Raw genomic sequence first — 115,343 nt, forward strand, 5'->3', positions numbered from 1 at the left:
CCTCGGTCGCCTGCAACGGCGGCAGCAGGGTGTCCAGCGACGGCGGCTCGTTCAACGGCGGCAGCCACACCTCGTGCGCCGGCGGGCCCTGCCCGACCAGGCGCTCGACGATGACTTCCAGCAGTGAGCGGCCGTCCGGGCCGTCCGGCCCCGATACGTACGCGGCGTCGAACCGGGTCAGCTGCGAGCCCTGCACGCCCAGGTAACCCGAACCCGGGATGGGCGGCAGCTCGTAGGCGTCCGGCACACCGATCGCGGCCCGCGACTCGGTGGCGGAGAACGTCTTCAGACCGATCCGGTAGGACAGGAACCCGTCCAGACCGCGCAGCTTGCCCTCCTCCAGCCGCTGCGAGGCCAGCAGCATCTGCACACCCAGGCTGCGACCGAGGCGGCCGATCATCAGGAAGACCTCGATGAAGTCCGGCTTCACGGACAGCATCTCGGAGAACTCGTCGACGCAGATGAACAGCAGTGGCAACGGAACGAGATCGGCGCCGTTCTCACGCGCCTTCTCGTAGTCCCACACGTTCTTGAACTTGCCCACGGCCAGCAATTCCTGGCGCCGCGACATCTCACCCGCGATGGCGTCCCTCATGCGGTCGACCAGGGTCAGGTCGCCCGCCAGGTTGGTGATCGTCGCGGCCACGTGCGGCGCGTCGTCCAGGCCGAGGAACGTCGCGCCACCCTTGAAGTCGACCAGGATCATGTTGAGCGACATTGACGAGTGCGTCGCCAACATGCCCAGCACGAGCGTCCGCAGCAGTTCCGACTTACCGGAACCGGTCGCACCGATGACCATGCCGTGCGGGCCCATGCCCTCCATGGCCGCTTCCTTGATGTCCAGCTCGACCAGCTCACCGAACTCGTCGATGCCGAACGGCACCCGGTAGCGGTCGCGCACCGGCCGGAGTTGCCACGCGCGCTCCACGTCGAACGACTCCGAACCACCGTCGAAGCCCAGCATCTCCAGGAAGGTGGGCGCCGGGACGTCGACCTGTGCCTCCTCGGGCGCCTGCTCCCCCACCTGCTCCCGCGCTGGCTCGTCCCAGCCGGGGAACGAAGGATCGCTCAGCCTGCGGATCACATCCGAGACGTGGTCCTCGTCGTTGTCCTGGAAGGTGATCGCGCTCAGGAACCGACGTCCGGCGTAGAGACCCCAGCCGGGCTGCTCCGGCAGGGTCGCCGCGAGTTCCGCGCTGATCTTCGACTCGCGCGGGTCGTCGAGTTGGAGTTCGACGCGCCCGCGCAGCAACGGCGTGATCTTGGCCGGGAGTTCCGCCCAGTTCCGTGCGGTCACCAGCACGTGGACGCCGAAGCGCAGACCGGCACTGGCGATCTGGTGCACCGCGTCGTCCAGCAGCGGCACGGCGTCGTGGAACTGCTCCCAACCGTCGATGACGAGGAACAGGTCGCCGTGCACGCCCGACGACAGCACGCCGCGCTTGCTGAGCTCCCGGTACGTGTGGGTCCTGGTGAGGCCGAGGGCCCGGAACATGCGGTCGCGCCGGTCCAGGTGCTGGATCAGCCAGTCGAGCAGCCGTTCCACCTCACGCCGGTCCGACGGTGCGATCACCGCTTTGAGGTGCGGAAACGTGCCCAACGTGCGGAAGCTGCCGCCGCCGTCCAGGCAGTAGAAGCTGATCTGTTCCGGGGTTCGGCCGTGCGCCAGCCCGCTCATCAGGGTGTGCACGAGCGTGGACTTGCCGGAGTAGATGCGACCGACGACCGCGAGGTGCCCCTCCTGTCCGGCGAAGTCGATCCGCAGGACGTTGTCCGCGCGTCCGCCGTTGTGCTGGGCCTGCCCGATGGGCGAGCTCAGGTCGAGGTAGTCGCCCGACTCCTCCGGGGGCAGCAGATCGGTGAGCCTCGGCGACTCGGAGTCGCCGTCCACGACGATGCGACGGGACCGCACCTTGGCCACGCGGAAGGTGCCTTCCGACTTGTTGCTCATCGTCGGCGTCTGCTTCAGACCGGTCTGCTTCACCTCGTCGCGGACGAACGAGTAGAGGTCTTCGACGTTGATCGAGTCCGCGCCCACCCGACCGGCGGCCCCGGTGCCGATCCCCTTGATCACCGCGTCGGTGAACGCGGAGACCCGTTGCCGACGCTCGTCGTAGAACAGCTTGTCCTGTTCGTAGGCGAATTCGAGTTCGTTCGACGCGGTGAGGACGAAGGTGCCCTGACCGAAGTGCTGCCGCACGTCGCTCCAGTCGCCCGACCGCTGGGTCGGGCGCTGGGTGAACGCGCCGCTGTAGCAGCAGTCGAGCAGGACCAGCTTCGATCGTGCCCGGCACTCCTCCAGCAGGTGCTGGAGCACGACGCCGGGCATCGCGGTGGCGTAGGGCCGATGCCGGTCGGTGTCGCTGGCGGCGAAGAACAGCTGGTCGTAGTCGTTCTTGATCCCGTGGCCGGTCAGGTAGAGCAGCACCTCGTCATCGACGTCACGCTCACGCAGGAACTCCTCGACCGCGCGTTCCGCCGCGCTCTTCGAGGGGTCGAGCAGTACCTCGGCGGAGTCGAACTCGCCGATGTCGGGGTCCAACAGCAGTTGCGAGAGGTGTTTCGCCTCGTCGACGACCGATTCCAGCGGGGCGAGCTTCGGATCGAGGTACCGCGATGTGGCGATCAGCAGCGCGACGCGCTTGCCCATGTCGTTACTGCCCTGCCTGATCGTCCTCGCCGGCGGCCAGCAACTGGGCCAACTCGTGCTGGTCGGCTTTCGAGACACCGGTGAACGACCACGTCTTGTCACCCTTGGTGACCTTGACGCTGCGGTCCTTCGCCTTGTTCACGAAGGCGATCACGACCTTGCCCACGGTGGCGATCATCGACGTGGACAGCACCCCGGTGATCACCAGTTCGGTGAGCTGGGGTGTCCAACCCGACTTGCCGTCGACGGGCACCTCGCCCTCGGCCCTGGCCACGTTGACCACGCCCAGCGCGCGGATGTCCTTGAGGAGTGACGCCGACAGGCGGTGCAGTTCACGCTCGTCGGCCGCGTGCGCATCCACCGTGAGTGTCAGGTCGTCCATCCGTGATCTCCGCTTCGAGTCGCAGCAGCAGTGATCAGTCAAGGTATATCAACCGTCGGCCGCACTGATGCCGATCGCCACGACTCCCACTCGTCCGCACGATCGCGGTAATGGATGTCCCCCGATCGTGCAGGAAACGGTCCGTCATCGCGGAACGGCCGGTTAGCGTGAATCCAGGTGGTCCGCGACGCAGGCCAGGTAGAGCTTGAGCACGAAGCGGGCGTCGCGAGTGCTGTGGCCGGTCAGCTCCTCGATCTTGTTCAGCCGGTAGACCAGCGTGTTGCGGTGGATGCGCAGTTCGGCGGCGGCGCGGACCAGGTTGAAGCCGCACTCGCACCACGTGGTGATCGTCTGGCGCAGGACCGGCCAGTCGGTCTGCCCCCGCAGGTCGCCCAGGAGTGCCCGCGCGAACCTGGTGCGCAGGTGCCGGCCGCTGGACGCGACGAGTTCCTGAACCCGCAGGTCGTCGATGTGCACGACCCCGGCCGGCCGACCCAACCGTGCCGCGAGGTAGAGCGCGGTCGACGCGTCCTGGTACGAGTCGTGCAGCTCGGGGACCGACGCGGCCCGACCGCCGATACCGACCGTGCAGTGGGTGCCGATCTCGTCGGGCACCCGGACGCACCGGTCCGGCAACTCCGGCAACGACGCCTTCTCCAGGTGCAGCACGACGAACCGGCCGGAACTCGTGCTGCCGACGATGTCCTGAGGATCGTCGAACACCCTCCGCAACGCCCGGTTGACCTTCGTGGGCTCCGCCGGGGCCTCTACGTCCACCACCACGGCCACCCGGCGCTGCCGCAGGTCGTACCCGAGTTCGTGGGCGCGGAGGGTCAGCGGCTCGGGCTCGGCCGTCTGCCGGTCGTAGTGCGCCACGTCGCGCAGCAGGTCCTCGACGGCCTTCTCCCGGAACAGCCGTGAGGACAACAGGACCGACTCGCGCAGCAGGAGTTCGGTCTGGTTGCGCACCAGCCGGCCGAACCGCTCCACCTGGCCCGGCGCGCCGGTGATGCCCACCGTGCCGACCGCCTCGCCGTTGAGCACGAGCGGCAGCGTGATGCCCGGCTCCACGCCGCTGAGCCGCCGTGCCGCCTCCGGGTCGTGGCTCATCGCGCACAGCCGGCGCACCACCTCGACCGACGCCTCGTGGAAGCTCCCGACCCGGTCGGGGTCGCCGCTGCCGATCACGATGCCGTCCCGGTCGGTGATCAGGACGTTGAACCCGATGATCGCGCTGGTGTCGACCGCGATCTCGTTGGCGATCGAGGACGCGAGCACCACTCTCACCTCTTGTACGGAACGTATGGCGGGTCACCCCGATCGGACCAGCAGTTCTGGTCAGAGTAACCAGTGACCTGCGGCATTCGGACGCTTAGCGTGTGCCCAACCTCATCGCCAGTTAGGACGTGCGCCATGTCGAGAACCGCATCGCTCGCCGTGAGCGGCCTGCTGATCGCCGCGCTGACCGCCTGTTCGTCCGGTGACGCGGCCGACCGGGGCGCGGACGACCTCGGCACGATCGAGCCCGGCGTGCTCAAGGTCGCGATCCAGCCGTACGCCCCGTACACCGACTACCAGGGCGGGGAACTGACCGGCCTGGACAGCGAGATCCTCACCGCCGTCGCCGCCAAGCTGAACCTCAAGGTCGAACCCGAGGTCACCGACTTCGCGGGCATGCTCGCCGGCGTCCAGTCCCGACGCGTCGACATCACCATCGGCGGCGTCGCCTGGTCGGCGGACCGGCAGAAACAGGGCCTGTTCACCGACCCGCCGTACTACTCGCCGCCGGCGATGGCGGTGAAGTCCGACAAGGAGTACAAGACGGTCTCCGACCTGGAGAACCTGCGCCTGGCCACGGTGGAGGGCTACGTCTGGGTCAAGTCGATCCAGGCCGTGCCCGGCGCGAAGTTGCAGGCCTACCCGGACGGCAACGGCGTGATCGACGACCTCGGCGCGGAGCGGGCGGACGTCGGCTTCCTCGACCCGCTGATCATCATCGCCGCGCAGAAGGCACGGCCCGAGTTGGCCATCAAGACCCAGTACCTGACCCCGCCCAGTGACGCCGACGTGCAGGCGAAGCCCGCGTACGAGTACTTCCGCTCGTACATGACCAGCTTCTACCTGCCCAAGGAAGCGACCGCGCTGGAACAGGCCATCTCCCGGGAGATCCGGGCGATGTACGGCAACGGCGAGCTGACCGGGCTGGTGCGGAAGTACGGCGGCGACCCGGAGCAGTTCCTCAAGCCCCCGACGCACATCGCGCCGCTGCGCCGGGACGTGGACCGGCCGTCCGACTGGACCCCACCGTCGATCTGAGGCGATCCGAGTCGGTCCAGTCGATCCGAGTTGATCTGAGGGGTGAGCGTGTTCCAGGTTCCTTGGTCGGAGTACTCCGCAGACCTGTGGGAGGGTCTGCTCAAGACCCTCTCCTACACCGCGGTCGGGTTCGTCGGTGCTGCACTGCTGGGACTCGCGGTCGCGCTCATGCGGCTGAGCCCGGCACGTCTGCTGCGGATACCCGCGGTCCTCTACACCGAGGTGTTCAAGAACGTCCCGCTGCTCGCGGTCATCTTCCTGACCTACTTCGGGCTGGGCTCGATCGGGCTGAAGTTCGACGCGTTCCAGGCCGGGACGCTCAGCCTGGTGATCTTCTACGCCGCGTACCTGTCGGAGATCTTCCGATCGGCCATCAACGGCGTGCACGGCGGTCAGCAGGAGGCGGCCGAGGCGCTGGGCATGCGCCGGATCAGCACGTTCGGCAAGGTGGTGTTCCCGCAGGCGCTGCGGCTGGCCCTGCCGGGCACCAACACCATGCTGGTGGACCTGCTGAAGTCCACGTCGCTGCTGGTCACCATCTCGGCCGCCGAGCTCATGTCGCAGGGCCGGCTGATCACCTCGGCGACGTTCCGGGCGCTGGAGGTCTACCTGGTGATCGCGGCGATCTACTTCGTCCTGTGCTACCCGCTGTCGCAGGGGTTGCTGTGGTTCGAGCGGCGCATCCAGGCGGGCACGCCGCTGTCGGTCGGGCGGCGGCGCAGGCTCCGCGCGGCCAAGGCGCTGCTCGCGCAGTCGCAGTCGGAGGTGACGGCATGACCGAGGTGACGGAAAACCGGACGGCCACCGACGTGCTCACCATCGCCGGGCTGAGCAAGTCGTTCGGCGGCAGGCTGGTGCTCGACGACGTCTCGCTGTCGGTGCACCGCAGCACGATCACCGCGATCATCGGTCAGAGCGGTGGCGGCAAGACCACGTTGTTGCGCTGCCTGAACCTGCTCGAACGCCCCGACCGCGGCCTCATCGCGGTCGACGGCGAACCGATCTTCGACCACCGGGTGGTGTGCCGCGACCTGCCGAAACTGCGCCGCTCGGTGGGCATGGTGTTCCAGCGGTTCAACCTCTTCCCGCACCTGACCGCCGTCGAGAACGTGATGCTCGCGCCGCTCGACGCCGGTGTTCCGGAGCAGGAAGCCGTCGAACGCGCGGTCAACCTGCTGCGCCGGGTGCGGCTGACCCACCGGGCGACGGCGTACCCGGAGCAGATGTCCGGCGGGGAACAGCAGCGGGTGGCCATCGCCCGGGCACTGGCCCTGCGCCCGTCCGTGCTGCTGTTCGACGAACCGACGTCCTCTTTGGACCCGGAGTCGACCGGCGAGGTGCTGCGGGTGATGCGCGAGCTGGCCGCCGACGGTATGACGATGGTCCTGGTCACGCACGAGTTGTCGTTCGCCGGGGACGTGGCCGACCGGGTGGTGTTCGTCGACGGCGGGCGGATCGTCGAGGAGGGCGAACCCGGCCAGGTGCTCGGCAACCCCCGCGAGCCGCGCACCCGGGAATTCCTCACCCACTTCTCCCAGTCACACCAATCCCAGTCACACCAATCGAAAGATTGACGATGCCGTCATCAGCAGACGCCCCGGTGGTCGTGGTCGGCGGTGGCGTGGTCGGCCTGTGCATCGCCCACTACCTGACCTCCGCCGGTGTTCAAGTCGAGGTGATCGAGCGGGCGTCGTTGGGCTCCGGCGCGTCGTGGGGCAATGCGGGCTGGGTCTGCCTGAGCCATTCCGCGCCCGTGCCCGCGCCCGGAGTCGCCCACTACGCACTCCGGTCGCTGGGCAGGCCGGAGTCACCGCTGTACCTGCGGCCGTCCGTGGACCCCCGGTTCCTGGTGTGGCTGTGGCGGTTGTGGCGCAGCAGCGGCGAATCGGCGTTCCGGCGCGGTTATGCGGCGGTCACCGCGCTGAACGAACCGACGTTCGACCTGTTCGAGGGCTTGACCGAGGCCGGCGTCGATACCACGTTGCAGCGCCCCGGCCTAGTGCACGCGTTCCTGTCCTCCACCGAGGCCCGCCACCACCTGGACGTCCAACGCGAGATGGCCGACGGCCACTACGACCTGCCCGAGCAGGTGACGGTCGGACCGGACGCGCATCGCCTGGACCCGGCGCTGTCCCCCTCCATCCAGGCGGCCTACCTGGTGCGCGGCGAGGGCGTCGTCGACCCGGTCCGGTTGGTCGAATCCCTCGCCCGTGTAGTGAAGGGCGCCGGCGGGCACGTCCGTGAGAACGCCACAGTCACCGGCTTCCGCGGCACCGCCGGTGCCGTCACCGCCGTGCGCACGAACGAGGGCGAGCTGCCGTGCCGCGCCGTCGTCATCGCGGCCGGCATGTGGTCGCAGCCCCTCCTGGCCCAACTCGGCGTCCGACTGCCGATGCAGGCAGGCAAGGGTTACAGCTTCTCGGTCGATCTCGACCCCGCACCCAGCCACGCGCTGTACTTCGGCGACCGGCGGGTAGTCGCCTCCCCCATGAACGGCACCACCCGCATCGCCGGCACGATGGAGTTGAGCGGCAACAACCGCAAACTGGACTGGCGCCGGATCGTGGCCATCGCCCAGGCCAGCCGCCACTACCTCGGCCGCTGGTTCGACGACCCCGACGACCTACCCCAACGCATCCGCGACCCCTGGGTCGGCGGCAGACCGTTCCTCGCCGACGGACTACCCGTGATCGACCGCACCCCGAGCCACGACAACGTCTTCGCCGCCACCGGCCACGGCATGCTCGGCGTCACCCTCGCCCCCGCCACCGGCCGCGCGCTGACCGACTACTTCCTCACCGGCCAACGCCCCGACACCCTCAACGCCTTCCGCTTCCGCTAGGGGGCAACCCGCTCCGCTCACCTGACCGGCTGCGGGAGGACCTGGTCAGGTACAGCAGCCACCCGGCCAGGACGATGGGGAACCACAAGGACAACCGCTGCCAGACGAGGTCGTCGGCACGGACCACGTGCATCTCGTGGTAGACCATGTGCGGCACGCTGAACAGCAACGAGCCGATCAGGACAGCTCGGACGAACACCGGCTCCGGCCATTTGACGCACACTGCGGCGACGGGCACGAACTGCGCCAACGCCAACCCGAAGTCCCGCACGAGGTGTTCGTTGTACGGCGGGAACAAGCGCACCCAGGCGTGATCCGGCGTCGGGAAGGCCCCGAAGAACCCGTCAGGCGACACGACGGCCCACAGCGCGGGTCCGGCCTGCCACAGCGCCAGCAGCACGATTCCGGTGCGAAGCCGAGTCGTCGTGCTCATTCCCCACTCCCGAGATCGTGGTGAGCCGATCGACAACCCCGCCGTTCCTCTTCTCCGACGGGTCGGTGCTCACCCCGACCGGGTAACCGCCGTCCACCGGCACACACTCGCCACCCGGCGAACCACCCGAAAGGTTCGGCCGAGCACAGTCCGGATGAACCGGCCGCAGTGGTCCCGAGTCCTGTGTAGTGGGCAGCGCCCCGCCTCGGACTGACGAGGTGGGGCGCTGTCGTGTCTTATCGCGGTCCGAGTGCGGCGAAGGCTTCGTCGAGCAGGTCGTCGAGGTCGAGTCGGCCGTCGGATTCGGTCCAGTGGTCGACGGCGATGTTCAGGCAGTTCAGGGCGGCGGCGGCCTTCACCGCGAGGCCCACGGTCGTGGGGCGTGGCGGGGTGGTGCGCTCGGCCAGGGCCTGAGTCAGGGTGAGGCGCCAGACGGTCTGCTTCTCCAGGTGCCGCGCGGACAAGGCGGGAGTCTCTTTCACCAAGCGGGCCGTCGCAAGGCCGCGGCCCAGGTCCTGTCGATAGGGCTCGACGATGCTGTCCAGTGTCCGGCGCAGCGCCGTCCAGTCGTCCTCGTCCTCGGGCCGGGCACGCAGGCGACGACGAAGCCGCGAAGGCCGAGGTGACGTGGCTGCTGGACACCCTGGGCTACGACACGGTGGACATCGGCACGCTCGCCGACAGCTGGCGCAGCGAACCCAACAGCCCGGTCTACGTCCAGCCGTACCTGCCGGCGGTGCAGCCGTCGGCCGGCCAGGACCCCTGGGAGTTGTTCACGATGCCCGGAACCCCCACGCCGGCGGCACGCATCAAGGAACTGGTCGACGCGGCTGTCCGAGGCCCGATCGGCGGCGTCTTCCCCGGCTCCGCCCAGGACTGACCCGCTCGCGTCCGTGGGCGGGACATCCATCCCGCCCACGGTCTCTCGCGACCCGCCGCCACGGAACCCCGCCGGGTCAGCCCGGAAAGCCGACACACCCGGTTGCGCAGGCGTCCTGACAGGTCACACGGCGGAGTCCAGGCGGTCGCGCTGCTCGGCGGTCAGCTCCAGCGACACGCCCGCGATCGCCTCGTCGAGCTGCTCGACCGTGCTGACGCCGACGATCGGCGTGGCGGCCGGGTTGCCTCCGGTCAGCCAGGCCAGCACCACCCGGTTGCGGTTCGTGCCGGTTTCGGTGGCGATCTCGTCGAGCACGGCGAGGCGGCGGGTGGTGCCGGGGTGGTCGTACTCGGCCGGCAGGGACTTGTCGGCGCGGGTGTAGCGGCCGCTGAGCAGCGGCGTGTACGCCCACAGCGCCATGTCCGGGTGGTGCTCCAGGTAGTGGAGGACCTCGTCGGTGACCGCACCGAACCGGTGCACCACGGTGGGCTGGGTCGCGGGGCGGGGTTGCAGGTAGGTGTGGTGCTGCTGCACCGCGGTGAATCCGGTGCTGCCGTGGGCGTGCGCGATCTGCCGTGCCCGTTCGATCTGCCAGACGGGGTAGTTGGAGCAGCCGAGACGGCCGACGGCACCCGCGGACACCAGCTCGTCGAACGCGGCGACCGTCTCTTCCAACGGTGTGACCGGATCGGGCTTGTGGGCCCAGTACAGCTCGACGTGGTCCGTGCCCAGTCGTCGGAGACTGCCCTCGATCCCGCCCTTGACGACGCCGGCCGAGAGTCCCTCGGCCGTCTCCGGGAAGCGCCCGGCCTCGGTCGGCTCGCAGCCCACCTTGGTGCTGATCCGGACGCGGTCGCGGACGCCCGGGCGGCGGGCCAGCCAGCGCCCGAGCAACGCCTCGCTCTGCCCGCCGAAACCGGTCGGGTCCTCCCAGAACGAGTAGCAGTTGGCGGTGTCGATCCAGACGCCTCCGGCGTCCACGAAGCGGTCCAGGAGCTCGAACGATCGGCGCTCGTCCTGAACCGTGCCGAAGAGCATGGCGCCCAGAGCCAGGTTGTCAATCATGTCCATCACGCTAGGTGGATTCGGATCGGCGGTACGCTCCAATCTTGTGCCGGTTTCCCAGACCAATTTCGCGTGGGCGACGCTGCTGGACGTCGGCCCGCCGGAGCCCGGCCGGCACCGCCTGCACGATCGCCTGGCCCACGCGCTGCGCACCGCGATCCGGGACGGCCGGCTGCCGGAGGGCGCCGCCGTGCCACCGAGCCGGGCGCTCGCCGAGGAGCTCGGCTGCTCCCGGTGGGTCGTCACGGAGGCGTACGGGCAGCTCATCGCGGAGGGCTACCTCTCCGCCCGGGTCGGTTCCGCCACGCGTGTCTCGTGGTCACCGGACACCGCGCCGCCGCGACCCCGCACGCGGCACACACCGACGCCCCCACCGATCCGGTACGACCTCGCGCCCGGTCTGCCGGACCTGCGGGCGTTTCCACGCCGCCGCTGGGTGGACGCCGTCCGGGCGGTCATCGGCTCAGCCGTCCACTACGACCTCGGCCTGCCCGACCCGACCGGGCACGTGGTGCTGCGCACCACCGTCGCGCAGTACCTGCGGCGCTCACGCGGTGCAGACGCGCACGCCGTGTCGGTGTCCGTGTGCGCGGGCGTCACCGACGGTCTGGTGCGCACGTGCCGAGCGCTGCGCGCCGAGGGGATCACGGACCTGGCCGTGGAAGACCCGGGGTGGGGGCGGCTGCGGGACGCCGCGACCAGCGCCGGCCTGCGCGTCCACCCGGTGCCCGTGGACCACGACGGCCTCCGCGTCGACGACCTCGCCCGTACCTCCGCCCGGGCCGTCGTCGTCGGCGCGGCACACCAGTTCCCCACCGGCACAGTGCTCTCCCCGGCACGCCGGGCACGTCTGGTGCGCTGGGCCCGCGAGGTGGACGGCTTCGTCATCGAGGACGACTACGACGCCGAGTTCCGCTACGACCACCACCCGGTCGCCGTCATGCAGGGAATGGATCCGAGCCGGGTCTTCCTCCTCGGCTCGGTCAGCAAGACACTGTCACCGGCCCTCGGCCTGGGTTGGCTGGTCGCGCCCGCCGTGATGATCCCGGCGCTGCGGGCGGCGAACCCCGTCGCCGCCGCACCACCGGTGCTGGACCAACTCGCGCTGGCCACCTTCATCGACCGCGGGTGGTACGACGCCCACCTGCGCGCGGCGCGGCGGCGGTTCCGCTCCCGCCGCGACCTGCTGGTCCGCACGCTCGCCACCGGGCTGCCGGACGGCCGGGTCGCCGGCACCGCCGCCGGGCTGCACATCCTGCTGCACCTACCGGACGGCGCCGACACCCGCACGGTGGTCCGGGCCGCGGCCGACGCCGGGCTGCGCCTGGCAGACCTCGACGACTACCGCACGAAGCAGTCGGCGGAACGCGCGCTCGTCCTCGGATACGGCAACATCAGCGACACGGAGATCCCCCCAGCCCTCGCGCTCCTCCGCGAAGCGTTGCGTTCTCCCGCAACGCAGGCACCGCCCGACCCGGGACGTGATCACCCTTAGAGGGCATCTGATCTACTTTTGGGCGAGTACGTCCGTTTAGCGTAGATCGTTTCGCCAGGTTTGGGTGGATTCTCCGGTCAGAGCGCGGCTCATTTTGCGTGTGGGACGGCTCGAGTAGTTGGGCCTGCAGGTGGCCGACTACGGGCGCTCTGTGGGGGGCAGTGCAGTCGAACCGCAGGACATCAACGGAAAGGGTCAGTATATTTCGATCGAGTAACTCGTCGAGTTATTGTCCTCATTCGACTCCTGGACGTGGTTGTCTTCGTCGACGACCCATTTGATATGGCGGGAGCCGCCGGGGTCATTGGGTGCAGTCCAGTAGAACTGGCTATTCCCATTGCACACCCTAGTTTTGGCAGGCACTCCCTCATGGCTACCGTAACCTTGCCGAACGCCACCGACATACCACGCAATATTGAATACGCCAGTGCCTTGATCTCCCTGGTTCTCAACGCACGTCTCGAAGTGGACCGGCGTACCTGCCGGCGCCCATAGAGGACCGTCGATAATCCCGGCGTACAGATCGGGACCTGACTGGGCGGCGGCGGTATTGGTGGCCGGGCCGGCGAGAAGCCCAAGAGCCATGACCGCCGCCGCGGCGTATCGTGGGAATCGTACGGGAGCCATTGAGTTCTCCTCCTCCAGCAGCTCGGCCCGGTGAAGCCGTCGAGCGAAGCACCCGGCGTAGGCCTGCAGGTAGGGCCGATTGGCACGCCCGATAGGGGCCGTAGGGCCTGGTCACGCTCACACCCGCATCGCCAACTCCAGGCGCGCCACGCCGTGGGCCAGAGGTCCACGACCCGGACGAAACACCTGGGCCTCTTGCGCGAAGAAGCTGGACGGTTGCGGCCGCACATCGTGCCTGACGACCTCGAGCATGAGCCGGGAGTCACGAGGAGCGGAGACCCCGCTCCATTCATCATATCAAGCATGAGTGTTACGACCGTGTTACGGTCCGCGTACCTCACTGTGAACTACCGCCGGCTGTGGGGCACTCACTCCGAGTGTAACCGGAAGATCGCCAAAGATCGTCAACTGCTCGGTTTCTCAGCATCTAACTCGGCGGGTTTTGCTCCGCTGCGACCTGCAGGAAGCCAGGTCGGCACCGCGCTTCACGCTCAACAACTACGGATCAGAAGGTTGCAGATTCGAATCCTGCCGAGCGCGCCACCTCAAACCCGCTCTCACCAGCGGGTTTGTTCTTTTCCGCATCCGGCACCTGGTTGCCGGCGGGTTGTTTGATCGGGGTGTGCACGCCGATCCACGCGCCTTCGTAGGCGCCGCTGGCGAGTGCGGGCAGGTCGAGGTGAGGCGCCGAGGACGTGCTCGCGGGCCGCGGTGAGATCGTGTACGGAGCCGCGCTCGACCTCGGCCACCCATCGAGGGAAACCGTCCGGTCCGAAGAGTGCTGGATGGTGCCGCCGTGTTCGTGAACCTTCCCGGTAACCCCGTGGCGCAGGAGGTGCAGGGGCCACGCGCCAACGCGGTCACGTCAACGTCTGGGCTGAACCAGCGCAACCCCAGCACCGCTTGCCGGAAGCAGGTCAACCCCCCGCTGTTCTTACGGGTTGGGTGCGGACGTCCGCCGCGTGGCGGGCGACCTGGAACGGAACTGAGCCGGTCGTAGTCGACCTCGACTGTCGGCTGGGCCCGTGCGAAGTGATCGGCTTGGCGGTGAATCGGTCCGGAGGGGGTTGGACCGCGTGTGCTGAGTTGATCGTCGGCGCGTCCGTTGTGGACTGTGTGTGCCTACTCGGCATTGCTTGTGCTCCGTTTCCGGTCGCGTACCCGGACTGCGACGAACAGCACGATCGCGATGACCACCGCGGCGATGACCACGTACTGGAAGATGCCCGCGTACCTGTCGACGGCCTGCCAGTTGGCGCCCAGCAGGTAGCCGGCCACGACGAAGACCGAGTTCCAGATCAGGCTGCCGAGCGTGGTCAGGGACAGGAACTGCCACATCGGCATCCGCTCCACGCCCGCTGGCAACGAGATGAGGCTGCGGAACAAGGGCACCATCCGGCCGAAGAACACCGCCTTCGTGCCGTGCTTGAGGAACCACTTCTCGGTGCGGTCGAAGTCGGACGGTTTCATCAGGGGGACGCGGATGATCAGTGCGCGGACCCGGTCGCGGCCGAGCCACGCGCCCAGCCAGTAGGTGAGCAGGGCACCGGCGACGGAGCCGAGAGTGGTCCAGAACAGTGCCATGGCCAGGCTCATGGTGCCCTGGCTCGCGGAGAAACCGGCCAGGGGCAGCACCAGCTCGCTCGGCATCGGCGGGAAGATGTTGTCGACGGCGACGAGTAGCGCCGCGCCCGGTCCGCCCAGTGCGTCCATGATGTCCACCGCGAGGCCGGCGAGACCTCCTGGCTGGTCGGCGGCTGCCACGATCATTGAAGGGCTCCTTCGGGTCGGGGTCGGCGGGTGGCGGGACGGAACTCGCGGATTGTCGTCCACAGCACGGATACGACCGCGATCGCCATGAGCGCGGCGAGGATCCGGAACTCGAGAGTGGGCCCGCTCACCAGCTGGTCCACCATGGATTCGGGCGGCGGGTTTCCGCCGGGCACGGGAAGGCCGGTGTCGCCGGGAGGAAGCCGGCCGTCGCCCATCTCTCCTGACGGGTCTCCGAAAGGCGTTGAACCCGCAGGGGGGAACAGCACGTGGAGATAGGCGAGGAACGAGGCCACCTGTACGAGGACGGGCACGTACCAGAGGCGGTGCGGCAGGAAGAACGCGGCGACCACGGCGAGCACCTCGGCCAGGTAGAAGTAGCGCTCGTGCATCGACGGCAGGAGGAACGGCACCAGGACAGCCGAAGTCGCCCCCATCAGCACGACCTTCGTCGTCGTCAGCCGCACTCGGCTGAGCAGTACGCCGAGGCACAGCCCGAGAACCACCAGCCCGGTCACCGCGACACCGACGGGCCGGATCACCGCCGCGTCGGCGCTCGCCGGGAGGAACTGGTAGATCGACGGGGCGTTCAGGGACAGCGCCGTGTACGAGCTCGTCTGCTCCACGTACACCGACAGCAGCTGCCCCAACGGTGCGCCGGCCAGCAGCGCCGGCACGTCCAGCAGCAGGACGACCCCGGGGACGACCAGCAGTACCCGCCACGGGATCCACTTCTTCAGTGCCAGCACCAGGAGTAGCGGGAACAGGAACACCGCTTGCAACTTGAAGGCCAGCGACAGTCCGAAGAAGACGCCGGCCGGCCACGGGCGCCGACGAAGAAGGAAATACACGCCGCCGAGGCCGAACGCCGCGTAGATGGAGTCGGCCTGCCCCCACAGCCCGCTGTTGGTCGCCACGGTGGGGAGGAACAACACGATGAGGGCGGCCAGCGGCGGCAACCAGCCGCCGCCGTGGCGCAACACGACGATGCGGTAGGCGAAGTACGCGAGCACCAGGTCGAACACCACCGAGATGACCTTAATCCCGACGAGTGCGGGTATCGGCAGGTAGGTCAACAAGGTGATCAGGTACAGATAAGGGACGTTGTAGTCCGAGAAATCGTGCTTGAGGGCGCTGAAGCCACCGTGCGTGGAAATGAAGTCGTACCAGTCCTTGATGAACAACCGGTAGTCGGAGGACTCGTGGCCGAACATGGAGACCCTGGCCACGATCGCGGCCACGACCGCCGCCGCCACCAGTCCCTCTCGGCGGAATGTTGGCTTCCGGTTCTCGTCGATGTCGACGGACTCCGCTGCTACTGACACGCCGCGAACGTAGATCGGGTTTGTGAGAGTTACCTGGAAGTTGTGTGAGCAAACCATGGAAGATCACGGGCTCCCAGGTTCCTTTGAGGTTCCATCCAGGCTGTTCGCGGTTACGCCTGTCATACCTGGAGCCATGACTCGCACCCCGGCCCCGGGCACTCCGCCGGACCTGACCGGTGCGACCAAGACCGTCACGGTCGACGTCGTGATCCCGGTGTACAACGAGGAACGCGCACTGCCCGGCTGCGTGGAAGTCCTGAAGTCCTACCTCTACGAACAGTTCCCGTTCGAGTGGACCATCACCATCGTCGACAACGCCAGCACCGATGGCACCCTGGCGGTCGCCGACGAACTGGCCGAAGCGACGGATCGGGTCCGTGTGCTGCATCTCGACGAGAAGGGCCGTGGCCGCGCCCTACGTACCGCGTGGCAATGGAGCGACGCCGACGTGGTGGCCTACATGGACGTCGACCTGTCGACCGGGCTGGACGCGTTGCTGCCGCTGGTGGCTCCGTTGGTCAACGGCCACTCGGACGTCTCGATCGGCTCGCGGCTGGCCCCGGGCGCGCGGACCGTGCGTGGCCCGAAGCGCGAGCTGATCTCCCGGTGCTACAACGCGATCATCCGGCTCAGCCACGGCGCGAAGTTCTCCGACGCCCAGTGCGGGTTCAAGGCAGCGCGCACGGACGTGATCCGCCCGCTGCTCGACCACATCGAGGACGACAACTGGTTCTTCGACACCGAGCTGCTGTTACTGGCCGAGCACAACGGGCTTCGGGTGCACGAGGTGCCGGTCGACTGGGTCGAGGACGTCGACACCCGGGTCAGCATCGGCTCGACCGTGCTCGAGGACCTTCGCGGTCTGATTCGGGTGGCGAGGGCGAAAGCCGTCGGCGCGGCGAAAGTCGCTGACCTGCCACGGCGTCCGGAACCCGCACCGTCCCACCCGGACGCGGTGCTGGCCAGACGGGACACGGGTCTGGTCTGGCAACTGCTGTCGTTCGGCGCGATCGGCGTGTTGTCCACAGTGGCCACCCTGCTGCTCTTCGCGCTCTTCCGGCCGGCGATGCACCCGCTGCTGGCCAACCTTCTGGCGCTCGTGATCACCACGATACTCAACACCGAGGCCAACCGGCGGTTCACGTTCCTCGGCTCCCGTGGTTCGTCCCACCGGGTGCACCTGCAAGGTCTCATCGTCTTCGGTCTCTACTACGCGTTCACGTCGACCGCGCTGCTGGTCCTGCACTGGGCGGCGGCCGAGCCGTCACGTCTCCTCGAGCTGGTCGTGCTGCTCTGCGCGTCCGTGCTCGGCACGGCCGGCCGGTTCGTCCTGCTGCGGGGCTGGGTTTTCAAACAGGGAAAGGGAAACACATGACCGCCGCCGAGACTGGCCAAGCGGAGCAGACAGAGCACATCGAACCGGCACCGGGACGTGCCCCGCACTGGCAGCGGTACGCGCTCATCGCGATCCTCGCGCTGGGGACGGTGCTGTACGGCTTGGTGATGTGGACCGACAGCTGGGGCAACACGTACTACACGGCCGCGGTCAAGTCGATGTCGTCGAGCTTCACGAACTTCCTGTTCGGTTCGCTCGACCCGGCCGGCGTGGTCACCGTGGACAAGCCGCCGTTGGCGTTGTGGCCACAGGTGATCTCGGTGAAGATCTTCGGCTTTCACCACTGGTCCGTGCTGCTGCCGGAGGTGATCATCGGTGTGGCGACGATCTTCCTGCTGCACCGGACAGTCCGGTTGTGGGCGGGGGAGAACGCCGCGCTGATCGCCGCGTTGGTCTTCGCGCTCACACCGATCACCGTGATGATCACCCGCACGAACAACACCGACACCATGCTCGTCCTCACGCTCGTCGCGGCGGCCTACGCCTTCACCCGTGCGATCAGGGCGGTGGAACCAGGCAAGAGGACGAAGTGGCTGCTGTTCGCGGCCTTCCTGATCGGATGCGGCTTCCTGGCGAAGATGGCGGCGGCGTACGTTGTCCTTCCTGCCTTCTTCGCCGCTTATCTGGCCGGCAGTGAGGCGCCTTGGCGTCGTCGGGCGCTGGACCTGGCCGGTGCGGCTGTGGTGCTGCTGGCGAGTTCACTGTCGTGGGTCGCGGCGGTCACCCTGTGGCCCGGCCCGAAGCCGTACATCGGCGGCAGCACCGACGGCACGGCCCTGGACCTGGTGCTGGGCTACAACGGGCTCGGCCGCGTGTTCGGTGGTGAGGGAACGGGCAATGGCGGGGCGGCGACCGGTACGCCCCCGCCGGGCGGAGGTGACCCCGGCGGGTTTGGCGGCCCCGGTGGGCCCGGCGGCACGAGTTTCGGCGGCGAGTCCGGTCCTGGGCGGATGTTCAACGAGGCGGTCGGCGGGCAGATCAGCTGGCTGCTGCCGTTGGCGGTGGTCACGCTGGCGGTGGCGGCGGTGCTCGGCTTCCGGCGGTGGCGCCGGTCCGTCCCGGCGGACACCGCCGGCCGCGCGGGCTGGGTGCTGTGGGGCGGCTGGCTCGCGGTGTTCGCCCTCGTGTTCAGCTACCAGAAAGGCGTGTTCCACCCGTACTACACGACCGTCATGGCACCCGCGATCGGAGCACTCGTCGGTGTGGGCACGGTGTGGGCGTTCCGGAAGTACCGAGAGCCCGAGGGGCTGGGCCGGTTCGTGCTGCCCGCCGGTGTCGCGGTGACCGCGGCGTGGGCGTGGGTGCTCATCTCCCGGGACACCACGTGGAACGGCTGGCTGCGGTACGCGGTGGTGATCGTCGCGTTGGCCGCGATCCTGGCCCTGGTGCTGCACAAGGTCCAGAGGGTGGGACTCGTGCTCGGGCTTGTCGCGGTGCTGCTGGCACCTGCCGTGTGGTCGGGTGCCGGTGCGGTCTCCACCACGGCCATCGCGAGCCTGCCTGCCGCGGGGCCGGTGGACGATCTGATGCCTGCCGGCTGGGACAGCGCGGAACTCACTGCGGGCCAACGCGAGATCCTGGAGTACGTCAAGTCGCATTCGCCCGGAGCCGAGATCACGCTGGCGGTCGAGGGCGGCTCCCAGTCCGCGAAGACGTACATCGTCGCCACCGACGAGACCGTCGTCGGAATGGGCGGGTTCGACGGCCGCGACCCGGCGCCCTCGACGGACCAGCTGTCCGCGTGGGTGCGTGCGGGCAAGCTGCGGTTCGTGCTCACCGGCGGCGGGATGGCGGACGCCGACACGATCATCGAGCGGGCCGAGTGGGTCGAGCGGAACTGCGAGCCCGTGCTCACAGTGAAGGGCGACGACGAGATGCCGATGGGCGGCGATGGCCTGACGCTGCACGAGTGCACGGTCCGGTGACGCACAGCGCGTTCTTAAGTAGTTCCCATGTAGTTCCCAGGTAACGTCCAGGTTCGTCGTCGAGGCTGGCCGGGTGGATCAGCAGCGTGGCGAGGCGACCGTCCTCGTCGTGGACGACGAACCGAACATCCTGGAACTGTTGTCGGCAGCGCTTCGGCTCAGCGGGTTCACCGTGCACGCGGCGGACTGCGGAGCCGAAGCGATGGCCTCGGTCCGGCGGGTCCGGCCGGACATCGTGGTCGTGGACGTGATGCTGCCCGACACCGACGGCTTCAGCCTCGCCCGCAGCCTCCGCACGGTGCATGACCAGCTGCCGGTGCTTTTCCTGACCGCACGGGACGCCGTGGAGGACCGGATCGCGGGCCTCACAGCCGGTGGCGACGACTATGTGACCAAGCCGTTCAGCCTGGAGGAAGTGGTGTTGCGGCTGTGGGCGATCCTCCGGCGCACGGGCGGTGCCGTGGTCCCGCGAGACGACGGCACGGTCCAGTACGCCGATCTCGTGCTCGACGAGGAGGCCCACGAGGTCCACAGAGCCGGCCGGCTGGTCCGGCTGTCGCCGACGGAGTTCAACCTGTTGCGGTACCTGATGGTCAACGCCGAGCGGGTGGTCAGCAAGTCGCAGATCCTCGGCCGGGTGTGGAGCTACGACTTCGGCGGGGACGGCCGGATCGTCGAGTCGTACATCAGCTACTTGCGCCGCAAGATCGACTCGGTGGAGCCGCCGCTGATCCACACCATCCGGGGCGTCGGCTACTCACTGCGGTTACCCAGGGAAGAGCGTTGAGCGGGAACCGATGGCGCAGACCGTGGACACTGCGGGCGCGACTGGTCATGGCATTGTTGGTGCTGGCCACCGCCGGCCTGGGCACCATCGGGGTCGCGAGCGTGGTGCTGCTCCGAGAGGCGATGATCGCCAGGATGGACGACCAGCTCGCGGATCTCGTGCAGCGGGTGGGCGGCCGCCCGGGAGAGTTGTCGCCGTCGCCCGAAGACCTTCCGGGCAAGCCCGACGATCTGCCGACGGACTTCGCGATCGTGGTGCTCTACGGCAACGGGACGCCGGAATTATCCGCCCCGGACGCCGCGGCCGGGCCGGTACTGCCGCTGATCGACTCGGCCAATGTCGACCAGTACGAACGGCGCCCGTTCATGGCCGACGACAAGCGGCGCGGCGCTGCATGGCGCGTCGTGGTGGCACGGCGGGTGACGCCCGACGGGCCTCGGATCGTCGTGGCCGCGCAGTCGATGGACACCGCCGACGCGATCGTGACCCGGCTGGTCTGGATCGAGGTCGGGGCCGGGATCGCCCTGCTGCTCGCCCTCGGGGTGATCGGGTTCCTGCTGGTACGGCTGGGACTGCGGCCGTTGACCAGGATCGAGAGGACGGCGGAGGACATCGCGGGCGGCCACCTCGACCTGCGGGTCGCGTCGGACTCACGTACCGAGGTCGGCCGGCTCGGTGGCGCGCTGAACACCATGGTCGGCCGGCTTTCCTCCGCGCTGCGCCAACGGGAACGGTCCGAGGCGCGGCTGCGCAGGTTCGCCGCGGACGCCTCGCACGAACTGCGCACCCCGCTGACGTCGATCCGTGGCTTCGCGGAGTTGCACCGCCGCGGCGGCGCGCCGAACCGAGCCGATGTGGACCGGATGATGGGCCGGATCGAGGACGAGGCGGTCCGGATGGGCCGGCTGGTGGAGGACCTGCTGCTGCTGGCCCGGCTGGACCAGGAACGCGCGCTGGACCTGGCCGAGCTGGACATCCGTACGCTCGTCGAGGACGCCGTGCACGACGCCAGGGTCCGCGACCCGGAGCGGCCGCTGATCCTGGAGAGCGCAGGGAAACCGATCCGGGTCACCGTGGACGAACACCGGATGCGCCAGGTGATCACGAACCTGGTCGGCAACGCCATGGCCCACACTCCGCCCAGCACGCCCGTGCACGTCCGCGTGGGCATGCCCGCCACACTGCCCGAACCTCCGGTGGCCGTGGCGGGGAGCCCGGCATCGCGCGGCCGCGTCGTGCTGGAAGTGATCGACGAAGGGCCTGGCGTGCCGTTGGAGGCCGCGCCGAGCATCTTCGACCGGTTCTACCGGGTCGACGAGGCCCGGTCCAGCACGCGCGGCGGCACCGGGCTCGGCCTGGCCATCACCGCCGCGATCCTGGAGGCCCACGGCGGCCGCGTCGAGCTCAGGACGGCGCCCGGCGAAGGTGCTCGCTTCACCGTGCTGCTTTCCTCGGCGAGCTCGCCGAGGTCCCGGCCATGAAAGTTCATTGTGCAGCCAACTTTGAGGAGATTGCCGCTATGCCCTTGTTTCGACTGCCGGACGGACGCGACCTGGAGTACGAGGTCTCCGGGCCGAGTACAGGGCATGGCGTGGTTTTCCACCACGGCATGCCGGGCTCCGCGGTTCCGATGCCGACGGTGCTGGACTCGATCACCGAGCGCGGGTTTCGGGTGGTCACCTACTCCCGGGCCGGGTACGGCGCCTCCAGCCCAGCGCCCGGGCGATCGGTGGCCGACTCGGCGGCGGACTGCGTTTCTCTCCTCGATCACCTCGGCATCGCCACGTACCTGACCGTCGGCTGGTCCACCGGTGGACCACACGCGTTGACCCAAGCGGCACTCACGCCGGAAAGCGTCACCGGCGTCTTGAGCGTCGCCTCATTCGCTCCGTTCGGCGCTCCTGGTCTCGACTTCACCGAACGCATGGGTGCGCAGAACGTCGCCCAGTTCAGTGTCGCCGGACAGGGTGAACCGGCGGTGCGCGCGCTTGTCGCGCAGATGGCCGCCGCGGTCCGGAACAACAGTCCGGCCGATGTCATCGCCGGTCTGGCCTCGCTGTTTCCGCCGGTGGATGCGGAGGTTCTCGAGGGCCGTTTCGGTGCCGACAACGCCGCGAACATGAACTACGCGTTGGCTGCTGGAGACGAGGGATGGGTGGAGGACCTGGTGGCCTTGACCAGTCCCTGGGGCGTCGACGTCACCGCGATCAAGGCCCGGGTCGAGCTGTGGCACGGTGACGAGGATCGAATGGTGCCGCTGTCACACGGGCAGTGGCTGGCCGAGCACCTTCTCACCGTGACTCCGCATCTCGAAGCCGGACATGGCCATCTCTCCATCGCGGTCGGCAGCCTGGGTGACAAGCTCGACGCCTTGACGAAAGAAAAGTGACGCCCTGTGTGCGATCACCGCTGGAGCGCGACGGCCATCGGTTGTGCGGCGATGTCGAGGTAGATCCTCTCGAACTGGTCCAAGGTAGACCCGAGGTCGTGGGCGGCGATCAGCTCCAGGCTCGCCTTTCCCATCGCCGTCCTGGTCTGCTCGTCGGCCAGGACGGCGGCGAGCCGCCTGGTCAGCTCGGTCACGTCGCCGGGTGGGTAGAGCCAGCCGTTCTGCCCGTGACGCACGAGGTGGGGCAGTGCCATCGCATCCGCGGCCACGACCGGCTTGCCGGCCGCCATCGCCTCCATGGTCACGAGGCTCTGCAGCTCGGCGGTCCCCGGCATGCAGAACACGTCGCACCGCCGGTATGCCCTGACCAGCTCCTCGTCCGGGACGAACCCGTGGAACCGCACCCGCTCCGCGATGCCCAGCCGCGCGGCCAGCGCCTCCAGCCGGTGGCGTTCGCTCCCGTCGCCGACGAGCTCGACCCGCACCTCCGGTGGCAGTGCGGCGGCGGCCTCGAGCAGCTCGTGGACGTTCTTCTCCGCGTCCAGCCTGCCCACGAACAACACGGTCGGCGCGCCGGCCGGTTCGGACCGAGGGCCCGCGTAGTGCGCGCGGTCGATCCCGCAGGAGATCGCCATCACGGGACGGTGCAGGCCGTTGTGTTCGAGCAGCTCGGCCGCGCGGGGAGTCGGGGTCGTGCAGACCGTCGCACGGCCGAAGACCCGGACCAGGTCGCGCCACGCCAGTCGGGCGAGGGGGCCGTGGGTCCAGCGGGGCAGCGGGCCGTAGCCGAGCAGGTTCTCCGGCATGAAGTGGTTGGTGGCGACCACCGGGACGCCCGCAGCCGTGGCGGCGCGGACCGCGCTGCGGCCGATGAGGAAGTGGGCCTGGGTGTGCACGACGTCCGGTTCGATCTCGGCCAGCAACGACGGCACGGCCTTTGCCGCACGCCACGGCGGGCAGAACCGGAACGTCGGGTGGAACGGGGTGCGCAGCGAGCCGATCCGGTGGACCGTCACCCCGCCGGTCACCTCGGTGAACGTCTCGCCGCTGGTCGACGGGCAGATGACGTGCACGTCGTGCCCCCGGGTGGCGAGCCCGGACGCCAGCCGGTACGCGAAGTTCGCCGCACCGTTCACATGCGGCGGATAGGTGTCCGCGGTGATCGCGATGCGCGGTGGGCCCTCTCGTCGCTTCCGGCGAGCGGGCGCGGTGGGCTCGGTGGTCGGGGGTACCTCGCGGGCGAGGAGCACGAGCCCGGCCACGGCGACGGCCCCGGGCACGGCCATGCCGGCGAGCTGGCCGGGGGTCATCTCGCCGTAGGCGAAGACGCCGATGAGGACCGCGCTGAGCGGGTCGACGATCGTGGTCGCGCCGGCGACGACCGCGGCGGGTCCGCTGGCGTAGGCCTGGTGCAGCAGCCACACACCGGCGAGGACAGCCGCCACCGCCTCGGCGATCACGAGGGCTGCCAGCCCACCGCTGAGCGGTGCGACAGCCGCCGCCCGGACGAGCGCCGAGGTGAACCCGAAGAGCACGGCTGTCGCGAGCGCGAGGAGCAGGCACCGGGTCCTGTCCCTGGTGTACCGGGCCGCGACGGCCAGCCCTGCCGCGCCGAGCACCGCCCACTGTGCTGACCCGAGGTCGGGTGCCGGCAGGGCGGTGTTCGTGGTCATGGCGGACAGCGCGACGAAACCCGCCACACCGGTCACGCTCATCACCAGCGCGGCGAGCACGGCACGAGTGAGCACGGTCCGTGCGAGCAGCACTGTGAGCACGAGGGTGAGCACGCCGATCGGCTGCACCACGGCAAGTGGCGCCATGGTGAGCGCGAGGACGTGCAGTACGGCGCCCAGCCCGGCGAGCCCGATCCCGGCGTACCAGCCGGGCGAGCGCAGGATCGTCCGGACCGCGGGCAGCCCCAGCACCGGACCGGTTGTCGCCTGGTGGACTGCGCGGTGTTGCAAGTGGACGGTGCCCGCGAAACAGCATGCACCGGCGGCCGCGAGGCCGATGGCCAGTGTCAGCATGATTTCCTCTCCGATCGCAGTACGGCGACCGCCAGCTCGCCGAGCATGACGAGGTAGACGACGAACACGAGCCGCTCGGTGATCCCGTGGACCAGCGGGCCGTCGAAGTGCGCGGACGGCGGGAGGAACACCGGCAGGTGGCTCAGCAGGAACGCCGCGAGGGCGGCCCACGCCCAACGGGTCTGCCGCCGCAGCCGTTCGGCGAGGCCGCGGTGCGCCGGGAGGTGCGCGGCGTGGCGGGCGACGAGCCCGGCCGCGGCCGGCAGGCTGACGAACAGCAGCAGGCCCGCGTAGCGGTGGACCTCGGCGGAGAACGTCCACGGCGCGCCCGTGGGAGTGGTGGGGAAGAACGCGCACAGCACCAAGCCGGCACACCAGCAGCACGCCAGCGCCACGATCGGCCGGGTCACGGGTAGTCCGGCCCGGGCCATGCCGACCAGCAGGCATCCGGTGCCGACCACCAACATCAGCACGCAGAACGCGAAGCCGGCCGCGCCGTACAGGCCGTAGTCGCTGATCACCTGCCGTACCGGATCGACCTCGGCGCCCAGCGCGACGTGCAGGACGAGTGCGACGAACACGGACAGGCCGAAGCACCCGATCGCGGCGGTGGCACACACACCCGCATTGCCCTGCCGGGAAGGCGCGGGACGGATCAATTCGACGGAGTACACGATTCGACTGTCGTGTCCGCGAATGAAAGAACGTTAAGAGTGGCCGCCGAGCCGGTTAAGAAGTGTTCAGCGAGCCAACGGAAGCCGCACCCGCAGCTCCGCGCCACCGCCCGGCGCCTCCCCGGCCACCACGGTGCCCTCGTGCGCCTCGACGATCTGCGCCACGATGGCCAGCCCGAGGCCGGAACCGGGCATGGACCGGGCGGCGGTGGCCCGGTAGAAGCGCTCGAAGACCTTCGGCCGGTCCTGCTCGCTGATCCCCGGTCCTTCGTCGGCGACCGTCAGCTCGGCGGCACCGTCCACTACTGACAGTCGTAGGTGGACGGTGCCGCCGGGTGGACTCCACTTCGCGGCGTTGTCCAGCATGTTCAGCACCACGCGGGACAACCCGCCCAGCTGGCCGTTCATGGCCGCGGGACCGGTCGAGACGGCGAAGACGACCTGCGGCCACCGGGCGCGGGCGCGGATGACGGCGCTGTCGATCACGTCGGCCAGGTCCAGGGGCTCGAACGGCTCAGGGTCGGTGTTCTCCGCCGCCAGCTCGACGAGCTCGGTCGTGAGGATGGTCAGCTCCTCGGCCTGCACCCCGAGATCCCGCAGCAGCCGGGAACGGTCGTCCTGCGACAGCACCTTGCCGGAACCGAGCTGCGCCTCGGCGTAGGTGAGCAGCTCGACGTTGTTGCGCAGGCTGGTCAATGGTGTCCGCAGCTCGTGGCCCGCGTCCTGCACGAGCTGCTGCTGAGCGGCCTTCGACGCGCCGAGAGCGGTCAGCATGCGGTTGAACGCCGTGGCGAGCCGGGCGATCTCGTCCCGCCCGTCCACCGGGATCGAGCTGTCCAGGTCCTGGGTCCTGGCCACCTCCTCCACGGCACCCGTGAGCCGGTGGACCGGCCGCAGACCCGCCCGCGCGACACCCCAGCCGACCACGCCCGCGAGGGCAGCGCCGGCGAGCCCGATGAAGGTGAGCAGGACCCGGAGATCGTCGAGGGTCCCCTCGATGCCGGTGACACGCCGCGCGACCTGGACCGCACCACCGTCCCTCGGCACCGTGAGCGCGCGGTACAACGGCATGCCCGGCCCGGCGTCGGCGAGGTCCTGACCGCTCCCGCTCGTCGCGACGTGGGCGGCCTTGGCGGTCACCGGCCCCAGCCACGTCGACCCCTCGCTGCTCGACACCGGCTTCCCGCCGGTGTCGAGGAACCTGATGATGACGGGCGGCGGCTGGCCGGCCACGTCGAGCAACCGCATGACTTCCGGCGACAGGTCCTGCATCTCCTGCCAGTTGCTCGGCAGTTCGTCGACGGCGTGCATGGCGCGCAGCGCTCCATCGGGCGTGGTCGCCCGCGTCGCCGTGTCCGTGTCGCTGCGCAGCTGGACAGTCAGGTTCTCGTACATCCGGATGTGCATCAGCCACCAGCCCGCGAGGGACACGACGACCACCGCGAGCGCGACCCCGAGCGCTGAGAGCACCGCGACCCGCGCACGCAGGCTGAGCCTTCGCCGCCCCACCCCGCGGAGGCGCAGCCTCACAGCGGTTCCTCGCGCAGGACGTAGCCGACGCCGCGGACGGTGTGCAGGAGCCTGCGGCCGCCGTCGGACTCCAGCTTCTTGCGCAGGTAGCCGAGGTAGACGTCGAGGCTGTTGGAGCTGCTGCCGAAGTCGAAGCCCCAGACCTGTTCGAAGAGCGCCGACCTGGTGAGCACCTGCCGAGGGTGGCGCAGGAACAGCTCGAGGATCGCGAACTCGGTCCTGGTGAGCCGGATGTCCCGTCCCGCACGCACCACCTCCCGGGTGGCCGGGTTCAGCGTGAGGTCGTCGAACCGGAGGTCCGCCGGCTCGGACGTGCCCCCTTCGTGCCGCGCGCGCCGCAGCAGCGCCCGCACCCGCGCGAGCAGTTCCTGGAGCGAGAACGGTTTGGCGAGGTAGTCGTCCGCGCCGGCGTCCAGGCCCGCGACCCGCGCGGTGACGTCACTACGGGCGGTGAGCATCAGCACCGGCACGAGGTTTCCCTCCGCCCGCAGCCGGCGGCACGCCTCCAGGCCGTCGAGCACCGGCATCGTGACGTCGAGGATCACGCCGTCCGGACGGTTGTCCCGGATGACCGCGAGCGCCTGCTCCCCGTCCTTCGCGATCTCCACGGCGTAGCCCTCGAACCGCAGCGTGCGCGACAACGAGTCGCACACCGCGTCCTCGTCGTCCGCGATCACGATCAGCACTCCACCACCTCCACTGCCGATTGTCCGATGTCACGGGCGGTGCGGTCAGGCGGGGCGTTAAGAAACGACTAATAATGACACCGGAACGGCCCGGCGTGGATCAGGATGCCTGACACCCTTCCGCACGTTGAGGCTCCGGTGAGACCGGCACTGGTCAGCATTGGGTCGTTCCCTTGTCCGTCACCGTGCTGATGCCTGTTTGCCCGGCCGACGAGCCGGACGAAGATCAAGTACAGCAGTCGTAACGCCACGCCTCACGATCATGCCTTGTGGTCGATGATGCACGATCATCACAGGTCAGCAGCCCGGTGCATGGTTTGACACCCCACAGGACCAGTGAGGCGGACGGAGGTGTTCGGGACGGGTGGGCGAGCAGGAAGCGGGCGGCAGGACGGCAGCCTGGAAGTAGTCGCGGCGGCGGGTGACCGAGGACATTGGGGCGACTGATCGGTCGACCGCAGGAGGCGAACGTCATGGCGCACGCCCAGCCCGTCGTCGAGACCCACTCCCCCATCAGATCCGGACGGTTGATCTTCGGCAGCGCCGTGGCGGGCGTGCTGCTGGCCGTGCTGTGGTCCTACGAGTTCGTCGACCACGTGATCGGCGCGAACGTCGCCAACACCCTGCTCGGCGAGGAAGCCGCCACCGCCTCCATCGCGGGTACGGCCGCGGGTCTGGTGTTCGCGTTCGTCTCCGGCGTCGCGGGCACGTTCACCGCGTGCAACATCGCGATGGCCGCCTCGATCGGACCGATGAGCGAGGCGGGCGGCCGATCCCTGTTGCGCCCCTTGGGTTTCTTCACAGCCGGCATGGTCGGGGTGTCAGCGGTCTACGGCGCGGTCGGCGTGTTGGTCGGCACGAGCCTGCCCCAGCTGTCCACGGCGACGATCGGCACGATGCCGGTGCGCCTGGTGCAGTCCGCCGTTGTGTTCGGCCTGGTCGGTCTGGCGCTGACCTACCTGGGCCTGGCGTCTCTCGGCGTCGTACCGGACCTGTTCCGCAACCGGCCGGTCGCCCGGGTGGTGGTGCTGGGCGCGCTGGTCGGCGCGTTCCTGATCGGCCGCCCATACCCCATGTTCATCAAGCTGTTCCGCGCGGCGGTGGAGTCCGGGAACCCGCTCTACGGGGCCGGGACGTTCGTGTTGCAGTCAGTGGGCAACATCGTGCTCGTCGGGATCGTGGTCGCGGTGCTGTCACTGGTCACCAGAGGCCGGTTCACCACGATGGTCGCCCGCAACCCACGCCGCACCACCATCGTCAGCGCGGCGCTGCTCATCGCGCTCGGCGTGTTCCTGCTCGTGTACTGGGACGTCCGCGTTCCGTCGATCTTCGGGATCGGCTGGTTCCCGACCATGCCCTACAACTGAAGGAGCTGATCGGGTCCGCGACAACCGCTGCTCCTACGACCGCCAGGTCTGACTCCCACGTCCGGACGGGGTGTTCGCTGGTCTCGGCGGCGAGCTCGCGGCGGGCGCTTGCCGACCCTTGGCGGTCGTCCTCGGCGTGCTGGAGCCGGCGTAGCCCGGTGGTCGGGGCGAGCTCGGGGTGGTGCTCGTAGGCGATCCGGGCCTGGGCGAGAGCCGCCTGCAACCGGCGTGAGGTCGCCCAGGTGTACTCGGGTCCGCGGACACCGCGGCGCGCGCGTACGTCGAGTAGCAGGCGGACGTCCGCGTGCCGCAGTCGTTGCAGGAAGGACTCGCCGTCGAAGCCGTAGACGCCGATTGTCACCATTCTGACCACGGAAATCGCCCGTCTGCCTGCTACTCGTGCCGGTTCAACCGGCAGCGCTACCGGGGGCGCCGAGGTCGCATCACGCGACGGCGGTCCCCTCAAGCTCGACCATCAGGTCGGGGATCGCCAGCCGTGTCACCCCGAGCATCGTGGTGGTCGGTGCCACCCCGGCGGCGCCCAACCGCGACGCCAGCACGCCGTAGTGCGGGAACAGCAGATCGACGTCGGTGGTGTAGACGTTGAGCCGGACGAGGTTCGCGAGGGACATGCCGGCCTCGCCGAGAACGGCTTCCAGGTTGTCGAGGCTCAGCGCCAACTGCGCCGCCATGTCACCGGCATGTTGGGGCTTGCCGTCGCTGTTCATCGCGGTCTGCCCGGAGCAGTACAGGGTCCGGGTGTGCCCGGAGACGATCTCACCCTGGTTGTACCCCATCTCCACCGACCACGTCCACGGGTTGACGGCCGTTCGCTCCATTGCCACACCAGCTCCATTCGATTCATCGACAGCACGTACGTCCATCGGCTCGGCAGCCGCCCATCTTTGACGTCGTGTTGAAAGCCTCCCAACGAATCACGACATCCTGTGTCACGTATTCCTTTGAGTTTTCGCATGCTCGCCGACCGGTTGGTCTCACTGGTTCTGCTGCTGCGCCGGCGCGGTCGGCTGTCCGCGATCGCGCTGGCCGTCCCCGGCGGATGCCCTTATCGCTGCGGACGGGTGCTGGTTCTCGGCGTTGGGCGGCGAGCACGTCGGGGTGGCAGGCGTTGGCGTTGCGCCGGCGCAGGTAGGCGTGCAAGGCCCGGGTCTGCGCGGTGTGGTCGGCCTGCTCGGAGTTGGCCAGGAACCGTCCCCAGAGCCATCACAACCCAGCGACCCCGGTGAACCATTCCGGTCACAGCACTAGTCGGCCACGAATACCTCGCGTTGCGATGCCATGGCTTCGAAGGCGTCCAGGCTGGCCTGCCGCTCCTTCGGCAGCGCGGCCAGCATCGCGTGCAGCAGGGCCGAGCACAACGCGGTCGACGCCGCGTGCGAGTCGAATGCGAAGTGCGAGCTCACCGGCGCGGTCAGCACGAGGTCCGCGTGTTCGGTCAGCGGGTTGATCGGCTGGTCGGTCACCAGCACGGTCCGCAGGCCGACCCGCTTCGCGAACACCAGCGCGTCGCGCATCTCACGCGGATAACGCGGCAACGCGAACGCCAGCGCCCAGCTCGCCCCGGCGTCCACCGCCCTGGTGAGCCCGTCCTCCATCAGCGAGCCGGGGAAGTCCAGCACCCGCACGTCCAGGTGCACCTTCGCCGCGAAGTACCCGAACAGGTGGGCCAACGGCGCGGACACCCGCAGGCCCATGACCGGGAGCGGCCGGGAGGCGGCCAGCGCTTCGGCCGCCTCCCGCAGCGGTCCCGGGTCGGCGAGCCCGTCCCGCAGCGACCGCAGGTTCCTGATCTCGGTCTCCACCAGGAGCTGGATCTCGTTGAGCTCCTCGGCGGGTGCGGTCGCCGTGGGGGTGAGCACGAGCGACCGCACCGCGGCGCGGAACTCGGGGAACGTCTCGAACCCGAGGGCGAAGGCGAACCGGGTCACCGACGCCTGGCTCACCCCCACGCGTTCGGCGAGGTCCACGGTGCCCAGGAACGCTGCCTCCTGCGGGTGTTCCAGTAGGTATCGGGCGATCCGCCGCTGGGCGGGCGACAACCGTCGTCCGCCCAGCAGCTGCCGCAGAGCTGTCGAGTCCATTGCCGCTCTCATCGTCGGGTCCGGAGGGTCAGGAGGCGAGCCCCTGCTCCTTCAGCCACTCCTGCGCCACGGTGTCCGGGTCTTCCTTGTCGTTGTCGACCCGGGCGTCGAGCTTGGTCAGCTCCTCGGTGGTCAGCTTGTCGTTGAGCACGGCGAGGGCGGCGGTCACGGTCGCACTGGCCTTCGACTCGTTGATCAGCGGCACCACGTGCTGCGCGGGGACCAGCTTCTTCGGGTCCTCCAGCACCACCCAGCCGTTGTTGACGATGGTGACGTCGGTGCTGAACAGGTTGGCGACCTGGATGTCGCCGCCCTCCAACGCGCCCCTGGTCAGCGGGCCGCCCGCGTCGAGGGCCTTGAACTCCTTGAACTCGGCCCCGTAGACCTCCTTGAGGCCCACCAGCCCGACGAAACGGGTCTTGTCCTCGGCCGGGCCGCCGAAGACCAGTTCCGTGCTGTGCGCCTTCAGATCGTCGAGGGTCTTGAGGCTGTACTTGTCCGCCGTCTCCTTGGTGACGACGTAGACGTCCTTGTTCTCCGCGGCCGCGTAGGGCAGCACCTTCAGCCCCTTGGGCATCACCGGGCCCAATGCCGCCTGGACCTCTTCGGCCGCGCTCTGCTTGGCGTTCTTGTCCAGGTACTGCAGCAGGCTGCCCTGGTACTCGGGCAGGACGTCGATGTCGCCACCCTGCAGCGCGGGCACGATGATCTCGCGCGACCCGAGGTTCTCCTTCACCGTGGCGTCGATCCCCTTGGCCTTCAACACCCCCGCGTAGAGGTGGCCGAGGATGACGTTCTCGCTGAAGTTGGCGGTGCCCACGGTGAGCGCGCCGTCGGAGGCGGTGCCGGTCTGGCTGCTCTGCGGGTCCAGTGAGGTCACACCGCCCGAACACGCCGTCATCACCAGGGCGAGGCTCGTCAGGATTCCCGCGGTGACGAGTTTGGGCTTCATCGATTGCTCCTTCGGCGTTGCAGTGCGAGTCCACGGGGCGTGAGTGCCCGTTGCAGCCCGCTCAGGGCCAGGTCGAGCGCGATCGCGAGAACCGCGATCAGCACGGCTCCGCCGAAGACCTGGGCCAGGTCGTTCTGCGCGAAGCCGTCGAACACGTAGCGGCCGAAGCCGCCGAAACTGATGTACGCCGCGATGGTCGCGGTCGCGACCACCTGGACGACGGCCAACCGCACACCGTTCATGATCAGCGGCACGGCCAGCGGGAGTTCGATCTGGAACAGCACCTGCCACCCGTTCAGGCCGGTGCCGCGGGCCGCGTCACGCACGTCGTGGTCGACGGCCGCCATGCCCGCGTAGGTGTTCGTGACGATCACCGGGATGGCCAGCACCACGAGCGCCACGTAGACCGGCCACAGGTTCAGCCCGCTGACCAGGAACACCAGGATCACCACGCCGACCGTCGGCAGCGCGCGGCCGAAACTGGCGAGGTTGATGGCGAAGAACGCGCCCTTGCCCGTGTGGCCGATCAGCAACCCGATCGGCAGGGCGATGAGCACGGCGACCACTGTGGACAGCAGCGAGTACTGGAGGTGCTCCAGCAGGCGTTGGACGACGCCTTCGGGACCGGACCACCGCGTGGCGTCGGCGAACCAGCGCACCACGTCGGCGATGAGCTCACCCATGGTTACCGCCCCCTCCTGGTCCACGGGGTCAGCGCGTGCTGGGTGGCGACCAGGGCCAGATCGGCCACCAGCGCCAACAGCAGCGTGATCACCACACCGGCGATGACCGGCACCGCGAAGTCGCGCTGGAACCCGTCGATGAACAGCTGGCCGAGCGCGCCGTGCCCGATGAACCCGGCGACGCTCACCAGGCTGATCGTCATCACGGTCGCGACCCGGACGCCCGCCATGATCACCGGCAGGGCCAGCGGCAGCTCGACCGTGAGCAGGGTGCGGGTACCGCCGTAGCCCATGGCGCGGGCGGCCTCACGGACGTGCGGCGGCACCGAGGCCAGGCCCTCGACCGTGTTGCGGACGAGCACGACCAGTGTGTAGACGGTCAGCCCGAGCACGGCGGTCTCGTAGCTCAGACCGGTCAACGGCAGCAGGAGGATGAACAGCGCCAGCGACGGGATCGTGAACAGCACGCCCGAGATGCCGAGCACCGCGCCCTTGAGCACGGGGAACCGCACGGCGAGCACGCCCAGCGGCAGGGCCAGCACCAGTCCGCACAGGACGGCGACGGCCGCGATCGCGCTGTGTTCCAGCGTCGTCATCGCGAGGTCCCCGGCGTGGTCGGGAATCCAGGACCACCTCATGGCACCAGCACCTGGGCCCGGAACCGCGCCGCGCGCTCGTTGATCCGCTGCGGGCTCGACACGCCGACCACGCGTCCGTCGTCGTCGACGCGGACGGCGAGGCCCACGGGAGACGAGACGGTGGCGTCCAGCGCCGCGAGCAGGGAGGCGTTCCCGCTCAGGCCGGCGGCGACGATCGGCTCGGCGTCAGTCAGCACGCCGTCGGCGGGCAGGTGGTCGACGTGCAGCCAGCCCCGCGGCCGGTTGTCGTCGGTCACCAGCAGGAACCAGCCGTCGCCCGCCCGCCTGGCCTCCGCGATCGGAGTGGACTCGGTCACGCTGGTGACCGGTTCGACCGGCACGTCGGCCAACGACGTGAGCGAGAGCAGCTTCAGGCCGCGCTCGGAGCCGAGGAAGTCCGCCACGAAGTCGTCCGCGGGGTGCGCGAGCAGCTCCGCGGGCGTGGAGAACTGCACGAGGTGGCCACCGGTCTTGAAGATCGCGATCCGGTCGCCGAGCTTGACCGCTTCGTCGATGTCGTGGGTGACGAACACGATCGTCTTGTGCAACTCGTCCTGCAGCCGCAGGAGTTCGTCCTGCAAAAGGGTGCGGACCACCGGATCTACTGCGCCGAACGGCTCGTCCATCAGGAGGATCGGCGGATCGGCGGCCAGAGCCCTGGCCACGCCGACGCGTTGCTGCTGGCCGCCGGAGAGCTGGTGCGGGTACTTCCCGGCCAGGTCGCGGGCCAGCCCGACGGTGTCGAGCAGCTCCACCACGCGGTCGCGGACCCGTTTGCGGTCCCAGCCCAGCAGGCGCGGCACGGTCGCGATGTTGTCGCCGACCGTGCGGTGCGGGAACAGGCCCGACTGCTGGATGACGTAGCCGATGTTCCGGCGCAGCGTGGAGGCGTTGACGTCGCGCACATCGCGACCGTCCACTCGCACCTTGCCGCTGGTCGCGTCGATCATCCTGTTGATCATCCGCAGCGTCGTGGTCTTGCCGCAGCCCGACGAACCGACGAGGACCGTGAGCTGCCCCTCGGGGATCTCCATGTCGAGTTCGCGCACTGCCGTGGTTCCGTCCGCGAACTTCTTGTTCACGGCCTCGAAACTGATCAAGACGATTCACCTCTTGTCATGTGTGAATGCGTTCATGCATGCTCTGGTCCACGCCGAGCAGTGTCAAGGGGCCGAGCGCCACACTTCACCTGCTCGTAACGGCGCAACGGCGCGCACCTCCGCACGACGAGGAAGGGCCGAACATGCACCCGGACGTTCCCGACACGCTGCCCGCCCTCGACCCGATCGTCCTCAACGGACAGACCATGACCAGCGCCGAGGTGGTGCAGGTCGCCCGCGCCCACGCCCCCGTCGTGGTCGACGACGACGGCAGGCGCCGGGTCGACGCGTCCTGGCACGCCGCACAGCGAGTGGTCCTGCACCGGCCGGTGTACGGCCGCACCACCGGGGTGGGCGCCAACCGGTCGGAAAACGTGAACGCCGGCGACCGGCCCGAGCACGGGCTGCGGCTGCTGCGCAGTCACGCGGGCGGGCTGGGGAAGCTGCTCCCCGAGGAGTACGTGCGCGCGATGCTCGTGGTCCGGCTCAACCAGCTGCTGGCCGGAGGCGCCGGGCTGCGCCCCGCCGTCGTCGACGTACTCGCGGACGCGCTCAACGCCGGTTCCTTCCCCGCGGTGCACGAGTTCGGCGCCATCGGCACCGGTGACCTGACCGCGTTGGCCGAGACCGGGCTCACACTGCTGGGTGAACGCTTCTGGCTCGGCACCGGCGCGTCCCCCGAGCCGATCACCCTCGACTCGGGCGACGCGCTGGCGTTGATCAGCAGCAACGCGCTGACCATAGGCATGGCCGCGATCGCCTGGCACGAGGCGCACCAACTGCTGTCCGCCGCACACGTCGTGACGGCGCTGTCGTTCCTCGCCGTCGACGGCTCGCACGAAGCGCTGGCCGAGCCCGTGCACGCGGGCAGGCCGCACCCCGGACAGGTGCGGGCCGCCGCCGAACTGCGCCGCCTGCTGGGTGAGCCGATCAACCCCGCGGCACGAATCCAGGACCCCTTCGGCTACCGCTGCTTCCCCCAAGTGCACGGCCCCGCACTCGACGCCACCGCCGACCTCGGCCGGGTGCTCGAAGTCGAGATCAACGCGGCCGCGGAGAACCCGTTGATCCGCGCGGACGACGACAGCGCCTACCACCACGGCGCCTTCCACAGCGCCTACCTCGGCCAGGCCCTCGACCGCATGAGGCTCGCGCTGCTGCACACCGGCACGCTGTCCGCGGCACGTCTGGCGAGCCTGGTGGAACCGAGGTTCACCGGCCTGCGGCCGTTCCTCGCGGACGGGGCGAGCGGCAGTTCCGGCGTGATGATCCTGGAGTACAGCGCGAACTCCGCCCTCGCCGAGGTGCGCAGCCTCACCGAAACCCCGAGCCTGGGCAACGCCATCGTGTCGCGCGGCCTGGAGGAACACTCCAGCTTCGCCTTCCAGTCGGCCCGCCAGTCACTGGGATCGCTCAACGCGTTCCGCCTGGTCCTGGCCTGTGAACTGGTCGCGGCCCTGCGCGCACTACGCATGCGCGACCTCGCACCCAACCCTGACACACCCCTGCGCACCGCCTACGAACTCGCGGCGGCCAAGCTGAACCCGATCATGGCCGACCGCCAACTGAGCCCCGACGTCGAAGCCGCGGCAGCCCTGGTCGACGAGTTCACCGACCTTTGACATCCTCTCCACCCCAACCTTGCGGAATCCGGACTACCTTGCGGGATTCCCTCCGGGTGGCCGGGCCGACCTTGCGGGTTTCGGGGCGGAGGTGGCCGAGTGGGGTGTAGTCGCCCTTGTTCCGCTGCTTCGCTGCTGCGCGGGTGAGGTCAGTGGACCGCGGGCCCGACGGTGAGCGTGCGCGCGTTCGTGTCCAGTTCCGCGACCGGTCCCAGCGGCACGGACAGCGGATCGTCGCCGTGGCCGACGTCGATGCCGCCGAGCACCGGGACGCCCAACGTCCTCAGGCGGTCTTGCAGCACGTCGATCACGTTCCAACTGCGGTCTGTGTAGTCCTCGAAACCGGGGAACCGGCCGAGCGCGACCCCGCGCAGGCCGCGCAGCGAGCCGGACCGCATGAGGTGCGTCAGGTGCCGGTCGACCTGCCCCAGCCCGATGGTGCGCGGCGTCTCAAGCAACAGGATCGCGCCGTCCAGGCTGGGCAGTCCGGCGCCGATGAACCCGACGACGGTGCCGAGGTGCCCGCCGACGAGGTGTCCCACAGCCGTGCCGGGGACTTCGACGGCCGCCGTGAGCGCTTCCGGATCCCGGTGAAGGATGGTGGGCACGCTCTCCAGCAACAGCCGCCGCGTCGCCTCCGCGGAGCGGGCCCCGGACAGCCACCCGTGGATCCCGGCGACCCGGCAGTGCCGCCACAAGGCGAGGTGCAGGTTGGTGATGTCGCTGAACCCGACGAGCGGTTTGGGATCGGCCCGCACGGCGGCGAAGTCGATGCCGTCGGCGATGCGGTACGCGCCCGCGCCGCCTCGCGTGGCGACCACCGCGCGCACCCCGGGATCGCGATAGGCGTCGTTGAGATCGGCCAGCCGGTCCTCGTCCCGGCCGGCCATGTAGCCGTGACGGTCGAGCGCATGCTCCCCGACTTCCACAGTCAGCCCCCAGCTTTCCAGCGTCCGTACCGATTCCGCGAGCATCTCGTCACTGGGGAAACTGGCCGGCGAAACCAGGCGGACACGATCCCCCGGACGAACTCGCGGCGGCAGTACAACGGCTTGATCAATGTCGGACATGCGACGACTGTCGCAGACCCGGAGGCCGGAGGCGGCGAGACAGACTGGCCGGCTGCCCGCCGACTTCGAATCCACAGCTCAAGTGTCCTGTGTCAGCGAATCGTCCTTGGTATGGGCGCCCTGACCTGGGCGAGGAAAGTCGAGTGGCGAAGTGGTCTCGGGTGAAGGCTGGTGTTGGCGGTGAGGGTCTGCGGTATTTCGCCAATGGATCTTGCCGAGTACTCCAGCCGCCGCGGGGTGCCGCGCTCAGGTGGCTGGGCCGCGGTGCAGCACACCGTCGGCTCACCCCTCCAGCGCTGTCTGGACGAATCGGGCGATCCATGGCGACCGGCTGCCCGCCGGCCAGAGAACCAGGGTCTGGTACGGCGCCGCGTCGGGTACGGGGCGGTACGTCACGTCGGGCCGGACGTTCATCGCAGCCAGCGAGGCGGGCACCAATGCCACGGCCTGGCCAAGGGCGACCACGTCCAGCAGTTGGGCACTGTCCCGCACGACCGGGCCGTCGGCCGGGCGATCCGGATTTCCCAGCCAGTAGTCGCGGTCGACAACCCTCGAGTCGCTCCACCGGGGCGCCGGCTCGGTGAGCAGGTCAGCGGTGCTGAGGACCTCGCGTCCGGCCAGCTCGTGTCCCACGGCGAGCGCGGCGACGCGTGGTTCGGTCGCCACGAGCTCGATGTCGAGGTCGTGGTCGTCGACGCAGGCGGCGATGGCCAGGTCCGCGCGCCCGTCCCGGACCATGTCGGCCTGCTCACCCAAATCCGCTCAACACCACCCGGATCTCCGGTGCGTCCGGATCCGCCCGGAACCGTTCGCAGATCCGGAGCAGCAACCGCGTGGCCACCCCTGGTTTGGCGGTGACCATGCGCCTCACCCGGTAAGGCGGAGAGCGCTCACTCTCCGGCACACTGCCGCCGCGACTTCATCGTTGCCGTCGCCGCATCCAACGTCGTTGGCCTGATGGTCGAGGTGTCCGAGTACCGCAATGCAGGTCCGGACACCGCAAGGTTCGGCAGGACACCGGAGCGGGGCGCGCAGCAGACGGGCTGGATCGTCCGAACATGCTCGACGGATTCGGGTGGGCGGGCCGCTGTAGCTGCCTCTCGGCTCCGCGGATTGTCGGTGGGTGCCGGCAACGTACGGTCCCATGCCCCGGCTTGTGCCCCCGCTGCTGCGCGACCCGACGTTCCGCTGGTACTTCATCGCCCGGACCTCCTCCCACTTCGGTGACGGCCTGATCGGCATGGCGCTGGTGTTCGGCTCGTTGCGGCTCGGTGCGTCGCTGACCGAGGTCGGACTGGTGCTGCTCGTCGGCCGGTTACCGGTGGTGGTGTTCACGCTCGTCGGCGGGGTGGTGGGCGACCTGGTGTCGCGTCGGGCCGTCATGCTCGCCGCCGACGTCGTCCGCTGCGCCTCCCAGGGCCTGACGGCCGCGCTGCTGATCACCGGCGCCGGGACGCTGTGGCACCTGGCCGCATTGCAAGCGGTGGCGGGCGCGGCGAACGCCTTCTTCGCCCCCGCCGCAGCGGGCCTGGTCGCCGACGTGGTGCCCCAGGAGCAGCGCCGTCAGGCCAACGCCTTGGTCAACGCCGCCAAGAACGCCGCGACGCTCGTCGCCCCGGTGGTGTCCGCAGTGCTGGTGGAGACAGTCGGAGCGGGCGTGTCCTTCGCCGTGGACGCGGCCACGTTCGCGATCAGCGCCGCCGCGCTCGTCGCGCTGAAAGTCCCGGACAGGCCGGTGCCGCCACGACCCGCACTGCTCGACGCCGCGCGACACGGGTGGCGCGACTTCCGCGCCCGCCCCTGGTTGCAGGCCACCACGATCCAGGTCGCCGTCATCAACGGCGCCTGCATCTCCCCGTTCCTGGTCCTCGCCCCGGTCATCGCCGATCAGCAGCTGGGTGGCGCTCTGGCCTGGGGGTTCATCGCCAACGGCTACGCCGTCGGCGCGCTGCTGGGCAGCGCCCTGGCCCTGCGCTGGCGACCGCGGCGCCCGCTGCTGGTGGCCGTCACCATCCCCGTCGCCCTGGCCCCGCTGCTGGCCCTGCTCGCCGCCGGCGCGCCGGTCCCGATCCTCGCCGCGGCGGCCGTCCCCGCCGGGGTGCAGGCCGGCCTCTACGCCGTGCTCACCGAGACCGCGCGGCAGGTCCACGTGCCCGCCGACCTCGTCGCCAGGGCCACCGGCTTCTCCACCGTCGTCGGCTTGGCCGCCGCGCCGCTGGGCATGGCCCTGGCCGGACCGGCGGCCGAGGTCATCGGCACGGACGCCGTGCTCCTCGCCGGCGCGGCGATCGCCGTGCTGAGCGCACCACTGGCGCTCGCCGTGCGCTCCGTCCGGCAACTCCCGGCCGAGCCCGCACCCGCCCACTGACCCCGAACGGCGCCGCCTTCCCGCGAACGGGGCAACAGCCGCCCTCCAGCGAGAACCCGCCAGATCAACTGCGAAGCGACCGCGGGAACTGAACCAGTGATCGCTCGCATCCGCCTACCCCAACCCCCTTCTCACTTCACTGAGCCACAGGGGCCTGCTGCTCGCCTTCGCCGCGCCCTGCCCACTTCAACCGATGCGACCCTGGAGTACCTGGTCCAAGCCGTCGACCGAGGCAGGAAGGCCGACCGCTTCCACCCGACACCGACCCGCTGAAACTGGCGACTCAGAGCTGGGTCATCGGCCACGGGCTGGTATCCCTCGTCGCCAACGGCCCCCTACCCCACCAAACGCTCCACCACTGCCCTCTTCTGCTGACCGCGCTGTTCACCAGCGCAGGAGACCGGCCCGACAGGTGTGGCCAGTCGGTCGAACACGGCCGGCGACACCTGTCCAGTGGGTAGTCCGCTCAGCCGTGGCCACGCCTGGCTCAAGCAGGACCGGTCAGGTGGGCCACCAGGAAGTCGGCCGTGTCACCGAAGGCCCGGACCTCGTTCGCCCGGTTGGTGAAACCGTGCCCTTCGTCCTCGTAGACGTCGTACCGCACGTCGACCCCGCGCTCCCGCAGAGCGGCCACGATCTGATCGCTCTCCGCCTTCACCACGCGCGGGTCGTTGGCGCCCTGGATGACGAACAGCGGCGCGGTGATCGCGTCGGCGTACGTGATGGGCGACCGTTCCAGCAGGAAATCGGCCTCGGTGTCCGGATCGCCAAGCCATTCGAGCACCTCGGCGCGCCACGTCTCGGGCACGGAACGGGCCATCGTGAGCAGGTTCGAGGGGCCCACCATCGACACGCCGGCAGCCCACAGCGAAGGCAGCCGGGACAGGCAGGACAGCGTGGCGAAGCCGCCGAAGGACCCGCCCCACACGCCGATCCGGGCGGGGTCCACCCAGTCCAGACCGTGCAGGTACTTGACCGCGTACTCGAAGTCGCCCAGCTCGCCGCCGCCCCAGTCGTGCAAGATCAGCCGCTGGTAGGTCTTGCCGTACCCGGTCGAGCCGCGCACGTTCGGCGCGAGCACCGCGATCCCCCGCGCGACCAGGTACTGGTAGAGCCCGGAGTAGTTGTACCGCGGCCGTTCCTGGATCTCCGGCCCGCCGTGGATCGAGATCACCACACCGCGAACGCCGTCACCGCCAGGCCGGTACAGCCACGCGGGCACCTCACGGCCGTCGTGCGTCGGGTAGCGCACCAACTCCGGCTCGACGAACGTGATCGCGACCGACGGCGAGCTGGACGTCAGGTACCGCATCTCGTTCGTGGCCAGGTCGAGCGCGACGACCTCGGCCGACCGGGTGCCGGTGGAGAGCAGGAACGTCAGCACATCGCCCACCACGGACAGCGAGGCGATCACGCCCGCCGGCAGTTCGGGCAACGTCACCGACTCGTCGTCCCGCAGCACGAACAGCCGCGAGATGCCGTCCTCGTTGACGGTCCACGCCCGCACCGCGCCGGAGGTCACCACCTGCTCGACGTCCCACGGCGGCGTCACCAGGTCCGTGACCACGCCGGTGGCCAGAGAATACGAGCCCAACGCGCGGAACTCGCCACTCGTGTCGTGCAGTAGGAGGAACCCGGAGGAGTCCGCGGCCCACGGCCCCGCGATGTGCAGCCGCTTGCCCTCGTGCGCGGTCACGACCCGCAGTGGCGCGTCCGGCTCGTGCAGGTCGACGAGGCCGAGGTCGGTGTCCGCGATGCTGTGCATGCCGGAGGTGAGCAGCCAGCGGCCGTCCGGCGACACCGACACGGCGTGCAGCACCGTGCCCGCGACGGACTCGACCCGCCGGACGGCGCCGGACGCCAAGTCCTGGATCAGCACGTCCTGCACGGCGGCGTCGCGGTCGTTGCCCGCGTAGACCACGCTCCGGCCGTCCGGGGTGAACGGCGTGAGAGCGCCGTACTCGTAGATGGACGGCCCGAGGACGTGCTGGCGGTCCACGGTGTCGGTCAGCCGCCGAGGAGTGCCGCCGGCGGCGTCGACCAGGCACAGCTGGTACTGCTCGTTGCCCTGGAAATCGGCCGTGTACAACAGGTTCCGGCCGTCCGGTGACCACGCGACCTGCATCACGGCGTTCTCGGTGTAGTCGGTGATCTTGCGGGCCGGACCACCGGAAACGGGTGCCACGTACAGGTTGTACTGCCCGTCGGTGTTCGCGGCGTACGCCACGAACGCGCCGTCAGGCGACAGCGCGATGTTGGGGCGGAATCGTTGTTTCGGCGCGAAGTCGCGGTATTCAGCCATGTTCTCCCCCTGAGAGTGGTTGCCGGAGTGGCGTCATCGAGATGTCGATGGGCGCGGTGTCGGGACGGCGCTTGGACGGCGCGCCGCGGTCGACGTACTCGTTGATCACGTGCTGCACGGCGTCCCGCGTCGAGATCCGGGTTTCCTGCTCGACCAGCCGCCACAGCCGTTGCCTGCCGACGCCGCCCTCCGCCTCTTCGACGAAACCGTGCCGTGCCAACAACCGCAGGTGGAACGAGCAGTTCGCGGGAGTCATGCCCAGTTCGGCCGCCGCTTCGGTGGCGGTGAGCCGGCCCTCTTGGTGCTAGCAGCTCCATGAGCCGCACCCGCAGCGGGTGGCTCAGCGCCCGGAGTCGTGCGCGTCGGTGAGCTGACGCCGCTCGAAAGACATGTTTCGAAAGTAGTGTTGCGATACCGGCCGGGTCAAGGAGTCAGAGGCCTGGTTGGCCCCAACGGCGCTGCCGAAAACCGGGTGCGGGCGGTCGGCGCGGTGGTGTGTGATCGGAGGTATGGCGATTGCGTTGGGCGAGCCGGGAGCCGACGGGCTGAGCGAGGCTGTGGGCGTGCTGCGGGAGTGGCAGTACGACGGGGCGCCGATGCAACTGCATCCGGGGGACCTGGGCTGGTTCTGGCGGTTCGGTGCGGAGGCGACGGCCGCGGCGGTCCGGACCTGGAGCCGGGACGGACGGATTCTCGCCGTCGGGCTGCTGGACGATCCCGAGCTCAGGCTGTTGCGGCTGACGATCGCGCCGGACGCTCAGCGGGACGAGGAGCTGGCGCGGCAGCTGGTCGAGGACGTGACCGAGCCGGAGCGCGGCGTACTGGCAGAGGGGAAGGTGTGCCTCGACGCGCCGATGGGCGCACTGGTCCAAGATCTGCTGTCCGAGGACGGCTGGAACGCCGGCGAGCCGTGGACGCCGCTGCGCCGCGACCTCACGGAGCCGGTGAAGGACCCCGGCGTGCGGATCGAGGTGATCGGACCGGAGCAGGCGCACGTGCGGACCGCCGTGCAGCGGGCATCGTCCGACGGGTCGACGTTCACGGACGAGCGCTGGCACGCGATGGCGGCCGGATTGCCGTACGCCGACGCCCGGTGTCTGGTCGCGTACGACGACCAGGGCAACGCGGTGGCGGCGGTGACGGTGTGGTCGGCCGGTCCGGGGAAGCCCGGGTTGCTCGAGCCGATGGGCGTGCACCGGGACCATCGCGGTCACGGCTACGGCAAGGCGATCACCGTCGCCGCGGCGGCCGCACTCCAGGAGCTGGGCTCGTCGAGCGCGATCGTCTGCACCCCGAGCTCCAACGTCGGCGCCGTCGCCACCTACAAGTCAGCCGGCTTCCGGCACCTCCCCGAGATCCGGGACCGCTGCCGGGACGCCTAGGCCGTGAATCCCCGATCATCGGTTGAGCGCGTCGTGACGTGCTGTGGGTGGGCGGGCCGGGCCTGCCCACCCACAGGGGTCAGCTCAGCACCAGCTGCGTGACCGACGGGCCCGGCAGGCCCACGGTCACCTGGCCGGCGCTGACCGCCACCGTGCCGAGGTTGGCCGGCTTGGCGTAGCTCACCGTGTTGCCGTCCTTCTGGTGCACGGCCGCCTGCGTCAGACCGGATCCGACCCCGATCACGGCGTTGTACGGCGTCATGCCCTTGTTCACCACGACGATGACCTTGGGATTGGCGGAGGCGTACACCTCGACGTTCCCGAGGGTCGTGGACGACCGCACCAGGCTGCTCCCGAAGTGGGCCAGCGCGGTGCCCTCCTGTCCGGTGAAGAAGCCGATGCCCTGGTAGACCGGCATCCGCTCGTTGCGGCCCGCGCCACTGGCGTTGGGCTGGTCGTACAGCAGGCCCAGCGCGCCGTTCTTGTCGCCGTAGGCGTAACCGCGCGCGCCCGCCTCGGCGAGCCGGCCGAACACGCTGGCGCTCCACCAGATGGCCGCGTTGCGGTACTGGACGGGCTCGGTGCCGATGTTGCCGCAGCCCGCCGGGTTCGGGTGGATGCCCCAGTCGGAATTGGTCTCGCCGATCTGGATCCCGATCTGGTTCGCCCGCGCCGGCACGACGCTGGTGATGATGTCGCGCACCGCGGCCACGTCGGTGCTCCACTGCGCCGTCTCGGCCAGCAACGTGGTGTCGCACACCGGCTTCTCGCCCGCGCCGTACTTGTGGAAGTCCACGAAGTCCGCACGGGTGCCGCTGACCGTCAGGAACTCCCTGATGTAGGTCATGTTCGGGTGGGACACGGCCGGGCCGCCGACGCTGATCGACGGGTCCACGGCCTTCATCGCGTCGTAGACGGCGTTGAAGCGGGCGCCGAAGACCGCGGCGGTGCCGTTCGGCTTGGTGTCCGGCTCGTTGCCGATGATCCACCGGCCGATCCGGTTGCCGCCGAGGTTGAAGTGCCGCACCAGGTTGGCCGCGTCGGTCGCGTCGTCCGGCACGATCAGCACCGGTTCCGCGCCGAGGTCCTTGATCGCGGTGATCCACGCGTCGCCGGCGACCTTGGTCTCCGCGCCGGAGCCGCCGGCGATGATGGCGCTGGTGGGATCACCCGGCGTGGTGTACTTCAGCTCCATGCGCAGCGAGCCGTACCGGCCCGCGAGCATCGCGCGGTGCTGCGGGTCGTTGGTGATGTAGCTGCCGGACCCGTACCCGGTGATGTCGGCGCTGAAGGCGTCCCGCGGCACCGGCCGCACCACCGCGCCGAAGTCCACGGTCACGTTCGCGACCGCGGCCTGCGCGGGCGTGGTCAGCAGTGGAACCAGCGCGACAGCCGCCACCGCGCCGATGATCCCGCGTGATCTCAAACTGTGTGATCTCAAAGAAGGCACCTGTCGTGGGTCCGGCGCCGGGCCGGACGTTCGAGCAACCCCAGAACGGAGGTCAACGTAGCCCGGCCCACTATCAACGCACTTCCACGACTTCGAACGGTGCGGGTGACGCTAGTTGCACTGCGACTGCACGGTTTCCACGTACCTCGCGGTCTTGCCCCACTGGCTCGACGTGCCCTCGCAGGTGCGCAGGTATCCGCCTACCGGGAACTCGTACGTGGCGTCCGAGTAGTACGTCCTGGCGCACTGGTAGCCCGCCTTGCAGGCCGGGATCGCCTGCGCGGGCGCGGCGGCCAGCACGGGCACCGCGGCCATCGCCGACACGAGCACCACCGAGCTGACCACACGACGGATCATGCGCGCCATCCCCAGGTCGATGTGACTTCCTTTCACGTTAGTCGGACGGCGACGTGGGGAAATCGCCCGTTCGGCGCCCAGCCACCCGGCCCTACGGTCGCAGCGCCCGCTTGTCGGGCTTCCCGCCCGCGCCGACGGGCACCGCGTCGATGAATCGGATCGCCGCAGGCACGGCTCCCGCACCGAGTTCGGCCGCCACGGCGGCCCGCAGCCGTTCTGGGTCCGGGGTGCGGCCCGCGACCGGGACCACGAAGGCGTGCACGGCTTCACCGGTCCGCTCGTCCGGCACCGCCAGCACGTACGCCTGGTCGACGTCGGGGTCGGCCGCCAGCACCTGCTCGATCGGACCCGCGTGGTGCAGGATCGCGTTGACGATCACCACGTCCCGCGCCCGCCCGGTCAGGTACAGGTAGCCGTGCTCGTCGAAGTGGCCGATGTCGCGGCTGCGCACCCACCCGTCCTGGAGCACCGCGGCCGACTCCTCCGGGTCGTCGCGGTAACCGACGAACGTCAGGCTGGTCCGCGACCAGATCTCCCCCGATGTCCCGGCCGGCACCACCCGTCCGGCATCGTCGCGGACCTCCAACTCCACGCCGCTCCGCACCCGGCCGACCGAGGCCGCCGATTCGGGCCGGTCCCGGACCTCCTGGGCGGTGAGCAGGGTCAGCAGGCCCGTCTCGGTCTGCCCGTAGCCGGTGTGGGCGGCGTCGCCCAGCACGTCGACCGCCTGGGCGAACCGGTGCGGCGCGAGCGGGGAACCCGCCACCAGCACCGCCTCCAGCGCACCCAGGTCGACCTCCCGTTCGTCCAACTCGTCCAGGATGTGGTGCAGGCGCGGCACGGTGAGCAGCGTGGACGTGATCCGCAGGTCGGCCAGCACGTCGGGGAACAGGGGCGTCCCTTCGGGGATCACCGCCGTGCCGCCGGACACCAGGCAGCACCCGAGGTGCTCCTGCACCACCGCGCTGGCCAACGTGCCGAAGAGGGCGAACCGGCTGTACCGGGCGACCAGCGCATGCGTCCGGTCGTCCCAGCCGGTCTGGTTCCACGACCACCACCGCGACATCCCGGCGTACGAGTACTGCACGCCCTTCGGCGTCCCGGTGCTGCCGCTGGTGTGCACGACCCAGGCGATGTCGTCCGGCCTCCCGTGCACGACCACGTCCGCCTTGCCACCGACGAAGTCCTTCACGTGCAGCACGCGCGGCACCAGCGACAACAATCCGGCCGGCGCGGTGTCGTCGACGACCAACACCTCCACATCGCCCACGATGTGCGCCACCTGCTTGGCGCTCTGCTGCGGCGCGATCCCGACGACCCTGCACCCCAACGACCACCCCGCGACGTAAGCGGCGAACGCCTCGGGCGTGACCGCCGTGGCCAACGCGACCCCGTCCCCCACCCCGAGCCCGGCCGACCGCATCCGTTCGACCGACGAGCCGATCAACTCCAACAGCTCCCCACGGCTGACCACCCGCGTGCCGTGCTCGAACGCCGGGGTGTCCGGCGCCGACGCCAACTGGTGCAGGATCGCGTGCGGGAACAGCTCGGTCATGTCGTGTCCGTTTCGTCGGTCCGCCACGTCTACCGCCCGTGCCGCACCCCTCACGACACGCTCCGGCACCCGTGCTTAACGTCACCGACGGCCGGATCGTTCGAACCCGGCGGCACTATGCGCCGAATGCCGTCGAGCGATACTCCGATCACACCCCTTTCTGCCGCAAGGGAAGTCGAACGCTCATCGGGCCCCGAGCCGCCAGAGGGACGTGACCTCCGCGGCACGCGCCGCGTGCAAGGGATCGTCCGGATCGGTCGCACGCGGTGGCGTGGCCTGGTGTCCGTTTTGTCGATCACCGACAACCCGGCCGCGTCGATGGCGCCGAGCAGTGCCGCACGCGACCGCAGACCCAGGTGCTCGGCCAGGCCGTGGAGCGGGTCGTCGACGGCGTGGTCGATCCCGGACGGCTTTCCGGCGAACCCCCGGACGTAGATGATCGGCAGTCTGGGTTCGGCCGTGATCCGACCCTCCTGACTAGACGGTGAAGGTCGCGATGACGGGGGCGTGGTCCGAACCCCGGTCATCGCGCCGGGCCGCGGGGTCGTCCGTGACCGACGGCAGGTCCTGGCCGGCTTTGGTGCGTGCTTCGGGAAGCGGCTTGAGCAGGGCGTGGCTCACGAAGATGTGGTCGATGAGCTCGCCGCGTCCCCGGTACTTGCGGGAGAAGCGCTGGTCCTCGGGGATGCGCGGGGCCAGGTTCCACAGGCGTTGGCGGTCGCCGTTGTCGGGTTGGTCGAACCCGGGTCTGCCGATCTCGGAACCGGTGGGGCCGTTGAAGATCTGGGCGGAGGCGGCGTGGGGCTCGTCGTTGAGGTCGCCGAGGACGATGACGCGCTCGTCGTGGTCGCCGTTGAGCTGCTTCGTGGCCAACTCGCGCACGGCGGTGGCTTCGGCGGCGCGGCGGTAGAGCGCGTAGGCGCCGAACCGGGCGCGTTCGCCTTCGTCCTTGGGATTGAAGCGGCCATTGGGGAAGGTCAGCAGCTTCGACTTGAGGTGGCAGGTGATGAGCGTGAGCGTGAATCCGGCCACCGGCTCGACCGTGACGGCCAGCGCACCGCGGCTGAGTTCGTCGCTGGGCGGTGTCGGCTTGTCGGCGATCTGGATGGGGGCGAGTTCGGCCGGCAGCGTGGCGGTGTCGTCGATGACGGTCAGCGGGTGGCGGCTGAGGAAGCCGACCCGGATACCGCGTCTGTCGGGGTGTTTGGACAGCTCCTGGTGCCAGGTTCCGCCCAGCGTGCCGACGAGGTCCGAGAGTGCTTCGGGACTGCCGACCTCTTGCAGCGCCAGCACATCCGGGGCGATGTCGGCAATCGTGCGCGCCAACGCCTGGAGCTTCCCGTCGTAGGTGGCTTGATCGGCGGGACCATCACCGCCGGGGCGGAACAGGTTTTCCACGTTCCAGGTCGCGATCACAACCATGTTGACCTCCCATGGGCTGCGCGAAGCTAGGGGCGGCCGTGGGATGCCGAAAGCGGCGAGCCGCCATACTAGTAACTCGCCGCATTTCCCCAAGGGGTTACAGGTGTCACCCGATCGTGGCGCGCAGGTGTGCTATCCCCCGCGCGCCAGTCGATTTCCGCTCACGGTGGGTTACCGGCGCGTTCCCGTCAGTGAATGCTGGGGCAGTCGGTCTTGGGTCCGACCGGGCCGAGGAGGGAGACCACGGACGGTTCCGCGAACGGCGTCGTCACGATCGATGCCGCCTCCGTGGACACCAAGAACGCGAAGCGGGACATCCACCTGCGGAGCGCCGACTTCTTCGACGTCGACAAGCACCCCTCGCTCACCTTCACCACCACCAGCGCCACCGCCGGCCGCGACGGGACCGTCAAGGTCAAGGGCGAGCTCACCGTGCGCGACACCACCCGGCCGCTCTCCTTCACCGCCACGGCCGACGACGTCTCCCCCGACGCCGTCACCCTCAACGCCGAACTGACCGTCGACCGCAAGGACTTCGGCCTGACCTGGAACCAGCTCGGCATGATGAAGGACATCACCTCGCTCGCCCTCACCCTGCGCTTCACCCGCAACCCCGAGTGACCTGACCCCGAACCCCGGTCGACCGGACACGACGGAGCACTCGTCGCGGTGCGCCGGTCCGGTCCGACCAAGCCCCGACGGTGCGTGACCGGGCGCGGGTCCGACTACGGGAGTCGTGCCCGGCCCGACGGTTCCGGCGTCGAACCGTTCGGCGGTGACACCCGTGGACGGTTCGCCGTGCGGTAGGCCGACGGTGACGTGTCGTAGTGGTCGAGGAACGCTTGGCGCAGGGTCTCGGCCGAGCCGAAACCGCACCGACGGGCGACCGCGGCGAGCGGTAGTTCCGTGCAGGCCAGCAGTTGGGCGGCGACCTCGGTCCGCACCGCGCGCACGTACCGGCTCGGCGTGGTGCCCAGGTGGGTGTCGAACAGCCTGGTCAGCTGTCGGGTGCTCAGGCCGGCCCGACCGGCGAGCGCCGGCACGCCCAGGTCGGCGTTCGGCCGGCTCGCGATGTGGCCGGTCAGGTCCCGCACCACGCCGTGATCCGGCGGTGGCGCGGTGAGGAACATGCTGACCTGGGCCTGGTTCCCCGGACGTTGCCGTCCCTGACGAACAGCGGAGCGGGATCGACCGTCACGTCGGGATAGCGGGCGGCGAGTCGGGCGGCGTACCTCCAGTGCGTGGTGGCCCTCCTGCCCGCGAGCAGGCCGGCCGCGGCCAGGACGGTGGCGCCGGTGCACACCGAGGCGACGCGCCTGCTCACGCCTGCCAGCCTGCGCAGGTGCGTGGTCAGCCGGGGGTCGGCCGCCGCCGCTTCGTGGCCGATGCCGCCCGCGACGATCACCGTGTCCAGCGGTCCGTCGACCTGGTCGAGCCGCAGCCCGGCGACCAGCGTCAGCCCGGACTCGCAGCGCACGACGCGGCCGTCGAGGCTGGCCAGAACGATCTCGTACCGCCGCCGTGCGCCGAGCCGGTTGGCCGCGTCGAGGACGTCCGACGGGCAGGCGATGTCGAGCAGTTCGGCGTCCGGATAGCCCACGATCAGCACTCGTCTCGGCGACCGCGACATGATCACGACGCTAGCAGCACCCCTGGCCGGATGACACGGTTCGCAGGATTTCGGACACCGGCCCACGACGCGACCGACCGCCCGGTTGATTGGTGACCATGACCGACACCTCGACCACGGCACCAGTCAGGGCGATCGCGTTCGTGCTCTACCCCGGTATCACCGCACTCGACCTCGTCGGCCCGCTCCAGGTGCTCACCTCCCTCGTCCAGGCGGGACTCGGCCACCGGGTCGTGGTGGTGGCCGACCGGCTCGACCCGATGGCCACCGACACCCCGCTGACGCTCACCGCGAGCCACACGTTCGCCGACGTTCCCTCGCCCTACGCGCTGATCGTCCCCGGTGGCGGGGTGGCCACGATCCGGGCGATGACCGACGAGCGCCTGTTGGCGTACCTGCGCGGCGCGTCGGCCGGTGCGGAGATCACCGCGTCGGTGTGCACCGGAGCTCTCCTGCTCGGGGCGGCCGGTCTGCTCACCGGGCGGCGCGCCACCACGCACTGGATGTACCGGAACCTGCTCGGTGGGTTCGGCGCGACCCCGGTGGCGCGGCGGTGGGTCGAAGACGGTCCGGTCGTCACCGCCGCCGGCGTGTCCGCGGGCATCGACATGGCGTTGCGCCTGGTGTCCCGGATGGCCGGCGACGGGATCGCCCGCACGATCCAGTACGGCATCGAGTACGACCCGGAACCGCCGTTCGGTCCGTTGGATTGGGACGACACGCCCCGCGCGCTGTTCGCCCCGATGGTCGAGGCGGCGTTGCGCGACGGGTTGGCCGACAGTCCACAGTGGTCCGCGCGACTGGTGGGCCGGTATGACGATCGCGCGGGAACGGCTGCCCACCCGCCGCGCGACCTATCGGCTGCTCGCCGGGCTGTACGTCGGGCAGTGGCTGGCGCCGAGCTTCCTCGGCAGCGGAGGGCTGCTGACCATCCTGTACCAGCGCGGCGTGTCGCTGGAGCAGCTCGGCGCGTTCCAGGCGTTGATCATCGTCGGGCCGGCGAAGGTCCTGTGGGCGCCGCTGGTGGACCGCTTCGGTTCCACCCGCTCCGGCCACTACCGCTCGTGGCTGCTGGTGGTGCAGCCCGCGATGGTTCTCGCGGCGCTGGTGTTGCTGCCGCTCGACCCCGTCGCAGACCTCGGCGTCGTCTTCGTGATCACGATCGTGATGTGGGTGCTGATGGGCGCCCAGGACGTCGCCACCGACGCCCTCGCCTTCCGGCTGCTGGACAGCACCGGCCGCGGTGTGGCCAACGGCATCCAGACGGCGGCCGGGTTCGTCGGCGCCGCCCTTGGCAGCGGCGCCGTGCTGCTGGTCTACGACGTGGCGGGGTGGACGGCCGCTGTGCTCACACTCACCGTGGCGACCGCGATACCCGCGGTGCAGGTGGCCCGCCTCCGCGAACCTCGCGCACCGCGGCAGGCCCCGCCAGGGTTCCCGGTGCTGGCCAGCCTGTTCCGCCAGCCCGGCGTGGCCAGGTGGGCGCTGGTGGTGCTGCCACTGACCTGGGCGGGTATCGGCGGGTACTTCGCGCTGCTGAACCCGATGCTGGTGGACGCCGGCTGGTCGGTGTCCCGGATCGGCTTGGTCACCACGGTGTTCGGAGGCATGTTCGCGATCGCCGGCGCGCTCGGCGCCGGCAGCGTGCTCTCCAGGATCGGCAGACGCAGAGCCCTGCTGCTCTTCGGCGTCGGGCAACTCGCCGCGGTGCCGGCGTTCTACGGTCTTGCCCACGGCCACGCCCCGCTCGTGACGACGTCAGTGCTGATCTGCGTGGTGCACCTGGTGTACGCCGCGGCGGTGACCACGGCGAGCTGCACCAAGACTACGTCTCACGTGGCGTCGAGCCGGGGTGCCATGATCGCGGGCGTGATCGATCGTCTCACGTCCAGCGTGCAGGCCGACTACACACTCGGCAGGTACGAGCAGGAGCGGACCGGATGAGCTTCCGGTCGATGGTCGTCCGGCACATCTGTCGGAAGCTCACCGTCCTGCTGGCGGGCGCCGCCCTCGTGACAGCGTGCGCTGACGACCCCCGCGAGTACCCCGGCTCCACGGGCGACCACTCGTTGGACGAGTTGTCGGCGCACTTCGCGCTGGACCTGCCGTCGTGCGAGATCACGGACCTGAGGTATGCCGACACAGGCGGTCCGATGTCCAGCGGTCTGTACCTGACCTACGGCTTCCCCTCGACCTGCCTGGACAGCGTGCTCCAGTCCAACCACGTCGCGGCCTCGACAAAAGCACCCGACTGGGCCGTGATCTCCCGTTCTCCCCAGGCCTGGTCGAGGAGTACGGATGGCCGATCGAGGAAGAGAAGAACTACGACACCTACGTGAAGAGCACACAGGAGTGGACCATGCACGTGGTGATCGACCCCACCGCGCCCCGCCACACAGCGTTCATCGAAGGCCTCGGCGACTGAGACCCACCCCGCCTATGAGATCTGACGGACACCGGCCACGGTGACGACGATTCACATACCTTTCGCCGGGATACGTTCCCAGTACGCCGGAACACCTGCGACATCAATCACACATTCCCGCGACACCACCTAGGTGCCACACCCTGGCCCGCGCTATGCCCGACGAACACGACCGGATAGCCACACCCGAGATCCACGACGAACCCACGGCGACCACCGTGGTCACCCTGCGTGGCGACCTGGTTCCTCGCCCCATCCACGACCGATGCCGGATGAGCAACACGCGCCCGATGGAGCCCCCGGACACCACGGAGACCGCGAGCGAGCACGCCACCACCCAACACTCGACGCCGACTGCTCCGCACCCGGCTAACAGCACCCGCCCCAGCCGCGAGCCACCCGTCGCACCGATCACCACCCAACCGCCCTCAACCGCCCTACCAGCACATTCCTTCGACCGACACCCTTCCAGGGACCCCGATTTTGGCCACCGAGAACGATCATGTAATCTATGCACACACCACGGCGAGAGCCGAGGAGTCCGGGTGGCGGAATGGCAGACGCGCTAGCTTGAGGTGCTAGTCCCCGAAAGGGGGTGGGGGTTCAAGTCCCCCCTCGGACACTCAAACACGGGAAATTTCCCGGAAGACAGACGGTAACACCGACACCCTGCGGCACGCGACACGCCGCAGGGTGTCGACTACTTTCCGCGACATCCTGTGCCACCCCCTCGCCGGGGGTGGTCACGGTGAGTGATCGCATCATCCCCATGCCCGCGTTCGGCGCTCCCCGCCGCACGGCGCTGCCGGGCGACGATTCCGCGAATTCGCCGCACGACGATCCGAGCGGCCGTTTGGCCCGTCGGGAATTGGACCTGCGTCGCACCGAGGCACCCGATCCCGGTCCCCTTCCGGCGACGCGACGGCGTCATCCGCGCCGTTACGGGGTGACGGTGTTCGACCCGGACGGCCGGATCGGCGAGCGGGCGCTGTTCAGGCTGCTGGGGTGGAGTCCGGGCACGCGCGTGGAGATCGGCGTGAACGACGCCGAGGACGCGATCGTGATGCGGCGCGCGGCCTCGGGCGGCGGCGTGGTGACGGCGAGCCTCAGGCTGCTGGTCCCCGCGCGGGTTCGCCGCTGGTGCGGGTTCGGGACACGGGAGCAGGTGCTGGTGGTCGCCGTCCCGACCCTGTCCGCGCTGGTCGTCCACGGGCTGGAGAAGTTGGACCTCGTGCTGCCCGACCCCAGGGCCGTGGTGAAGGGCATGCACCCGGTCGGCGAGCGCGGCGAGCGCGCAGGTGGTGACGACGGGTCGGAGCCGGCCGCGGACGCCGGACGGCGCGGGCGCTCCGGGTCCGCGGGTGGGGACGCGACCGGTGTGGACGGCCGGGGAGGTGTCCGCGATGGCCGTTGATCCCGCGACGGGTGTCGACGCCGGGACCGCCGCGGTCCCCGACCCGGGCGTCGGTCCCGGGTCGCCGGTCGCACCGGCCGATCCGGCGGACGTGGCGATGGCGTTGAATTTGTTGAAGCACATGGGGTTGCGGCCGCAGGACCTGCTGCGGGCCGAGGCCGCCGTGCGGGTCGTGCCGACCTTCGCGGAGTTCATGGAGAAGGTGCGCGAGGTGGTGCCGAAGGCCTCCCAGCGTCTCTACGACACCTACTGGGACCGGTTGGTGGAGGTATGGGGCAGTCGGCGACTGGACGAGCCGACCAACGCCGAGGTGCTGGAATTGTTCGAGCGGGCGCGGGAGACGGCGCTGGTGCGGCGCACGAGCAACGGTGGCAAGAGCGCGGCGTTGCACACCTACGACGCGTTGAGGTGCGTATACAACGCGGCGGTGCAGGAGGGCGTCCTGTCGACGCGGGAGAACGTGATGGCCCGGGTGGCCAAGCCCGCCAAGGGCAGGTCGCGTCGTCACGCGCTGACGCCGAAGTTGTACGGGGAGATCTGGCAGGCCGCGACGTCGACCGGGAACGATCCTTCCCTGGACGCGCTGTTGCTGAGGTTCCATCTGGAGACCGCGGCGCGCACCGGCGGCGGTCTGGGTCTGCGGTTGCGCGATCTGGATCAGGGCCAGTGTCTGGTGCTGTTGCGGGAGAAGGGATCGACGCAGCGGTGGCAGCCGGTGTCGCCGACGCTGATGCGGACCCTGGTCGGCCACGCCGACGCTCGGGGTGCGCGTGATCCGGACAGCCCGGTGCTGCGGTTCAAGAACGGCGATCCGTTGACCAAGAAGCGGCACGAGGGGCTGTGGAAGAGGGTCGGCGGGCACGTAGACAGCGTGCGCGTGTTGAACATCAGCATGCATTGGCTGCGGCACACGACGTTGACGTGGGTCGAGCGGAATTTCTCGCCGGCGGTGGCGCGGGCGTATGCCGGGCACGCCGAGCCCTCCTCCAACCAGCAGGGTGCGACACACGACTACACCAAGGCCTCGATGGGCGAGATCGCCACCGCGGTGCAGGCCTGGACCGGCGAGCGGCACCCGCTGGCATTGCAGGAATCGATCGGGACGAGTCCGAACTTCTTCGCCGTGGAGGCCTCCGATGCGAACTGACCATGCGCCGCAGCGGCGTCGTGAGGATGGCTTCGTGCAGCGTGGGGAGATCGGCGGACGCGGCCTGCGTCGGTTCGCCCACTGTGGTCGGAGGTTCCCGTGAGCACAGTCGTCGACGCACACGTCGACCGGGAACTGGTCGAGCGGATCCGCGAACTGTTCGCGGAAGCCGACACGGCCGGGCAGCCCCGTCCGGGCCGACCGACCCTGGCCAAGTTGACCGATGCCACGGACTACCGGATCCGTCAGGCGATCGCCGAGATCGACCGCGGCGACGCCGGTCGAAGCACCCGTGAACCCGCGGGTTCCGCCGGCGACGTCGACGCGGTGGCCGGCGGCATGTCCGGTGCCGGCGACAGCACCGCGCAGGCCGGGCCGGACTCGGCCGACGGCGCCGGCGGATCACCGGCCGTGGTCGGTGACGCCATCGCAAGCGGCATGGTGCCGGCCGGCGACTCGGCACGGCTGTCGACGACAGCCACGTCACCGCCACACCTGGCACCGGGTGCGTCGGCGGCGGAACCGCCGGCGACGACATCGCCGGCCGGGGCACCGTCGCCGGCGCGTCGGGCGTCGGGCGGGCGGCCCCGTCGTCCGAGGCCGGCGGGGGCGTCGGCATCACCAGCGCCGGCGTCGCCGGGGGCCGAGGTGGCGACGGTGTCCGGCGGCCTGTCGCTGGCGACGCCTCCGCCGGCGGTCGGCGGGAAGGTGGCCGCCTGGGCCGGATTCGTCTTCGGCTCCGTCATGTCCGTCGCGGCCAACGTGCTGCACACCTGGCTTCCGGCCGAGCACATGCCCCCGGGCTGGGCCCCGTCGTTGTCCTCCCAGGTAGGGGCCGCAGTGTGGCCGATCGGGCTGTTGCTCAGCGTGGAGGTCCTCAGCCGGGTCCAGTGGAAAGCTGGGTGGCAGTGGGCGCTGGCCCGGTTCGGCGGCACCGGCACCGTGGCGCTCGGCGCGGCCGTGATCAGCTACGGCCATGTGCGTGACGTGCTGCTCGCGTGGGGCTACGGCACGCTGGCGGCCCATGTGGGCCCGCTGGTGTTGGACGGCCTCATGGTGGTGTCCGGGTTCGCCCTGCTGGCGATGAGCGCCGCGCACCCCGCCGGCGACGGCGACGCGATGGCGTCGGGACGACACGACTAGGTGTCACCGGACGCTGGCCGAGAGCCGGGCGTGGCGACTCGGAATCGCCATGCCCGGCTGTCGGCGGGATGAGCCGCCGGCGGGCACCGCCCTGTGTAGCGCCATCGCCGGTTCGCCCGTGCCCCATGGCCATCGCCCGACCGGCCACCAGCGATCCGCCGGCGGCCGGCGACAGCACACCTTCATTGGGCACCCGCCGGCGAGACAGCCGGCTGACGGCTGTCCAACACGCAGATGTGGGATTCATCCCACCGCATCCGCCGGCACGGCAGACCCCCGAAACGCGTCTCGACCGATGCCGCCGGCATCTCCCCGTAGGACATCGCGCCCGAGGGAGGTCACCGTGGATAATCGGATTGTCGCCAGCCTCGTACTCGACGGCCACCCCGAACCGGGGGCTCCCCACGGGATCCGCATCCCCCGGGACCGGATCCCGACAATGGCGGCCTCGACGGCGAGGGTGATGCGGGCGAGGGTGGGACGGCGACCGTCGGCCGTGACGGCTCTGTCGGCGTCACGATCACCAGCGTTGTCACCGCCGGCTGTGACAGCAAGGCGATCGGCAGGACCGTCGGTGCGTCGATCGGTGCCCCTGGCGGCGGCGCTGCCAGGGGCCGTCGCCGGGAATGGCAGAGCCTGCTGTCGGGCCAGAGGAGTTCTTGGGCGGGGTTGGTGTTGCAGTTCCAGGTCGGCTGTCGAGGTTGTCGAGTTGGTGTTGGACGCGTTCGGTGGCGGTGTCGCGGCCTGGCAGCAGCCTGGAGCTGTACTGACAGTTGGGCCGCGACAGCGATGCCGGACGTGTCCAACACCAACTCGACAACCCGCACCGAGACCGAACCTGACAACGCGTGAGTCGCGAGATCCCGTTCACCGGAAGACGGCCTACCAAACAACGACCACCATCCGGTGACCTGATCCACAACGGTGGGCGGCGTGTCGGCGTACAGGTCAGTCAACGTGCACAGCCCGGTACGGATGAACGGGCTCTGTCGCTGATCTTGTGACACAAGGCAGCCCGGTAGTTGATCATGTTCGGGGTGGGTTGACGATCTTCTCCCGCATCTGGCCGGGATCGTGGTCAAGGTCGTGGAGCGGACGCTTGGCGCGGTCGTGCTGCATGCCCGGGTCCGGTCGACGGAAGGGGCTTGTCCACGTTGTGGTGAAGCGTCCGGGCGGGTGCACGGCCGCAGCGAATCCTGCTACGGGGCTGAACCGCATCACAAGATCAGCGACCGAGCCGATGAACGTGCGCACGGGCACCAGGTGATCCCACCTCCGAGCACGGGGTGAGTCCGTCCCGCTGCTCGGACACGTCCAGCACTTGCCCTGATGTTCAGCCGAGTGGCATTGCCGCCACCGACCCACCAAAACGAACGTCCCTTCTGCCGACGAGCGGGCATTGGGCGGTCGCCTCATGGCCGATGGCCGGATTGAGAGTGGCGGGTCAGTCGTGGCCGCTTGTCGTAGTCTCGAGATTCGAGCGGATGGTTCTGGTCAGGTGGTGGTCGGGGCCCAGGACCCGTTCGGTATCGGCCAGTGTCGCCTCGTACAGCGGGATGGCACGTCCCAGGTCACCCGCCGACCGGTAGGCGCGGGCCAGGTTGTGGCGTGAGGTCAGCGTGGTCGGGTGGTCAGGGCCCAGCACCCGCTGCCGGTCGACCAGCGTCGCCTCGAGCAGCGGGATCGCACGCCCCAGATCACCCGACTCCTGGTAGGCGCCGGCCAGGTTGTTGCGTGAGATCAGCGTGTCCGGGTGGTCAGGGCCCAGCACCCGCTCGGCATCGGCCAGTGTCGCCTCGTACAGCGGGATCGCGCGCCCCAGATCACCCGCCGCCCGGTAGGCGATGGCCAAGTTGTTGAGTGAGGTCAGCGTGGTCGGGTGGTCAGGGCCCAGCACCCGCTGCCGGTCGACCAGTGTCGCCTCGAGCAGCGGGATCGCGCGCCCCAGATCACCCACCGACTGGTAGGCGTAGGCCAGGTTGTGACGTGAGGTCAGCGTGTCCGGGTGGTCAGGGCCCAGCACCCGCTCGGCATCGGCCAGTGTCGCCTCGTACAGCGGGATCGCGCGCCCCAGATCACCCGCCGCCCGGTAGGCGCCGGCCAGGTTGTTGCGTGAGGCCAGCGTGTCCGGGTGGTCAGGGCCCAGCACCCGCTCGGTATCGGCCAGTGTCGCCTCGTGCAGCGGGATCGCGCGCCCCAGGTCACCCGCCTCCTGGTAGGTGTATGCCAGGTTGTTGAGTGAGGTCAGCGTGGTCGGGTGGTCCGCGCCCAGCACCCGCTCGGCATCGGCCAGCATCGCCTCGAACAGCGGGATCGCACGCCCCAGATCACCCGCCGCCCGGTAGGCGTCGGCCAGGTTGTTGCGTGAGGTCAGCGTGTCCGGGTGGTCCGGGCCCAGCACCCGCTGCCGGTCGACCAGTGTCGCCTCGAACAGCGGGATCGCACGCCCCAGATCACCCACCGCCCGGTAGGCGCCGGCCAGGTTGTTGCGCGAGGTCAGCGTGTCCGGGTGGTCCGGGCCCAGCACCCGCTCGGCATCGGCCAGTGTCGCCTCGAGCAGCGGGATCGCGCGCCCCAAGTCACCGGCCGCCCGGTAGGCGTGGGCCAGGTTGTTGCGTGAGGCCAGCGTCTCGGGGTGGCCGGGGCCGTGGAGGCGTTGGCGGCTGTGGGTGGCGCGGGTGTGCAGTGCGATAGCCGTGGTGGTGTCGCCCTGGCCGTCGAGGTAGAGGCCAAGGCGGTTGGCGAGGTGGCAGAGCGGTTCGGTGTCGGTGTCGGGAAGGGTGTGGTCGAGCAGTGCCCGCGCGTGGGGCAGCACCGTCTGGAAGACGGGCCAGTCGGCGGGCCAGCGGGGGTGGGATTCGGCGAGGGTGGCGGCGAGGGTGGCGGTGGTGGTGTCGCGGGCGTGGGCGATGCCCGTGGGTTGGCGGTGGGGGTCGGCCGGGTCGGGGGTGCGGGTGACGGCCTGGACCAGGCGGTGCACGCCGACGGTGTCGCCGGTGAGGGTGATCATGCTGTAGGCGGCCAACCGGCCCAGCGCCTCCGACAGCTCCGGCTCGTCGAACGCGCCCGCGACCAGGGTTCGCGGGATGGCGTCGGGGGCGTACCAGGCCAGATGCCGCAGCACCCGCCCGGCCAGGGGCGTGTCGGCGAGGCGATCGAGGGTGACGTGCCAGATCCGGGCCATGGTCCGCTGGGCATCCCCGCCCTCCGCCGTCGCGGTGAACATCCGCGCCGGGTACCGCCGCAGCAGCTCCAGGTAGGCGACCGGGGTGATGCGGGTCTGGGCAAGGTAGGCGCCCGCCTGCTCGACCGCCAGCGGCAGCCACCCCACCTCCGCACACACCCGGTCCGCGCCCGTGAGGTCCGCCTCCGGCCACTCCGCCCGCACGATCCGGGTCAGCAGGTCCACGGCCTGCTCGGCGGGCAGCACGTCCAGCGGCACCGGCTCGGCCACCCCGCCCCAGCCGCCACCCCGCCGACTGGTGATCAGCACCGTGCCCGTCCGCACCCGCGCCAGCAACCCCGCCGCATCGGCCGGTGCGGTGAGGTTGTCCAGCACCAGCAACCAGCCGTCACGGGCGGCCAGCCACCGCACCGCCGACTCGGTCCGCCGCTCCAGCGGCACCCCCGCCAGCTCGGGCACCAGCGCCACCGCCAGCTCGGCCAGACCGGTGTCGATCGCGGCCGGCGAGTCCGCCGTCACCCACCACACCGGCGCGAACCGGCCTGCATGGAGCTCGGCGAACCGCGCGGCCAGCGTGCTCTTGCCCACCCCGCCCAGACCGTGCACCGCCACCACCACCGCACGCCCCGACCCGGCCAGCGCCGCCTCCAACCGCGCCAACTCCCCGCCCCGACCCACGAACACCCCCGAGGACACCGGAACCCGGCCCACCCCCGACGGCGGCGACACCGACTCCATCCCCGGCACACCAGGACCACCGACCACCACACCACCGTGGACCGTCAGATCCCGACCGGCCTGCAACACCACCGACCGACCCGACGCCTCAGCGGACTGGACCACCCGCCGCGCCTCGCTATCCATCCCCCACCGCTCCGTTCACGCCACGAGCAGGCCACCCACGGCCGACCGATCACGCACACCACAACCCACACCCACCCCGACGACAACGTACTAATGCGCACGTACACGGCATCGGTCAAGCCGGGCCAGCTGTCGTAGATCGGATTAATCTTTGTTGACACTGAAGTTATCGCGACGACGATCATATTCGAGGAACAGGCGGCTTCCCGTCGACCCGTCGCGACATCAAGGGCTGGACGCGGCGACTGACGTCGCCCCTGTGTGATCACCTCACAGTGCCCACCGTTACCCGGTCTTCCGTCGCGTTTGCCTCGGGTGGCCCGGCCCAGATCTCGATATGTGGGCGCTGGCGAGCAAACGGCGCGACACGCGCTGACGGAGCGGCCTTCGACATGACTCTCGACTGCCTGGCTCGGCCGACAGATCTTGAGTTCGCAGCACCTCAATCACCCTGCATTAACGGAGTGTAGTCAAACGATCATCTGGAGGCCGTTTTGCGGCGTGTTGCGACGACTTTGGTGACTGAGTGTGAGTTTTGTGCTTAAGTGTCGATGTCCGGACGGCCGTCGAGGCCCAGGGGTCTCGTGTCGGCAGTGGGGTCCGGAGCCCGGCCTCACCCGACAAGACGGGCGACCGGAAGACGTGCCCGCGGGGAGCGGGCCGAGCAGCAAGGGGGGATCGGCATGCACAACTTTGCCAGTCGTCGTGTGGGGACGGTATCGAGCCGTCGTCCGCCGCGGCCGCGGTAGGTCCACGGTGGACCGCAGAAGGCTGCGCCTGGCGTCGGTGCCGCCCGCGGGCGGCACCGACGGTGTCGAGGAGAAGATCGTCCGGGCCCTGACCTATCCGAAGCCTCGCGCCGAGGAACGCCCAGGGCGCATGCGAAGAGTCAATCTGGGCGATCTGCAAACCGCGCTCGGCGAGACCGACCTCAAGTTCGCCGTGGTGCTGGTCGACGACAGCGGCAGGATCTCGGGACGACCGGTGTTCGAGCATCTGCTCTGGTCGGCGGGCAACACGTTCACCGCATGGGCCGGTCGAGGCCACCTCATGTTGCGACCGACCGAGGAAGGTCCGTTGTCCCTGGACGGGCGCGGGCGGATGGCGCTACCGCCGACCCTGTTGCGCTACTGCGGCATCGACTCCGGTGATCAGGCGTTCCTGATCGCCGCGCCCGATCACCAGGCGCTGATCGTGCACCCCTTGATCAACCTCGCGCACATGGTGCGGACCTTCCACACCGACCTGTACGACCGCGAGATTCAGCAAAGGATTTCGGGCCTTGACCATTGACGACGATCTCGCCGCAGCCCGCCTGCTCCTGCACCGCATGGGCATCTCGGCCGAGGACCTGATCACCTTCGAGAAGCGGGCGAGCAGCACGCCGCTGGCGGATCTGGTGTCGACCGTGTCCCGCGTCGTTCCCGGGCCGACCCGCTCCTTGTACGAGACGTACTGGAACAAAGCACTCGCGGCGTGGCCGGAGCGTCGAGTGGTCGACATCCAACCGACCGACGTCGCGTGGTTCATCGAGCACGCCAAGGACACCGCGGTCGTCCGCCGATCCAGCCGCAACGGTCACAGCGCCGCCGAACACGCCTACGACTCGGTGCGCTGCCTGTACCGCCACGCTGTCGCCCTGCGGCTGCTGCACCCCTGGGACGACCCGACCTCGCACGTGGCCAAGCCCAAGCGGCTGGCGTCGAACCGTCGCGCGCTGGAGCCGGAGTTGGTCGAGATCATCGTGGAGGTCGCCTCCACCACCGGCGACGATCCCCGACTCGACGCGTTGTTGCTGCGGTTCCACATCGAGACCGCCGCACGGCGGGGCGGGGCGCTCGCGCTTCGGCTGCGTGACCTGGACCCCGACCAGTCCCTGGTGCAACTGCGGGAGAAGGGCGACCGCAACCGCTGGCAACCGGTCTCCCCCACTCTCATGAACGCCCTGCGTGAACACGCCCGTCTACGCGGCGCCCGCGACGCCGACAGCGCAGTGCTGCGTTACCACGACGGACATCCCCTGACCAGGCGCCGCTACAACACCCTCTGGGATCGCATCGGCGCACACGTGCCCACCGTACGCACGCAGGGGGTGTCCATACACTGGCTGCGCCACACGACACTGACGTGGATCGAACGAGCCTACGGCTACGGCGTGGCGCGCGCCTTCGCCGGGCACGCCACGGCAAGCTCCAACCGATTCGGCGTCACTCAGACCTACATCAAAGCCGACACGCGGGACGTCGCGATCGCCCTGTCCGCCTTGACCGGCGAACCGCACCCACTGGCGGTGGCCTTGCCGTCGATGGACACCGCCCCGGCACCGCAAGAACAGCAGACACCGACGGAAACGACGACGTCGAAGTCCACCGGTTCAGCGGCCTGACGCACCACCAGGACGAACGTAACGCCTCCGGCAGCCCGACGGTCCGGTCCGTCGACTGCCGGAGGGTGTCGGCGCGAAGACAGCCCCGCCTGCGCCCACACTCGGCGTTCACCGGCACGAAACAGTGGTGACGTCATCTCCGCGGTGCTCGCGCCCCGCTCCGGGGCGACGGACGGCCGCCGGCACGTGCCGCGTGAGGATCGCCGGCGACGGCTCGGTCGGCGGTCGGCTCCTCGGCCCTTCCCATCCGCCGGCGGGCGGCGAGACGGCCGGAATCGCGGTATCCCGACGCGGCGACGTCATGAGGGCGCTTCATTCCCGTCTCGCCTCGGCACGCGCGTCGGGGCGACCGGTGCGTCCGAAGCCCCACGGCACCCTGAGGCAACACCCGGTCGGGTGAGACGAGACCGTGTCCCGTGCCGTCTCCGCTGGTGGGACAAGGGTGCGTGGAGCCGACGACCCGGACCGGCGTCGGGAGCCACTAGGGTGCCGGTCGAACGGCTCAGCGAGCGGCAGACCGGCGAGGCAGACTCATGACGGACGACGTACACCACCATCACATCGATCTTCTCCTGGAGATCGCGGCCAGTGCGGACCGTGTCCGCCACCCCGATCTGCCGTTGACGGCGTTCGTCGCACCGCAGCATCTCCCGGATTACGACACCGACGAACCGGATGACGAGGCCGTCGAGGCATCCGTGCCACCGGACGAACTCCGCCGGGCACGCATGCGCCGCGGCGTCCTGCTGGTCGCGGCGCACCGCATCGTCGACCACTGCGCCGAAGATCTGTCGCGGCTGCGTTTCGACGCACACGGCCTCCCTGACGCCGACACCGCCGAGGACTCGTTCGTCTACGGCTTCTTCCCGCCCCGCTACCGACACGTCTACGACAGGCAGTTCTTCCGCTCCGTCCTGACCACGGCGGTGAAGGTCTCCTACGACCTCGCCGATCCGTCGGGCGGACCGGCCGCGTGCACCGCGGAGGAGATCATCCGCGACACGGTGCTCGACATGGCGGGTGACCTGTGTCGCGGTGCCGGGCTCGGTCGCTTCCCCAAAGGGTTGGACGAAGTCCTGCTGGAGGACACCGACTTCGTCAGGCTGTTCGACAGCGAAGCCGACGAACGGCTCGGCGTGGCACCCGACCCCGCGTTCGATGCCGACACGGTGCGGGGTTGGTTCGAGTCGTTCCGGCCCGAGACCGTGGCACATCCCTACGGTGAAATCCGATCCGTCACCCCGAGTGTGCGTGACATGTGGTCGCGTCGACCCGAAGCCCCATTCGGCGCCGCCGACCCGGGCGACAACGACATCGATGTCGACGCACCCGAGCCGCTGGCGCAGTGCGGGCCTGTCACGGAGGTCGTGGCCCGCGAGCGAGCAGCCGCCGACCGCACGACGACCGACCTGTGGGTTCCCGACGACAGCGACCTGGAAGCCTCCTTCGCCGCCCTGTCCGTCGTCGCGGCACGCACCACCCAGGGCAGCGGATGGCTCACCTGGCAAATCCGCGACGACACCGACGCAGTGCGCACCGACCCCGTCGTCAGCCTGACACCACACCGCCACTTCCCCATCCAGCCGGACGAGCCCTGGGTCGACACCGAGATCGCACCCCACGCACGACGACTCGCCATTCCCCTGCGGGCCATCGTGTCCTACAGGCCCGACGATGCTGTCCGGCGTAAATGGATGCCCGTACCCGACGGCCCGCCGCCACCGATGCCGATGCCCCCGGTGTGAGCCCGTGGGCCGTCCACCAGCCCTGGAATCCGAGCGCGCCAAGGCAGGAGGTGCGGTGTTCGGATTGTCGTTGCCCCAGGACTGGTAGCGCAATCACCAGCGGCGCACTTTCCACAATTACGAGCGGCGGGCCCACCGAGTGGAGCACGTGACGGCGTTGCACGCCGATCCCGCCTGCAGGGTGCCTGCCAGCGGTGGCCAGCTGATCTCCGATTCGATGCACCTCTGTGACCGCGCGAACGACCACACGGTGACCATCATGATCGACCCGTTCCGCGCGCTGCCGCCCAGGTCCGAGGCCGTCGTATTCCACACCCGTCTCGGACTCTGCACAGCCGAACTCGCCGAGGCCACCCACCCCCTCGCCTCCGAAGAGATCACCACGAACCTCATCCGGCTCGCCGTACAGGCAGGCGACGCGCACGCCGCCGCCGACCTGCTCGCCCACCGCGCGCGCCGCCCGCACCCGCTGGCCGACGAACAGGCGCTCACGAGCGTCATCGAGACGTCGGGCCTGAGGCAACGCGTGATGCCGCCGGACTTGCTGAACTCCCTCACCTCCGCTGCCGAGCACGCGCTGGCCGCGCTGGCCGATCTGCTCACGTGTTCGCGGACCTGATGAGCCGCACCACCCGACCACACCTTCGGCAGCCGCCCTGCGGCAAGGACGAACCTTGTGGCCGACATGGCAGCATCGGTGACCTCAACAGCAACACGACCGACGATCGAGCAGCGCAGCTGCGTCGAGCCTGGTCCATCGACTCGTTGCCGAGGGTGTGATCGTCTGCCCTGCGGCCGGGACAATTCCGAACGCCGGGCACGAGGAACCGCAGGCCGGAGTTCATCATGCTGACGTCGCGTTCGGTGGATAGCCGGGACAGCGCAGGTGTGGTTTGCCGGGCTGTGGTTCCCTCTCGGAGAAGGTGTCCTGCCACAGGGCGGTCTCGGAAACGTCATCGCGTCTGGCCGGGTCTTGAGCATGAGCACCTCGCCCCAGCCGTGCGCCGCCAGCCCTTGTCCAACTTCGCCGCTGGCCACGCCCGCCACTCCGGCCGCATCCGCGACCACCGCCCCGGACAGCCTTCTCGACCTCAACGCCCGGCACCACCCGCCCGTCAGCGGGCGGGTGGTGCCGGGCGTTGGCGCACGTGTGGGAGACCCGGAACCGCCGCGCCACCTGCGGCGGTCTCTCACCTTGGGCAAACAGCTCGGCGGCCTCCATCCATACTCGCTACCGTCCGGCCTGCTGCCTTGCGGTCAGACCACCACCATCGGGATACCGCATACCGCCGCGTGCATCCACCATCAAGGCCACCGCCACCCGGAACCGAAAAGATCAGTACCCCTGCTCCTCGTCCTGATCCTTGAGAGTTTCAGCTTGTGTGTCATCAGCACCAGGTTCAGCGCTCAACTTCTCCTCCGGAGCGGTGGTGCGCCGGTACTGCGGGTGGTCAAGGTCCATCTGCTTCGCGGCGTGCAGGGGAACGGGGAAACGGGAACGACCGTCCCAGAATTGGGCCTGGTGGCAGAGCTTCGCCGTGGTGATGGCGAGAGCTTCCAGGGACACGCTGTCGGCGCATGCAAGGGGGTAGATTTCACTGGCCGTCATGGAGTACCAGTTCTGAGGCATCTCCCCCTTGCGTCGCTCCTCCTTCCTCTCGGAGGAGACGGAGGGCTTTGCGTCCCACCGTGTGTACTTCGATCCCAGTCGGCCCGCACCGTCCCCGTCGAAGGCACGAGGTACGTTGCAGAGGATCCACACTGGGGTGCCGAAATCCGTGGTGACCTCATAGAGCGTTCTCGCGGTCTCCTTCTCCACGGGCTCGCTGTCCTTGGCCTTGGCGATGTGGGTGGTGCCGACCGGCTGGAGAACCTCCTCGTCGTCGATGTTGATGCGGATGACGCCGTGAGGTCGCTCGTCTCGGGCCAGGGTGCTGCCGGGGAGCCAGTAGCGGCTCTTCGCGTTCTCGGGCGAGCCGCCCAGGTGCATGTTCTGCAAGCCGTCCCACATCCGTCGGGAGGCGAGGGCGTCCACGGTGACCACGTACGGGGTTCCGTCCAACTCGTCGGCGAGGTCGGCGAGGGCGCGCTCGACGGTCTCGGCCGCGTCGTCCCAGCGTTGCCGGTAGGTCTTCCTGTCGCCGGTGCCCTCCGGGTAGGCGCTGGCGTGGAATGCGGGCTGTGCGGTGCGGTAGGGCTGCCACTCCGGTCGAACGGAGCTCCAGCCGAGCATGGTCCAGGCTCCGTCGTCGTCCTGTGGGGGCACGAGGGCGGACGCGGTGATGATCACCTTGGGTTGGCCGAACTCTCCCTTGCGCTTGTTCTGCTGTCGCACGTAGATGCCGACGTGGGCGATGCGGTCGACCGGGTAGCCCGTCTTCTCGGGCCGCAGAGCGTTGGCGATGCGGTCGTCGATGATGCCCAGCGAGCGGTAGAGGTCCAGAAGGGCCATCTCGGCGGGGTGGTCCTTGGCTTTGGGCTTGATGACGCCCTTGTCGTCTTTGCCGCGCAGGTACTGGGTGGGCACGCCGCGTTCCGCGAGGATCTTCTTGGTCTGGGGCTTGGCATCGAGGTCGTCGAGGCTTGCCCCGCTGCCGTCGTCGGTGTCGGCGGTGGGGATCTCGGTCTCGCACCAGGTGCCGACGAGCACCCCGTCCCGGGAGAGCAGCGAAGCCCCGGTGGCGGCCAGCGCCGCGGTGCGGTTGCCGGCGGGTCCGGGCTTGAGGAAGTCCTCGGCCTGGTGGAACACCGCAGTGATGCGGTCGCCGTGCAGGCTGAACTCCGTGCCGTCGTGCGGGTCCAGGCCCTGGGGATCGAGGTCGAAGGCCTTGCAGAAGGTGTCGAGCATCCGCAGCCGGGTTTCGTCCCGGTACCACAGGCAGACGATGCGCAGTTTCGTGAATCCGGCGGTCTCGACAGAGGCGACGATGGACTCCGGTGTCGGGAAGAGGCTGCCGCGCGCACGGATCGGGCCCAGTGTCTTCGGGTCCGGGTGACGGTCTCGTTCCTCCTTGCGGCGCTGGTACTCCTGCTTGGAGATGTTCTCCGGGTCGGTGGGGCGGTGCGGCATGCTCATGCGCACCTCACGAATCTCCAGCGGCGCTGCCGTGTCGGCGAAGATGCCGGTGAAGTGGCGGTGCAGGAGCCTCAGGTGGTGCATGCCAGTGCCGGTGCCGATGGGGAACGAGTAGTTTTTGGGCAGGAACGGCCAGACCTGCCCGGGATGTTCGCGGGGGAAGCGGACCGGTTCCTTCTTCTCCTTCGCGTCGGCGAGCAGCTTCTGCTCCCGCTTCGACCGCTCGTCGATGGTGCGCAGGATGGAGTAGTCCATCTCCAGTCGGCCGAGGGCTTGCAGAGCCAGGCGGTTGATGGTGCGAGCACCGCCTCGGCCGTTGAGGGTGACCTCCAGCACGGGGCGCCCCCGACCGGGCTGCTCCGCGAGAGCGGTTTTCGAGAAGACCAGCGAGGAGGAGATGCGGGTCACTCGTGAGCTCAGCAGCAGCACGGGGTTCTTGATGTTGGGGACAGTCTTCAGCTTCAGCGCGGTCCGGGACAGGGCGTAGCGGCCGCCTTGCTCGTTCTCCCAGGGATCGTCGAACGCGACCAGGCCGCCCGTGGAGTCGGGCCGCAGCGTGATGGTCCTGTTCTCGGAGATCGACCAGGGTTGGGAGGCGAGGCGCTGGGAGAGTTCCCAGGCGACCGTGCGGTACAGCCAGCCGGGAGCCGTGGGCTGGCTGTTGTGGACGGGTTGGAGGTGGTCGGCCAGCAGGTACTTGTGCTCGGTGGTGTCGGCGATCCGCTTGGCAAGCTCTGGTGGCGTGGTGAGGTCGATCGTGCCGACCTCCTGTCCGAGGGCCAGATGGTGGGTGAGGGTGAAGACGCGGCGCAGCAGCGTGCTGTCGATCGGGTTGAGCGAGGCGAGGAACGGGTCGCGGCGGTCGGGGTCGAAGTGGACGTAGCCGCCGCTGAGCATGCTCAGGACAGTGGTGGCGATGGAGTAGGGGGCCTGGGCGTCGTCGTTGTTGAACTTCTTCTTGCAGCTCAGGTCGAAGTCGTCCCACAGCTTCCAGGTCACTTCGTCGAAGTGCCGCACGTGGACCACGGCGTCGCCGACCAGCTCGGGGGTGCAAGGGAAGGCGAGGGCGTTGAGGTACTTGCCGGGTGCGGGGTCGTGCTCGGTCACGTGTTCTCGTTTTCTCTCGTGCTGTCCGTCAGTTGCTCTGGTGGCCGGATGCGGGGGCTTCGATACCGGCGTAGGAGAGGAAGGCGTTGAGCGCCTCCCCGTACAGATCGTTCATGCGTTGCCGCACGTCGGGGGGCCACAGTGAGTGGATGCGCCGCAGGACGGTCTCCAGGTCGGCGCTCCAGGTGTCTTCGTGGAAGGCGTAGTCCACCATGTGCAGCACGGCGTCCGTACCGCCGCGGCGGGCGCGCCCGGCGAGCTGGATCAGGTCGACGATCATGCCTGCCACGACCTCGTCCTGCAGCGACTTGTGCATCGCCGTGAACTGGGGAGCCGTGCGCAGCAGCAGGCCCAGTTGTTCCCAGGCCGACTCGCCGGCTTCGGCCAGGGCCTGCGACGGGACGGGCGCGCCGCCTGGCGGCAAGGCGCGCAGACCGGCCGCGTTGATGCTGCCGTACATCTCGGCGGGATCGTTGAGCAGCGCGAGGGGACGTACACACAAGTACACCGACCGGACCGCCGAGCGGGTGCCGATGACGATGTTGAGTCCTCGCGCGATCAGCGACAAGGGGACGACCAGGATTTTCCCGTGCCGCGGGAAGTCCTCGAACTCCTCGGCCGTCAGACGTACGGCGACGTTCTGCCTGGGCAGGTCGGGGTCGGTGCTGTGCAGATCCTCGGCGCGCACGGCCAGGCACAGTCCGCCGTCGTATCGTCCGGCCTGGGCGATGCCGCGGGCCAGCCACGCGCACTGTTGATAGGAGTTGGCTACGACCAGGACGCGGCCCCGGTCGTCTTTGCTGGTGCGGTTGAGTTCGCGGTGGATGTGCTGGTCGTACAGGTTGCTGCCGAGTTCGATGAGTGCGTCTTTCTTGCGGCTGGGGTGGGTTCCAGAGACCTTGATGGGCTCGCCGAACAGGGGGTGGCCCTGGCCGTAGTCGATGCGGTGTTTCCTGGCCCGGATGGACTTGGCTTGGGCGTCGGTCATCCACCACCGCACCGGTGCGTGCAGGTGCTCGCGAACCGCCTGCGGGAAGTAGGCGGTGGCCGACAGCCCCATCACCGGCCGCTCGACACCGGCTAGGACCAGCGAGACGATCCCGCCCAGTTCGGCGGTGAAGGTGTGTGGGTCGCCAGCGATGGTCTGGGCGACCAGGGCGGCGTTCTTCTCCTTGTCGTCGAGGCCGGTGACGCGGTAGCCGGTGATGGAGCGCCCCAGCATGCCCAGCGGCAGAACCGCGGAGACGGCGGTGGGCTGCAAGCCTTCCACGATCCTGTGGGCCGATCGCAGACCCGAGGACCGGTAGTCGTGGGCCTTGCCCTGCAGGACCGCCAGCGCCTCGTCCAGTTCGATCATGGCGGTCCGGGTGACCAGCAGGTTGATGGCTTGGGCGCGTCGGTGCGGGTCCTTGACGCTGGCCTCGAGGAGACGGTGCAGTTCGATCTTGACCTGGTCGAGCAGGTGCTCGCCGCGAGGTGCAACCAGCGCGCTGAGCGCTTCCCGCACCTCGTGCCAGTCGGGCTCGAGCAGGCTGGTCTGTCCGCCGAGCGGATCCAGGCGCTGGTACCTGGCGGGCATGAGGGCGTTGAGCTTCTGGAACAGCTCGACCGGGATGGATGTCTCGTCCTCCGCGCACTCGTCCGGCCACAGCAGCCGCAGCAGGACGCGGTCGCGTCCGCGGGCCAGGTGCCAGCGGGTGCTGGTCTGGTCCGGGATGCGCGTCTGCGCCCGGTCGTCCTCCGTGACGTGCAGGCTCAGGGCGTTCTTGCAGATGCTCAGCAGCAGGAACTCGGCCATGAGCCGGACGTGGCTGACCGCGGGCAGGAGGTTGTGCTCGTCGTCGACGGGCAGCCGCTTGGCGTCGGTGTCGATCTCCTGGGGCGCGGCCGACCAGTGCCGGCGGGAGTGCAGGACGATCTCGCTGGCGCACTTGTCCACTGCCCGGGACTGGAATTGGTCGACCTCGTCGACCAGGACCGCGTGGCAGGTCCGCAGCGCGAACTCGGCGGCGGTCATACCGCGCACGGCACGGCCGTCGAGGTTGACGCCGATGCGCAGGTTGCCCTGCATGAACACGTAGTGGTTCATGATGACGACGTTGGCCTCGGCCGACTCGTACACGGGGGTGTACTTCCCGCAGGTGGGGATCCAGGGGCAGGCTGCCGCCCCCACGCCCTGGCGGTGCAGCGACAGGCAGGGTTCACGGCCCGGCGGATAGTCTCCGGTGGCGTCGAGGAACGTCTTGAGGGCACATCCGTACGCCAGGGGGTCCACGTCGCGTTCGGCTCGCTTGCCCCACTCCCCCGGCGCGTCCGGCTCCTCCTTGATCAGGGAGGCGAGCTTGATCGCCCGGTCGTGCATCCCCGACGACGACATCAGGTGCGCGCAGGTGGCCTTGTGCTCGATGACCTCGCTGCGGTGCAGGTGGGCCAGATCCTCGCGCACGTTCCAGGTCAGGGCCAGGCATGCCTTGATATCCGGCAGGACGATCGCCACGCGCAGGTCGCGCGCGGCGAACCACGCGGCCATGACACGGACCAACACGCTCTTGCCGGTGCCGGTCGGCGCGTTGAAGATCTCCATGCCCCCGGCGGTCAGCGTCAACGCCTCCGCAGGCGACACGGTGTCGGTGGTGTTCAGCACGGCGAACAGCTGCGCGAGGACCCGGTGCAGGTAGCGCTCGTCCTCCGGGTAGCGCGAGTCGATCTTCTCCGCGAGGTCGAGCAGGTCGGGCGTGGGGATGCGCAGGTCCGCCAGATGCGGCACGGTCGAGACGGAGGGCAGGCTGTCGTGGCCGAACGCCTCTGTGAACTGGGGGTAGGCGGGGATCGTCACCCGTCCGTGGACCTGCCCTACGTCCTTGACGAAGATCTCCCCGGTTTTCCACGTGCCCGGTCCGGCGAAATCCACCGGTTTGGCGCGAGCACTCGGACGCCGGAACCGCGCGGTCAGACGGTCGACGTAGCCGAGCGGGTCGCCCCCGAGCCTGGGCAGCGCGGCATCGGCGGTGAACGGGTTGTCGCCCGGCAGTTCGAAGGGCGCCATGACCGACGAGTCGGCTGGTTCGTCGGAGTTCAGCCGTGCCAGCAGGGAGCGTGCCGCCACCGAGAATTTCGCGACGTCGGCGAGTTCGCCGGGAGCGATGGAGCAGACCAGGGCGATCCGCTGCTTCTCGTCGTGGGGCAGTCGGTTCCAGCGGTCCCATGCCCGGTACTTCCCGGACAGCAGGAAAGCCGCTTCGGCGAACGGCGCGGCGCCGCGGGGATCCCCATCGACGGCCTGGGGGAAGTAGTGGGTCGCGAGGGCCAGCGCGGCGTAGACCGCGGTCTGTTCGATCGGCAGGTCGCTCACGCCCAACTCACCCCGGCCTTCTCGCAAATCATCTCGCCGAACTCGGAGGCAGTGGCCACCTGCATGTCGTACTTCGCGCACACCCCCGACAGCAGTGGCACGTGGCGGCCGTGGTGGTCGGGCAGCACGAGCCAGTCGGCTCCGCCCCGATCGCCTTCCTGGGCGTGGATGAGGTCGGCCAACGTCCTCGCCGAGGTGTAGTCCTTGATGTCGACCTTGTACGAGGTCTTCCTGCCCCGTTTCGGGCGCACCTCGACCAACAGGTCGAAGGCGTCCAGTCCCGGCCACAGGCTGACCTTCAGCCCCCGTGCGGCCAACTGGTCGTGCAGCGCCAGCTCTGGCAGGCCGGGAATGGTCGTGTAGCGCCAGATCCCCCGCGTGAGCGCCTTGTGGCCTTCGGTGGGCAGCGCCGTCGGCACGTCGCCGAGATACGGATACAGCACCGCCTCGCGCCCGCCGGGACGCGGCGGCGCGGGCTCGGGCAGCAACTGCGGCGCGCCGGCGTCGGTCGGCAGACCGAACAGGTAGGAGGCTCCCATCTCGGCGTGGGGCGCGTACCAGCAGCGCGCCACGCCCACGGTGGTTCCCGCGTTGTTCCGGACGGTGATCCGCATAGGCCACCGGCAGATCGGGCAGGCAAACCACCAGCCCCGATAGGCCGAGTCGTAGGGAATGTCCCTGTAGAAGTCCACGACCAGCGGCGGCAGCCGCAGGTCGACCAATTCATGCACAGGGCCTGCGGGCCAGCGAATCAGATCCCTGCGACCGGCCTCGTACACGGCCTGCTCGCCATGTTTGCGCAACAGCGTGAAAGCCGTTTCCTGGTCGAGCTCCGACTGGAATTCCCGGTCGCTGACCACAGCCGCGGCCTTGCCGATCTTGTGCAGCAACCGCAGCAGCATCTCCTGCTCGAGATCGAGGTCGAGGGCATCCTCGGTCACCTGCCCGTCCTGGTCGACGACACGCGTCCCCGCCAGGTCCAGTGGCATGACACCGTCGGGCAGCAGAACGGCCAGGTCCCCCGCCAACGCGCGTCGGAACTCCCCGAACGACAGCGGACTGCCCGGACCACGCGCCGCCTGCATCATGCCGTGGCACTCCATCAGGGTTTCCAGGCGCTTCTCGGGTTTCGCCTCCGGCGCCGTCATCGCCTTCGCCGCGCGCAGAGCGGCCCGGGTCACCAGGTATCGGACCCGGACGTCATCGAGCGTCTGCGCGCCGTCGTCCGTGGAACTCGTCACGGCCCGGGAGCATAGAGGACCCCACCGACAAAACACGTGACCGCAAAAATAGGGCTTTTGTGTTTACGGTTCCTCGTTCGCGATGCCGTCCAACCCGGCAGTGTCTACATGCGAATAAAGCTCGCGATAAATATGAAGATATTCCGCGACATGACGTCGACCCAACCGTGTCAGGCGCCACCGGTACTCGGCGACATGCGTCCCGCCCGGAGCCATGACGGGCACCGAGTCCACCAGGCCACGACTCGGCCGCCCTCCGGACTTGCCGCTGTAGCCCACACCGATGAAGAACAGCGAGCGGCCGGCCAGTAGGTCGTCCTCCAGCCCGACAGGCTCGGCGGCGGCGACGCGCACCACGACCCCCCACAGCCACTCCGACAGCAGGTGTGCCGCCGGGCCCGGATCACGCGGTTCACCCAGCCCCGCCCGGGCGGCCGCCCGTCCACGGCGCGTGATCTCCACCAGCACCCGTCCGACCGTGCCGACGGCAGGGTGCTCGACCGAGTCCTCGGTGATCACCACCAGATCCCGCCGCGCTAATGCGTGCACCGTCGACCCGGCACCGGGGTCATGCACACCGCGCCGCCGCAGCCGCTCCTGCAACCGGGTGTACCCGACCACCGACGGTGCGGCTTGCAGCGCCAACGGCAATGCCCGCCACTGCGCCGCCCCCTGCACGGGCAGTCGCTGGACCCGACGCATCCACATCTCGGTCTCCGTCATGCGGTCCTCCCGCATGATCTCGCCAAGGTAGATCCGTTGACGCTCGTTCAACGACTCCCAGGTCGCCAGCGCCCTTCGAGAAGCCTCCGGCTTCCGCCGGGTAGCCAGAACCGGGGCCTGCTCGTCGTGACGGGTGCGCATCCAGGCGTCCATGATCATCCGCACCGGAACCCTGTACGCCTTGGCCAGCGGAGCAAGAAGCCGCCCTGTCACTTCAGGCTCCTGCCAGTGCCGTCCGCGGACCGGCCGACCGTTCTCCAATGCGGAGATCTTGGACGCGGACACGCACAGCTCGCGCCCCGCTGGCGACGCCCGCAGCAACTCCGCAACCCGCTCCAGGGTCAGCCCTGCCGCATACCTCAGATCGACGAGCGTCTCCTGCCCACGAGCGGCGCCCGTGAGCACATCCACACCGCAGTCCAGCGCCGCAGCCAACCGCTCAAGACGCGACGGCGTGGGCGTATGCCTGCCCTCCTCGTAGAAGAAGATCATCCTGGACGAGACCCCGACTCGCTCGGCCAACGCCTCGCGTGTGAGCCCCAGCTCGACACGCCGCGCCACAAGCCGCGACGGGTCGACCCCACGCAAGGGAAGAGGCATGCCTGCATACAAGTCGAATGAAGACTTCATCGCAACTGAAGATGCCGAAGCCGTGAACGAGGTGGTGCCGAAGCCGCTGTTTGTGATCTCGGGTCGCAGTGGGCCGGGTGGACGTTGCGTCGTGCCGGATGGCTGCAGGCGTTGACAGAGTTGTCGATCGCAAGGCTCGAGTGACATTCGCAGGGTGGCGGTAGGGCACCGGTGGATCCACCACGAGCGTCTACGCGTCGACCACGCGTTGGCCGGGGTGGCGGTTCCGGAGGTCGCCGTTACCGACCGGAGCGTCATCGGCAGCCCCGCACCTGCGTCAAGGCCGATGCCAGCGAGCCGGAGCGCGCCCACGGCGCCACCACGAACGATTCATAGGCCGCCGCCGGTGCATCCCCGACCTCGTCGCTGGCCCGCCCTCGGTGCCCGGCTGGACCTCAACCTCTCCACATACCGATATCGCCGTCGGTCTGGCCCCGGTCAGGGCCTGCTGCGCCGCTACTTTCTCCGACCGGCCAATGGTCGCACCGTCCGAGCCGCCGACGCGGCCACCCGCCTGCTCGACACCGACGGGGGGCACTTATCCGGCCGACTTCGGCTTGGCGCTGCAGGCGCGGGTCATCTGTGTCACCCGGTCGGGGACTGGTCGGCACCACCGGCTACCTCGCACACGAGCAGGCGTCTAGGAGCGTTGCGTACGCGGCCGGAACACCAGTCGCACGAGTCGTCCCGCGTGGAACACCGAGATGAACGACAGCAGTTCCGCCTTCACGTTCTTGGCCCGCACAGCGACAGTGGCGGGGTCACCTCCCAGCAGCCAGTCCGCCAGAAGAGCGGGCAGGGAGAACGGCAGCCTGAAGGCGCGCGTCCCGTCGGCCGGGACGACGACCCAGTCGCTGCTGACGTCCCGTCGAGTGATGCGGACGTCGATGTCGGTGCCGTGTTCTGCGATGTAGGCGCCGAAGTCCGCGAGGTCGTCGGGGCGGAACACGAGAACGAACGGCGCGGACGGGAACCCCAGCAGCAGTGAGTCGCCGACGCGTGACGCGAGCGAGTCGGCGATGCCGGCAAGCCGCCGGGGTGGCAGCTCGCGGTCTTCGGCGCGGGCCGGATTCCGCGCCGACGACTCGCGCCCGAGGACGTCGATGGTCGTATCCTCCGGTGGGATCCGCTCGGCGGTCCAAGTGTCCAGCGACAGCCGCAGCGCCGTACGCACCTGCCCGCGGGGAAACGGCCCGCCGGTCGCAGCAGCCAGTTCATGCAGCTGCCGGGCGGCCTCCTCGACCCCGCCGCGGAGGCCCTTGAACGCCTGGCCGGACAGGTCGACCAGGAAGACCTGCTGAGCCAGGGCGTACTGCTGTGCCGGGCGGGTGAAGCCGCTGGTGGAGAACAGCGCGTATCGGTAGAGATGACGCTGGACGGGCAGGCGCAGCCTGCCGTGGTGCGCGGTGGAGTAGTACTCGTTCACGTCGTGCACGACGCCGTGGGCGTTGCGGACCGCCGCCAGCCCTGTCGTCGCCCTGCGGTACTTGGCCTCCACGAAGATGCGCAGCGGCAGCGAGAAGGGTGTGGGAAGGGTCAGTTCACCGAGCACGTCGGCCTGGTGGTCGGAGCCGCGACCACGCACCAGCAGGCCGTGGTTGCCCTCGGCCAACGCGTCGGGATCCTGCTGCGCAGACACCAGCAGCCGGTAGCCATTCTCGAACAGCAGACGGGCCAGCACCTCTTCGAGAAGGTATCCCTGCAGTGCTTCGATCCCGACCATGCCCGCCTCCCCCGAACCTCGATCCGCTCCCGACAACATCGTCCCGTACCACCTGTCCCCCACCGGGACCGCACCACGGCCAGCGCTCGTCGAGCATGCTCTCAACCCAGCGACTCCGTCGCTCTACCAGCGACGATGACTTTTCGAGCGGCACAGGCAGGGCCACCGCGCGGTACCGACACGACACGAAACCGGTCGGGCTGGTCGACGCCACGCGCGCCGACGACGCCGCGCCGGATACCGCAGCGATCGCCGTGGCGTCGCGCTCGCTCGATCACGCCCCGGATCAGTCGGCGATGTCGGCGACCACAGCCGAGTACCCGAAGAACTACCCCGTGTTCCACAGTTCAGGGTGTTGACTAGTCCACGAATTGGCGGGTTGACCTGGGCAAACGCATGGTTGCCCAGTGACAAGGCGTGTCACTAGGCGGCGGTGTTCGTGCAGGTCAGCGTGTCGCGGGAGTTGCCTCGTGGACGCGGCGGGGTTCGTCGAGGGCGAGGGCGGCGAGGATCTTGCGCTGGGCTGGGGTGATCTCGGTGCGTTGCCGGAAAGTGCCGGCAGGGCCGGTGAACGTACCCAGGTGCAGGCGTTGCAGCTCGTCCCGCATCGATGGCCAGGTCTGCCCGGTGGTGGTCTCGGCGATACGGATGAGCAGCAGCGCCAGCCAGCACAACAGGACGTGAGCCCGGATGCGGTCCTCGCGTCGGTGGTGGACCGGTCGCAAGTCGATGATCTGCTTCATGTCCCGCCAGCCGCGTTCGACCTCGAGGAGCTGCTTGTAGCCGAGAGCGATGTCCTCACTGGACAGCTTCGGGTCCGAGCAACGCAGCAGGAACTTCCCGTCGAGATTGGCCTCGCGGTCGATGGCCTTCTTGTCGATACGCAGCAGCCCGCCGGGAGTGATGCGCAGGTAGCGTTTGAGACCGGGCCTGGTGGAGATCACGCCGCGGAGTTCGGCGCGCTTGTCCTTGGACAGCTTGTCCGATCCTGCGATCGCCTCGTCGAGTTGGGCGAGCATCCGTTGTCTGATCGTGGCGTCGCGTTGTGCGGCCTCGGGGTTGAAGCAGATCACGAACCTGTCGTCGGCGTCGGCGAGGTTGACTTCCTTGACTTGCAGGTTCCCGGCGACCGTCTTGTAGCGGCCCTGGCGGGCCAGCGCCGCTTTCGCTTCGTCGGAGTCGCCGCGCAGCTTCTCCCCGAGGATGTAGTGGCCGCCGGCGCGCTGGAGGTATCTGCGGTTCTCCGCGGAGGTGAAGCCGCGGTCGGCGACCCACACGACGCGGCCCAGCGACCAGTCCCGCATGTCGTCCTTGACCTGGCGGATCAGCGCGGAGTCGCTGGTGTTGCCGGGCCAGCACCAGCATCTGACGGGGATGCCGTCGCGGGTCACCGCCATCCCGATGACGACCTGCGGCAGGTCGGGTCGGGAGTCCTTGGACTTGCCGTAGGTCCGAAACCCGGTGGCCTTCATGGTGTCCTGGCCGTCGGTGGCCAGGACACCGCGCTCGTCGCGATCGACCGGTTCATCGGGTTCGTCGAGTTCGAAGTAGGTGCTGGTGGTGTCGAAGAACAGCAGGTCCACTTCGAGATTCAGCAGATCGGCGACGTTGTCGTAGACGACGCGGGACAGTTCCGGGGCCACCGCGATCAGCCAGTCCATCGCTCGGTAACAGGCCTCGTCGACCACGGTGTCCAGTCCGTCGATCACCACGTCGTGCTCGATCCAGCGGGTCGCGGCCAGCTTCGAGGACGGCGCCAGTGCCCGGTTGGCGACCAGCGCGAACAGGATCCGCTCGGCTCGCTCGTCCAGTCGGCGCCCGGTGAGCATCCGCCGTATCGCCGCATCGATCCCGAGCCTGCGCCACAACCCGTCCAGGACGAACGATCCGCCCAGAGGTCGGGACTCGGTGAAGGTAAGGCCGGTCGGTCCGCCGCCGGCCAGCGCCTGTGCTGGGTCCAACAACCGGGTCAACGCCGCGATCAGGCGGCGGATGGCCTCGGTGTCGAGGGTGTCCTCCCTGCCGAAGGAGTACAGGACCTTCGTGCGTGACATGCCCGCGTCGGCGTCCCACTCGTTGTGGGCCAGCTGCAGGTACCGGATGACCTGGCCGTCTTTGGTCTTCCGTGTCGAGGCCTTCACATACACGGACTAGACGATAGCAGAGATCCAGCACGTCAGATCCCTGTCACTACCAAAGCGTGTCACTAGGCAAATTCAAGATTTCCGCTAGACGTCACCGTGCTGACCTGCAACTTCATCCGTCGCGCCGACCAGAACAGGCCCGCAACTGTGGAACGCGGGACTACCGCCGCTCAACAAACCTCTAGCCAATGCGTTGGCGTCACGCAGCGACACGATGTTGTGCAAGTTTGGCCATGATTACTTGGTTGGCTTCCCATCCGTCGGGGAACTTCGCCGGCACCGACAGGTGCACTGGGTCGGTCAAAGGATGGCTGTCCAGGAGATCTCTGATTCCTTCGCGGGCGACGACAATACATGCCTGCCGGTGGCGGGAGGTGAGCACGCACATCCGACCGGCCTCCAGGTGGAACGCGGTGGCGTCCCGACGACCCGACAGCGGGTGTACAACGATGACGATCTCGAACTCGCGGCCCTGCAGCCGGTTGGCGGTGTCGACCTTCACACGGGACGCGTTCGGGTTGCCTGCGCGGGTCAGTGCGGCCCGGACGAGGTCGGCCTGGTCGTGGTGAGCGACGCCGATGGCGATGTCATCGGCATCCAGAACCCGGCCGTTGGTGTGGCGCTCGCATGTGGTGATCGCGCCGCGGTCCAGCAGCCGGATAGCCAGGTCCGCGGCGGTCTGGATGGATTCGGCGTCGGTGTCCTGGGCCGCATAGGCGGCCACGGCATGGTGGTGAGGGCTGCCGCGTCCAGCCGGGCGGTCATCCGGGATCGCAGGACGGGAGTTCTGCGGTGGACGCCGACGACGTTCTCCAGGTCGATGAGCACCACCCGGTCCGTGGGCAGCATCGGAATCAGGTCCTGCCCTTTCCAGACACGTCGACAACCACCGACGGGTGATCGTGTCGTCACCGGAGATACTGGTCACCATGACAGCCGTGTCCGAGGACGAGATCAACAACTGGGACCAAGCCATCGTGAATCTTCACGCCACCGTGGCAACCGAACCTGCCGATGAACGAGCGGCCCGCGAAGCTGCGGCGAACCTGTGGTCGGAGTTCGGCTACCGGGACGCGCCCGCCGACGTCGTGAGGATGCTCGTCCACGCCATCGAGATCGGCTACATCACCGCACTCCGTGACCTCCGCAACGGGGGCGGCGATCGGCTCACCGAGCCCCTGCCACGCGACTGACCGGTGCCAGGTGCCGTCATCGACGCCACCCGGCTGTGATCAGAGCGTCGTCGTGCACCTCGTCCAACGGCACCAACCGCTAGCCTTCCTGATCCTGGCATCGACAAGGGAGGGGACACCTGTGCTTCGCCTACGACCCGATCGCCGACCGGAGTGCGCCGGACATCCACGTCGTGGTCGACCTGAAGGAACACAGCGTCACCGGCCGCACCAGCCACATCCCGGCGCAGAAGTCCACTACCTCACCGACATGCTCGTCATCGAAGTCGCCGCCCCGCAGATGCACCGCCTCCGCCAATCCGACCCTCTGCAACGTGCTGCTCCTGCAGTTCCGCCGCGGCGGCGAGCAGAACAGCCGTGAAGGACCGATACCGCAGCATCGTGGACGTCTACGTCCTGCTCCAGAGAGACGATGGCAAGATCCTGCTGCTGGAGCGCGCCAATACCGGCTACGCAGACGGCCAACTCTGCCCTCCCTCCGGACACCTGGAGGCGGACGAAACCGTGGCCGACGGCGCGATCCGCGAAGCCAAGGAAGAAGTCGGTGTTCTCATAGAGCCCTCGGCGCTGCGGTTCACCCACGTGATCCACTACCGCAGCCCTGAAGGTCAAGGCCGCATCGGGTTCTTCTTCACCGCCAACGCCTGGCGAGGTGAACCGGTGAACCAAGAGCCACACAAGTGCGCCCGTCTGCTGTGGGCCGATCCCTCCGATCCGCCCGCCAACACCGTCTCCTACACAGCCCTGGCTCTCGCTCAGATCACCAACGGAGCCGCGTTCTCCGTGGGCGGCTGGTAGCGGATCAGGTCGATCACGTCCGCTATGGCTTCCGGGCTTCGTGGCGAGCAGCGTGAGTTCGGCGTCGATCCGCTCGGCTTCCCCGTCGTCGAGAACGGCGGACATGTACACGGCCTCGTCGTGGAGGTGGCCCGGCAGTCCGGGCCGCTCGTACGCACCACGAACGGGCGCTGCCGGGACGAGACCCATGCCTTGACCGAACGGCTTGATGAACCTGACCGACCTCGCGGCCCGCCGGGCAGCCGACGCACGAACCGGAGCGACCGTGACGTCGGTCGACCTGCGGTCGAGGCGCCCGTCGGATGTCGATACCGGAGCGGCGATGAGACCGAGTGTGTGAACAGCACGTCAGGTTGATCTCGACTCCACCACGTAGTGCCAGCCGCACCACGCACGACGCTCTTGGTGGCGATCCCTCGTTGAGGTCGTCGTCTGCCAGCCTCAACACCGCTGCGCCGATCTCACGGCGGGAAGGGTCGGCCAGCCATGAAGTCCCCGGAGTGGACCGCCCAGACTCCCCCACCATGTGCTTGCCGTTCCCCGATATCGTCGACGCCTGGCACCTCCGCGACGAACGCTTCGAACCGCAGTCCTGGCGCGTCTGGATCCACCGGCACGCCACGCCGCCGAGCGCGCCTGGGCGTGGATGTAGCGGCGTACCACGATCTACAGGTCCACAGGTGTTCAGGCCCGGCCGACGTCGGCTGGGGTGAAGCGTCCGGTGAGGTCCGTGGCCTCGGTGAGCAGGTCGGTGTAGTCGGTATCGGTCAGCCAGCGCTTGTGCATCAGTTTGGCGGTGGCGGCGAGGAGTCCGCGGTAGCCCGTGGGCAACGCGAAGTCGTGGGTCGAGGAGAGATCGGGGGCGCACTGAGGATGTGCGAGCACCCACGTCGCTCCGACCAACCCGTCGACGTCCTCGTCGTCGTCCCACTGTGGATCTTGAGTGCCGTCCACAGGGGAAGGATGTCGAGGCAGAGCCAGGCGTCGGACGCCAGCAGGGGAAGCCCGCACGGTCCGCATCGCAGTACAGGGAATTCGGCGCCGGCTACGGTATGGGCGTCGGAGGCGCGTGTCGCGTGGGGCAGCAGTTGCTGGACGGACTCCACGCTGGCCGTCAGCGGGTCCAGGTCGAGTACCTCGCGGAGCAGCGTCCAGGTCATGGCCGCGCAGCCTGTGCCGAAGTAGGTGAAGCACTTCATGTGCCGTTCCGGCAGCGCAATGTAGTCCTCCGCTTGGCGGATGAACCAGGACAGCGCGCTGGTGGTGCCGTTGGGGTCGGCGGCCCGATTCGGCGGTTCGGTCGCCATGCGCACGGCGCGCCATGCCAGGCAGATCGCCTCGCCGAGGCGGCGTTGACCGAGCAGTCGGCGCAGAACATGCCGAATCTGGGTCGACTCCTGATCCCGGAGATCCGGTAGACCCTGGACATGCAGTTGCTGTCGCAGGTACCGGACCGTCTCCTCGACGAGCAGTTCGCGCGCCAGTTCGACCAGTTCGTCGCTGCGGTAGCGGTCGAGGCTGTCCGGGTCGAGCCGCCGCGTCAGGTGCCTGTCCACGGCTTCGACGGCGTCGATCTCGTCACGGCCCCACGGGGTGTAGTGGCGCGCCAAGGCGGGTCGATAGGTGTCGTCCAGAACCGGATCCGTGTCCGGATCTGCTGGCATTGTCCAGTCGAAGGCGCTCAACGGTGAGTCCGGGTGGATGGCCAGCAGTCCCGATCGGACCGCGGAGGCCAGATAGTTCGGACCCGAGTCGCCCGGATGAAGCGGGGAGATCCGACGGCGTTCGATGCGCACTGGCAGTCCGTCCGGTGTCTGCCATCGGATTGTCGTCAACGTGGTGATCTCGTCGCTGACGTTGGCCTTCGGAATGGGTTCGTCCGGACGAAACACCACTGAAAGAGTGGACCGGACGATCGCGCGGAGAGATTCGTCGACCGATGTCGTCGGCGTCGCGCCCGAGGTGTCCGAACCCGTGGCGGTACGTGAGAGACGATCGGTTGCGGTCTTCAGGGCCTTGGTCACTCGGTGCCCGAGGGTCGGCGTGCAGGCCATGCACCGTTCGGGCGGTTCGTTCAAGACGAGTCGCTCGAACGCCGCCCGCGCGGTGAGAGGCAACTCCCCGTCGCATCGCTTGCAGCGTCGCCCGACGGCGACCGCCTCTCCGCCGGCGAGGGCCAGCAGGTGCGCGGACCCGAGGCCGTGTGCGTCGATGTCGCGGACGTCACACCCACCGGGAGCACAGGCCCACGCAATTCGCCCCTCAACAGGTGACAGGACACCGCCGACGAGATCGACCTGATCAACGACCCCGACGAGTAGGGTGCGCGATCGCACAACACGGCGATCGACCCGATGAATGGACAGGACGCGGACCCATGGCGAGCACGGACAACGACCAGGACTCATTGCTGTCGGAGATCACGCTCGTCGCGGGCCGGGTCCGCCATCCCGACCTGTGGATAGGGGCGTTCGTCGCCCCGGCCTGGTACGGCGACGCGGAGATCGACGACTCGGCCGACGAGAAGGACGTCGAGGCCGCGCTACCCGCCGACGAACGCGAGCGGGCACGCCGGCGCCGCGGCACCCTGCTGGTCGCGGCCAACCGGATCATCGACGACTGCATCAGCGACCTGACCCATCTCGGCTTCGACGACACCGGCCTGCCCGACGCCGACGACGCCGAAGACTCGGTCGTCTACCGCTTCTTCCCACCTCGCCACCGCGACGCCTACGACGAGGACTTCTTCCGCCAGGTCCTGGTGACCGCCGTCAAAGTCGCCCACGACCTGGCCGACCCCCACGGCCGCCCTGCGGCCTGCACGGCCGAGGAGGTTATCCGCGACACCGTGCTGGACCTGGCCCGGGACCTGTGCCTCGAGGCAGACCTCGGTGCGATGCCACCAGGTGTGGACGACCTGCTGTTGGAGGACACCGACTTCGAGGTCCTGTTCCGCAGCGACATGGACGGCATCGAGGACGACCCGGGTCTCCAGGCGGGCATGAACCTCACGGTCGGCGGCGTGCAGGACTGGTTCGTCCCCTTCCGTCCCGGCCTTCACCCGCATCCCTACGTCGAGGCGGTCTCCACCGCGCCCCTCGTCCACGATCTCCGCCGCCGCCTGCCCTGCACCGAATTCCAGGACGTCGCCGGCCCGTCCTACACCGGATTCGACCTGCCGGATCCCGTGGTTCGCACAGAACCGGAGAGCGAGATCGTCGCCCTCGCGCGGGAATCCGCAGACCGCGACGATCCCGCGCTCTGGGTCCCCGACGACCACGACCACGAGAAGTCCTTCGCCGCCCTGCAAGCCGCCGCCGCCCGTGCGGACGCGGGTAGCGGCTGGTTGACGTGGGAGCCGTACGAAGGTGCCGACACGGTACGCACCGATCCGGTCATCATGCTCGTACCACACCGCCACTTCCCGGTCGGACCGGACGAACCGTGGGTCGACACCGCGATCGCACCGCACGGACGCCTACTCGCCGTCCCCTTGCGTGTAATCGTCTCCTACCGTCCCGACTCCGATGTCAGGCGTCAGTGGACCCGCTCGCTCGACACCCTTCCGCAGCCGCAGATTTAGATCACGATGCGTACTAGGACACAGGAGCCGTTGTGCTGGTCGGGCGGCCGTAGGCTCATATCATCGCCTGAGCGATGGTGATGATCTTTCTCGCCAGCATGCTGAAGACTGGATCCTGTGCGAGGTGGTGTTGGTTTGCGTCTGACCCAACCTTGGTCAACCCTTCACCGATGTCGTCGACCCTGTTGTCGTAGACCGCGGCAGCCAGTGCGAAGAGATCAAATTTCGCCCGGTACTCGCCCCCGGCGATTGCGCTGGTGTGCACGAAACAAGGCTGGCTCAGGAGATGTCGCAGCAGCGCCCGTGGCTCTGGCGATGCGGGGTGGTCGAGCGTGGCGGCGACTAGTTTCAGAGCGATGTTGTGCAGTGCCTGCTGCGCCGACTCCCTTGAAAGCGGCGGGTTGCCGAGTTCGGCCGCGAGGTTGTCGATCTCGGTGCGGCATTCCTGCCACTTCTGCTGTCCTATCAGCGCTTCGACGAGGAGTCGGCGCAGTTCGGTGTTGATGCTGTTGCCATGGCGGGAATGCGTGAGAAGCGCACGTGTTATCCGCTCGGCGCTGCCGTCCTCTCCTTCGCTGATCATGCGGTTTGCCCGCTCGATGGCGTCCGTGTTCTCGGTGAGGGTGGTGCTGGGCAGGCGCTGCTGCAGTTCGCGAAGGACCGCGATCAGAGCGTTCGACTTGTCCGTCGCGGGTACCCGATCGTGGAGGAGGCTCAGGATGCTGAGCGCGGAAACACAAAACTTCGCCGCCGCCTGGTGTGCCTTGTGGTCGAGTGCCAGTGTCTGTGCGTAGGTCAGTACGCGTGCCAGTTCCACCACGGCGGGGTGCGGGTCGAGTTTGACGGCCTGGTCGGAGTGGACGAGTGCGCGGGCCAGGTGCAGACGAGCCTGGTGTTCCAGGAACACGTCTACGCCGTCCGCATCGTCGAGAATCATGTCGATCTCTGAACGCAACAGGTCGATCGCTTCCTCATCGCGTCCCGCGGCGACGTAGATGCCGGCCAGATTCCCGGCCAGCACCGCGATGCGGCGGCCGGCGACGCCGAGGCGCCGCAGATGGGCGACGAGTGCGGCGGCGTGCGGAGCCAGTTGGTGTGCCTTGGTGACCTCCTGGTTGTGGGTGGCGGCGGACAACCAGTGGTTGACGTGGAAGGCCAACCGTCGGAGTTCGTCCTTCCACTCTCCCTGAGCGGAACCCTCCTCGAGACGGGTGCGCACCACCTCCTGCAGCACTGCGTTGACGGCGATGGTGTGGTCAGCGGTGGGGAGGAGGTCGGAGGTTCGCCATGCCAACCGTTCGTCGTGACGGGCGAACGATATTCGGCTCAGTGCCCGGACCGCCTCCTGCGGCCGCGGGTCCTGGATCACCGCTGGCCCGTCGGACTCGGAGAGGTTGTCGAACTGGGGGAGGTTGTCGGCGTTTAAGGCCAGCGTCGCCGCCAGGAGTTGGATGGGCACCTGCTGGCCGCTGAGGTAGCTTGCGCGCATCAGCATCTCGGTCGCCAGCCCGGCGATTTCCTTCGGGTTGGACCGGTGCAGAAGCTCCAGACCGAGATCGATGGCGGCGACAAGGGTGCGTGGGTAGCCCGGGGGAACCGAGAGGTCGTCGTCGAGCGACCGCCCTTTCAACGCCTGCAGGTAGTAGTCGACGTCGGCGAGCGTGTAGCCGCAACTACGCAAGTAGCCCGTCGCGAGCTCGAGGGCCAGTGGCCAGCGCTCTAGTTCGGCTGCCAGGCGCCGCGCCTGATCACCGGACTCGGCGGGAGGCTCGTCGAGCCGGCGATGAATGAGCTCTACGGCCTCGTCACTCGTCAGGGCGGTCACCGGGATCGAGGTTCCCAGGCGGGCCGTGCTGTCGATGGTCGTGATGAGCACGTCAGCGTCGGCCAGACGTGGCGACCACCGCTGCGCCAGGTCCGGTGTTGCGTCGTCGAACACGAGGAGGAACCTGCCCGCCCGCGTACTCAACGCTTCGTGCACCGCTGACCGCAACCGTTCGCTGGTGCCGTCCCGTTCGACACCGAGGCGGACGGCCAACGCCTGGAAGCCGTCCTCGATGCTGTCGGGACTCGTCGCGTCGATCCAGTAGATCGCCTCGTAGGCGTCGGCGTAGGCCGCGACGTAGGCGGCGGCGAGGCTCGACTTCCCAATCCCGGACAGCCCCGTCAGACCGCAGTGCCGCACCGAGCGCCCGGTGGGACGGTAGGGCTGCAACGCGCTGACGATCTGCTCGACCAGCCCGGTACGGGGCAGGTCCGGCACCGGCGCCATCAGCCCGAGAACGCTACCCCAGTCACGGCCACCGATGACCTCGACGATGTCCCGTTCGTCCTGGACCACGGCATGGACCACCTCAGCCTTCGTCCACACCGCGTGCTCCGCGAAGGCAGCCCTGCGGTGCACCTCGGCCAGTAGGTGCGCCAACAGCAGACCCGAGGACCGCGGCCCGACACCGCGGCCGCGCTTCCGGCGGACGTCCCACACCTTGGTTTTCACACTGTCCGCGACATCCGTGCGGTCACGGGGGTCCACCAGCAAGCGGCAGCGTCCCAGCCGCTCGATCTGATCGTCGGTGAGCTCGGTGACGTCGGCCGACGACCGGGCCTCAGCCAGAGTTCGTGCCAACTCTGCCCGCCGTTCGCCAACCGAGAGATCGGGCCGCGCCAGGAGATCCGCCACCTTGCCCGCGCCGGAAGCCAACCGCACGTTGGTCAGCAACTCGTAGCGCTCCGCGTCGCACCGGGTGACCAACTCGACCATGATCCGGTAGACCGCCCCGGTGCCAAGGGACGCGGTCGAACCACCGGTCTTGACCTGTGCGGCGAGCAGCACCTCGTCGTCAGTGCCGACCAGGTCGAAGTCGACGACGTCAAGCCGGTCCGACTCGCCGGCGCCGCCCTCGACCCGACAGGCCTCGAAACGATCGTCCTCGACCGCCGCGAGCACGGCTTCGACCGTACGAAGATACTGGTAAAGGAAGCCCCACGCGGCGACTCGACCCCCGTCCACGGCCTCGACGTTACGGCGTCACGGCCACCGGGTCAGTCGACCGGACGGTCGGTGTGCGCGACAATCAGCCGATCGGCCGGTCATGAAGACCTTCTGACAAAGCCGCGGGCACCCGCGTTGCGTCGAACTGCCAAGCACGCCGGGCCGCGGAACACCCGATGAACGCGCGGACGCGGGTAACCGTGATCGGCGGCGGCCGGAACTGCGAGCACAGCGTGTCTCTCGCCTCCACGGCGTCGGGACGAGCGACGCAAGACCTCGCAGGTGACGAAGATGTTCGCCGCCGACGGCTGACCTACCCGGAACTGCCAGGCCGACTTATCCGAGCGATCCTCATTTCCCAGGCCGACCATCCGCGCGCTCTGACCCCAGAGGATCCGCATAAGGTCGTCGCGCTGTGCCAGAGCGTTAGCGTCGAATTGTGACTGGCAATCATAACAGATTGCACCACTTGACCGGCGGTCGGGTCGTCAGGCAACTCACCTGACGACCCGACCGCACCACCTAGCGCCGGCCGCCGACCTTGCGCTCCGCGACGGCGGACTTCCTGACCTGCTTACTCTTCTGGGCGCAGCTCGCATTGCCGCTTGCGCCGCTCACGGCGTTCCCGGCGATCCTCTCGACGCCGCTCGCGTCGCTCCTGGCGAGCCAGACGACGCTTCTCCGCGTTGGCCCATCGCTCCTTCCACCAGGCGAGCTTGTCCTGCGAGTTCTACGGAAACAGCACTCCCAGCAACTTGGCCAGCGCTGCGATCAGTCCAGCGAGAAGCCCTGGAAACAGGCAGATCAGAATCAACTCCGCCGGTCCGTCGACGGGGGTGAGATTCAAGCCGCGCACGGCCAGTCCTTCCGATCATCTCGGAGAACAGGGCTAGCCATGCCTTTGCTGCGCCCCTCGTCCGGCGGCACACGGCCCAACCCCGCCCGTCAACAAAGGTTGACAAGGGCAGGCAGGCTCACGCCAACTGGATGCAGGAAGCGTCGACCGACTCAGCATGAGGAAGGGCGACCAGCGCGGGCCGGAATAGGTCGCTCACGACGGCGCACACACCGGTCAATACAAGGCTGAGGCAGCGCACCAAGATAGCGCGCTGCCGTCGTTGACGCATCAGCACAGTCTGATGCTATCGGATCTTAGTCCGGAGAATGACCTGCTCCTGGAACAGCCGCGCGCCCAGGGCGCGGGCCAGCAGCGGATAGTCGTGCTGCCACGGTTCGCCTTGGCGGCGAAGGTAGGGGTGTACCGAGCCGCCCCGGATCGGGCCGGGCCGGATGAGCGCGACCTGCACCGCGATGTCCCCAGAACGTCCTGGACTTGAGCCGGAGCAGAGTGCCCATCTGCGCCCGGCTCCACCTGAAACACTCCGGCGGTTTCCGCCGCGCACAGCATGTCATAGACGGCCGGGTCGGCGAGGTCGAGCCAGGCCCCTCGGGCTTGGCGACGAGGTCCCGGGCGTAGCGGATCGCCGAGAGCATCCCCCAGGCCGAGCAGGTCGAACTTGACCAACCCGACGGTGGCGCAAGCGTCCTTGTCCCACTACAAGCTGTTCGACCGGGCATCCGCGCCCGGTCGACCGGCACGACTTTGGCACAGTCACCGACCTGGGCGACAACGACTTCGACCTCGACGCACCCGAGCCGCCAGCGCAGTACGGACCCGTAACCGACGTCGTGGCCCGCGAGCGAGCCAACGCCGCCGCCCGCACGGCGACCGACCTGTGGATCCCTGACGACAATGCCCCGGAAGCGCCCTTCGGTCGTCGCCCTCTGGCGACACCCGTCACCCTTTCGCTCGGACAGCTGCGAGGTCCCGGATAGTTCTCGACCAGTCCGCCCCGCACTCGCCGCCGAGGTCGACCACGGCTTGGTGCAGCCGCTGCCACAACCCCGCATCGGTCCACTGAGTGAACCGCCGATATACCATCGGGGCGGGCAGGTTGAACGCCGGTGGCAGGTTCTGCCATCGGCAGCCGCTGGTCAATATGAACACGATCGCGGTGAACACCGCTTGGTCGGACACCGGTTCCGGTGCGCCATCCTGCGGATCGGGAGGGATCAGTGGGACCAACGGCTGCACCACCAATGTCCACATGTCGTCGGACACCAGGTGCTGTGACAACTGATCAACGACGTAGGTGTTGACGTAGTCAACGTCCGCGCGACAAACGCGTGTGACGGGGTGATCGGCTCCCAGGTAGAGGGTGCACTCGTCGAGAAGCGCCGCGAACTCGGCGCGTTGCGCCTCGGCATCGGCAAGCGTTCCGCGAACTTCCCGGAACCATCGGAGACGGGCGAGGTCGATGCGAACCGTCAACACATCCGCATGGTGATCGCCGTGGCGTCGGCGACGTGCACTCAAGGTGTCCGTGAAGCGTCGTTCCGCATTACGACGCACATCCATGACGTGGAAGTACCCGTCGAACGTGCGGGTCATCCGAGTCGTCAGCAACTCCCAGCCACCTGGCAGGGTCGGATCCTGCGCGATGTGTTCCACCACGAGTTCGTGATGTGGGGCCAACGCCGCGAGGAGCGACAGGTCGTTCGGGTTGGAGGGGTCGGGGTCCAGTCGAGCCGCCACCCGGTTGAGGAGATCCGTGTAGAGGACGGGGAGCGTGCGTGACGCGACCGGTTGGTCGGGGTGATGTTTGTTGACTTCGCGGATCACGGGGTGCAGCGACAGACATCGGGTGATGGCTCCGAACACGCCGGAGTGTCGGAAGACGACCTCGTCCACGAGGCCGAAGGCGTTCAGTCTCGACAGGGTGCGGGCGAATTGCTCTGGGGTGACGTCCGAGAACGCGGAGTACCTTGCGAGGACTCCCTCGTCGAGGAGCGCGGACGGGAGCGGGGCGTGCGTCAGATGGGACAGCAGACGCAGCAGGGGACCGGCGTGGGGCATGCCGAGATCGGACAACAGATCCAGCGTCAGCTCCCACGTGCAGGACAACAACTGCCGTTGGTCCAGTTCTCCGCCGACGGTATGGAGTGCGTCGATTCGGGGGAACTGGTGCTCGAAGACCTTGCGGTAGTCGGCGAAGGTGGTCGGAATGTTGATCTGCGGCATCGGGGGCAGCTTCGCCGACTCGCGGAGGTACCGGCCGGCCAGATGCAGGACGAGCGGCAGGCCTCCCAATGTGTCGGAAAGTCGCAGCGCCTGATCACGGCTGCCGGCTCCGGGTGCGTGGTCGAGCAGTACATCCGCCCCGTGGTGCACGGACAGCGGACGGACGTGGTGCAGCCTGGATCCGGGCCAGGCGGCGTCTGCACCGTTGCGCGTGGTGACGACCACGCTTCCTCGTCCCTGATACAGCGCGTGCAGCCACGGCGCCAGGATCCTGGTGTCGTCGGCGTTGTCGACGACGAGCAGCCACGGCGACGGCGAGGTGGCCAGTGCGTTCTTGAGCACTATGATCGGCGACCGTCTTTCGGCCCAGGCGTCGATCTCGTCGGGAGGTGCTCCGGCATCGGCTGCGACTTCGCGCAAGGCGGCGGACAAGTGTCGGTCGGTGGACGCGTCGACCCACCACACCCGCATGTCGACCCGATCTCGAATGAGGCGCTGCGCCAAGGTGAGTGCGATCGTCGTTTTCCCGCTGCCGCCGCAGCCGTGGACGACGTTCCTCGTACCGTCCTGGCGTGCCACGATGTCGATCAGTAGATCGACGATCTCATCGCGTCCGCGAGGATTCGTGGCCAAGCGCTCGACGGGTGCCGTGATCGACACCATGTTCATGTGCCCGGCCGTGCCTGGGACGTTCACAACTTCGTTGACGTAGGACCGGTGGCCGCTGTGGGCGTCGCCGGACCCGGACACCTCAACACGCCGAAGCGCACCGAACTGCCGCACCTCCACCACCGCGTCGCGGCCGGCCTGGACCACCACCCCCTCTGAGGACACCCAGGCTGTCTGGTCCACCGACGCCCCCGACATCGAGGCACGCTCACCGGCGACGTCGCCACCGTCGTCCCGTCCGCTGATTCGACCGCCTTTCACCACGCGCCGCATCATCCACCAACCACCTCGTGGTGGTGGATTGGCGGTACGCCTCGCACAAGTTTCGCGCCTCTCGGCTCCCAGGATCCGACCGTTCGCTTGGGCGCCAACCTCGGGATCTGGCTCTCACAACCCCGATCTTCGCGTAGGTGACGGCTTGGCTTGAGACCGGGAGTGCATCCTGTTCGGCTGGCCTCCCGGCCAGCCCGTCCACCATGGTCGGCAGCCGGCATCGAAGGAGCAGGCCCGTGATCACCCGCGCGCTCGAAGACTTGCGGACGTTCGACGAACGCACGCAGCACTTCACGCCCTTCGGGCTGGGGATCACCCACATGCCCCCGAGGGGGCCTTGGCCCACCAGCACGCGGTGCCGGCCGGCACCGATCTGCTGGACGAGATCGCAGTAGGGATACCGGGATGTCCCCGTCGCGCAGCCGTCGCAGGCGGTCGACGAAGAACATCCCGGAGGAGTAATCGCGCCAGTCACCGTCGAACAGGTCCCCGGCGAGCAGCACCGCGGTGATCTGTTCCCGCAGCGCCAGGTCGATCAGCCTGTCGAAGGCGTGGCGGGCGGCGCGGCGGATCTCCGCGTCGGGCGCGCCCTCGTAGGCCGACAGCCCGGTCAAGGGACTGTCGAGATGAAGATCCGCCGCGTGAAGCAACTTGATCGACGGTGTCATGCGCACTCTCCGCCCTGCCATTCGGCTGTTAGTCCTGCGTGCGCAAGGACTAACAGTCGAGTCCGACAGAAACCGCTCCTGGGACGTCGCTGCGCCGAGAAGCCACTCGATCGTGTGAAAAGGGGCCAGCCGCGACGCGCTCTGCGTCGGCTACAGCAGCGGTTGCAGTGCGGCGCGAGCGGAGGCTTCCTGCTCGACGGCGTATCCCCGTGCCAGGCAGCTGCGGGCGAAGTCGCCCACGGCGTCCGCGCGCCGTGCGATCGCGGCGATGCGGTCGCGGGTGGGGTTGCTGAACGGTTCTCCCCGGTCGTGGCCACCGGCGCCGATGTCCACGATCACGCGATGTGTGCCTGGTAGGAGGTGCTGGTCGATCCGGGCCGCAATGCGGATTCCGCCGAGGTCGGCGTCGGGGCAGATCAGGACGTTGTCCACGCCGGAGGCGGCTTGGTTGATCAGCTCGAGGAGGGGGTCGGGTGGCTGGCCGTGGCACCAGATCACCGCGGTGTCGGGGTGGGTGTCGCAGATCGCCTCGGCGGCCTGCCGGTTTTCGATGATGAGCAGCGCCTGGGTGCCGGGGGCCACGTCGAGGGTGATGGCGCGGTGGGCGGGCAGTCGGATGTCGTGCGGACCCGGCCAGCCTGTCCAGTCCAGGGTGCGCCCGTCGTGGTGTGCGCGGATCGGGCCGCCGAGGCCGATGTAGGGGTTGCGGTTGACGCCGAGCAGGACGAGTGCTTCGGGTTCGAATCCGGCGTCGGTGAGAAGTCGGGGCAGGTCCTCGCGGGCTTTGGTGCTGTTGGCGTGGTGTTGCACAAAGGCGCGTGGCCCGTCGTGGCTGCGGTCGGCGACGAGGTCTTCGGCGGCGCGGACGATCCACACGAGGCGGGGGTCTGTCGCGGGCGCGGTCAGCGCCGCGGCGACACCGGGCCACTCGCCGGCCAGCACGTCACGGAGTTTCTCGGCACGGTCGCGCAGTTCCCGTCGGGCGGCGTGTCGTGCTTGTTTCCCGGTGGCGTGCTGGTCGGCGAGGTCGGGGTGGGGTGTCCAGCCTCGGGGTGGTTGGAGGATCTTGCCCGCGCGGTAGTCGTGTTCGAGTGCGACGCACCCGGTGCGGGCCAGGGTGAGCGCGACCTGCTCGGCGCGGTCGTGGAGTTTGTTGACGATGGTGTTCCATCGGCGGGGGGCGCTCGTGGCCCAGGCCCACTCGACGTCGCTGAGCAGTCCGCTCGGCCGCTGTGGCGTGGTGGGTGGGTGTGCTCGTAGGTGTACTCGCCGTACCTTCGGTCGGCCGGCGCGGTCGTGGTCGAAGGTGCCGTCTGCACGGGATGGCTGTGCGTGGGCGAGAAGTTGATCCGGCACGCCGGGGTGACCGGGCAGAGGAAACTCTCCTGTCGTACGGGAAGGCTCGGTCACGCCACGTCCTCGCCGGGGTCGTCCTCGTCGGTGTTGTCGTCGGCCGTGTCGGCCGTGGGACGGTAGGAGGCGAGCCATTCCCGCAGCAGTTCGACGCGTGCGTGGTTGGTCTCGTCGCCGACGATGACGGGGGCTTCGTTGTAGGCCATGCTGTCGGAGCGTCGGCGCAGCTTGATGTAGAGGCCCGATGCTTCGATGGCGTAGCGCTCCATGTCGTCCTGCAGCGCGCCGATGACGGTGATGTTGCGGTCCTTGCCGATCTGTTCGAACAGGGCGACCGCTTCACGGCGATGCTGTTTGCCGAGGTTGCGGCCGAGTTCGTCGAGGACCAGCAGCAACGGCCTGCTGCCTCCCCCGGCGAGCGCTGCGGCGCAGACCAGTTTGACGGCTTTTTCGTCCATTTGCGCGGTGTTGCTGCGCAGGTTGTAGCCGGACATGCGTTGTCCTTCGGCGCGCCGCCATTTGGGGGTGACGGTCCACGTCCACGGCTTGTCGGGTTCCGAGGGCGGCTCGGGTTCCGGGTAGTCCAGGCCGGCGCCGTAGCCGCCGTACTGTTGGTCGAGTCGGTCGAACTCCTCGCTGACCTTCTTGAGTTTCGCCTTGATCCCCAACGCCAGTGACGCCCGGTGGGCCCGGGAGGTCTGCTCGGCCTCGCCGAGGCCCTGACGGGCCGCCTCGAGGTCGCCGGTGCGTTGCCCGCGTTGCGTGGCGATTTGTTGCTGCTGGTAGAGGTCCTGCCGTTCGGTCTGGGTCAGGTGGGCGCGCAGCGCACGGATGAGCGCGGGCACCAGGGCGATCCGGATGTCCGGGCCGCCGCGTTGCCAGCGTTGTCCGACGAGGAGTTCCCGGATCTCGGCGGGCATCTCGTCGTGTGGTGTGCCCTCGGGGAAACAGCGACGGACGACCTCGTTGACCTGGTAGCAGGCTTCCTCGTTCCACGTCCCGGTGGTGCGGGCCTGCTGCTCGGCGTCCAGGGCGAGCAGGAACCGTTCGGCGGACTGTGGCGAGTCTCCCCACGCCGCCTCCCTGCCGGGTAGATCGAGGGCCAGCCGTTCGTCGGTGAGCTTCGTCTTGTGGCTCACCTTCTGGTCCAGCTCCGTTTCGAGGCGACGCTTGGCACCGTGGAGGTTGTCGATCTTTTCTTTGCGTGCTTTCGCGGTGCCGAGCGCGTCGGTGTAGGCGTCATGTGCGGCGTCCAGCAGTGGCTTCAGCTCGTCGCGTCGTTTCTCGCGTTCCTCGTTCGCCGCCCGCAGGTCGGACATCGTCGACTGGGCCGCGTGCGCTTCCTCGCCGGCGACGGCGGCTTGTGTGCGGATCTCCGCTCGGGACAGAACCTGTCGAGCCGTGGCGACGGCGTTGCCGGCTTCGGCGAGCAGGACGGCCTTGGCGTGGTGTTCGGTTCGCGCGGCGGCGATGCGCGCGGCTCGTCCGGTCAGTGGCTCGCCGAAGTCGCCGAGCACGATCACCCCGGCCGCCACGTCGACGTCGGCGGGGGCGTCGCCGGCGCGCCGGGCGATCGTGGTCAGGAAGGTGGTGAGGTCGAATCGCGCGTCGGCGCTGCCGGGGACGCCCGTGTCGTGGGCGGGCGCCTGTGTCTGCGGCGGGTCGGCGACGACCAGCATTGTCCCCGGCCGTCCGGACAACGTCCGCTGGGCCTGTTGAGCGTGCGTGCGCGCGACGACGATGGCGCCGCGGTACGGCACGAGCCTGGGTTCCCAACCGGCGCGCTGGTCGGGGTCGAGTTGGACGACGTCGAACAACGCCGCAGCGGGTATGCCCCGCTCCCCCAGCGCATGTAGTTCACGGGCGGCGACGTCCTGACCGGATTCGGCGGCGGCCAGCAGGGCGCGCGCCTGTTGTTCGGCTGCGTCCGCGGCGCCCTTGGCCGCGAGTGCCTGCTCCAACGCCGTGTGCGCGGCGGTCTGCTCGATCTGAGCGGTCGCGACGCTGCGCCCGTCGGCGGCGCGGGCCCTGTCCGACAGTTCCCGATGCTTCGTGGCCAGGGTTTCCAGGGTCCGGGCGGCGACCTCACGCTCGGTGTCCCAACGCCGGTCATGCTCGTCGAGTTCCTTCCAGCGCCGTTCGACCTCCTGGAAGTGACGGTTGAATTCCGCGTCGTCCGCCAGCCCCGAAAGATCGTCCTCCACGACATCCAACCGGGAGCGCAGCTCGTGGCAGCCCGCGTCGAGCGCCTCGATCGCGGCCCTGATCGCCTCGGCGCGGTCGACCCCGTCGACGAGGTGTCGGGCGCAGCGGGCCTGCCAGGACTCCTGAGCGGATCCCAGCAGGTGCCGGGCGTCGCCGCGTTTGGCGATGCCGGCCTCGACCACCGCCATCTCGTGTTCCCAGTTGTCGAGATCTCTTTCCGCGTCTCGCACGGTGGTGCGGTGGGTGTGCTCGGCCGACCGGAGGCCTTGTTCCTGTTCCAGTTCGCGGTCCAACCCGGTCAGTGTGGCGATGGCGTCGAAGATCCTTCGCGGGGTCAGGTCGTTGAGGGGTTGGGCGAGCAGGTTGGCCGCCGGACTGGAACGGACCGAGGTCGACAGGAACGACACGCACCGCACGTGACCGCCGTAGAGGACCGAGGACAACCTGTTCGCGTGGAAGTCGGTGCGTCCGTTGCTGTTGGGCAGGGCATCCCACAGCGCGTCGACTCCCGCCGCCCGCTCGGACTCCGTCACACCGTGGGGGACGTGGAGCCCCTCGCGCCACCGCAGGTGCACGTGCGACGCCTTCCGGTTGATCCGCAGCCAGACCGTCACCGTGCCGGCCGACAGCTCGTCGGTCGTGGTGGCACGGGGATCGGCGAACACGCCGATGACGTAACCCCAGTCGACGTTGGACCACCGGCCCTCCTGGGCGGCGAGTTCGGCGGTGAACAGCAGGTCCGCCGCACCGGCCGCGCCACTGGCCAGCCGCCATTGCTCGTCGGCGTGCAACAGACTGATCGCGGCGATCAGCGAGGACTTCCCGGCTCCGTTGGAGTCCTTCGGGCCTTGTCCTGCGACAGTGACCAGGCCCTGGCTGATCATGGGGATGGGATGGGTGGACAACCGGGACACGTTGACCACCTGGACCCCGACCAGGACCCGGTCGCCCACGACATCGAACGGGCCGGAATCGGAGCCCGCAGTGGACCAGGTTCGAACTGTGCTCACTGCTCTCCTCGGGGATGTGCGCGACGTGCCCGTATCGCCGCGGCCAGCGGGCTGTCGGGTGCGGCGGCCAGGATCAACTCCTCCTGCAGCGCCCGGCGGGCCGGCGGTGTCAACCGGTGAAGTTGGGGACCGGGCAGGTACGCGGGCCCGTTGCCGGCCCCTCGGCCGCGTGTGGGCGCGGGCTGCACGAGGCCGCGGGCGCGGAGCCTCTGCAGTGCGGCACGGACGTCACCCTTCTGTATCTGCGCGTAGCGGAGCAGCTCGTCGGCCGGTGTGGGTTGGGCGGAGGTCCACGAGTCACCGCCGAGCACCCCTTGGCTGCGGGGAATCGCGACCGAGTGGATCAACACCAGCACGAGCACCGCCCTGTCGATCACCGGGAGTGCGTTCCAGCCCGAGACGGTCAGTTCGGCGGCGACATCGTCCCGGTACCCCGAGGTCCAATGAGTGCCGCCCACCGCGACCAGTGTGCGTCCGACCCGATGCAGCAGCCGCTGGAGATTGCGGCGTAGCGTCGCGTCCCGCAGCGCCAGAAGCTGCACCTCGGGTACCGGGTGGGAGCTGTTCTCCACGGCGGCGAACGCGGCGAGCAGTTCGTCGCGGTGCTGTTCGCTCACCTCGGCCAGGATCGGCTCGAAGACCGGATGAGCCCGGTTCGTGTCGCTCATCACGACCGGCCGGTGTCACTGCTGGGTGCGCCGGTGGCCGGTGGCAGGAGCCGCCACAGCTCGCGCAGGGCGCTGGAGTCGGCAGACCCCCATGCCGCGACTCGGGGGCCCAGCCGGACCGTCTGGCCGGGCTCGTCCCACAGGACCCAACCGGCCGCGGCCAAGCGCCGGATCGCGGCGATCATCGCCCTGTGGGAGGCGATCTCGTCGCGGTTGGTGATCTTCGTGAACACGGACGCGACCGCGTCCCTGGACGCGGGCGCTCCGGGCCACATGGGCCCGGTCGGCTCCACCCAGCAGCATCGCAGGCAGGCGGCGAGCACCCGGGCGGTGTCGTTGGGTTGTTCGACGGCCAACAGCGGCAGCCCCAACTCTTCCGTCACACCGGGTCCGGCTCCTTCGGGGACCGCGGGGAGCAGCCACACGGCCGTGACGTCGGGTTCGACCAAGCGGAGCATTCCGGCGGGGAACGCGTCGCCGGACGTCACGCGTTGAGGGCCCGCAGCGCGGACCCGCGCCCACCACAGTGCCGTTTCAGTCTCGTTCACCCGTCGTCTCCCCGAGTCCGGTTGCCGCGGCGGAAATGTCCGTGAGATGTCCACGACGGGCTGCTCGCCACGTCGATACGCACTCCGTCCTGCCACACCAGTTCGTAGTCGAGGTCCGGGTGGTGGTGGATCGCGGTGACCTCGGCGAGCACGCGACGCGCGGAGAGCCAGTCGCCGGCGTCGTCGAGCACATCGACGATGCTGACGGGGTCGGTGGCCGCCAGTAGCCGCTCGGCGAGAGCCCGAAGGTCTTCGACGTCGTCGACGGTGCCGGTATCGGTCTCCGGTGGCGGCTCGGTGTCGTCCGAGCGGGGTGGAGGCATGCGGACGGTGCCGACCTGGCGTCCCGCCTCCACCGCCTCGATCAAGTCCTGTGGTGAGAACCACGGTGCGGGTGCGTCGAAGATGAACCGGTCGAGGACCGCGGCCAGCACCTCGGGGCTCGAGCTGCGGGCGAAGGTGCGCCAGGCTTCCACCGGGAGCAACCCCAGAGCGCGGGTTGTGCCGGCCTGCGCGATCAGGCGACCGGCCGCGGCGTCGATCGCGTCGGCGTAGGCGGCGAGCGCGATCCGCAGCGCCGCGCAGTCACGGTCGAGTCCGGGCCATCGATCCAGCACGACGGCGTGGACGTCCTTAGCCTGATCGATCAGCGACTGGTTGCCCCACAACAGCTGGGCGTTGTCGCCGAGGGTCTCGGCAGTGCTGCCCGCCGCCAAGATCGCCAGCTCGCTGCCCAACAACCTGAAGACCTTCGTCAACCTGCGCACCGAAGCCGCACCGTCGGCCGACACGGCATTGGCGCTCTTGACGTTCAACTGCTCCAGCGTCAGGAGTTGGTGCAGTTCCGACTGGCCGCCCTGCTCGGCCATCCGCCGCAGGAACAACAGCATCACGTACGGCGCGAACGCCGCGCGGTGGTAACGCTCATTGGGCCGATCGACGACCTTGCTGATCGCCCCGTAGTCACGCAGAACCTCAAACCGACGCCCCACGACCTGAGCGCTCCAACGGCGACACGCGGCGACCGCCTGTTCTACCGTCAACCCCTCACTACCGGCCTCGGCGAAGGCCTCCAGGATCGCTTCATCCACATCGATCATCGTCGAGTCCACGATCATCGCGCCGGCCTCCCGCGCGAGCACCGCGAACACCTGACGGTACAACCGCAATATCGCGGCCTCACCCGCGGTGTCATCCAAGGTCAGTTCCGACTGATCCCTCATCGCGACAGCCCTCGTTCCGACACCGGTGCGATGCCCTTCACCCCCACCCGAAGGGCGCAGCGCATCCCAAGCTCGACACAAGCCGATCCCGCGTCCGACTGTAGGCAGACACCCCGACAATCCAGGAAACGAACACACGTTCGCACAACAGCGTGCGACCGGGCCGTAACGCTGTTCAGGTGAACCCAGAATTGCGCTACCCCCGATGCGGTGACAACGCGACACCCCGCTCGACCAATCCACGCCGAAACCCGCGCCCGCACAGCGCTGCCGACCACCGAACTGCGCCAAACGGTGGTCTCCGGCCACGCCCATGCCGTCACGCACCCGGCACGGGCCCTGGCCCTGGCCCTGGCCCTGGCCCTGGACGGACAAGCCACCGAAGCGCCGGCTGAGCTGACCTCGATCGAGCCGACCGCGTGCGCGACTACGGCTCGACTGGCTACGTCGCCGACCTGTTCACCGCGCTGGGCGACGTCTACGCCACCCACGGCGATACCAAACGCGGTCCGCCACCACTACTCCGAGGCGATCGGCTACTTCATACGGGCGAGTCCTTCAATGCCCGTGGCTACGGATTGCAAGGGAGTGTGGTGCCATGCAGCCACCGGCGGGCCCCAGTCGGTGGTACCCCGTAACCACGGCATTCCGTAGCGTCACAGAGAGGTGAACTTCTACCCCGCAAGTCCACTAAGGAGTGACGCCATGGCCGAAGAAGTCAAGCAGCAGCAGGGTGAGAAGAAGGTCTGGCGTCGGCCCCAGTGGCGCGCCCGCAATGTGCGGACTCACTGCTGAGCGGCATGGACTCCTCAACGGCTGCCGGTACGCCTTCGTCGCCATCGCTTCTTCGCGTACTCCCAGATGTCGATGAGGGCGCGCTGCGCCGGCATCCCTGCATACGGTTTGAAGACCTGCTGCCACCGGTTATCGCCGGGGCGGTAGAGCAGGAAGTTGCGCACGGCTTGGAATACGAGCGCGTCGAACTCGGCGAGATGACTGCGCAATGGCGGGCCTCAAGACCTTTGGGTGATGTCTACTTCGGACAGATGCGGCGTCACGCCAACTGGGAGACACCCCAGTGCGTGAAGGACGTGCTCGGCTTCTTCGAGTCTGCTGGATTCGTGGACTGGCTCGGGCGGTTGGCGGGTGAACAGCTCAGATTTCTGCGTCCGGTCACCGCCTACCGCCTGGAGCGGGGTGATCGGATATGCCTGCACGACGATATGTCGGACCCAGCCCATGCGGTATCGGTGGCATACAACCTTAGCCGCGATTGGGTTACGGACGATGGTGGCGGCACGATTTTCGGCCGCGTCACAGGTATCACGCCATTGCCGACCCCGATTGATTCACCGATTCCCTTGCAACGCTGGGAGATCACCGACGCGCAACGGTTCGTACCTGCGTTCAACTCCCTGCTCGTGATGCGGTTGGGCGAAGAGTTCGCGCACGGCGTGGGAACGGTGACCGGCAACCGTTCCCGGTTGTCGCTGGTCGGCATCTACGGTCGTTGCTGAGCACTACTGTTGCGCGTCCCGGACAAACAGGCGAGGGGGAACGAATGTCGGAGTACTACGAACTGGCTGAGCACGTTGTGCGGCGACCCACGACCAGTGGGCTGACCATGCTGTTCGATCGACGCAAGGGCGTGATGTACGAGCTGAACGAAACAGCCTCTGCCGTTGTGGATTTGCTCGCCGAGGGCACGGACGGCAACGACGAACTGGTGACCGCCCTGGCGGAGCAGTTCGATGCCGACCCCGAGGAGATCCGCGGGGATGTGCAGGCGATGCTAGCGGACTTCACGAGCGATGGCCTGGTCGCGGTGCGCGAAGCACACAAGGTGGTGTGAGCACGCCGTGACCTCATTGGTGCAGCCAGCTGATTACCAGCTCCCCGAGACGTCGATACCGATCCTGGTACAGCTCGGTCTCACCTATAGGTGCAACCTCGCCTGTAAGCATTGTTATGCGCTCTACCGGCGGGACCGCAACGAGTTCACGCTCGACGAGATCGAGACCCTGGCAGGCGAACTCTATGCCGCAGGCTCGGCTGCGGTTGTGTACTCCCATGGCGAGAACATGATCCGGCGTGATTTCCATGACGCGGCGAACATCTTCGCCGAGCGCGACTTCTACCAGACCCTGATGCTCAACGGCTTCTACGTGCGGTCGGCCGCAGACGCGACTCGACTGGTGCAGGCCGGAATCAACCGCACGATGGTGTCGGTGGACAGCCCCGATCCGGGAGTGCACGACAATGTGCGCGGCAAGGAAGGCGCCTTCGGTCGCGCCATGGACGCCATGGATCGCCTACTGGCGGCAGGCATGGACACGGTCGGGTTCTCCTGCACCATCGACAAGCACAACTACGACGATATCGAACGGATCGTGGCCTTGGCGCTGGATCGCGGCGTGCACGCGGTCAGCTTCATGCAGAACCGCTACAACCTCCGGGACGTCTTCGACCGGTCCTTGTGGGCGCGCTACGAGCAGGTGTGCCAGACGCTGTACGAGTTGATGCTTGAGTATCGCGGGAAGCTGGACATCTACACCCACGACCCGTTCATGCTGACCCTGCTCGACCAGCGCCTGGATGACGATGCGGCCCGCAGGGACTTCATCGGCGCCAACTTGTGCAACGTCGGCACAAGCATGGTGTCCATCGATCCGGTCGGCAACGTCACCGGCTGCAACTTCATCAGTGAGGCGATCGGCAACGTCCGCGAAGAACCTTTCGCGGACATCTGGGACCGGCTGGTCAGCCGCTACTCCGACCGTTCCGAACCACCCCGCGGTGCCTGCACCGGCTGCTCCGAACTGGCATCGTGCATGGGCGGCTGCAAGGCCTACCACTATGTCGACAAGTACGACGAGCGCTGCGGGCAGACCCGGTTCGGTGAGGCGACCGCCCATGGCCTGGCCGTCGCCAGCGTCGACGCGGTCGTCCCGGATCGTGCCCCAGGGGTTTTCCTCGGCATACCCCGCATGGGGACCCGGCTGACTCCCGACGCCGGGGCGCCGCGATGAAGGTGCTGTTCGTCAACCCGCACTATCCCCATGACCCGCGGACACTGCTGCTGCACCCACCGCTGTGCTACGCCTACATGGCCACGCATCTCAAGGCGGCAGGCCACGACGTGCTGCACTGCGACCTGCCGTTTCTGGGCAACGATCCACAGATCCTGGTGAAGTGGCTGGATGACTACCAGCCGGATCTGGTGGGCATCACCTCCGTGGCCCAGTCCTACAGTCAGGCGCTCGAGTTGGCTCGGCTCGTGAAACAGACTCGTCCGCAGACGATGGTCGTCTTCGGTGGCTCGCATGTCACCTTCATCGCCGCCGAATGCCTCGTCCGGCACCCGTCGGTGGACTTCGTGCTGCTGTACGACGCCGAAACGTCGCTCGTGGAGTTGTGCACGGCTCTCACCGACGGCCGCGGAGAGGAGACCGCACTACGACGGGTGTCCGGGTTGTGCTTCCGAGTCGGCGACAGCACCGTGACGACGCCGCCGGCCGGACCCGTCATGGATCTCGACCTGGCCGGTCGACCCGACCGGTCCATCTTCGATCTCGTGCCGTACCGGGCCTACGACTACGAGACCGTGGTCATGACCGCCCGCGGCTGCCCGAGTCGATGCACTTTCTGTTCCACCACGATTGCCGGCCGCCGTGCGCGCTGGAACAGCCCCGGCCACGTCTGCGACGAGCTTGAGGAGATCATCGACCTCGGATTCGAATCGGTCTTCTTCGGCGACGACACGTTCTCCGGCGATCCGAAGCGAGCCATCGCCATCTGTCAAGAGATGACGCGTCGTGGCATCAAGATCCCGTGGACTTCCAACATGCGCGCCCAGGACGCCCGACCCGCCGCACTGGAAGCCATGCATGCGGCGGGTGCCTATCGCGTGTTCATGGGGTTTGAGTCCATCCAGCGCGCGACGCTGCGCCTCGTCCACAAGGGAGCGACGCCGGAGCGGATGATCTCCAAGGCCAGGCTGGTGCAGGAACACGGGTTGGAGCTGCACGCCTCCTTCATCATCGGGGCACCCGGTGATACTCACGCCACGCTGACGGCGACGCTCGACTACATCCGGTTGCTCAACCCGACAGTGGCTACCTTCAATGTGATGGAACCCAGGCCCGGCACCGATGTGTATGCCCACCCTGAGCGTTATGGCATCACGATTCCGGATCCGTACTGGTACGAGGGTAGCGACTGGCTGGATCTGCCGGTTTCCCATACCGATCAGCTGTCACGGACGGAGATTCGGGACTGGGTGGATCGGTGCTACCTCGAGTTCTGCAGTCCTGAATTCCGCTCACCCGCCCAACTGGCGCGGCTTGGTGACATCGAGGAGACGTGGAGGCAGGACGGCCTGGCCGCGCCAGACGTGGCAGGGGCGGCATGCGGGTAGCAGTCATCGGTACCGGCATCGCGGGACGCTCCCACTTGCTCGACCTCGTGACCAACCCGCGGTTCGACACGTGCGCGGTGCTCGCTCAACGTCCAGGTCGGGCCCAGCTCGTTGCCCGGGAATTCGGCATTGCGGCCGCCTTCACCAACGTGACGGCGATGTTGGAAGCGGTGAACCCGGATGCCGTGGTGGTCGCGACGCCACCCGCAGTCACGCCGACCATCCTGCGCACGGTGATCGACCACGGCTGTCTGGCGTTGGCTGACAAACCCGCCGGCGCCCGCGCCGCGCACCTGCACGAACTGCTCCACCACGACGGCGCAACATCGGTCGTGGTCGGCTACAACCGCCGCTACCAGGCCCATGTGCGGCACTGCCGCTCCCTACTCCACGAGGCAGGGCAGCTGATCGTCCAGCAGGTACGGTGTACCTGGCGGGCACCGTTCGCGACCCGGTACAACAGCACCGACACCTACCGGCACACGGCCCGGTTCGGCGACGGGGTCCTGCTCGATACGGCCGGCCACGTGCTCGACACACTGATCTACCTCGGACTCGGCCCTGTAGCGATCCGCGACACGCGGGCGGAACGTGGCGGAGCAGCGGGAGCGGACGTCGCAGCCGAACTCCTGCTGACCCTGGCAGGCACAGCGCAAGGCCGAATCGACATTCGCAACGACGACGACTCCGATGCCGACGAGTGGCGCATCGAGATCACCACCAACCGCGGCCGGCTGGCTCTGGCCCGCGACACCCTCACCGGCTTCTGGCACGACCAGCCCATCATCATGAGCGGCTCGGACATCCGGCGCCCGGTCGACGACCTGCTTGCGTTGGCCGAGGGCCATGCGACATACGGGGCAACGCTGAATGAAGCCACAGAGGTCCTTGAACTCCTGGATACCGCCAGGCACCATGCCGAGAAGGCCGGTGATCGAAAGCGGTGGCAGCGGCCCCGAGCCAAGGCCCTGGGACGGCTCAACGGCTCATGCTGATCACCATCGAGGGCGTGTCAGGTGCGGGGAAGAGCACCCTGGTGCGCAACCTCACGGCACAGATGAGAGCAGCCGGGCGCGAGGTCGTCGACCTCGCGGAACGGGAGGCAGCCACTGCCGACCCGGCGTGGCAGCTCGGACACCTCATGCGAGCCGTTACCACTCCGTTCGGTGCGCACGAGAGTGCGCTGCTCTACGCCGCACGCACAGCCGGCCGGGCTCGCCTTGCGCGTGAACATCTCGCGGCGCACCCGTTCTCCATCGTGATGGCAGACCGGCTCGACCTGTCCTTGACTGTCCAGCTGCGCCGCGCCGGACTCGATACCGCCACCTGCCGATCCTTGCTCGCGCTGGCGACCCAGGGACTGCCGTCCTCACTGACGATCCTGCTTGACGTCAGCTTCCGTGAGCACGTCCGCCGCCTGCGCGAACGCGGCCACCCGCCCTTGGCCGAGCAGACCTTCAGCGCTCTGAGGGAGGCGTTCCTCCAAGAGTACGACCGCTGCCCTCCCCCTTGTTTCCTGGTCGACTCCAGCTGCCTGACTGCTGCCGAGGTCGAGGCCATCGCCATCGATCAGGTCACTCCGCTCGTGGTTCCACAGGGGGCTTGATGAAGCGCATCGTTCTCACCGGTGGTCATGGCGTCGGCAAGTCGTCGTTGCTGCTCGCTCTGGAGGAGCGAGGCGAACACGTGGTGTTCGAAGCCGCCGGCCACGTGCGGCAGCTGGCCCGCGCCCGTAAGATCGCGTTTCCCGAGGATCAGTCGGATTTCGAGTCCCGAGTGGTGGCGCGGCATCTCAGCCGCGAAGATGGCGTACCCGCGCACGTCCGACGGGTGTTCTTCGACCGTGGAGCGCCGGACCATCTCGCCTACGCCAAGGTTGGTCCGTGGTCGTTGAGCCCCGCCGAGATCGCGGCGTGCGAGGCTCGGATCTATGACCTTGTCGTCCTGGTCGCCCCACCGCCGCAAGGCGTGGCGACACTCGATCGGGTGGAAACCCGGTTCTGTCAGCGCCTGGTGACCGAACTGAACCGGATCTACGTCGCGCTCGGAGTGCCCGTACACCGGCTGGAGTGGGACGACGTCGACCGGAGAGTCGACGCGATCTTGAACCTCGTGTCCGATACCCTGGGCGACGACGGTCACCGCCCGCGTGACCACGACCTATGACATGAAGGAAGCCAGCATCGTGCCCGAATACCTGCCTACTGCACCGTACCGGGGAACCAGGGACTTCCTGCCCCCCGAGATGTCGATTCGCACGCAGGTATTCCATCGGCTCTACGAGGTCATCGAGCGCTACGGTTTTCTCCGCTACGACGGTCCCATCCTCGAGTCGGCGGAGATCTACGAGGCCAAGTCCGGGCGCGAGATCGCCGATCAGCAGCTCTACACTCTGACGGACCGCGGCGGCCGACGCTTGGCGCTGCGTCCGGAAATGACGCCTTCTGTCGCCCGGATGATCGCCGGCAACGCAGGCCAGCTCCAGTTCCCGGTGCGCTGGTACACCAACGTCAACTGCCACCGCTACGAGCGCCCCCAACGGGGTCGGGTGCGCGAGCACTGGCAGATCAACGTCGATATCTTCGGCTCGGACAGCGCCAGCTGCGAGATCGAAATCTTCGAGCTGATCCACGACATGATGGCGACGCTTGGCGCCGGCAGGGACATGTGGAAGCTGCGAGCCAACGACCGGGTCCTGCTGGAAAGCATCCTCACGGATATCGTCGAGATTCCTGTCGAGAAGCTCCGCGACGTGTCGTCCGTAGTCGACCGGTGGGAAAAGTACCCACGCGAGACGCTGGCAAGTCAGGCAGCCGAGCACGGCGTCAGCGACAAGCAGTTCGACCGGTTGGCCGAAGCGCTGACCAGTGGCCCAGCGGTTCTGGACGACATCTCTCAGGATGCTCGCGACCGCTCCCACTTGATGAAGGTGCTCAAGAGCAGCGCCGGAGACCTGATCACCTTCGACCCACTGATCGTTCGAGCGTTCGAGTACTACACCTCGACTGTCTTCGAGGTGTTCGACACCAACCCAGCGAACAACCGATCGCTGTTCGGCGGAGGCCGCTACACCAACCTGGCCAGCCTGTTCACCGCCCAGCAAATTCCCGGCATCGGCTTCGGGATGGGCGATGTCACGCTCCACGACTTCCTCGGCACCCACGACCTGCTCCCCGAGCCACGAAGCGAGGTCGATGTCGTCGTCATCCCGATCGACGAAACACTCGTGGAACCGGCTCGTCAGGTGGCACGGCAACTCCGTGCTGGTGGTCTACGCACAAGTACACCTCTCGAGCTTCGCAAGCTCGGTAAGGAGCTAGCTCGGGCCAATCGTGCCGGGGCACGAGCTGTCGTCATCATCGGACCGGACGAGTGGAACTCGGGCACCGTCGTGGTGCGAGGCATGGCAACCCAGAATCAGCAGCAGGTTTCGGTAGACGCCGCGCTGCAAGCCGTGCTGGCTGTGACGGGCGAATCGCAGACACCGGCAAGTTGATCACCTACCGTCCGACGCCTTCCTTGTTCCTCCGAGGAAGGCGTCGGACCGTTCTAGCCAGGTTGGCGAACTAACACAGATATCACAGCCTCGACCTGGATCGACCAATCCAAGTAGATGATCACGTCGGGAAGCCCGCAGCCCGGCTCATTACGCCGTGCCGCGACCGAGCGCGTGGGCTTCGCCGGATGCCAAGCGCGAGTTTGCCCAGAAGCTCGACGGCCATGGCTGCTGATCCGATGACCGCCATCCCGAATGAACGCCAGTGGGCGCGGCGTTTCGGTAGCGGAACTTCCGGAGGTCGGAGATGAGCGACCCGAGCGACGCGGGGAAGCCGTGGTAGAGATTGGTCAGCGGCAACAGCAGGCGCCAGCGCGGGTCAACGAACAGCGCCACCCGGTCGACATCCCGAGGTTCGAGACCCGCCTCATCGGGGCAGTAGCGAATCGCGCCTTCGGAGAACGCCTTGGTGTGCTTAGCGCGGCTGAACCGCTTCTCCTCGCCCGCGGCCAACACGCGGCCCTCGGCGACAACTGCGGCTGCTGCGTCATGCGTACCGACGTTGACGCCGAGGACCGGTCTGCTCATGATTTGGTCGGCACCTCGATCCGCTCCATGCCGCCGAGGTACTTGCGGAGGACCTCGGGCACGACGACCGACCCGTCCGGCTGCACGTTGTTCTCCAGGATGGCGAGCACGGCGCGGTCGGTGATTCCGGTCGCGGAGATCGTGTGCGGGAACACCGACTTCCCGTCGCGGCGGAACCGGATCTTGAATCGCCGGGACTGGAAGTCGGTGAGGTTGCTGTTGGAGTGCGTCTCGTGGTAGGCCCCGAACGACGGGAACCACGTTTCCGTGTCGTACTTCTTGAACGCCGGAGCGCCCAGGTCGCCGACGCCCACGCGCACCGTACGGAACGGGAGTTCCAGGCTGCTCAGTAGATCCTCGGCGTTGCGCTGGCACTCGTTCAGCCAGTGCTCGGAGTCCTCCGGGGCGCAGATGACGATCTGCTCGACCTTGTGGAACTGGTGCACCCGGTAGCCACCCCGGTTGGTACGACCGGCCGCACTGGCTTCGGTCCGGAAGCAGGGCGAGAACGCCGTGGCCAGGATCGGCAGGTCGTCCGCGTCGATGATGGTGTCGCCGTAGTAGCCGATCAGGGTCTGCTCGGAGGTGCCGATCAGTGAGAGGTCGGTGCCCTCGATCTTGTAGGTCTGGTCCGCGAAGAACGGCAGGTAGCCCGTGCCGTAGAAGACGTGATCACGCGCCATCAGCGGCGTGAGCATCGGGGTGAATCCACGCTGGACCAGGAGGTCTTGGGTGTAGGAGAACACCGCCCACGCCAGGCGCGCGCCTGCGCCCTGCCAGTAGTAGAAGCCGGAGCCCGCGACCGCGCCGCCGCGAGCCAAGTCGAAGATCCCCCCGAGGCGGTTCGCCACGGTCTCATGGGCGCGGGCTTCGTCGGGCTCCACTGGATTGCCGACTCGGCGAAGCTCGACATTGCCTTCGTCGTCACTACCGGGCGGGGTGTCCTCGGCGAGCACGTTCGGCAGCCGCGCCCACATGTCATCGCGCGTCTCTTGGAGGAGCCGAACGTCCTCGGTGAGCTGCCTCAACTACTCCTTGAGCGCCTTCGCTGCCTCGATGTCGACCTGGCCGCCCCTGGGCTGGGTCTTCTGCTTCGACCGGAGCTGTTCGGCCTGGACGGTCTTCTGCCGCAGCTCAGCATCGACCTCGATCAACTTGTCCACGTCGACGTCGGAGCCGCGAGAGGACACCGAGCGCCGGACGACGTCCGGATCGTTCCGAAGCAGCGCGATGTCAATCACGAAGGTCCTCCTGGGGCTGGACAGATAGCTCAATAAGAGCCTATCGACGCTGACCAGCCGGTTTCTTCGGGTGATGCGGGGCGGTGCAGTGCGTTCATCCACGCCGAGGCCAGTTCGTGAACTGATGCCGCCGCCAACGGTGCTCGAACAGCTTCGATGACCTGTCGCACGTGGCGCGGCGAGGACATGGTGATCACGACGGAGGACACTCGAGGTTCGGCCACAGCACAGTGGAGGCGGTCAAGTCGGAGGCGCCCGACGCCGAGACGCGGCCAGCGCATCTCGACGCGGCGGCGACATGCCCACGAACTGCAAGGCGCGTAGCTCGATGCCTGCGCAAGGCATTGCCCCCACCAGTCCGGGCCTGGCTTGACGGTAACCGGCTGAAGCCGGTCGAGCACGATGACCGCCGTTCCACGCGAGCGTACGGAAATTCGCCGGACGCTGTCTGATGAGGAACTTTAGTGTATACTGGCACGCAATTGGTTTACATGGAGTCGCGGTCGCGCAATCTGCGAAAGTCTGTTCGCGACAGCTTCGCTGTCGCCACCGTTTCTTCTTCGACACCTGATGCGCGGTCTTCCTGCTTCCGGTCAGTGGTTTCGTACCTGGAACGCGAGTGCGGCGTGGTCGGAGGCGCCGGGTCTGGTAACGGTTCCCGACTCGTTCCGTTGCGGGAGGAAGCGGTGGTCGCGGATCACGGTGTAGGAGTGCAGACGGTCGGCCAGGGGTGGGGTGACGTAGGCCAGGTCGATGCGACGCTCGGGGTCGTCGGGGTCGTAGTAGCCCGCGGTGGCGTCGCGGTTGCCCTGGTGTGCGCCGACGTCGACCAGCAGCACGGTGCCCGTCGGTGAGGTGGTCAGTGTCTGCAGCGGGGTCCGGTCGGCGGTGTGCTCGCCGGGCAGCATGTGGTTGGCCCATTGGTGGTCCGGCAGCACGGACCAGTCCGGTTCGTCGTCGCCCGGGGGAACGGTGTTGCCGTCCATCATCATCACCGTGGGCACGCCGGTACGGGGGTCGGCGAGTGGGCGCAGCAGGTCTGCCTCGGTGTACTTCTTGAGGACGCCGAAGGGGAACAGGTGGGTGACCACCACCCGCACTGCGGTGGACCAGTCGGGGAGTCGCAGCAACGCGGTGGCGTAGCCGTGCCATTCGGCCAGCTCGTGGGGCTGTGCTCGTGTGTCGACCACCTCGACGTCGGGGTGCCACAGGATCGCCTGGTGACAGCCGGTTTTGCTGAGGTACAGCTCACCGCGCATGTCGAGGGTGTCCTGGGCCTCGCGGAACAGCTGGTGGTCGTCGGCGTCCCAGCGCCAGCACTCGGTGAGACCGATCACGGTAGCCGGATTTTCCTGGAGGACCGTCATCTGCTGCCGCCAGCGCCTGTCGTCGCCGTCGAGCCGTTCTTTGCCCGAGGTGTACAGGTTCCAGAACAGGAATCGGGCACTGCCTGGCGTTGTGGTGGTCACGGTTCTCCTCGTATGCGGTTGGTTTGCCGGGATGACGGGTGGCGACGGTCGCAGGCCTGCACAGGTCCGGACCGTTGCCCGGTCAACGAGGGTTTGCACGGCGATGGTGAGGTTGTGGAGCACGTGCGCGTTGGTGTCCGGGGCTTTCGTGTTCAGGTGCAGGTGTGCGACCTCGGCGGCCATCCGGTAGTCGTTTCGCAGCCGGTGTGTCGGGAGTTCGACCACCGTGCCACTGAGGTGCTTGCCTCCGGTGCAGCCGATTGCCACCAACGCTGTCCTTTGCCTGCGGTGCCAGTGTCCGTGGGCTGCGTGGACCGCGATCCTGGTCAGGTCGTCGAGGATTTCCGCGGCGCCGTCCTGGGCCATGACCCACTGCTGGGATCCTGGAGTCCAGGCCGTTGAACTGCTTCGGGCCGGCTCGTCGGTGTAGGGGTTGCGCAACTCGCGGACGTCTCTCATGACAGTGGCCCCGAGGGGGATTCCGTACTGGAAACCGAAGACGACCACGTTCACCGGCGTCACGCCCTTGGTCGCGTCCGTCATCGCGTTGGCTCCTTCGCAGTGGCCATGCCGAGCGGGATGTGCGCCGGTTCCATCCACGGGTACTGCAGGGGGCGCGTGCGGGCCGCGCCGGCGCGCGGCGGGTGGCGCTCCGCGTGACCGTGTGCTCCGTGTTGCGGGCGGACGGGGTCGGCTTCGTGTGCGCGACCGTGCCGTTGCGGTGGTCGCGTCCGGGGCGGGGGCGCGTGCCTGCCCGTCGCTTCGGCCCACGCAAGCCGATGTAGTCCCTCCCCGGACGGTCACGGCAGTCTGGGCTCCACCAGTTCGGCGACTCGCCGCGCCAGCGCGCACGGGTCCTCGCCGGTACTGATCGTGATGTACGTGATGTCGACCCGGGATGACGGGCTCACCCCCAGGACGACGAAGCAGCTGCCGCCGGAGGAAATCCATACCTTCGCCTGATGTCCACCCACGGTGTAGTCCGTCACCGGGCCGGCGGTGTTCACCCCCGCAAGGCCGACGTTGGTGCGGAGGTCGATATCCAGCGGGTGGTTGTCGATGTTGTAGTTACAGCTGCGGGCGGTGCCGAGGTCTCTGCGGAGAGGCGGGCCGCCGAGCTTGCCGAGCATGTCGAGGTCCTGCTCGGTCAGCAGGCCGCACGGCTCCGTGTCCTCCAGCGAGGTCGGCGTGCTGCCGGTGGTCGCCGACGTGGCGCCGAGGGTGTGCATCGCCGCCTCGGCGAGCCGGCGTGCGCCGTCGCACGGTGACGGCGAGATCCACGAAGACGCGGCCGTGAACGTGGCGGCGAGATATTGGCCGTCCGCAATGCTGATCAGGAGGTCGCAGGAGTCCGGGCTTTCGGGGATGACCATGATGGTGGGGAATCCGTTGACCGGCGTCACCGGGTTGCCCTGACCGATCCGCGCCTCGATTCCCTCGGTCGTGACCGCCACCAGGCGAGAGGACTCGCCGGTCAGGATCCAGTCGCACCCAGGGGCGTCGCCCAGGGTTTCCACGGTCGCCGGCTCCCCTGATTCGTAGATGTCGAGATCGGATCGCTGGCGCTTGGTCAGGAGATCGCACGGGTCCAGACCGTCGAGCCTGATCTCCCGGGGGCGCGTGGTGGGTAGCCGGTCCGTGGTGTGTGTCGCGATAGTGGTGGCTGGGGCCGTGGTCGTGGCGTGTTCCTGTGCCACTGTGCAGCCTGCGGTGGTGCTGAGCATGACTGCCGCCGCCACGGCGGATTTCGTGATACGTGCTCGACGGTTCACTGTCGTTGTCATTGGTTGAATCCCGGTGGTGGTTGTTGGTCGCCGACGTGGTGCGGCGCGCTCGTTGAGGAGAATCCAGTCGTCGATCAGGCCCTCGCGAGGCCGTCGACGCCCTTGGTCACGGCCGTGCTGAACGCCCGCTGGAGGGTCCATGCCATGTGCTCGGGCCGGTAGAAGATCGCCAGTGGACAGTCGCCGCGGTCGGTCCGACCCGGCAGCGGTACGAACACCTTCCCGGTGTGGCGCGTCACGGTGCTCGCGGCCCGGTAGAGCATTCGGCCACCGCGGAAGGCGTAGTCGGCGGCTTCGTTGAGCACCACGAGGTGCGGTGTTGCCAGTGCGACGGCACGTCCGAGCGACTCCAGGTCGTAGGAGCCGTCCGGCTTCCTACTGCCACGCTCATAGTTCTTCAGGAAGAGATCGAGTCTGCTCATCAGGTCCCCGTGAAGGCGATCGGTTGCCGCTGTTGTGTGCCTGGGATAGCCGCCGTTGGCGGCTCGGGTGTTCCGGCGCTGTCCCATGGCCGGTCCCCGGCCGTCAGGGCCGGCCGGAGCGCTGTGGCCGCGGTGCGCCCCAAGGGCGAATCGCGAATACGAAGTCCATGCAGGACGTCCGACTGCGCGGGCGTCGGCGAGCCACCGTGCGGTCATGTGGTCAGGCGCGGTGCCCGGCCACTGGTTCGACCACGCGCCCCTCGCCGGTCACCATGTCCAGCAGCGCCTGTCGGGTCGCGGTCTGCTCGGCTCGGGACGCGTAGACATCGGACTTGGTGAAGTACTCGTCGGGGAAGTCGTGGCAAGTGGTGCCCGCCGCCCAGAAACGGGCGGTGGCACGGGCGTGTTCACGGGGGGCGTCGTCCAGCGCTGCCTGGTCGGTGTAGTGCCAGCGATTCCCGCCGTGCGGTGCGACCATGCCCGCCGCTCCGAGCGCCGCGACATAGACCTCGCGCTGGTGCCGCCAGGCCCGTCCGAACAGGTCGGCGTGACGCCGTAGCCGCGCCAGGTAGGAGGTTGCGTCCGGGTGGAGGTCGAGGAAAGCCAGGTAGGCGTGGGCCAGCAGTTGGTCGGCGGACCAGGCGGGCCGGTACCACCGGTCGGCGACCGCCTCGGCGAACGGACCGAGGAAGCCGGCCGTGGTGCGGCTGAGCAGCTCATCGTCGGAGGCGCGGCTGCTCATGAACGGGGCGAGGAGTTTGAGTGCGAAGTAACCGCCGTACCGACGTTCGTGACCATCGGCGGTGAACTGGTCCCGGGACAGCACGTGGATCGTCACCGGTACCGTGGCCCACCGGCCGTCGCGGCGGTGCGGTGCGCCCCGGAAGTCGTCCAGGAGCAGGAGAGCGTTCAGGTCGCTGCCCTGCCGGGCGAGGCCGAGCGGCCGGCTGCCGTAGAACACCCAGTGCCGTCCACCTGGCGGGAGGTCGGAGACCGCCGGGGCCAGCGCGGCCGTGATCTGGGGCAGCCTCTCGGTGAAGCCCGGATCGAACAGTGGCCGGACGTCGTTCACCACAACCACTCCTCGACCTCGTGCATCCACATACCGTCCGGTTCCGCCAGTGCGGTGGTGATGCCGAGCGTGGCGGCCACCCGAAGGTTGACCTCGTCGGCATCGATGTACAAGGCCGACTGCGGTGCGCTGGATTCCAGCGCGGTGTGGAAGACCTTCGGGTCCGGCTTCACCAGGCCGGTCTTGCTGGAGATGTAGAGGCGGTCGAAGTGCGGGGTGAGTCCGCGGCGGTCCAGGATCGGCATCAGCCACTCGCCGCGGTGGTTCGACACCAACACCAGGCGAGCCTCGCTCCCCCACGCCTCCACGTGTTGCACCGCCGGAAGTGACACCATGGCGCCGATGAGGACCTCGCGCCACGCCAAGGGGTCGGCAGTGATGTCGCAGTCTGCTGCGAGCTGCTTCCAGAAGACGGCCTCGTCCAGCCGGCCGCTCCACAGGTCGTCACGGAAGCGTTCGCGGAAGACGGCTTCGACGGCCTCGGCCTCCATGCCTGCCGCCTGTCCGATGGCTGCGAACAACGGCCCCATCGGTTCACCGACCAGCACCCCGCAGGCGCCGAGGAGCAGGGTCCGCTCCGGATTCGCTTCGACTCGCACGTTTCCCCTTTGCTCATGCCGCCGCCGACGCGGCACTACACGTTCGTCTGAAAAGGATGGTTATGGATTGCGCGTTGATCGCCGTCAGACGTCACCAGCGTTGAGGACCGAGGCCGTACCGTCCTCGACCGCGATCACCTGACAGCCGCGCTGCCGGAACTGGTCAAGCACCGCAGTTCGCTCGGTAGGCGACTGCGACAGGTGCCAGGCGCCAGGGACGAGCACCGCGCGCGGGCGCAGTGCTCGGGCAGCGTTCATCAGCTGCCGCAGAGCCGGACGCGTCGACGAGGGGGCAGAGCTGTAGTCGGTGTATGTGCGGGCGAGCAGGAAGCCGAGCCGCTCCGCCGTAGTGATGATCGCTTCGCGCAGTACGGGCAACTCGTCGATCGGGCCGTCACCGGCGCACAGGTACCCGTAGACGAGCCCGCCGGCCGCAGCCGTGCTCGGTTCGTTCTGCGTGGCGACCGGCGCAGCCCGGCCGGCACGAACTCTGTCGGGTTCGTCGTGTGTCACGAGCGCCCGCCTTTCGGGTCGCGGCTCGTGTCGTGGATGACGAAGAGCCGCGAGCCGGTATGGCTGATGCTTCGATGCAGCACATCCAGCGCGGCGTGGTCGGTCGACAGGTGCGCGACGGTCGGCGTGACCACGGCATAGCTGTCGGGCAGGCTCAACGCGTCGAGCAGCCCGGCCAACCCCGGCCGCTTCACGCGGTCCGGCGGCTCCCGCCGGTCGATGAAGACGGTCACCAGGTGGAGGCCACGTCCGCGGCAGAACTGCGCGATCTCCTTGCGCCACACGGCGAGCTCAAGCTCGTCGGGCGCTTCGGCACACAGATAGCCGTAGACGGTGCGGCGGTCGCGTTCGAGGTCGCGGAGAGGCACGTCGCCGGGGGACGCGAGCATCGTCAGACCACCTCCAGGAAGCGGTACGCGAGGTGCACCACGACACAGGGCCGCGATGGGCGAAACCACGCCACGCTCCTGGTGACCGGCCCACCGTCGCTGGGTTCGCGGGGCAGCAGAGGCGGGCGGACGGAGGCGTGGAGCTGGGCCGGCTCCGGAAGAGTGGCCGATTGGTGAACTTCGGTCGCCTGCGGCAGTGCACAGTCCGTTGTAGGTAGTGCTGCGACGGATACGGTGCCGGACACGGGGGTGGTCAAGGTGCAACACCTCTGCGGGATACTGGGGTCGCCAGCTGTGGGGGAGATGGAACGTGGGGCGCACGACGGGTTGTTCCGGTCCGGTTCCCGTCGCGACGAGCACGAGGTCGTTGGTCTGTGGGGCTGGGTAGGCCGCCGCATACCGACGGTCGTGTCGGAATGCGGCGTCGAAGGCCTCGCTGGGCAGGAACGGACCGGCCGGCAGGTGTGCACGCATGCCGTCGACAACGGTCTGGGGTCTCCCCTGCCACGGCCGGCGAGTAGGCCGACATCAACTCGTCGACTTCCTGCTGGGGAAGCGTTATCACGGCGTCGATCCAGTACGTGGACGGTCCCGGGATGTCGAGGTCTCCGCGGGTGCCTGACATCCACCGTGCCGTGGTGGGACCGTCGAGGACAGGAAACCTGGCGCGGAGCGGGCCGGGGTCGGTGCCCAGTTCGGCCGTCCCGTTCTTCGTCGCTTCGGTGACCGTCACCCGCTCCTGCCGACCGCGCTCCGCGTCCGTCGACACCGCGCATCCCGCCACCGTCGCCGCGGTCACCACGACGACGACCGCCCAGGACCGCGATGGAGAAAGCGGGTGTCCGCCCGGAGCACTCCGGGTGGGGGCCGCCCCGAGCGCTGCGGTAGCCGGGGACGGGTAGCCCGCCATGGGCGTCCAGGGTGCCGTCGTAGGTAGGTGACTGTCCGGGGGGGTCATGGTGTTGTGTTCCTCGCGTGGCCGCCGCAATGGCGGTGGCCGGATCGGTTCGCCGGCATGGGGCACCTCTGCCCTCCGGTGTGGTGTGGGCGGCAGTCGGCTATGTCGGTACGGCGGCGCATCGGTGTTGTTGTCGTTCCGTCACTTCAGCAGGTTCTCCATCGCCGCCTCCGCCAACTTCCGGGCCCCGTCGCAGGGTGCGGGGAACCGGTCCTCGTACGTCGGCAGCACCGAAAAGGCCGCCACCAGGTATTGCCCCTCGGAGGTGTCGACCATCACGTCGCAGCGGCCCTCGTCGCTGGGCAGGGTCACCGTGATGGCCGGGAAGTCCAGCACCGGATCGATCGTCTCCGCCTGGCCGGCCCGCTTGCCGTCCGTCCACGCGGAGATGCCCTCGACGGTCACGGGAACGAGATGGCTGCCGGCTCCGATGACCGTCCACGAGCAGCCCGTGGTCTTGTAGAAGTCGCTGTCCACGGGCCGTCCCGCCGTGTCGATCTTCAACGTGGGCAGCTGCCCATCGGTGAGCAGGCCGCAGGGGGCCGTGCCGTCCAGATCGACCGCACGCGGACGTGTGGAAGTCGACTCCGACAGGGACGGTGCGGTGGTCCGGGTACCGGTGTCGCC

General features: G+C 68.7%; 93 protein-coding genes, 1 tRNA gene and 4 pseudogenes (1 of these 98 running past the window's edge). 38 read left to right on the forward strand and 60 right to left on the reverse strand.

The annotated features are described in order from the left end of the window. The 3 genes from ALI22I_RS54515 to ALI22I_RS07305 form a co-directional block, all read right to left on the reverse strand. On the reverse strand, positions 1-2,650 hold a 2,650-nt coding region (locus tag ALI22I_RS54515; protein WP_274522761.1), incomplete at its 3' end, for a caspase, EACC1-associated type. Positions 2,651-2,654: 4 nt separating this feature from the next. Beyond that, positions 2,655-3,032, reverse strand: coding sequence for a hypothetical protein (locus ALI22I_RS07300; protein ID WP_077004733.1), 378 nt, complete (start codon positions 3,030-3,032; stop codon positions 2,655-2,657). A gap of 162 nt (positions 3,033-3,194) precedes the next feature. After that, a complete protein-coding gene (locus tag ALI22I_RS07305; protein WP_077004813.1) occupies positions 3,195-4,310 on the reverse strand; it encodes a CdaR family transcriptional regulator in 1,116 nt (371 codons plus the stop codon). Positions 4,311-4,445: 135 nt separating this feature from the next. Between ALI22I_RS07305 and ALI22I_RS07310 the strand changes: the two genes are divergently transcribed. The 4 genes from ALI22I_RS07310 to ALI22I_RS07325 are packed head-to-tail and all read left to right on the forward strand — an operon-like array spanning position 4,446 to position 8,190. Continuing rightward, a complete protein-coding gene (locus ALI22I_RS07310) occupies positions 4,446-5,348 on the forward strand; it encodes a substrate-binding periplasmic protein (protein ID WP_077004734.1) in 903 nt (300 codons plus the stop codon). A 48-nt stretch (positions 5,349-5,396) separates the two neighbouring features. After that, positions 5,397-6,125 carry an amino acid ABC transporter permease gene (locus ALI22I_RS07315; RefSeq protein WP_202970837.1) on the forward strand — a complete coding sequence of 243 codons (729 nt, stop codon included), beginning with the start codon at positions 5,397-5,399 and terminating at the stop codon, positions 6,123-6,125. Beyond that, positions 6,122-6,922 carry an amino acid ABC transporter ATP-binding protein gene (locus ALI22I_RS07320; RefSeq protein ID WP_077004736.1) on the forward strand — a complete coding sequence of 267 codons (801 nt, stop codon included), beginning with the start codon at positions 6,122-6,124 and terminating at the stop codon, positions 6,920-6,922. The genes ALI22I_RS07315 and ALI22I_RS07320 overlap by 4 nt, the downstream gene beginning before the upstream one ends. Before the next feature lie 2 nt (positions 6,923-6,924). Beyond that, complete coding sequence (locus ALI22I_RS07325; RefSeq protein WP_077004737.1) at positions 6,925-8,190, forward strand: NAD(P)/FAD-dependent oxidoreductase; 1,266 nt, start codon at positions 6,925-6,927, stop codon at positions 8,188-8,190. On the opposite strand, the gene ALI22I_RS07330 is transcribed toward ALI22I_RS07325, so the two are convergent. Both ALI22I_RS07330 and ALI22I_RS07335 read right to left on the reverse strand, forming a co-directional pair. Further along, a complete protein-coding gene (locus tag ALI22I_RS07330) occupies positions 8,168-8,623 on the reverse strand; it encodes a hypothetical protein (protein WP_077004738.1) in 456 nt (151 codons plus the stop codon). The two genes, ALI22I_RS07325 and ALI22I_RS07330, sit on opposite strands and share 23 nt — an antisense overlap. Before the next feature lie 236 nt (positions 8,624-8,859). Then, positions 8,860-9,219, reverse strand: coding sequence for an acyl-CoA-like ligand-binding transcription factor (locus tag ALI22I_RS07335; protein WP_179118143.1), 360 nt, complete (start codon positions 9,217-9,219; stop codon positions 8,860-8,862). Between ALI22I_RS07335 and ALI22I_RS07340 the strand changes: the two genes are divergently transcribed. Further along, positions 9,168-9,503 (forward strand): hypothetical protein, encoded by a 336-nt coding sequence (locus tag ALI22I_RS07340; protein ID WP_179118137.1) that lies wholly within the window; start codon positions 9,168-9,170, stop codon positions 9,501-9,503. The two genes, ALI22I_RS07335 and ALI22I_RS07340, sit on opposite strands and share 52 nt — an antisense overlap. Before the next feature lie 123 nt (positions 9,504-9,626). Here ALI22I_RS07340 and ALI22I_RS07345 read toward each other — a convergent pair whose 3' ends face one another. Further along, a complete protein-coding gene (locus ALI22I_RS07345; protein ID WP_077004814.1) occupies positions 9,627-10,568 on the reverse strand; it encodes an aldo/keto reductase in 942 nt (313 codons plus the stop codon). A 46-nt stretch (positions 10,569-10,614) separates the two neighbouring features. Between ALI22I_RS07345 and pdxR the strand changes: the two genes are divergently transcribed. Further along, positions 10,615-12,063: a MocR-like pyridoxine biosynthesis transcription factor PdxR gene (gene pdxR / locus ALI22I_RS07350; RefSeq protein WP_238598174.1), complete on the forward strand. Its 1,449-nt coding sequence runs from the start codon at positions 10,615-10,617 to the stop codon at positions 12,061-12,063. 195 nt (positions 12,064-12,258) lie between these two features. Here the strand turns inward: pdxR and ALI22I_RS07355 are convergent, their stop codons facing one another. From ALI22I_RS07355 to ALI22I_RS07365, 4 genes are all read right to left on the reverse strand, one after another. Then, positions 12,259-12,690, reverse strand: coding sequence for a CARDB domain-containing protein (locus tag ALI22I_RS07355; protein WP_083751514.1), 432 nt, complete (start codon positions 12,688-12,690; stop codon positions 12,259-12,261). A 505-nt stretch (positions 12,691-13,195) separates the two neighbouring features. Further along, positions 13,196-13,318, reverse strand: coding sequence for a hypothetical protein (locus ALI22I_RS54520; RefSeq protein ID WP_274522762.1), 123 nt, complete (start codon positions 13,316-13,318; stop codon positions 13,196-13,198). A gap of 494 nt (positions 13,319-13,812) precedes the next feature. Next, complete coding sequence (locus ALI22I_RS07360; RefSeq protein ID WP_077004742.1) at positions 13,813-14,460, reverse strand: DedA family protein; 648 nt, start codon at positions 14,458-14,460, stop codon at positions 13,813-13,815. Continuing rightward, entirely contained in the window at positions 14,457-15,785 is a 1,329-nt protein-coding gene (locus tag ALI22I_RS07365; RefSeq protein ID WP_179118138.1) for a glycosyltransferase 87 family protein, read from the reverse strand. The genes ALI22I_RS07360 and ALI22I_RS07365 overlap by 4 nt, the downstream gene beginning before the upstream one ends. Positions 15,786-15,918: 133 nt before the next feature. On the opposite strand from ALI22I_RS07365, the gene ALI22I_RS07370 reads away from it, so the two are divergent. The 5 genes from ALI22I_RS07370 to ALI22I_RS07390 all read left to right on the forward strand — a co-directional run bounded on the left by ALI22I_RS07370 (position 15,919) and on the right by ALI22I_RS07390 (position 22,282). Next, on the forward strand, positions 15,919-17,160 hold the full coding sequence (locus ALI22I_RS07370; RefSeq protein ID WP_077004743.1) for a bifunctional glycosyltransferase family 2/GtrA family protein: 1,242 nt from the start codon (positions 15,919-15,921) through the stop codon (positions 17,158-17,160). Then, on the forward strand, positions 17,157-19,106 hold the full coding sequence (locus ALI22I_RS07375) for an ArnT family glycosyltransferase (protein WP_077004744.1): 1,950 nt from the start codon (positions 17,157-17,159) through the stop codon (positions 19,104-19,106). Before ALI22I_RS07370 ends, ALI22I_RS07375 begins: the two co-directional genes overlap by 4 nt. A 73-nt stretch (positions 19,107-19,179) precedes the next feature. Next, positions 19,180-19,893, forward strand: a complete 714-nt coding sequence (locus ALI22I_RS07380; RefSeq protein ID WP_077004745.1) for a response regulator transcription factor — start codon at positions 19,180-19,182, stop codon at positions 19,891-19,893. Continuing rightward, entirely contained in the window at positions 19,890-21,374 is a 1,485-nt protein-coding gene (locus ALI22I_RS07385) for a sensor histidine kinase (RefSeq protein WP_238598175.1), read from the forward strand. The genes ALI22I_RS07380 and ALI22I_RS07385 overlap by 4 nt, the downstream gene beginning before the upstream one ends. Positions 21,375-21,412: 38 nt before the next feature. Continuing rightward, positions 21,413-22,282: an alpha/beta hydrolase gene (locus ALI22I_RS07390; RefSeq protein WP_077004747.1), complete on the forward strand. Its 870-nt coding sequence runs from the start codon at positions 21,413-21,415 to the stop codon at positions 22,280-22,282. Between the two features lie 14 nt (positions 22,283-22,296). On the opposite strand, the gene ALI22I_RS07395 is transcribed toward ALI22I_RS07390, so the two are convergent. The 4 genes from ALI22I_RS07395 to ALI22I_RS07410 form a co-directional block, all read right to left on the reverse strand. Next, on the reverse strand, positions 22,297-24,309 hold the full coding sequence (locus ALI22I_RS07395; RefSeq protein WP_077004748.1) for a glycosyltransferase: 2,013 nt from the start codon (positions 24,307-24,309) through the stop codon (positions 22,297-22,299). Beyond that, the gene (locus ALI22I_RS07400) at positions 24,303-24,983 is read right to left on the reverse strand and encodes a DUF998 domain-containing protein (protein WP_179118139.1); all 681 of its coding nucleotides are present in this window, start codon (positions 24,981-24,983) and stop codon (positions 24,303-24,305) included. Before ALI22I_RS07400 ends, ALI22I_RS07395 begins: the two co-directional genes overlap by 7 nt. A 66-nt stretch (positions 24,984-25,049) precedes the next feature. Then, positions 25,050-26,513: a sensor histidine kinase gene (locus ALI22I_RS07405; RefSeq protein WP_143532032.1), complete on the reverse strand. Its 1,464-nt coding sequence runs from the start codon at positions 26,511-26,513 to the stop codon at positions 25,050-25,052. Then, positions 26,510-27,199 carry a response regulator transcription factor gene (locus ALI22I_RS07410; protein ID WP_077004750.1) on the reverse strand — a complete coding sequence of 230 codons (690 nt, stop codon included), beginning with the start codon at positions 27,197-27,199 and terminating at the stop codon, positions 26,510-26,512. Before ALI22I_RS07410 ends, ALI22I_RS07405 begins: the two co-directional genes overlap by 4 nt. A 473-nt stretch (positions 27,200-27,672) precedes the next feature. Between ALI22I_RS07410 and ALI22I_RS07415 the strand changes: the two genes are divergently transcribed. Beyond that, positions 27,673-28,566 (forward strand): hypothetical protein, encoded by an 894-nt coding sequence (locus tag ALI22I_RS07415; protein WP_077004818.1) that lies wholly within the window; start codon positions 27,673-27,675, stop codon positions 28,564-28,566. Here ALI22I_RS07415 and ALI22I_RS07420 read toward each other — a convergent pair. From ALI22I_RS07420 to ALI22I_RS07455, 7 genes are all read right to left on the reverse strand, one after another. Further along, a complete protein-coding gene (locus tag ALI22I_RS07420) occupies positions 28,472-28,930 on the reverse strand; it encodes a DUF488 family protein (RefSeq protein WP_077004751.1) in 459 nt (152 codons plus the stop codon). The two genes, ALI22I_RS07415 and ALI22I_RS07420, sit on opposite strands and share 95 nt — an antisense overlap. 79 nt (positions 28,931-29,009) lie before the next feature. After that, positions 29,010-29,405: a RidA family protein gene (locus ALI22I_RS07425; protein ID WP_077004752.1), complete on the reverse strand. Its 396-nt coding sequence runs from the start codon at positions 29,403-29,405 to the stop codon at positions 29,010-29,012. A gap of 426 nt (positions 29,406-29,831) precedes the next feature. Beyond that, positions 29,832-30,668, reverse strand: a complete 837-nt coding sequence (locus ALI22I_RS07435) for a MurR/RpiR family transcriptional regulator (protein ID WP_083751518.1) — start codon at positions 30,666-30,668, stop codon at positions 29,832-29,834. A gap of 28 nt (positions 30,669-30,696) precedes the next feature. Then, positions 30,697-31,620: an ABC transporter substrate-binding protein gene (locus ALI22I_RS07440; RefSeq protein ID WP_077004754.1), complete on the reverse strand. Its 924-nt coding sequence runs from the start codon at positions 31,618-31,620 to the stop codon at positions 30,697-30,699. Beyond that, positions 31,617-32,303 carry an ABC transporter permease gene (locus ALI22I_RS07445; protein ID WP_077004755.1) on the reverse strand — a complete coding sequence of 229 codons (687 nt, stop codon included), beginning with the start codon at positions 32,301-32,303 and terminating at the stop codon, positions 31,617-31,619. The genes ALI22I_RS07440 and ALI22I_RS07445 overlap by 4 nt, the downstream gene beginning before the upstream one ends. A 2-nt stretch (positions 32,304-32,305) precedes the next feature. Beyond that, positions 32,306-32,941 carry an ABC transporter permease gene (locus tag ALI22I_RS07450; RefSeq protein ID WP_077004756.1) on the reverse strand — a complete coding sequence of 212 codons (636 nt, stop codon included), beginning with the start codon at positions 32,939-32,941 and terminating at the stop codon, positions 32,306-32,308. Further along, positions 32,938-34,041, reverse strand: a complete 1,104-nt coding sequence (locus tag ALI22I_RS07455; RefSeq protein ID WP_077004757.1) for an ABC transporter ATP-binding protein — start codon at positions 34,039-34,041, stop codon at positions 32,938-32,940. Before ALI22I_RS07455 ends, ALI22I_RS07450 begins: the two co-directional genes overlap by 4 nt. Positions 34,042-34,184: 143 nt before the next feature. Between ALI22I_RS07455 and ALI22I_RS07460 the strand changes: the two genes are divergently transcribed. Continuing rightward, entirely contained in the window at positions 34,185-35,663 is a 1,479-nt protein-coding gene (locus ALI22I_RS07460; protein WP_077004758.1) for an aromatic amino acid ammonia-lyase, read from the forward strand. A gap of 149 nt (positions 35,664-35,812) precedes the next feature. Here ALI22I_RS07460 and ALI22I_RS07465 read toward each other — a convergent pair whose 3' ends face one another. Both ALI22I_RS07465 and ALI22I_RS07470 read right to left on the reverse strand, forming a co-directional pair. Beyond that, entirely contained in the window at positions 35,813-36,733 is a 921-nt protein-coding gene (locus ALI22I_RS07465; RefSeq protein WP_077004759.1) for a S66 peptidase family protein, read from the reverse strand. Between the two features lie 282 nt (positions 36,734-37,015). Beyond that, on the reverse strand, positions 37,016-37,471 hold the full coding sequence (locus ALI22I_RS07470; RefSeq protein ID WP_238598176.1) for a LysR substrate-binding domain-containing protein: 456 nt from the start codon (positions 37,469-37,471) through the stop codon (positions 37,016-37,018). A 406-nt stretch (positions 37,472-37,877) separates the two neighbouring features. Here ALI22I_RS07470 and ALI22I_RS07475 point away from each other — a divergent pair, with 406 nt between their 5' ends. Next, positions 37,878-39,101, forward strand: coding sequence for an MFS transporter (locus ALI22I_RS07475; RefSeq protein ID WP_083751519.1), 1,224 nt, complete (start codon positions 37,878-37,880; stop codon positions 39,099-39,101). 487 nt (positions 39,102-39,588) lie between these two features. On the opposite strand, the gene ALI22I_RS07485 is transcribed toward ALI22I_RS07475, so the two are convergent. Together ALI22I_RS07485 and ALI22I_RS07490 are read right to left on the reverse strand one after the other, a co-directional pair. Beyond that, positions 39,589-41,403 (reverse strand): S9 family peptidase, encoded by a 1,815-nt coding sequence (locus tag ALI22I_RS07485; protein WP_077004761.1) that lies wholly within the window; start codon positions 41,401-41,403, stop codon positions 39,589-39,591. Next, positions 41,396-41,695 (reverse strand): annotated as a pseudogene (locus ALI22I_RS07490) (winged helix-turn-helix domain-containing protein); the annotation flags it as partial. The pseudogene ALI22I_RS07490 and the gene ALI22I_RS07485, both read right to left, overlap by 8 nt. 217 nt (positions 41,696-41,912) lie before the next feature. On the opposite strand from ALI22I_RS07490, the gene ALI22I_RS07495 reads away from it, so the two are divergent. After that, positions 41,913-42,785 (forward strand): GNAT family N-acetyltransferase, encoded by an 873-nt coding sequence (locus ALI22I_RS07495; protein ID WP_077004763.1) that lies wholly within the window; start codon positions 41,913-41,915, stop codon positions 42,783-42,785. Between the two features lie 79 nt (positions 42,786-42,864). Here ALI22I_RS07495 and ALI22I_RS07500 read toward each other — a convergent pair whose 3' ends face one another. The 4 genes from ALI22I_RS07500 to ALI22I_RS07520 all read right to left on the reverse strand — a co-directional run bounded on the left by ALI22I_RS07500 (position 42,865) and on the right by ALI22I_RS07520 (position 47,569). Next, positions 42,865-44,184: a hypothetical protein gene (locus tag ALI22I_RS07500; RefSeq protein WP_143532033.1), complete on the reverse strand. Its 1,320-nt coding sequence runs from the start codon at positions 44,182-44,184 to the stop codon at positions 42,865-42,867. A gap of 162 nt (positions 44,185-44,346) precedes the next feature. Next, on the reverse strand, positions 44,347-44,592 hold the full coding sequence (locus ALI22I_RS07505) for a DUF6289 family protein (protein WP_143532034.1): 246 nt from the start codon (positions 44,590-44,592) through the stop codon (positions 44,347-44,349). Between the two features lie 91 nt (positions 44,593-44,683). After that, positions 44,684-46,147: a class I adenylate-forming enzyme family protein gene (locus ALI22I_RS07510; protein ID WP_077004766.1), complete on the reverse strand. Its 1,464-nt coding sequence runs from the start codon at positions 46,145-46,147 to the stop codon at positions 44,684-44,686. A gap of 477 nt (positions 46,148-46,624) precedes the next feature. Then, entirely contained in the window at positions 46,625-47,569 is a 945-nt protein-coding gene (locus ALI22I_RS07520) for an endonuclease/exonuclease/phosphatase family protein (RefSeq protein WP_077004767.1), read from the reverse strand. Positions 47,570-47,764: 195 nt separating this feature from the next. Here ALI22I_RS07520 and ALI22I_RS07525 point away from each other — a divergent pair, with 195 nt between their 5' ends. Further along, positions 47,765-48,190 carry a YceI family protein gene (locus ALI22I_RS07525; protein WP_077004768.1) on the forward strand — a complete coding sequence of 142 codons (426 nt, stop codon included), beginning with the start codon at positions 47,765-47,767 and terminating at the stop codon, positions 48,188-48,190. A gap of 104 nt (positions 48,191-48,294) precedes the next feature. On the opposite strand, the pseudogene ALI22I_RS47490 reads toward ALI22I_RS07525, so the two are convergent. Continuing rightward, positions 48,295-49,199: pseudogene (locus tag ALI22I_RS47490) on the reverse strand (GlxA family transcriptional regulator). A gap of 98 nt (positions 49,200-49,297) precedes the next feature. Here ALI22I_RS47490 and ALI22I_RS07540 point away from each other — a divergent pair. From ALI22I_RS07540 to ALI22I_RS50515, 7 genes and pseudogenes are all read left to right on the forward strand, one after another. Then, positions 49,298-49,768, forward strand: a pseudogene (locus tag ALI22I_RS07540) (DJ-1/PfpI family protein); the annotation flags it as partial. 244 nt (positions 49,769-50,012) lie between these two features. After that, positions 50,013-51,143 (forward strand): MFS transporter, encoded by a 1,131-nt coding sequence (locus ALI22I_RS07545; RefSeq protein WP_077004771.1) that lies wholly within the window; start codon positions 50,013-50,015, stop codon positions 51,141-51,143. Next, positions 51,140-51,538: a hypothetical protein gene (locus tag ALI22I_RS50510; protein WP_179118136.1), complete on the forward strand. Its 399-nt coding sequence runs from the start codon at positions 51,140-51,142 to the stop codon at positions 51,536-51,538. The genes ALI22I_RS07545 and ALI22I_RS50510 overlap by 4 nt, the downstream gene beginning before the upstream one ends. 625 nt (positions 51,539-52,163) lie before the next feature. Next, positions 52,164-52,246: transfer RNA gene (locus ALI22I_RS07550), tRNA-Leu, on the forward strand. Positions 52,247-52,372: 126 nt separating this feature from the next. After that, the gene (locus ALI22I_RS07555) at positions 52,373-53,038 is read left to right on the forward strand and encodes a hypothetical protein (protein WP_143532035.1); all 666 of its coding nucleotides are present in this window, start codon (positions 52,373-52,375) and stop codon (positions 53,036-53,038) included. Next, positions 53,028-54,185: a tyrosine-type recombinase/integrase gene (locus ALI22I_RS07560; protein ID WP_083751531.1), complete on the forward strand. Its 1,158-nt coding sequence runs from the start codon at positions 53,028-53,030 to the stop codon at positions 54,183-54,185. The genes ALI22I_RS07555 and ALI22I_RS07560 overlap by 11 nt, the downstream gene beginning before the upstream one ends. Before the next feature lie 99 nt (positions 54,186-54,284). Beyond that, complete coding sequence (locus tag ALI22I_RS50515) at positions 54,285-55,328, forward strand: DUF2637 domain-containing protein (protein ID WP_077004773.1); 1,044 nt, start codon at positions 54,285-54,287, stop codon at positions 55,326-55,328. A gap of 1,444 nt (positions 55,329-56,772) precedes the next feature. On the opposite strand, the gene ALI22I_RS07570 is transcribed toward ALI22I_RS50515, so the two are convergent. Next, the gene (locus tag ALI22I_RS07570) at positions 56,773-59,376 is read right to left on the reverse strand and encodes an ATP-binding protein (protein WP_083751520.1); all 2,604 of its coding nucleotides are present in this window, start codon (positions 59,374-59,376) and stop codon (positions 56,773-56,775) included. Positions 59,377-60,132: 756 nt separating this feature from the next. On the opposite strand from ALI22I_RS07570, the gene ALI22I_RS07575 reads away from it, so the two are divergent. The 4 genes from ALI22I_RS07575 to ALI22I_RS07590 all read left to right on the forward strand — a co-directional run bounded on the left by ALI22I_RS07575 (position 60,133) and on the right by ALI22I_RS07590 (position 64,126). Then, positions 60,133-60,669, forward strand: a complete 537-nt coding sequence (locus ALI22I_RS07575; RefSeq protein WP_077004775.1) for a hypothetical protein — start codon at positions 60,133-60,135, stop codon at positions 60,667-60,669. Next, entirely contained in the window at positions 60,659-61,762 is a 1,104-nt protein-coding gene (locus ALI22I_RS07580; protein WP_238598177.1) for a tyrosine-type recombinase/integrase, read from the forward strand. Before ALI22I_RS07575 ends, ALI22I_RS07580 begins: the two co-directional genes overlap by 11 nt. 533 nt (positions 61,763-62,295) lie before the next feature. After that, a complete protein-coding gene (locus ALI22I_RS07585) occupies positions 62,296-63,507 on the forward strand; it encodes a hypothetical protein (protein WP_077004777.1) in 1,212 nt (403 codons plus the stop codon). 259 nt (positions 63,508-63,766) lie between these two features. Continuing rightward, positions 63,767-64,126, forward strand: coding sequence for a hypothetical protein (locus ALI22I_RS07590; protein WP_143532038.1), 360 nt, complete (start codon positions 63,767-63,769; stop codon positions 64,124-64,126). A gap of 717 nt (positions 64,127-64,843) precedes the next feature. On the opposite strand, the gene ALI22I_RS50520 is transcribed toward ALI22I_RS07590, so the two are convergent. The 7 genes from ALI22I_RS50520 to ALI22I_RS07630 all read right to left on the reverse strand — a co-directional run bounded on the left by ALI22I_RS50520 (position 64,844) and on the right by ALI22I_RS07630 (position 78,227). Continuing rightward, entirely contained in the window at positions 64,844-67,690 is a 2,847-nt protein-coding gene (locus tag ALI22I_RS50520; RefSeq protein WP_077004779.1) for an RNaseH domain-containing protein, read from the reverse strand. Between the two features lie 28 nt (positions 67,691-67,718). Beyond that, a complete protein-coding gene (locus ALI22I_RS07600; protein WP_077004780.1) occupies positions 67,719-71,042 on the reverse strand; it encodes a hypothetical protein in 3,324 nt (1,107 codons plus the stop codon). Further along, positions 71,039-72,223 carry a restriction endonuclease-related protein gene (locus tag ALI22I_RS07605; protein WP_202970839.1) on the reverse strand — a complete coding sequence of 395 codons (1,185 nt, stop codon included), beginning with the start codon at positions 72,221-72,223 and terminating at the stop codon, positions 71,039-71,041. The genes ALI22I_RS07600 and ALI22I_RS07605 overlap by 4 nt, the downstream gene beginning before the upstream one ends. A gap of 123 nt (positions 72,224-72,346) precedes the next feature. Continuing rightward, entirely contained in the window at positions 72,347-73,783 is a 1,437-nt protein-coding gene (locus ALI22I_RS07610; protein ID WP_083751521.1) for a helix-turn-helix domain-containing protein, read from the reverse strand. 493 nt (positions 73,784-74,276) lie between these two features. Continuing rightward, positions 74,277-75,359 carry a restriction endonuclease gene (locus tag ALI22I_RS07615; protein ID WP_077004783.1) on the reverse strand — a complete coding sequence of 361 codons (1,083 nt, stop codon included), beginning with the start codon at positions 75,357-75,359 and terminating at the stop codon, positions 74,277-74,279. Positions 75,360-75,805: 446 nt separating this feature from the next. Continuing rightward, the gene (locus ALI22I_RS07625; protein WP_077004785.1) at positions 75,806-77,506 is read right to left on the reverse strand and encodes an IS1634 family transposase; all 1,701 of its coding nucleotides are present in this window, start codon (positions 77,504-77,506) and stop codon (positions 75,806-75,808) included. 196 nt (positions 77,507-77,702) lie between these two features. After that, positions 77,703-78,227 carry an AAA domain-containing protein gene (locus ALI22I_RS07630; protein WP_238598178.1) on the reverse strand — a complete coding sequence of 175 codons (525 nt, stop codon included), beginning with the start codon at positions 78,225-78,227 and terminating at the stop codon, positions 77,703-77,705. A 205-nt stretch (positions 78,228-78,432) separates the two neighbouring features. Between ALI22I_RS07630 and ALI22I_RS07635 the strand changes: the two genes are divergently transcribed. After that, positions 78,433-78,696, forward strand: coding sequence for a hypothetical protein (locus ALI22I_RS07635; protein ID WP_143532041.1), 264 nt, complete (start codon positions 78,433-78,435; stop codon positions 78,694-78,696). A 130-nt stretch (positions 78,697-78,826) separates the two neighbouring features. On the opposite strand, the gene ALI22I_RS07640 is transcribed toward ALI22I_RS07635, so the two are convergent. Further along, entirely contained in the window at positions 78,827-79,009 is a 183-nt protein-coding gene (locus ALI22I_RS07640; RefSeq protein ID WP_077004787.1) for a hypothetical protein, read from the reverse strand. Positions 79,010-79,077: 68 nt separating this feature from the next. On the opposite strand from ALI22I_RS07640, the gene ALI22I_RS07645 reads away from it, so the two are divergent. Then, positions 79,078-79,494 (forward strand): NUDIX hydrolase, encoded by a 417-nt coding sequence (locus ALI22I_RS07645; protein ID WP_202970842.1) that lies wholly within the window; start codon positions 79,078-79,080, stop codon positions 79,492-79,494. A 785-nt stretch (positions 79,495-80,279) separates the two neighbouring features. Here ALI22I_RS07645 and ALI22I_RS07650 read toward each other — a convergent pair. Next, positions 80,280-81,518: a hypothetical protein gene (locus ALI22I_RS07650; RefSeq protein ID WP_143532042.1), complete on the reverse strand. Its 1,239-nt coding sequence runs from the start codon at positions 81,516-81,518 to the stop codon at positions 80,280-80,282. Between the two features lie 353 nt (positions 81,519-81,871). On the opposite strand from ALI22I_RS07650, the gene ALI22I_RS07655 reads away from it, so the two are divergent. Next, a complete protein-coding gene (locus ALI22I_RS07655) occupies positions 81,872-83,077 on the forward strand; it encodes a hypothetical protein (RefSeq protein ID WP_077004790.1) in 1,206 nt (401 codons plus the stop codon). 55 nt (positions 83,078-83,132) lie between these two features. On the opposite strand, the gene ALI22I_RS07660 is transcribed toward ALI22I_RS07655, so the two are convergent. The 9 genes and pseudogenes from ALI22I_RS07660 to ALI22I_RS07700 form a co-directional block, all read right to left on the reverse strand. Further along, the gene (locus tag ALI22I_RS07660; protein ID WP_077004791.1) at positions 83,133-86,024 is read right to left on the reverse strand and encodes an AAA family ATPase; all 2,892 of its coding nucleotides are present in this window, start codon (positions 86,022-86,024) and stop codon (positions 83,133-83,135) included. Between the two features lie 1,208 nt (positions 86,025-87,232). Beyond that, positions 87,233-87,677: pseudogene (locus tag ALI22I_RS50525) on the reverse strand (error-prone DNA polymerase); the annotation flags it as partial. Positions 87,678-87,867: 190 nt separating this feature from the next. Beyond that, positions 87,868-90,096 (reverse strand): transposase, encoded by a 2,229-nt coding sequence (locus ALI22I_RS07675; RefSeq protein WP_077004793.1) that lies wholly within the window; start codon positions 90,094-90,096, stop codon positions 87,868-87,870. Further along, a complete protein-coding gene (locus tag ALI22I_RS48870) occupies positions 90,093-90,761 on the reverse strand; it encodes a metallophosphoesterase family protein (RefSeq protein WP_143532044.1) in 669 nt (222 codons plus the stop codon). Before ALI22I_RS48870 ends, ALI22I_RS07675 begins: the two co-directional genes overlap by 4 nt. Before the next feature lie 150 nt (positions 90,762-90,911). Continuing rightward, positions 90,912-92,171, reverse strand: coding sequence for a hypothetical protein (locus tag ALI22I_RS07680; RefSeq protein WP_143532045.1), 1,260 nt, complete (start codon positions 92,169-92,171; stop codon positions 90,912-90,914). Then, positions 92,168-95,329, reverse strand: coding sequence for a chromosome segregation ATPase (locus ALI22I_RS07685; protein ID WP_077004795.1), 3,162 nt, complete (start codon positions 95,327-95,329; stop codon positions 92,168-92,170). Before ALI22I_RS07685 ends, ALI22I_RS07680 begins: the two co-directional genes overlap by 4 nt. Beyond that, on the reverse strand, positions 95,326-95,997 hold the full coding sequence (locus ALI22I_RS07690; RefSeq protein ID WP_077004796.1) for a hypothetical protein: 672 nt from the start codon (positions 95,995-95,997) through the stop codon (positions 95,326-95,328). The genes ALI22I_RS07685 and ALI22I_RS07690 overlap by 4 nt, the downstream gene beginning before the upstream one ends. Then, entirely contained in the window at positions 95,997-96,545 is a 549-nt protein-coding gene (locus tag ALI22I_RS07695) for a hypothetical protein (RefSeq protein ID WP_077004797.1), read from the reverse strand. The genes ALI22I_RS07690 and ALI22I_RS07695 overlap by 1 nt, the downstream gene beginning before the upstream one ends. Then, complete coding sequence (locus ALI22I_RS07700) at positions 96,542-98,095, reverse strand: hypothetical protein (RefSeq protein ID WP_238598179.1); 1,554 nt, start codon at positions 98,093-98,095, stop codon at positions 96,542-96,544. The genes ALI22I_RS07695 and ALI22I_RS07700 overlap by 4 nt, the downstream gene beginning before the upstream one ends. Positions 98,096-98,529: 434 nt before the next feature. Between ALI22I_RS07700 and ALI22I_RS07705 the strand changes: the two genes are divergently transcribed. The 8 genes from ALI22I_RS07705 to hisS are packed head-to-tail and all read left to right on the forward strand — an operon-like array spanning position 98,530 to position 105,681. Next, positions 98,530-99,285 (forward strand): hypothetical protein, encoded by a 756-nt coding sequence (locus ALI22I_RS07705; RefSeq protein ID WP_179118140.1) that lies wholly within the window; start codon positions 98,530-98,532, stop codon positions 99,283-99,285. Positions 99,286-99,329: 44 nt separating this feature from the next. Continuing rightward, entirely contained in the window at positions 99,330-99,620 is a 291-nt protein-coding gene (locus ALI22I_RS07710) for an HPr-rel-A system PqqD family peptide chaperone (protein ID WP_077004800.1), read from the forward strand. A 7-nt stretch (positions 99,621-99,627) separates the two neighbouring features. Next, complete coding sequence (locus tag ALI22I_RS07715; RefSeq protein WP_077004801.1) at positions 99,628-100,797, forward strand: radical SAM/SPASM domain-containing protein; 1,170 nt, start codon at positions 99,628-99,630, stop codon at positions 100,795-100,797. Continuing rightward, the gene (locus tag ALI22I_RS07720; protein ID WP_077004802.1) at positions 100,794-102,185 is read left to right on the forward strand and encodes a B12-binding domain-containing radical SAM protein; all 1,392 of its coding nucleotides are present in this window, start codon (positions 100,794-100,796) and stop codon (positions 102,183-102,185) included. Before ALI22I_RS07715 ends, ALI22I_RS07720 begins: the two co-directional genes overlap by 4 nt. A 35-nt stretch (positions 102,186-102,220) precedes the next feature. Continuing rightward, complete coding sequence (locus ALI22I_RS07725; RefSeq protein ID WP_238598180.1) at positions 102,221-103,180, forward strand: Gfo/Idh/MocA family protein; 960 nt, start codon at positions 102,221-102,223, stop codon at positions 103,178-103,180. Further along, positions 103,174-103,791 carry a dTMP kinase gene (locus tag ALI22I_RS07730; RefSeq protein ID WP_077004804.1) on the forward strand — a complete coding sequence of 206 codons (618 nt, stop codon included), beginning with the start codon at positions 103,174-103,176 and terminating at the stop codon, positions 103,789-103,791. Before ALI22I_RS07725 ends, ALI22I_RS07730 begins: the two co-directional genes overlap by 7 nt. Next, positions 103,791-104,351 carry an ATP/GTP-binding protein gene (locus ALI22I_RS07735; protein ID WP_077004805.1) on the forward strand — a complete coding sequence of 187 codons (561 nt, stop codon included), beginning with the start codon at positions 103,791-103,793 and terminating at the stop codon, positions 104,349-104,351. Before ALI22I_RS07730 ends, ALI22I_RS07735 begins: the two co-directional genes overlap by 1 nt. 19 nt (positions 104,352-104,370) lie before the next feature. Then, positions 104,371-105,681, forward strand: coding sequence for a histidine--tRNA ligase (hisS, locus tag ALI22I_RS07740; protein WP_077004820.1), 1,311 nt, complete (start codon positions 104,371-104,373; stop codon positions 105,679-105,681). Between the two features lie 150 nt (positions 105,682-105,831). On the opposite strand, the gene ALI22I_RS07745 is transcribed toward hisS, so the two are convergent. The 11 genes from ALI22I_RS07745 to ALI22I_RS07795 all read right to left on the reverse strand — a co-directional run. Beyond that, positions 105,832-106,269: a carbamoyltransferase N-terminal domain-containing protein gene (locus tag ALI22I_RS07745; RefSeq protein ID WP_077004806.1), complete on the reverse strand. Its 438-nt coding sequence runs from the start codon at positions 106,267-106,269 to the stop codon at positions 105,832-105,834. Beyond that, positions 106,266-107,297 (reverse strand): serine--tRNA ligase, encoded by a 1,032-nt coding sequence (gene serS / locus ALI22I_RS07750; RefSeq protein ID WP_083751525.1) that lies wholly within the window; start codon positions 107,295-107,297, stop codon positions 106,266-106,268. Before serS ends, ALI22I_RS07745 begins: the two co-directional genes overlap by 4 nt. Next, on the reverse strand, positions 107,298-107,510 hold the full coding sequence (locus tag ALI22I_RS50530) for a hypothetical protein (protein WP_179118141.1): 213 nt from the start codon (positions 107,508-107,510) through the stop codon (positions 107,298-107,300). Positions 107,511-108,103: 593 nt separating this feature from the next. Then, positions 108,104-109,522, reverse strand: coding sequence for a RapZ C-terminal domain-containing protein (locus ALI22I_RS47505; RefSeq protein WP_083751527.1), 1,419 nt, complete (start codon positions 109,520-109,522; stop codon positions 108,104-108,106). Positions 109,523-109,779: 257 nt separating this feature from the next. Continuing rightward, positions 109,780-110,904 carry a DUF3558 family protein gene (locus ALI22I_RS07765; protein ID WP_083751528.1) on the reverse strand — a complete coding sequence of 375 codons (1,125 nt, stop codon included), beginning with the start codon at positions 110,902-110,904 and terminating at the stop codon, positions 109,780-109,782. Then, the gene (locus ALI22I_RS07770) at positions 110,838-111,185 is read right to left on the reverse strand and encodes a hypothetical protein (RefSeq protein WP_077004808.1); all 348 of its coding nucleotides are present in this window, start codon (positions 111,183-111,185) and stop codon (positions 110,838-110,840) included. The genes ALI22I_RS07765 and ALI22I_RS07770 overlap by 67 nt, the downstream gene beginning before the upstream one ends. Before the next feature lie 220 nt (positions 111,186-111,405). Then, complete coding sequence (locus ALI22I_RS07775) at positions 111,406-112,257, reverse strand: hypothetical protein (RefSeq protein WP_143532046.1); 852 nt, start codon at positions 112,255-112,257, stop codon at positions 111,406-111,408. Continuing rightward, positions 112,254-112,856 carry an HAD hydrolase-like protein gene (locus tag ALI22I_RS07780; RefSeq protein WP_077004810.1) on the reverse strand — a complete coding sequence of 201 codons (603 nt, stop codon included), beginning with the start codon at positions 112,854-112,856 and terminating at the stop codon, positions 112,254-112,256. The genes ALI22I_RS07775 and ALI22I_RS07780 overlap by 4 nt, the downstream gene beginning before the upstream one ends. An 84-nt stretch (positions 112,857-112,940) precedes the next feature. Continuing rightward, on the reverse strand, positions 112,941-113,369 hold the full coding sequence (locus tag ALI22I_RS50535; RefSeq protein WP_077004811.1) for a recombinase family protein: 429 nt from the start codon (positions 113,367-113,369) through the stop codon (positions 112,941-112,943). Then, on the reverse strand, positions 113,366-113,758 hold the full coding sequence (locus tag ALI22I_RS50540) for a hypothetical protein (RefSeq protein ID WP_077004812.1): 393 nt from the start codon (positions 113,756-113,758) through the stop codon (positions 113,366-113,368). Before ALI22I_RS50540 ends, ALI22I_RS50535 begins: the two co-directional genes overlap by 4 nt. Before the next feature lie 1,099 nt (positions 113,759-114,857). After that, positions 114,858-115,343: the 3' portion of a DUF3558 domain-containing protein gene (locus tag ALI22I_RS07795; protein WP_077003817.1), read on the reverse strand. It continues 123 nt past the right edge of the window; the window shows 486 of its 609 coding nt (coding positions 124-609); its start codon lies beyond the right edge, outside the window — the gene reads right to left on this strand; it ends in the stop codon at positions 114,858-114,860.

The sequence above is a fragment of the Saccharothrix sp. ALI-22-I genome, from assembly GCF_001984175.1.
Classification (GTDB): Bacteria; Actinomycetota; Actinomycetes; order Mycobacteriales; family Pseudonocardiaceae; genus Actinosynnema.

What these genes read in the sequence shown, in the direction of transcription:
- ALI22I_RS07300 (WP_077004733.1), bottom strand. Translation starts at nt 3,032, where the DNA reads ATGGACGACCTGACACTCACGGTGGATGCGCACGCGGCCGACGAGCGT.
- ALI22I_RS07310 (WP_077004734.1), top strand. Translation starts at nt 4,446, where the DNA reads ATGTCGAGAACCGCATCGCTCGCCGTGAGCGGCCTGCTGATCGCCGCG.
- ALI22I_RS07320 (WP_077004736.1), top strand. Translation starts at nt 6,122, where the DNA reads ATGACCGAGGTGACGGAAAACCGGACGGCCACCGACGTGCTCACCATC.
- ALI22I_RS07325 (WP_077004737.1), top strand. Translation starts at nt 6,925, where the DNA reads ATGCCGTCATCAGCAGACGCCCCGGTGGTCGTGGTCGGCGGTGGCGTG.
- ALI22I_RS07330 (WP_077004738.1), bottom strand. Translation starts at nt 8,623, where the DNA reads ATGAGCACGACGACTCGGCTTCGCACCGGAATCGTGCTGCTGGCGCTG.
- ALI22I_RS07345 (WP_077004814.1), bottom strand. Translation starts at nt 10,568, where the DNA reads ATGATTGACAACCTGGCTCTGGGCGCCATGCTCTTCGGCACGGTTCAG.
- ALI22I_RS07355 (WP_083751514.1), bottom strand. Translation starts at nt 12,690, where the DNA reads ATGGCTCCCGTACGATTCCCACGATACGCCGCGGCGGCGGTCATGGCT.
- ALI22I_RS07360 (WP_077004742.1), bottom strand. Translation starts at nt 14,460, where the DNA reads ATGATCGTGGCAGCCGCCGACCAGCCAGGAGGTCTCGCCGGCCTCGCG.
- ALI22I_RS07370 (WP_077004743.1), top strand. Translation starts at nt 15,919, where the DNA reads ATGACTCGCACCCCGGCCCCGGGCACTCCGCCGGACCTGACCGGTGCG.
- ALI22I_RS07375 (WP_077004744.1), top strand. Translation starts at nt 17,157, where the DNA reads ATGACCGCCGCCGAGACTGGCCAAGCGGAGCAGACAGAGCACATCGAA.
- ALI22I_RS07390 (WP_077004747.1), top strand. Translation starts at nt 21,413, where the DNA reads ATGCCCTTGTTTCGACTGCCGGACGGACGCGACCTGGAGTACGAGGTC.
- ALI22I_RS07395 (WP_077004748.1), bottom strand. Translation starts at nt 24,309, where the DNA reads ATGCTGACACTGGCCATCGGCCTCGCGGCCGCCGGTGCATGCTGTTTC.
- ALI22I_RS07415 (WP_077004818.1), top strand. Translation starts at nt 27,673, where the DNA reads ATGGCGCACGCCCAGCCCGTCGTCGAGACCCACTCCCCCATCAGATCC.
- ALI22I_RS07420 (WP_077004751.1), bottom strand. Translation starts at nt 28,930, where the DNA reads ATGGTGACAATCGGCGTCTACGGCTTCGACGGCGAGTCCTTCCTGCAA.
- ALI22I_RS07425 (WP_077004752.1), bottom strand. Translation starts at nt 29,405, where the DNA reads ATGGAGCGAACGGCCGTCAACCCGTGGACGTGGTCGGTGGAGATGGGG.
- ALI22I_RS07435 (WP_083751518.1), bottom strand. Translation starts at nt 30,668, where the DNA reads ATGGACTCGACAGCTCTGCGGCAGCTGCTGGGCGGACGACGGTTGTCG.
- ALI22I_RS07440 (WP_077004754.1), bottom strand. Translation starts at nt 31,620, where the DNA reads ATGAAGCCCAAACTCGTCACCGCGGGAATCCTGACGAGCCTCGCCCTG.
- ALI22I_RS07445 (WP_077004755.1), bottom strand. Translation starts at nt 32,303, where the DNA reads ATGGGTGAGCTCATCGCCGACGTGGTGCGCTGGTTCGCCGACGCCACG.
- ALI22I_RS07450 (WP_077004756.1), bottom strand. Translation starts at nt 32,941, where the DNA reads ATGAGGTGGTCCTGGATTCCCGACCACGCCGGGGACCTCGCGATGACG.
- ALI22I_RS07460 (WP_077004758.1), top strand. Translation starts at nt 34,185, where the DNA reads ATGCACCCGGACGTTCCCGACACGCTGCCCGCCCTCGACCCGATCGTC.
- ALI22I_RS07465 (WP_077004759.1), bottom strand. Translation starts at nt 36,733, where the DNA reads ATGTCCGACATTGATCAAGCCGTTGTACTGCCGCCGCGAGTTCGTCCG.
- ALI22I_RS07470 (WP_238598176.1), bottom strand. Translation starts at nt 37,471, where the DNA reads ATGGTCCGGGACGGGCGCGCGGACCTGGCCATCGCCGCCTGCGTCGAC.
- ALI22I_RS07475 (WP_083751519.1), top strand. Translation starts at nt 37,878, where the DNA reads ATGCCCCGGCTTGTGCCCCCGCTGCTGCGCGACCCGACGTTCCGCTGG.
- ALI22I_RS07485 (WP_077004761.1), bottom strand. Translation starts at nt 41,403, where the DNA reads ATGGCTGAATACCGCGACTTCGCGCCGAAACAACGATTCCGCCCCAAC.
- ALI22I_RS07495 (WP_077004763.1), top strand. Translation starts at nt 41,913, where the DNA reads ATGGCGATTGCGTTGGGCGAGCCGGGAGCCGACGGGCTGAGCGAGGCT.
- ALI22I_RS07505 (WP_143532034.1), bottom strand. Translation starts at nt 44,592, where the DNA reads ATGATCCGTCGTGTGGTCAGCTCGGTGGTGCTCGTGTCGGCGATGGCC.
- ALI22I_RS07510 (WP_077004766.1), bottom strand. Translation starts at nt 46,147, where the DNA reads ATGACCGAGCTGTTCCCGCACGCGATCCTGCACCAGTTGGCGTCGGCG.
- ALI22I_RS07520 (WP_077004767.1), bottom strand. Translation starts at nt 47,569, where the DNA reads ATGGTTGTGATCGCGACCTGGAACGTGGAAAACCTGTTCCGCCCCGGC.
- ALI22I_RS07525 (WP_077004768.1), top strand. Translation starts at nt 47,765, where the DNA reads ATGCTGGGGCAGTCGGTCTTGGGTCCGACCGGGCCGAGGAGGGAGACC.
- ALI22I_RS07545 (WP_077004771.1), top strand. Translation starts at nt 50,013, where the DNA reads ATGACGATCGCGCGGGAACGGCTGCCCACCCGCCGCGCGACCTATCGG.
- ALI22I_RS50510 (WP_179118136.1), top strand. Translation starts at nt 51,140, where the DNA reads ATGAGCTTCCGGTCGATGGTCGTCCGGCACATCTGTCGGAAGCTCACC.
- ALI22I_RS07560 (WP_083751531.1), top strand. Translation starts at nt 53,028, where the DNA reads ATGGCCGTTGATCCCGCGACGGGTGTCGACGCCGGGACCGCCGCGGTC.
- ALI22I_RS07570 (WP_083751520.1), bottom strand. Translation starts at nt 59,376, where the DNA reads ATGGATAGCGAGGCGCGGCGGGTGGTCCAGTCCGCTGAGGCGTCGGGT.
- ALI22I_RS07585 (WP_077004777.1), top strand. Translation starts at nt 62,296, where the DNA reads ATGACGGACGACGTACACCACCATCACATCGATCTTCTCCTGGAGATC.
- ALI22I_RS07590 (WP_143532038.1), top strand. Translation starts at nt 63,767, where the DNA reads ATGATCGACCCGTTCCGCGCGCTGCCGCCCAGGTCCGAGGCCGTCGTA.
- ALI22I_RS07610 (WP_083751521.1), bottom strand. Translation starts at nt 73,783, where the DNA reads ATGTCACTCGAGCCTTGCGATCGACAACTCTGTCAACGCCTGCAGCCA.
- ALI22I_RS07615 (WP_077004783.1), bottom strand. Translation starts at nt 75,359, where the DNA reads ATGGTCGGGATCGAAGCACTGCAGGGATACCTTCTCGAAGAGGTGCTG.
- ALI22I_RS07635 (WP_143532041.1), top strand. Translation starts at nt 78,433, where the DNA reads ATGACAGCCGTGTCCGAGGACGAGATCAACAACTGGGACCAAGCCATC.
- ALI22I_RS07655 (WP_077004790.1), top strand. Translation starts at nt 81,872, where the DNA reads ATGGCGAGCACGGACAACGACCAGGACTCATTGCTGTCGGAGATCACG.
- ALI22I_RS07675 (WP_077004793.1), bottom strand. Translation starts at nt 90,096, where the DNA reads ATGATGCGGCGCGTGGTGAAAGGCGGTCGAATCAGCGGACGGGACGAC.
- ALI22I_RS48870 (WP_143532044.1), bottom strand. Translation starts at nt 90,761, where the DNA reads ATGACACCGTCGATCAAGTTGCTTCACGCGGCGGATCTTCATCTCGAC.
- ALI22I_RS07690 (WP_077004796.1), bottom strand. Translation starts at nt 95,997, where the DNA reads ATGAGCGACACGAACCGGGCTCATCCGGTCTTCGAGCCGATCCTGGCC.
- ALI22I_RS07710 (WP_077004800.1), top strand. Translation starts at nt 99,330, where the DNA reads ATGTCGGAGTACTACGAACTGGCTGAGCACGTTGTGCGGCGACCCACG.
- ALI22I_RS07720 (WP_077004802.1), top strand. Translation starts at nt 100,794, where the DNA reads ATGAAGGTGCTGTTCGTCAACCCGCACTATCCCCATGACCCGCGGACA.
- ALI22I_RS07730 (WP_077004804.1), top strand. Translation starts at nt 103,174, where the DNA reads ATGCTGATCACCATCGAGGGCGTGTCAGGTGCGGGGAAGAGCACCCTG.
- ALI22I_RS07735 (WP_077004805.1), top strand. Translation starts at nt 103,791, where the DNA reads ATGAAGCGCATCGTTCTCACCGGTGGTCATGGCGTCGGCAAGTCGTCG.
- ALI22I_RS07745 (WP_077004806.1), bottom strand. Translation starts at nt 106,269, where the DNA reads ATGAGCAGACCGGTCCTCGGCGTCAACGTCGGTACGCATGACGCAGCA.
- ALI22I_RS47505 (WP_083751527.1), bottom strand. Translation starts at nt 109,522, where the DNA reads ATGACGGACGCGACCAAGGGCGTGACGCCGGTGAACGTGGTCGTCTTC.
- ALI22I_RS07765 (WP_083751528.1), bottom strand. Translation starts at nt 110,904, where the DNA reads ATGGACCCTCCAGCGGGCGTTCAGCACGGCCGTGACCAAGGGCGTCGA.
- ALI22I_RS07770 (WP_077004808.1), bottom strand. Translation starts at nt 111,185, where the DNA reads ATGAGCAGACTCGATCTCTTCCTGAAGAACTATGAGCGTGGCAGTAGG.
- ALI22I_RS50540 (WP_077004812.1), bottom strand. Translation starts at nt 113,758, where the DNA reads ATGCTCGCGTCCCCCGGCGACGTGCCTCTCCGCGACCTCGAACGCGAC.